Annotated in this window: 95 protein-coding genes, 1 pseudogene and 1 riboswitch (1 of these 97 running past the window's edge); of the genes and pseudogenes, 57 read left to right on the top strand and 39 right to left on the bottom strand. The window is 64.9% G+C overall.

The window, feature by feature from the left end; genetic code table 11:
• From AWB81_RS11855 to AWB81_RS11840, 5 genes are all read left to right on the top strand, one after another.
• Positions 1–448, top strand: the end of a protein-coding gene (locus AWB81_RS11855) for a DUF6418 domain-containing protein (protein ID WP_235025768.1). It extends 998 nt beyond the left edge of the window; only the last 448 of its 1,446 coding nucleotides appear in the window; its start codon lies off the left edge, out of view; its stop codon occupies positions 446–448.
• 1 nt (position 449) lies between these two features.
• Positions 450–1,688: an MATE family efflux transporter gene (locus AWB81_RS45675; RefSeq protein WP_159938877.1), complete on the top strand. Its 1,239-nt coding sequence runs from the start codon at positions 450–452 to the stop codon at positions 1,686–1,688.
• Positions 1,685–2,938 (top strand): glycosyltransferase, encoded by a 1,254-nt coding sequence (locus tag AWB81_RS11850; RefSeq protein WP_062635411.1) that lies wholly within the window; start codon positions 1,685–1,687, stop codon positions 2,936–2,938. The genes AWB81_RS45675 and AWB81_RS11850 overlap by 4 nt, the downstream gene beginning before the upstream one ends.
• A 33-nt stretch (positions 2,939–2,971) precedes the next feature.
• Entirely contained in the window at positions 2,972–4,225 is a 1,254-nt protein-coding gene (locus tag AWB81_RS11845) for a glycosyltransferase (protein ID WP_087134903.1), read from the top strand.
• A 163-nt stretch (positions 4,226–4,388) separates the two neighbouring features.
• A complete protein-coding gene (locus tag AWB81_RS11840) occupies positions 4,389–6,191 on the top strand; it encodes a serine aminopeptidase domain-containing protein (RefSeq protein ID WP_062635407.1) in 1,803 nt (600 codons plus the stop codon).
• Between the two features lie 24 nt (positions 6,192–6,215).
• On the opposite strand, the gene AWB81_RS11835 is transcribed toward AWB81_RS11840, so the two are convergent.
• Genes AWB81_RS11835 through AWB81_RS11815 form a run of 5 tightly spaced genes read right to left on the bottom strand, consistent with a single transcriptional unit; the run spans position 6,216 to position 12,376 of the window.
• Positions 6,216–8,702, bottom strand: a complete 2,487-nt coding sequence (locus AWB81_RS11835; RefSeq protein ID WP_062635405.1) for a glycosyl hydrolase 2 galactose-binding domain-containing protein — start codon at positions 8,700–8,702, stop codon at positions 6,216–6,218.
• Entirely contained in the window at positions 8,699–9,784 is a 1,086-nt protein-coding gene (locus tag AWB81_RS11830; RefSeq protein ID WP_062635403.1) for a DUF1839 family protein, read from the bottom strand. The genes AWB81_RS11835 and AWB81_RS11830 overlap by 4 nt, the downstream gene beginning before the upstream one ends.
• Positions 9,781–10,836: an amino acid--[acyl-carrier-protein] ligase gene (locus tag AWB81_RS11825; protein WP_062635401.1), complete on the bottom strand. Its 1,056-nt coding sequence runs from the start codon at positions 10,834–10,836 to the stop codon at positions 9,781–9,783. Before AWB81_RS11825 ends, AWB81_RS11830 begins: the two co-directional genes overlap by 4 nt.
• Before the next feature lie 2 nt (positions 10,837–10,838).
• Positions 10,839–12,128, bottom strand: a complete 1,290-nt coding sequence (locus AWB81_RS11820) for an acyl-CoA dehydrogenase family protein (protein WP_374730483.1) — start codon at positions 12,126–12,128, stop codon at positions 10,839–10,841.
• Complete coding sequence (locus AWB81_RS11815; protein ID WP_062635400.1) at positions 12,125–12,376, bottom strand: acyl carrier protein; 252 nt, start codon at positions 12,374–12,376, stop codon at positions 12,125–12,127. Before AWB81_RS11815 ends, AWB81_RS11820 begins: the two co-directional genes overlap by 4 nt.
• A gap of 433 nt (positions 12,377–12,809) precedes the next feature.
• Here AWB81_RS11815 and AWB81_RS11810 point away from each other — a divergent pair, with 433 nt between their 5' ends.
• Entirely contained in the window at positions 12,810–13,526 is a 717-nt protein-coding gene (locus AWB81_RS11810; RefSeq protein WP_062635398.1) for a YdcF family protein, read from the top strand.
• A 12-nt stretch (positions 13,527–13,538) separates the two neighbouring features.
• Here the strand turns inward: AWB81_RS11810 and AWB81_RS11805 are convergent, their stop codons facing one another.
• Positions 13,539–14,156, bottom strand: a complete 618-nt coding sequence (locus AWB81_RS11805; RefSeq protein WP_062635396.1) for an HAD family hydrolase — start codon at positions 14,154–14,156, stop codon at positions 13,539–13,541.
• Positions 14,157–14,418: 262 nt separating this feature from the next.
• Positions 14,419–15,414: a GlxA family transcriptional regulator gene (locus AWB81_RS11800; protein WP_062635394.1), complete on the bottom strand. Its 996-nt coding sequence runs from the start codon at positions 15,412–15,414 to the stop codon at positions 14,419–14,421.
• 235 nt (positions 15,415–15,649) lie between these two features.
• On the opposite strand from AWB81_RS11800, the gene AWB81_RS11795 reads away from it, so the two are divergent.
• From AWB81_RS11795 to AWB81_RS11785, 3 genes and pseudogenes are all read left to right on the top strand, one after another.
• Complete coding sequence (locus tag AWB81_RS11795; protein ID WP_062635392.1) at positions 15,650–16,039, top strand: nuclear transport factor 2 family protein; 390 nt, start codon at positions 15,650–15,652, stop codon at positions 16,037–16,039.
• A 148-nt stretch (positions 16,040–16,187) separates the two neighbouring features.
• Positions 16,188–17,721 (top strand): annotated as a pseudogene (locus tag AWB81_RS49135) (methyl-accepting chemotaxis protein).
• A 131-nt stretch (positions 17,722–17,852) separates the two neighbouring features.
• Positions 17,853–18,494: a glutathione S-transferase family protein gene (locus tag AWB81_RS11785; RefSeq protein ID WP_062635390.1), complete on the top strand. Its 642-nt coding sequence runs from the start codon at positions 17,853–17,855 to the stop codon at positions 18,492–18,494.
• Between the two features lie 125 nt (positions 18,495–18,619).
• On the opposite strand, the gene AWB81_RS11780 is transcribed toward AWB81_RS11785, so the two are convergent.
• Positions 18,620–19,471: a LysR substrate-binding domain-containing protein gene (locus AWB81_RS11780; protein ID WP_200822486.1), complete on the bottom strand. Its 852-nt coding sequence runs from the start codon at positions 19,469–19,471 to the stop codon at positions 18,620–18,622.
• Between the two features lie 119 nt (positions 19,472–19,590).
• Between AWB81_RS11780 and AWB81_RS11775 the strand changes: the two genes are divergently transcribed.
• The 22 genes from AWB81_RS11775 to AWB81_RS11670 all read left to right on the top strand — a co-directional run bounded on the left by AWB81_RS11775 (position 19,591) and on the right by AWB81_RS11670 (position 42,453).
• A complete protein-coding gene (locus AWB81_RS11775; RefSeq protein WP_062635389.1) occupies positions 19,591–20,442 on the top strand; it encodes an alpha/beta fold hydrolase in 852 nt (283 codons plus the stop codon).
• Positions 20,443–20,619: 177 nt separating this feature from the next.
• Positions 20,620–21,414, top strand: a complete 795-nt coding sequence (locus tag AWB81_RS11770) for a DeoR/GlpR family DNA-binding transcription regulator (protein WP_062635387.1) — start codon at positions 20,620–20,622, stop codon at positions 21,412–21,414.
• Complete coding sequence (locus tag AWB81_RS11765) at positions 21,411–22,577, top strand: MFS transporter (protein WP_062635385.1); 1,167 nt, start codon at positions 21,411–21,413, stop codon at positions 22,575–22,577. The genes AWB81_RS11770 and AWB81_RS11765 overlap by 4 nt, the downstream gene beginning before the upstream one ends.
• Before the next feature lie 461 nt (positions 22,578–23,038).
• Complete coding sequence (locus AWB81_RS11760; protein WP_374730484.1) at positions 23,039–24,604, top strand: methyl-accepting chemotaxis protein; 1,566 nt, start codon at positions 23,039–23,041, stop codon at positions 24,602–24,604.
• Between the two features lie 20 nt (positions 24,605–24,624).
• A complete protein-coding gene (locus AWB81_RS11755; RefSeq protein WP_062635381.1) occupies positions 24,625–25,092 on the top strand; it encodes a chemotaxis protein CheW in 468 nt (155 codons plus the stop codon).
• Positions 25,089–26,498, top strand: coding sequence for a CheR family methyltransferase (locus tag AWB81_RS11750; protein ID WP_062635378.1), 1,410 nt, complete (start codon positions 25,089–25,091; stop codon positions 26,496–26,498). The genes AWB81_RS11755 and AWB81_RS11750 overlap by 4 nt, the downstream gene beginning before the upstream one ends.
• Complete coding sequence (locus tag AWB81_RS11745) at positions 26,495–27,289, top strand: chemotaxis protein CheW (protein WP_235025765.1); 795 nt, start codon at positions 26,495–26,497, stop codon at positions 27,287–27,289. The genes AWB81_RS11750 and AWB81_RS11745 overlap by 4 nt, the downstream gene beginning before the upstream one ends.
• The gene (locus AWB81_RS11740; RefSeq protein WP_062635376.1) at positions 27,286–29,565 is read left to right on the top strand and encodes a hybrid sensor histidine kinase/response regulator; all 2,280 of its coding nucleotides are present in this window, start codon (positions 27,286–27,288) and stop codon (positions 29,563–29,565) included. The genes AWB81_RS11745 and AWB81_RS11740 overlap by 4 nt, the downstream gene beginning before the upstream one ends.
• A 19-nt stretch (positions 29,566–29,584) precedes the next feature.
• Positions 29,585–30,607, top strand: a complete 1,023-nt coding sequence (locus AWB81_RS11735; protein WP_062635375.1) for a chemotaxis response regulator protein-glutamate methylesterase — start codon at positions 29,585–29,587, stop codon at positions 30,605–30,607.
• Between the two features lie 27 nt (positions 30,608–30,634).
• Complete coding sequence (locus AWB81_RS11730) at positions 30,635–31,771, top strand: diguanylate cyclase (protein WP_087134902.1); 1,137 nt, start codon at positions 30,635–30,637, stop codon at positions 31,769–31,771.
• Positions 31,772–31,854: 83 nt separating this feature from the next.
• A complete protein-coding gene (locus tag AWB81_RS11725; protein WP_062635374.1) occupies positions 31,855–32,733 on the top strand; it encodes an RNA polymerase sigma-70 factor in 879 nt (292 codons plus the stop codon).
• 191 nt (positions 32,734–32,924) lie between these two features.
• Positions 32,925–33,404 (top strand): carboxymuconolactone decarboxylase family protein, encoded by a 480-nt coding sequence (locus AWB81_RS11720; RefSeq protein WP_062635373.1) that lies wholly within the window; start codon positions 32,925–32,927, stop codon positions 33,402–33,404.
• Between the two features lie 97 nt (positions 33,405–33,501).
• Complete coding sequence (locus tag AWB81_RS11715) at positions 33,502–33,906, top strand: cupin domain-containing protein (protein ID WP_062635372.1); 405 nt, start codon at positions 33,502–33,504, stop codon at positions 33,904–33,906.
• A gap of 89 nt (positions 33,907–33,995) precedes the next feature.
• Complete coding sequence (locus AWB81_RS11710; protein ID WP_062635371.1) at positions 33,996–35,006, top strand: LysR family transcriptional regulator; 1,011 nt, start codon at positions 33,996–33,998, stop codon at positions 35,004–35,006.
• A 210-nt stretch (positions 35,007–35,216) separates the two neighbouring features.
• Positions 35,217–35,975: an SDR family oxidoreductase gene (locus AWB81_RS11705; protein ID WP_062635370.1), complete on the top strand. Its 759-nt coding sequence runs from the start codon at positions 35,217–35,219 to the stop codon at positions 35,973–35,975.
• A gap of 27 nt (positions 35,976–36,002) precedes the next feature.
• Positions 36,003–36,530: an Ohr family peroxiredoxin gene (locus tag AWB81_RS11700; protein ID WP_062635369.1), complete on the top strand. Its 528-nt coding sequence runs from the start codon at positions 36,003–36,005 to the stop codon at positions 36,528–36,530.
• 152 nt (positions 36,531–36,682) lie between these two features.
• Entirely contained in the window at positions 36,683–37,891 is a 1,209-nt protein-coding gene (locus AWB81_RS11695) for an efflux RND transporter periplasmic adaptor subunit (RefSeq protein WP_062635367.1), read from the top strand.
• A 1-nt stretch (position 37,892) separates the two neighbouring features.
• Positions 37,893–38,585, top strand: coding sequence for an ABC transporter ATP-binding protein (locus AWB81_RS11690; RefSeq protein ID WP_062635365.1), 693 nt, complete (start codon positions 37,893–37,895; stop codon positions 38,583–38,585).
• A gap of 9 nt (positions 38,586–38,594) precedes the next feature.
• The gene (locus AWB81_RS11685) at positions 38,595–39,749 is read left to right on the top strand and encodes an ABC transporter permease (protein ID WP_062635363.1); all 1,155 of its coding nucleotides are present in this window, start codon (positions 38,595–38,597) and stop codon (positions 39,747–39,749) included.
• Between the two features lie 8 nt (positions 39,750–39,757).
• Complete coding sequence (locus tag AWB81_RS11680) at positions 39,758–40,924, top strand: ABC transporter permease (RefSeq protein WP_062635361.1); 1,167 nt, start codon at positions 39,758–39,760, stop codon at positions 40,922–40,924.
• A 161-nt stretch (positions 40,925–41,085) separates the two neighbouring features.
• Positions 41,086–41,430 carry a response regulator gene (locus tag AWB81_RS11675; RefSeq protein ID WP_062635359.1) on the top strand — a complete coding sequence of 115 codons (345 nt, stop codon included), beginning with the start codon at positions 41,086–41,088 and terminating at the stop codon, positions 41,428–41,430.
• A 138-nt stretch (positions 41,431–41,568) separates the two neighbouring features.
• On the top strand, positions 41,569–42,453 hold the full coding sequence (locus AWB81_RS11670; RefSeq protein ID WP_062635357.1) for an NAD(P)-dependent oxidoreductase: 885 nt from the start codon (positions 41,569–41,571) through the stop codon (positions 42,451–42,453).
• Positions 42,454–42,456: 3 nt separating this feature from the next.
• Here AWB81_RS11670 and AWB81_RS11665 read toward each other — a convergent pair whose 3' ends face one another.
• The 8 genes from AWB81_RS11665 to AWB81_RS11625 all read right to left on the bottom strand — a co-directional run bounded on the left by AWB81_RS11665 (position 42,457) and on the right by AWB81_RS11625 (position 56,149).
• Positions 42,457–43,704, bottom strand: coding sequence for a LysR family transcriptional regulator (locus AWB81_RS11665; RefSeq protein WP_062635355.1), 1,248 nt, complete (start codon positions 43,702–43,704; stop codon positions 42,457–42,459).
• Positions 43,705–44,102: 398 nt separating this feature from the next.
• On the bottom strand, positions 44,103–45,056 hold the full coding sequence (locus AWB81_RS11660) for an ATP-grasp fold amidoligase family protein (protein ID WP_087134901.1): 954 nt from the start codon (positions 45,054–45,056) through the stop codon (positions 44,103–44,105).
• Positions 45,057–45,123: 67 nt separating this feature from the next.
• Positions 45,124–47,409 (bottom strand): polysaccharide biosynthesis tyrosine autokinase, encoded by a 2,286-nt coding sequence (locus AWB81_RS11655; RefSeq protein WP_087134900.1) that lies wholly within the window; start codon positions 47,407–47,409, stop codon positions 45,124–45,126.
• A gap of 12 nt (positions 47,410–47,421) precedes the next feature.
• Positions 47,422–48,663 (bottom strand): glycosyltransferase family 4 protein, encoded by a 1,242-nt coding sequence (locus AWB81_RS11650; protein WP_062635351.1) that lies wholly within the window; start codon positions 48,661–48,663, stop codon positions 47,422–47,424.
• 792 nt (positions 48,664–49,455) lie between these two features.
• Complete coding sequence (locus AWB81_RS11645; protein ID WP_062635349.1) at positions 49,456–50,583, bottom strand: VIT1/CCC1 transporter family protein; 1,128 nt, start codon at positions 50,581–50,583, stop codon at positions 49,456–49,458.
• 186 nt (positions 50,584–50,769) lie between these two features.
• Positions 50,770–52,881, bottom strand: a complete 2,112-nt coding sequence (locus tag AWB81_RS11640; RefSeq protein WP_062635347.1) for a phosphocholine-specific phospholipase C — start codon at positions 52,879–52,881, stop codon at positions 50,770–50,772.
• A gap of 491 nt (positions 52,882–53,372) precedes the next feature.
• Entirely contained in the window at positions 53,373–54,713 is a 1,341-nt protein-coding gene (locus AWB81_RS11630; RefSeq protein ID WP_062635344.1) for a TldD/PmbA family protein, read from the bottom strand.
• On the bottom strand, positions 54,710–56,149 hold the full coding sequence (locus tag AWB81_RS11625) for a TldD/PmbA family protein (RefSeq protein ID WP_062635342.1): 1,440 nt from the start codon (positions 56,147–56,149) through the stop codon (positions 54,710–54,712). Before AWB81_RS11625 ends, AWB81_RS11630 begins: the two co-directional genes overlap by 4 nt.
• A 304-nt stretch (positions 56,150–56,453) precedes the next feature.
• Between AWB81_RS11625 and AWB81_RS11620 the strand changes: the two genes are divergently transcribed.
• Together AWB81_RS11620 and AWB81_RS11615 are read left to right on the top strand one after the other, a co-directional pair.
• Positions 56,454–57,248 carry a toll/interleukin-1 receptor domain-containing protein gene (locus AWB81_RS11620; protein ID WP_062635340.1) on the top strand — a complete coding sequence of 265 codons (795 nt, stop codon included), beginning with the start codon at positions 56,454–56,456 and terminating at the stop codon, positions 57,246–57,248.
• A gap of 285 nt (positions 57,249–57,533) precedes the next feature.
• Positions 57,534–59,891 (top strand): penicillin-binding protein 1A, encoded by a 2,358-nt coding sequence (locus AWB81_RS11615; protein WP_062635339.1) that lies wholly within the window; start codon positions 57,534–57,536, stop codon positions 59,889–59,891.
• 303 nt (positions 59,892–60,194) lie between these two features.
• On the opposite strand, the gene AWB81_RS11610 is transcribed toward AWB81_RS11615, so the two are convergent.
• Both AWB81_RS11610 and AWB81_RS11605 read right to left on the bottom strand, forming a co-directional pair.
• Complete coding sequence (locus tag AWB81_RS11610; RefSeq protein WP_097190833.1) at positions 60,195–60,437, bottom strand: hypothetical protein; 243 nt, start codon at positions 60,435–60,437, stop codon at positions 60,195–60,197.
• A 74-nt stretch (positions 60,438–60,511) separates the two neighbouring features.
• Complete coding sequence (locus AWB81_RS11605) at positions 60,512–61,417, bottom strand: DMT family transporter (RefSeq protein ID WP_087134912.1); 906 nt, start codon at positions 61,415–61,417, stop codon at positions 60,512–60,514.
• Positions 61,418–61,760: 343 nt separating this feature from the next.
• Here AWB81_RS11605 and AWB81_RS11600 point away from each other — a divergent pair, with 343 nt between their 5' ends.
• Positions 61,761–64,268, top strand: a complete 2,508-nt coding sequence (locus tag AWB81_RS11600; protein WP_062635335.1) for a hybrid sensor histidine kinase/response regulator — start codon at positions 61,761–61,763, stop codon at positions 64,266–64,268.
• A gap of 149 nt (positions 64,269–64,417) precedes the next feature.
• Here the strand turns inward: AWB81_RS11600 and AWB81_RS44660 are convergent, their stop codons facing one another.
• The 3 genes from AWB81_RS44660 to AWB81_RS11590 form a co-directional block, all read right to left on the bottom strand.
• Positions 64,418–64,747, bottom strand: a complete 330-nt coding sequence (locus tag AWB81_RS44660) for a hypothetical protein (protein WP_144444130.1) — start codon at positions 64,745–64,747, stop codon at positions 64,418–64,420.
• An 18-nt stretch (positions 64,748–64,765) separates the two neighbouring features.
• A complete protein-coding gene (locus AWB81_RS11595) occupies positions 64,766–65,134 on the bottom strand; it encodes a hypothetical protein (RefSeq protein ID WP_062635332.1) in 369 nt (122 codons plus the stop codon).
• Between the two features lie 245 nt (positions 65,135–65,379).
• Entirely contained in the window at positions 65,380–66,210 is an 831-nt protein-coding gene (locus AWB81_RS11590) for an NmrA family NAD(P)-binding protein (RefSeq protein ID WP_062635329.1), read from the bottom strand.
• Positions 66,211–66,327: 117 nt separating this feature from the next.
• Here AWB81_RS11590 and AWB81_RS11585 point away from each other — a divergent pair, with 117 nt between their 5' ends.
• Complete coding sequence (locus AWB81_RS11585; protein ID WP_374730481.1) at positions 66,328–67,347, top strand: AraC family transcriptional regulator; 1,020 nt, start codon at positions 66,328–66,330, stop codon at positions 67,345–67,347.
• Positions 67,348–67,390: 43 nt separating this feature from the next.
• Here the strand turns inward: AWB81_RS11585 and AWB81_RS11580 are convergent, their stop codons facing one another.
• Positions 67,391–67,678 carry a hypothetical protein gene (locus AWB81_RS11580; protein WP_062635326.1) on the bottom strand — a complete coding sequence of 96 codons (288 nt, stop codon included), beginning with the start codon at positions 67,676–67,678 and terminating at the stop codon, positions 67,391–67,393.
• 235 nt (positions 67,679–67,913) lie between these two features.
• Here AWB81_RS11580 and AWB81_RS11575 point away from each other — a divergent pair, with 235 nt between their 5' ends.
• Positions 67,914–68,975, top strand: coding sequence for an AraC family transcriptional regulator (locus tag AWB81_RS11575; RefSeq protein ID WP_062635324.1), 1,062 nt, complete (start codon positions 67,914–67,916; stop codon positions 68,973–68,975).
• Here the strand turns inward: AWB81_RS11575 and AWB81_RS11570 are convergent.
• Positions 68,949–70,253, bottom strand: coding sequence for an MFS transporter (locus AWB81_RS11570; RefSeq protein ID WP_062635322.1), 1,305 nt, complete (start codon positions 70,251–70,253; stop codon positions 68,949–68,951). The two genes, AWB81_RS11575 and AWB81_RS11570, sit on opposite strands and share 27 nt — an antisense overlap.
• Positions 70,254–70,441: 188 nt before the next feature.
• Between AWB81_RS11570 and AWB81_RS11565 the strand changes: the two genes are divergently transcribed.
• Positions 70,442–71,422 carry an aldo/keto reductase gene (locus tag AWB81_RS11565; RefSeq protein WP_062635319.1) on the top strand — a complete coding sequence of 327 codons (981 nt, stop codon included), beginning with the start codon at positions 70,442–70,444 and terminating at the stop codon, positions 71,420–71,422.
• Positions 71,423–71,473: 51 nt separating this feature from the next.
• On the top strand, positions 71,474–72,862 hold the full coding sequence (locus AWB81_RS11560; RefSeq protein WP_062635318.1) for an FAD-binding oxidoreductase: 1,389 nt from the start codon (positions 71,474–71,476) through the stop codon (positions 72,860–72,862).
• A 21-nt stretch (positions 72,863–72,883) separates the two neighbouring features.
• Here AWB81_RS11560 and AWB81_RS11555 read toward each other — a convergent pair whose 3' ends face one another.
• Both AWB81_RS11555 and AWB81_RS11550 read right to left on the bottom strand, forming a co-directional pair.
• The gene (locus tag AWB81_RS11555) at positions 72,884–73,753 is read right to left on the bottom strand and encodes a spherulation-specific family 4 protein (RefSeq protein ID WP_235025764.1); all 870 of its coding nucleotides are present in this window, start codon (positions 73,751–73,753) and stop codon (positions 72,884–72,886) included.
• Between the two features lie 63 nt (positions 73,754–73,816).
• Positions 73,817–73,897: riboswitch (cyclic di-GMP riboswitch) on the bottom strand.
• The gene (locus AWB81_RS11550) at positions 73,897–74,115 is read right to left on the bottom strand and encodes a hypothetical protein (protein ID WP_062635316.1); all 219 of its coding nucleotides are present in this window, start codon (positions 74,113–74,115) and stop codon (positions 73,897–73,899) included. It overlaps the preceding riboswitch by 1 nt.
• A gap of 73 nt (positions 74,116–74,188) precedes the next feature.
• Between AWB81_RS11550 and AWB81_RS11545 the strand changes: the two genes are divergently transcribed.
• From AWB81_RS11545 to AWB81_RS11520, 6 genes are all read left to right on the top strand, one after another.
• Positions 74,189–76,471 carry a putative bifunctional diguanylate cyclase/phosphodiesterase gene (locus AWB81_RS11545; RefSeq protein ID WP_062635314.1) on the top strand — a complete coding sequence of 761 codons (2,283 nt, stop codon included), beginning with the start codon at positions 74,189–74,191 and terminating at the stop codon, positions 76,469–76,471.
• Positions 76,472–76,951: 480 nt separating this feature from the next.
• Positions 76,952–77,851: a LysR family transcriptional regulator gene (locus tag AWB81_RS11540; protein ID WP_062635312.1), complete on the top strand. Its 900-nt coding sequence runs from the start codon at positions 76,952–76,954 to the stop codon at positions 77,849–77,851.
• A 196-nt stretch (positions 77,852–78,047) separates the two neighbouring features.
• On the top strand, positions 78,048–79,370 hold the full coding sequence (locus AWB81_RS11535) for an MFS transporter (protein WP_062635309.1): 1,323 nt from the start codon (positions 78,048–78,050) through the stop codon (positions 79,368–79,370).
• A gap of 32 nt (positions 79,371–79,402) precedes the next feature.
• Positions 79,403–80,443 carry an amidohydrolase family protein gene (locus AWB81_RS11530; RefSeq protein WP_062635307.1) on the top strand — a complete coding sequence of 347 codons (1,041 nt, stop codon included), beginning with the start codon at positions 79,403–79,405 and terminating at the stop codon, positions 80,441–80,443.
• Positions 80,440–81,108: an RraA family protein gene (locus AWB81_RS11525; protein WP_062635305.1), complete on the top strand. Its 669-nt coding sequence runs from the start codon at positions 80,440–80,442 to the stop codon at positions 81,106–81,108. Before AWB81_RS11530 ends, AWB81_RS11525 begins: the two co-directional genes overlap by 4 nt.
• Positions 81,109–81,172: 64 nt before the next feature.
• On the top strand, positions 81,173–81,568 hold the full coding sequence (locus AWB81_RS11520; RefSeq protein WP_062635303.1) for a hypothetical protein: 396 nt from the start codon (positions 81,173–81,175) through the stop codon (positions 81,566–81,568).
• A gap of 5 nt (positions 81,569–81,573) precedes the next feature.
• On the opposite strand, the gene AWB81_RS11515 is transcribed toward AWB81_RS11520, so the two are convergent.
• From AWB81_RS11515 to tauA, 5 genes are all read right to left on the bottom strand, one after another.
• Entirely contained in the window at positions 81,574–82,407 is an 834-nt protein-coding gene (locus AWB81_RS11515) for a siderophore-interacting protein (RefSeq protein WP_062635301.1), read from the bottom strand.
• 7 nt (positions 82,408–82,414) lie between these two features.
• Positions 82,415–83,119 carry a PadR family transcriptional regulator gene (locus AWB81_RS11510; protein WP_062635299.1) on the bottom strand — a complete coding sequence of 235 codons (705 nt, stop codon included), beginning with the start codon at positions 83,117–83,119 and terminating at the stop codon, positions 82,415–82,417.
• A gap of 185 nt (positions 83,120–83,304) precedes the next feature.
• Positions 83,305–84,216 (bottom strand): ABC transporter permease subunit, encoded by a 912-nt coding sequence (locus tag AWB81_RS11505; protein WP_087134897.1) that lies wholly within the window; start codon positions 84,214–84,216, stop codon positions 83,305–83,307.
• Positions 84,209–85,024: a taurine ABC transporter ATP-binding protein gene (locus AWB81_RS11500; RefSeq protein WP_062635297.1), complete on the bottom strand. Its 816-nt coding sequence runs from the start codon at positions 85,022–85,024 to the stop codon at positions 84,209–84,211. Before AWB81_RS11500 ends, AWB81_RS11505 begins: the two co-directional genes overlap by 8 nt.
• An 82-nt stretch (positions 85,025–85,106) precedes the next feature.
• Positions 85,107–86,114, bottom strand: coding sequence for a taurine ABC transporter substrate-binding protein (tauA, locus tag AWB81_RS11495; protein WP_062635457.1), 1,008 nt, complete (start codon positions 86,112–86,114; stop codon positions 85,107–85,109).
• A 290-nt stretch (positions 86,115–86,404) separates the two neighbouring features.
• Between tauA and pdxR the strand changes: the two genes are divergently transcribed.
• The 4 genes from pdxR (at position 86,405) to AWB81_RS11475 (ending at position 91,519) form a co-directional block, all read left to right on the top strand.
• On the top strand, positions 86,405–87,931 hold the full coding sequence (gene pdxR / locus AWB81_RS11490) for a MocR-like pyridoxine biosynthesis transcription factor PdxR (protein WP_062635295.1): 1,527 nt from the start codon (positions 86,405–86,407) through the stop codon (positions 87,929–87,931).
• Between the two features lie 150 nt (positions 87,932–88,081).
• Positions 88,082–88,510 carry a nuclear transport factor 2 family protein gene (locus AWB81_RS11485; RefSeq protein WP_062635455.1) on the top strand — a complete coding sequence of 143 codons (429 nt, stop codon included), beginning with the start codon at positions 88,082–88,084 and terminating at the stop codon, positions 88,508–88,510.
• A gap of 17 nt (positions 88,511–88,527) precedes the next feature.
• On the top strand, positions 88,528–89,946 hold the full coding sequence (locus AWB81_RS11480) for an NAD(P)/FAD-dependent oxidoreductase (RefSeq protein ID WP_062635293.1): 1,419 nt from the start codon (positions 88,528–88,530) through the stop codon (positions 89,944–89,946).
• 148 nt (positions 89,947–90,094) lie between these two features.
• Positions 90,095–91,519: an amino acid permease gene (locus tag AWB81_RS11475; protein WP_062635292.1), complete on the top strand. Its 1,425-nt coding sequence runs from the start codon at positions 90,095–90,097 to the stop codon at positions 91,517–91,519.
• 720 nt (positions 91,520–92,239) lie between these two features.
• On the opposite strand, the gene AWB81_RS11470 is transcribed toward AWB81_RS11475, so the two are convergent.
• The gene (locus AWB81_RS11470; protein ID WP_062635290.1) at positions 92,240–93,004 is read right to left on the bottom strand and encodes an IclR family transcriptional regulator; all 765 of its coding nucleotides are present in this window, start codon (positions 93,002–93,004) and stop codon (positions 92,240–92,242) included.
• A gap of 245 nt (positions 93,005–93,249) precedes the next feature.
• Between AWB81_RS11470 and sauS the strand changes: the two genes are divergently transcribed.
• From sauS to AWB81_RS11455, 3 genes are all read left to right on the top strand, one after another.
• On the top strand, positions 93,250–94,683 hold the full coding sequence (gene sauS, locus AWB81_RS11465; RefSeq protein WP_062635288.1) for an acylating sulfoacetaldehyde dehydrogenase: 1,434 nt from the start codon (positions 93,250–93,252) through the stop codon (positions 94,681–94,683).
• The gene (locus AWB81_RS11460; RefSeq protein ID WP_062635287.1) at positions 94,680–96,266 is read left to right on the top strand and encodes an AMP-binding protein; all 1,587 of its coding nucleotides are present in this window, start codon (positions 94,680–94,682) and stop codon (positions 96,264–96,266) included. Before sauS ends, AWB81_RS11460 begins: the two co-directional genes overlap by 4 nt.
• Before the next feature lie 135 nt (positions 96,267–96,401).
• The gene (locus AWB81_RS11455) at positions 96,402–97,778 is read left to right on the top strand and encodes an MFS transporter (protein WP_062635286.1); all 1,377 of its coding nucleotides are present in this window, start codon (positions 96,402–96,404) and stop codon (positions 97,776–97,778) included.
• 771 nt (positions 97,779–98,549) lie between these two features.
• Here the strand turns inward: AWB81_RS11455 and AWB81_RS11450 are convergent.
• Both AWB81_RS11450 and AWB81_RS11445 read right to left on the bottom strand, forming a co-directional pair.
• The gene (locus AWB81_RS11450; RefSeq protein ID WP_062635285.1) at positions 98,550–99,878 is read right to left on the bottom strand and encodes an MFS transporter; all 1,329 of its coding nucleotides are present in this window, start codon (positions 99,876–99,878) and stop codon (positions 98,550–98,552) included.
• A 53-nt stretch (positions 99,879–99,931) separates the two neighbouring features.
• A complete protein-coding gene (locus tag AWB81_RS11445; RefSeq protein WP_062635284.1) occupies positions 99,932–101,563 on the bottom strand; it encodes a GMC family oxidoreductase in 1,632 nt (543 codons plus the stop codon).
• 415 nt (positions 101,564–101,978) lie between these two features.
• On the opposite strand from AWB81_RS11445, the gene AWB81_RS11440 reads away from it, so the two are divergent.
• Entirely contained in the window at positions 101,979–102,782 is an 804-nt protein-coding gene (locus AWB81_RS11440) for an IclR family transcriptional regulator (protein ID WP_062635283.1), read from the top strand.
• A gap of 18 nt (positions 102,783–102,800) precedes the next feature.
• Here AWB81_RS11440 and AWB81_RS11435 read toward each other — a convergent pair whose 3' ends face one another.
• Positions 102,801–103,553 (bottom strand): IclR family transcriptional regulator, encoded by a 753-nt coding sequence (locus tag AWB81_RS11435; RefSeq protein ID WP_062635453.1) that lies wholly within the window; start codon positions 103,551–103,553, stop codon positions 102,801–102,803.
• Positions 103,554–103,829: 276 nt separating this feature from the next.
• Complete coding sequence (xsc, locus tag AWB81_RS11430; protein ID WP_200822484.1) at positions 103,830–105,668, bottom strand: sulfoacetaldehyde acetyltransferase; 1,839 nt, start codon at positions 105,666–105,668, stop codon at positions 103,830–103,832.
• A 150-nt stretch (positions 105,669–105,818) separates the two neighbouring features.
• Here xsc (AWB81_RS11430) and AWB81_RS11425 point away from each other — a divergent pair, with 150 nt between their 5' ends.
• Both AWB81_RS11425 and AWB81_RS11420 read left to right on the top strand, forming a co-directional pair.
• Positions 105,819–106,847 (top strand): AAA family ATPase, encoded by a 1,029-nt coding sequence (locus AWB81_RS11425; protein WP_200822488.1) that lies wholly within the window; start codon positions 105,819–105,821, stop codon positions 106,845–106,847.
• A complete protein-coding gene (locus AWB81_RS11420) occupies positions 106,847–108,580 on the top strand; it encodes a cobaltochelatase CobT-related protein (RefSeq protein WP_062635280.1) in 1,734 nt (577 codons plus the stop codon). Before AWB81_RS11425 ends, AWB81_RS11420 begins: the two co-directional genes overlap by 1 nt.
• 15 nt (positions 108,581–108,595) lie before the next feature.
• On the opposite strand, the gene AWB81_RS11415 is transcribed toward AWB81_RS11420, so the two are convergent.
• The 3 genes from AWB81_RS11415 to xsc (AWB81_RS11405) all read right to left on the bottom strand — a co-directional run bounded on the left by AWB81_RS11415 (position 108,596) and on the right by xsc (AWB81_RS11405) (position 112,345).
• Positions 108,596–109,321: a TSUP family transporter gene (locus AWB81_RS11415; RefSeq protein WP_087134909.1), complete on the bottom strand. Its 726-nt coding sequence runs from the start codon at positions 109,319–109,321 to the stop codon at positions 108,596–108,598.
• Between the two features lie 32 nt (positions 109,322–109,353).
• Positions 109,354–110,418, bottom strand: a complete 1,065-nt coding sequence (pta, locus tag AWB81_RS11410) for a phosphate acetyltransferase (protein ID WP_062635276.1) — start codon at positions 110,416–110,418, stop codon at positions 109,354–109,356.
• Between the two features lie 88 nt (positions 110,419–110,506).
• The gene (xsc, locus tag AWB81_RS11405; protein ID WP_200822483.1) at positions 110,507–112,345 is read right to left on the bottom strand and encodes a sulfoacetaldehyde acetyltransferase; all 1,839 of its coding nucleotides are present in this window, start codon (positions 112,343–112,345) and stop codon (positions 110,507–110,509) included.
• 247 nt (positions 112,346–112,592) lie between these two features.
• On the opposite strand from xsc (AWB81_RS11405), the gene AWB81_RS11400 reads away from it, so the two are divergent.
• Positions 112,593–113,750 (top strand): 2-aminoethylphosphonate--pyruvate transaminase, encoded by a 1,158-nt coding sequence (locus AWB81_RS11400; RefSeq protein ID WP_062635274.1) that lies wholly within the window; start codon positions 112,593–112,595, stop codon positions 113,748–113,750.
• A gap of 5 nt (positions 113,751–113,755) precedes the next feature.
• Here the strand turns inward: AWB81_RS11400 and AWB81_RS11395 are convergent, their stop codons facing one another.
• Positions 113,756–114,514: a GntR family transcriptional regulator gene (locus AWB81_RS11395; protein ID WP_062635272.1), complete on the bottom strand. Its 759-nt coding sequence runs from the start codon at positions 114,512–114,514 to the stop codon at positions 113,756–113,758.
• 267 nt (positions 114,515–114,781) lie between these two features.
• Between AWB81_RS11395 and AWB81_RS11390 the strand changes: the two genes are divergently transcribed.
• Together AWB81_RS11390 and AWB81_RS11385 are read left to right on the top strand one after the other, a co-directional pair.
• The gene (locus AWB81_RS11390) at positions 114,782–115,051 is read left to right on the top strand and encodes a UxaA family hydrolase (RefSeq protein ID WP_062635449.1); all 270 of its coding nucleotides are present in this window, start codon (positions 114,782–114,784) and stop codon (positions 115,049–115,051) included.
• 68 nt (positions 115,052–115,119) lie between these two features.
• A partial coding sequence (locus tag AWB81_RS11385; RefSeq protein WP_327371983.1) for a UxaA family hydrolase occupies positions 115,120–115,343 on the top strand: 224 nt, incomplete at its 3' end.

Raw genomic sequence — 115,343 nt, 5'->3', positions numbered from 1 at the left:
CACCCGCGTGCTGAGTTCGCTGGCATCGCCCGCGGCGCCGACGTTCTTCAGCGACCGCGCGGTCAGCGGTCTGCGCGACGTGATGCTCGCCTACGGAACGCCCGACGTGCTGCGCGCCTACGTTCACGACGACGTGACGTTCACGATGGGGCAGATGGCGGTGCCCGTCTACTGGTTCGGCTTCGCGGGCGCGGCGCTCTTCATTGCATTCACCGGCGTCGTGTATGGCGCCCTCGCGGCGGCTCAGATTGTCGTGACGCAGCGAGGCGGTGTCGTAATGCTATGGCTCGTGACAAAGATCGTCTCGTATGCTGGCTTCGGTTTGCAGCAGGGCGAGTACTGGAATCTGTTTGGCTTGCGCACGCTCGGATACGTGCTGATCGCGCTCGCCTGGTGGTATTGCGTCGATGCCCGCGCTCCCGGGTTCCATCGCCGCATACGGGGATAACGTGAACTCGCTAGTGCAGCTCCTCTTTTCGTCGTTCTCGGGTGTGGTCTGCGAGAAGGTAGTCGGCGCGCTCGCGGCAATCGCAAGCAACCATCTGTTCGCGAACATTTACGGAGCGCAGCTTTTCGGGGAGCTTCAGTTTGCGCTGTCGCTTGCTTATGTGGTCGGCAGCGTGGCGCTGATCTTTGGCTCTCCCACCATCGCACCGATCCTCGGGAAGCATCGACGCCTGCGGCACATCGTCTTTTATCGGACCTTCCGTTTGCGCCTGACGCTGACGGTCGCGGTGATGATCCTCTTCATGGCGGCCGTGGCCATCGCGATGCCATCATCGAGCGCGACGGCGCTGACCCTCATCGCGGCATTGGTCCTGATCGTCGAACCGCTCGCGCTTGGCTCGCTGATGGCCTATGCGGAAACCAAGCCGTGGGTCATTACGCGGGCGAAGGCGTACGCGAGCGGCGTGCGCGTGCTGTGGCTGCTCGGCGCGGCCCATGCGTCGGTCGGTGCAATCGTTGCTTCGTTCGCGTGGCCGCTCGAAGCTTGCGTCGCTGCGGTAGCGCCGTTCAGCCGTTATCGGTCGCTTGCGTTCCGCACGCCGAAGTCCTTTATAGGCGATGCCATCGTCACCAAAACGCTCGTCTTGCGCGGGCTCAAGATCTGGCCCGCGATAGCGGCGAGCGTCGTCGTGCTGCGCATGGATCGCTTGCTGCTCGGCGTGATGATGTCGAAGGCCGATCTCGGCATCTATGCGGCGGCAGCATCGCTCGTCGAGCAGTGGAATTCGGTCGGTACGACTCTCGCGCTTGCGCTTGCTCCGTCGATGGTCTACGCCGCACGCAACGAACGGCAACTCGTCGCGAGGGCGAGCAAGCTCGCGCTCTATCTGGCCGCGGTTGGTGTGATCGCGTGGGTCGGCAGTATCTTCATCGGGGAACGCGCGTTCCTGCTCATCTACGGACCGGCTTTCCAAGCGGGCGTGCCGGTCATGATCTATGCGACTGCATGCGCAATCGCCACGTTTGCCGATGCGGGACTCAGCACCTGGCTCGTGGCGGCGCGCCGCTATCGTCTCGTCATGATCAAGCAGGCGATGACCGTCGCGGCCATCGCGGCTGCACCGGTGGTCATGCCGCGTTCGCTCATGATGTACGCGCCGGCGACGGGCACTGCGCTGTCGCTCGTGTTGTTCTGGGCGATCACTTTTGGGTTCGCACTTCACCGCACGGAGCGCGCATGAAGATCTGCCTCAGTGCCAATCGCTTTCCCCCGAATGTCGTTGGCGGCGCCGAAGTGATGGTTCACGCGCTCGCGCTGCAACTGAGCGCGCGCGGACATGAAGTCAGCGTGCTCACCTTGTCCGATACGCGGGCGGGCAGCCGCACGGTCGTCGATGGCATCGACGTGCATCTGCTTCCGAACGTGAACGTGTACAACCAGTTTGCCCATACCGAGCGCGGCTTTCTCAAGAAGACGCTGTTTGGCGTGATCGACCTGTTCAATCCGCTCGTGTTCGTAATGGCGTTGCGCAAGCTCAGGCAACTGGACGCCGACGTACTCTGCACGAACACGCTGAAGGGCCTTGGGCCGGCGATGTGGATCGCGGCGTGGTTGCGTCGTGTTCCAGTCGTGCACATCAATCACGATTACTGGCTCGTGTGTCCGCGTTCGACGATGTTCAAGAACGGACATTCGTGCTCGACACCGTGCGGTCAGTGCCGGAGCTTCGCACGACCCAAGGCATGGCTGTCGCGTTTCGTCGGTCACTCGGTTAGCGTGAGCCGGTTCGTGGAGGAGCGTCATCGCGAACTCGGCTTTTTTGCGGGAGGCGAGCGGACCGTGGCGCATAACGCGCCCGCGAGGATCTCGTTCATCCCGAGGCGACCGGGTGCGCCGGGGACGCCGTTTCGCATCGGCTTCATCGGACGCATCGACGAAACCAAGGGCATCGCGCCATTGTTCGCGAGCGTCGAGCGCGCGAACGTCCAGGGGATCGAACTGCACATCGCCGGCAGGGACAAAGAAGGCTTCCTGCCCGATCTGATTCGCCAGTACCCCGGCCTCACGGTCAAACACCACGGCTTCATGGACCGGGAGGCGTTCTACGAAATGGTGGACCTCGTCGTCGTCACCTCGATGTGGGACGAACCGTTCGGCATCGTCGCGATCGAGCCGTGGGAGTTGGGCAAGCCATCGATCGCGTTTGCTTCGGGCGGCCTGCCCGAGGTCTACGAAGGCATGCCGGAACTCGTCGTACCGAAGGGCGATACCGGTGCGCTCGGGGCACTGATCGGACGATTGGCGACGGATCGCGCCTTCTATGCGGACATGGCTTCGCGTTGCCACGCGCAACGCGAACGTTTCGTGCCGCCGAAGCAGGCGCTCGAACTGGAAAGGGTATTGACGTCGGCAGTGACGGCGCGTTTCAGAACGGCGCGTTCGCGACGGGACATCGATCGCAATGTCGAGGCCGATGCGTCCGACAAATAGCAAGCGGTGTAAAGAACAAGCACGGGGTTGCTTATGAGAAAGCGGGTACTGATGGTGATGACGCGGGAGATTCCTCCCGAGGCGACGAACGGGCGCGAACGTACGCTGCGCTTTATCCGGGAAGCGATCGGAAGCGAAGTGGAACTGCGCGAGTTCACGGTCCGCTCGCTGTTCGAATCGGGCGGGCTGACGGCAAAGATGGGTGCGTTCCTTCGCCTGTTGCGAGGCATTGCGACGGGCGTACCGTGTGCGCTTCAGGTCGCGATGTTCGCCGATCGCCGCAAGGAGCGCGAACTTGCTGCCGTCATCGCCGAATTCAAGCCCGACGTGGTCTATCTCGACGGCATCCGGCTGGTCGACTATGCGCCGGGCATCCGCGTGCTGATCGGGCGTCGGCCGATCATCTTCGACTTCGACGATCTGATGTCGCGCCGTGCCGCGATTCTTCACGACGCGCGCTTGCCGGTTTCTCCCGGTTATCTGACGAAGTCGATCCCGGGACCGCTCGTCAGGCTCGCCAATGCGAGCTTCATCCGTCAGACGTTCCTGCAATACGAGCGATATTGCCTGCAGCGACAGGAGCGTCAGGCCGTGGAAGCGGCGCACGCAGTCACGCTCGTTTCGACGGACGACGCCAGAGCACTGGGCGCGCTGCTCGATGCCCGGGCGATGCGAAAGATCCATGTGATCGCGCCGCCGGTGACATCGACGAGACCCTTGACGCGGCCCTCCGATCCGCTTCGATTCGTGTTCATCGGTTCGGATACCCAGTTGCAGAACCGGCTTTCCATCGACTATCTGCTCGGACTATGGAAGCGGCTGGAGCCGCGCACGCCGCTCGTCATCTATGGTCGGATGGTGCGCGAGTACGATGCCGTGCCTAACGTTCGCTTCGCGGGCTTTGCGCCTTCGCACGACGATGTGTACACCACCAGTTCCATCGCAATGTGCCCGGCATTCCTTGGCGGCGGCATCAAGTCGAAGGTGCTCGAAGCGATCTCGCATGGCTGCCCGCCGGTCGGCAACGCGACCGCGTACGAAGGTCTCGGCTTTCACGATGATTCGCTCGCGATGAGCGAGGCAGACCTCGAACGCTTCGTCACCGATCCGTCGCAGAATCTCGACGCCGTGCTCGATGCGGCCGCCACGTTTGCTTCGTATTGCGAGGCCCATTACAGCGTGACCGCGTTCGCTACGCGCTGGCGCAATCTTCTGGCACTGTCGCCTGCCGTTCAGATGCAGCCCGCAAGCCCACCGATGCCAGCGCATCAGCCATTACATTTGTAATGTGCGCACCATAACGATCGAGTGTGAGGCCGCTCGCAGACAATGATGGCTCACATTCGACGCATCGCAGGAACGGGCGCGACGACCAAACCATCGAGAGCGACCGCGGGGGGATGTCAATACGAATTCCTCGCGCCGGCGATCGAGAGACGAGGGAACAATATTGAAACCAATAGTCTTCGGGGGACGGTTCGGCTGGTTGCATGAAGGAAGCGGCGATCGCGGCGTGATCCTCTGCAACACGCTCGGCCACGAGTCCGTGTGGACGCGCAACGGCATGCGTCACATGGCAGAGGAACTCGCCGCGCGCGGCATCTGGGCGTTGCGCTTCGACTATATCGGCACCGGCGACTCGGCGGGCGCCGATGGCAGCGCCGACCAGTTCGAATCGGCTGTGTTCGACATCGAGACCGCCATCGAATGGTTCAGGCAGGAGACGGGCGTCGCGCATGTCACGCTATGCGGCCTGCGCGTCGGCGCAGCGCTTGCGTTGAGTGCAGCGCGGCATCGTCCCGTCGACGACATCGTGCTGCTCGCGCCCGTGATCAGCGGCCGCGCCTACCTGCGCGAATTGACGATGGTCCGCAAGACGTGGTTCGATCAGTTGTCGGCGCCGCTACAGGCCGCGCAGCCCGCGAGCGGACCGCTAAACGTGCTCGGGCAGATCTACAGCGACGAACTCAAGGTGTCGCTCGAAACCTTTGATGCCGCCGCGATGATGCATGGCGCCGCATGCAGGCCAGCGGCACGCGTGCTGATTGCACACGCACGGGCGGCCGCAAGCGAATCGCTGCGTTCGGCGCTGATCGCGCACGACGTGAGCGTCGAGTATCGTTCCTTTGATGAATTCACGGCGTTCGCTCAGGAGAGTGTTCTCTCCGAACTTCCGGCGAATACCTTTGCGAGCGTCGTCGAATGGATGTCCCAGGGCAGCGCGCGCGATGCGCAGATGCCGCCCAGGTCCGGGTCATGGTCCGGCGATCTGCTGATCGAAACGCCCGAAGCGGTGGAACGGCCAGTGCTCATCGAGGACCACCAGCTGTTCGGTATCCTTTGCGAGCCGCGCACTGTGCTCGCGCGCAATTCGGTCCTGCTCATCGCGAATACGTCAGCGAGTTCGCATGTCGGCGACAGCAGGCTTTCGGTGCGCATCGCGCGCGAACTGGCGCGGCGCGGCATTGCATCGCTGCGTTATGACGCACGCGGGCGCGGCGACAGTCCGCCCGAAGAGGGCGATATGAAGCCCGGCAAGCCGTTCACGCACATCTATGCGCCGTGTGCCACTGAAGATACGGCTGACGCAGCGCGCTGGCTCGCGGCGAAGGGCTTTCGCAACATAGTTTCGTTCGGCATCTGCTCGGGCGCGTATCACGCACTACGCGCCGCGATCGTGGAGCCCGCGCTGACGGGCGTCGTCACGGTCAACATTCCCACGTTCACAATGCCGCGGCAAACCTCATTGGACCGCACGCGCGATGCCGCGCGCAATTCGCTGGCGGGTTACGCGATCTCGGTATTCGACCCGGCGAAGTGGAAGCGCGTGTTCCGCGGCGAACGGAGCATCATGCCGATCGTGAAGTTCATCGCTAGCAATCTGACGACACGTGTGCGAACGCGCGTCGTCGATGCGCTCGGGCTCGACCGGCGTCAGTCCGCATCCAAAGAAGTGCCTGCCGAGCCGGGCGCGATGCTGCATGCGCTCGACGCGAAAGGCGTTCGCACAGTGCTGGTCTACGGCGCCTATGACAGCAGCATGGACATGCTGGCCGCGCATTTCGGCAAGCACGGCAAGCGACTTTCGCGCTATGGGTCAGTGCGTGTCGCAGTCTTCGACGATATCGATCACGCGCTCTTCAACGGGGAGAGTTCGGCGAAGGTCATCGCCTTGTGCGATACGCTGCTCAGAGAGATGAGCGTGACGTCGAAGGATGCGCCGGTGCCGAACGGAGCGCCCGCCATTTCCTGAGCGCGGAAGCCTGTCGGGCAAGCGCTATTGGCTTGCCCGATAGGCGACGGAGCGCAGTGCATTGAGCGCGCGCACTTCGCCCTCGGGTGTCGATGCGTGGATCGATGACGCGGCGGTGTCGCGAGCTATCAAGGGAATTCGGCGCGTCGCGCCGGGACGAAGATGAAACCAGTCCACGGCCGCATGGAAGTTGGGATCGACGACGTGCACCCAGCGCGCAAGCCGCGACGCCCCGACGACGAGTTGCCAGCCGGCGTCGGCCTTCTCCAGTTCGACGGTGAGGCCCAGGTCGTGCCGTTCGCTGGCCGACATGTCGGGAAAATGAAACGCCTCCGAGATCACCTCACCACTCACCGCATCGCGCAGTGTGACGACGGTCGCGTCATTCGCGCGCGGACCGAAGCGATACGCGTAAGTGAAGTCGAAGAAATGACCGAGCAATGCGGTCGCGTTGAGCCGTGTGACGCTGCGCGCCGCAAGCACGACATCCCGCGATGCGCTGGCGACCTTCGTCGCGCCATCGCGCAAGCACGCGAACTCGACGCGTGCGTGCACGTCGCGAGGGCTTTCGTTGATCAGATGCAGGTCGAGGCCGTCAAGCCCTTCATCGGTGACGACGACCTGGATCGGCCGCAACACGCCGGCGAGGCCATGCAGTGCGCTCTTCGGGACGCCGAGCGCATCGATGATGCCCCAGCCCGCGCCGGCACGCAGATCCTGCAATTGCCATACGATGCCGCCCGCACACGACGATCCCGCCCGACGCCATTCGGAGAACACCGCGCTCATCACATCGGCGACCACCGCGCGTGACAGTTCCAGATAGCGTTCGGGATCTTCATAGCGCAGGCGGGCGGTATCGACTTGATAGAGCGAGCGCATGTAGTGCTCGCGAACGTCGTCGAAGTCCCATGGCGCGCCGGGATCGCGCGGCACCGCCTGTTTCCAGCGCGGTTCGTGCGGCAGCGAAGCGTTCGGTATCGATGCGAGCGCGACATCGTCGGGCACATTGGCGAAGCCCAGGCACTCCGATGCAAAGCGAACCTGTGCGCGACGCGCGTCGTCGAGCGGACGTTGATAGGCACCGACCCCGTAGTAATGCGTGACGCCCGATCGGGTCGAAAATGGAGGCGCGTGAATATCGCCTTCTGCGCTGCTGGGCGAGTTCCGGACATAGGGCACATCGGGACGTGCCGCTACGACGATCGAGGGCAACTGGTCGGTGAAGAGCCGCTGGCTTCCCTGCGCGTGCGAAAGCCCGAACATGGCGGCTTGCTGGTCTGCTTCGCTGCCGCCACATAGCACGGCGAGCGACGCGAAACGGCGGGTGCGCGATAGGAACTGCCGGGCTTCTTGCTCGACGTTCGCACGGAAGGCGTCGTCGTCCGGATAGTCGAAGTTCGCAAAGGGGAAGTCCTGCCAGACGAGCACGCCATATTCATCGGCGAGTTCGTAGAACGTGTCCGACTCGTAGAGCATCGTTCCGCCCACGCGGATGATGTTCATCCCCGCTGCGCGGATTGCTTCGAATTTCGGCTTCATTTTTTCGCGCGAAGCATTCAGCGACACGAGATCCGCCGATGTCCAGCATGCGCCGCGCGCAAATACGGGCACGCCGTTCACGACGATCTGAAAGCCATCGTTCGACGGTCCGCGATCGATCGCCATACGCCTGAAGCCGACCCGGCCGAGCGCGATCTCACCGAGGTTCCCGGATTGCACGCTCATCGCGTGCAGCGTCGGCTCGCCGTGCGTATGCGGCCACCAAAGGGGCACGTTGGGCACCCGCACGCTGCCTGCAAGCGTGCGCGAATCGCTCCAGAGAAGATCGCCAGAGGCATTCGCGCAATGCAGACGGACTGCATGCGCATCCTGGGGATGGTGAAAGCGCACGGTCACGTCGGCTATGCCGTCGACTCCATCCACGCGCGTGGCGACATCGACACGATCGATCGAATCCTGCGTATCGCCGATGAGTTCCACCGAACGCCATGGGCCGGCCGCCTGAATCGGCGGGCACCATCCCGGCATGTGGCCGAGCAGCGTCGTGCGCACATTGCGCAAGGTCGCGGGCCGGGCGAGGCGCGGGCGCCAGCGGGCGCGCGGGCGCTTTGCCGCGAGTGCGGTGCTTAGCGATCGAAAGCAGAGATGAAGCGCAGCTTCGCCATCGACGTCGATATCGATGTCATACGCGACGAACATCGAATCGGAGTCGAGCACCTTGCGGTTGTCGACCCAGACTTCGCAGATCGTCGCGAGACCGTTCAGGCGCAGCGTGCGGGCACCGCTGGCTGTAAAGCGTACGCGATACCAGTGGTCGCTGAACGCGAACGTGTGCGTCGCGTTTTCGTCGAGCCGTCCGGCTGCACGCAATGCGGATGCGACCGTTCCCGGCACTGGGGCGTCGATCCATCCGCTCACGGAATCGAGTTCGGCGGGGGAAGCGAATGCGCCGGCGGCAGTCGTGACGCACTGCCATCCGGCGTTCAGCTCGCGCGGCCTGCCGTTCACGAGAAGATCGCGGCCAACGGCGTCATCACGCGTTCGTAGGACGCTTCAAGACCGTCGAGGCAATCGTCGCAGAAGTCGGGACGCGCCCGCATGCGCGCCCGCGCGAGGCGGAACTGCATCACCATCGATTCGCTCGCGATGTGCTGCGCATCTTTCGGAAGGCTATCGGGAATCTCGAAGCCGCGTTCGCGCAGCCAGCCGAGATACTTCGACAGCAATTCGAAGTTCGCGCCCAACTGACGCATCACGTTGAACGAATACAGATGAAAGTACGCGACGTCGCGGTTAAGAACCGCGTGCACATGCTCCTTGAAGGCGGCACGCCACTCGCTGATCGGATTGCTGGTCGGACGCCGTGCGAGATGTATCGAGAGAAGACTGGCCGAAGCGTCGGCAAGCGATGCATCGCTTAGCGCGGGCCGGTTGCGTTTGACGAACTCTGCATACGGAAAGAGCACATGCGGATTGTCGGCGAGTTCGGGCGCGAGGCGGAACAGGTAGTCGTAGTCCTCGCCGCTTAGTGTGAAATAGCCGGCATTATGGAAATATTCCATCTGCCGCGCGCCGGTATCGATGCGCTTGATCCCGATCGTGGTCTTCGAATGCGTCTGACGGTAGCTGGTCGCGCGCGTGTCGGGAAGGTAGAACGCGTCCACCTCGACGATCACGACATGGCCGCGCCGCGTCTGTTCGAGCACCTGGCGCTCGAGCGTGTCGTAGATTGCAAGCTCCTGAGCCTGCAGGCCATAGAGCGTCGCAAGATCGTCGAGCGAGAACTTCGGGAAGGTGAACTGGTCTCCTTCGAACGCCTGCAGCACGGTGAAGCCGAGCGCCGCGCGCGGGTCGAGACCGAAGTCGTGCAGCAACTCGATCCATAGATCGACGTAGCAGTTGGTCTCGAGCCAGACGCGCTCGCCCTGATGCAATGCATGGCGATCCGCTTCGCGAACGAGCGCACGCGTGCCCGGCTGGAACGCCGGAACCGCGACGGGCGAAAGCGAAGCGGCGGGCTCCATCGACGCCATCGGCGCGACAGCGGCGCCTTGCGCACCCACGGCTTCAGCGGGCGAGGGCGCGTTCATGCGGGCGTTCCGAGGCTGGCGAGTCCCTCGGCGATCGTCGGCGCAGCGTCGCCCCAGAGGAGCGCGCGCACCGGAGCGGGCCACTGCGCGACATCGAGACCATGATGACGGAAGAGCGCGAGGGTGGAGCGCTCCATGCCGAAGCCCACGCATGCGGTATGGGCGAGGCTGTCGTCGGCCTGCTTGATCTTCCAGATCTCGCCGAAGTGCTCCATGTGATAGTTGAACGAGAGGCACGCCGTCGGCTTGTCCGGCGTCGCGACCGGCACGAGCAGTTCGAACTTGAGCTGCTGCTCGCGCTGGCTGTCGGCGACGATCTTGCCGCCGCGTCCGAAGAACGGATCGTTGGCAAGATCGATCTCGAACGGCAACTGCAGGAGCCGCACGAGCATCGAGCCGCGCTCGATCCACTTCTGGCGGAACTCCATCACCTGTTCCGGGCTGCCGACGCGGATGTACTCGCGCATGCGGAACATCTGCATGCGGCTCGGATCGATCGAGGGTTCATGGCGGAAGCAATACGCGAACACGTCGACGATGGCGCCCGCTTCGGCGAGCTTGCCCCGCCGCGCGATCAGCGGATACACCGGATAGCAGGCTGCCGGCGTGAGCACGAGGCGGGTCGGCTTTTGCTGGTCCATCCATTCGTCGGAGCGTTCTTCGTCGCCGGCGGCAATCGTTCTGTCGAGCGCTTCCAGCAGGCGATGATGACCACGGTCGTTGCCCTGGAACGAATGGATGCTGCCCGCGAGATTCGGGAAGCTCTTCAGATATTCGCTGTCCTCGAAGTCGTGGCGGCGCATCGCGGGCGGAAAGCGCAGCACTTCCGCGTGCTGGTCTGCGCCGAGCAGCGTGATGACCTTGTTCAGGCGCTCGACGACATCTTCGAACACTTCGCTGCGGCCATAGAGACCGTTCTCCCCCGTCTCGATCAGGATGCCGGCTTCGACGAGACGCGAGCGCAGTGTCGGGTCCGATCCTGCATAGGGTTGCTGCGGACGCGCGTTTTCTTCGGCCGCGATGAGCGCGGCCTGTTCGTTCAGCATGTTCATTTTTAGATTGTCCCCGTGACGGCGTGCCGCTGCGCAAGCAGCAGATTGGCCGTGTTCAACTCGATGCGGTCGTTGCTTATCATCAGCGGCGCGGAAAGAAGGTCACGAAGATGCCGCCCCACGCTGAATTCGGTGTCGTTCTTGTAGCCGGCCATTCCGCAGATCATCAACGCTTCCTGCACGACCTGGATCGCAGTCGTCGAAATGGCGAGCTTGAGCATGTTGAGATCTGCCGCCAGTCCGATGGATGCGCCGAGCGGCGTGTCCTCGACCTGGTCGCTCTCTTTCGCCTGCCTCGCGATGCGCTCGGCGTTCGCGTCGGAGACAGCGTCGAGCGCCGCCTCAAGGCGTGCCTGCATCATGCGCTGGAGCGTGACCGCCTGTGCGAGCCGCGATGCGGACGGCGGCAGTGCGCCCGGCTTGCCGCGCGCCTGATTGCGAAAGAAATGATGCGCGCGATTGACCGCGTCCGCAGCGACGCCGATCCATACCGAAGCCCACAGCGTATGCGAGACGGGCAGCATGCTTTCGTCGGCGATCTTCGAGAACGGTGCCGGAAGGATCTGCTCGGCGTTGCCGCGTGCAGTCAGGCGATGTCCTTCGCTGCACGTGCCGCGCATGCCGAGCGTGTCCCACGTGCCGCGCGGTTCGAGTTCGAACGTGTCACGCGGCGCGACGATCAGCACCTGGTCCGAGGGCGGCGCGTCCGGATGACGGCGCGCGGTCACGAGAATGCAGTCGGCGTAGGCGCCATACGAGATCGTGGGCGCGAGCTTTTCGATCAAGAAGGCGTCGTCGACCAGATCGACTGCACAGGCGCTCGTGCGCATGTTGCCGCCGATCGTTTCCTCCGACGTCGCCGATGCGAGCAGCAACTGCTCGTCGACCATGCGCGCCAGCAGATCGCGCTGCCATGCGACATGCGCGCCGTGATCGACGATGCACGCGACCTGGCTCTGGTGCATCGCGTAGATCATCGCCGTCGAGGCGCAGCCTTGCGCCAGTGCTTCGCACAGGCGCGAGACGCCGTCGAGCGCAAGGCCGTCGCCACCGAATGCGCGCGGGATCATTGCGGAGAGCAGCCGCTCGTTGCGCATCGCTTCGAAGGCTTCGCGCGGGAAGCGCGCCTCGCGGTCGACGGCATCGGCATGAGCGGCCGATATGACGGCGACCCGGCACGCTGCTTCGAGCAACGCGGCTTCGTCGCGCGCCGGCGCTTCTGCGCCGCTGCCGTAAATCAGGGGTTGCATCGAGCCGAGGGCGTTGCCCAATGCCTCGGTGGGGGCATTCATGCTGCCGCCTGCGAGCGGCGCAGTTCGGTGATCGAGGCGGCCAGCGTGTCGATGCTCGAGAACAGGCGGCGCGTGAGCATGCGGTCCGGAATCTCGATCCCGAACTCGTCTTCGATCGCGAGCATCACATGCACCGTGGCGAGCGACGACAGTCCCGCTGCATAGAGGTCGTCGCTGTCGCCGAGCGAATCCACCGGGACGTCGAGTCGGGCAGATTCGGACAGGATGCGGCGCAGTTCAGTTTTCATTTTGCTTCCCCGTGAGGCCCCACCGAGAGAATCGGTTCTGTTCTGTCCCGAGTGTTCGCCTGGAAGCGGCGTGCAGTTCATGCACGAGCTCCCGCCCGAAGCCTTCAACCGGTCTCGGTAATGTCCGGCTGTCGGGGCATCGCACTCGGGCGCATGACATCGATCGTTGGGCGACGAGCGATGCCGTTTGTATGATCGTATTTAACGAATTAGCCGGGATGTGCGTCCGTGCGATGGCGCACGAAATTCCGGCAGTCGATGCACGAAGCAACACATGTCGATGAAGCCCGGACTTTGGTATGAGCCTTTGTGTACGATTCGATGCGCGCTTCGGTGAAATGATCTGTTCGATGCGCGCGTTCTGCCGTGCGCCGGCACTCGCATGAGGACGCTTTCTTCAAGCTGTCGCACCCATTTGCTAAGGACAATAAACTTGGTTCTCGTCGCCCTGTTCGTCATTTATGTCGCGCTCTTCGTGCTCTGGCGCGGACACCGCCTGCAGGTGCTGATCGCGGGCGCGGTGGTGTTCTGGCTGCTCGGCAGCTGGCTCGCCGGCCCGCTCGTGCGTCTCGCGCAGATCGGTCACGACACGACCGTCGAGCCGACGTTCAAGCCACGCATGGCGCTGATCCTGCTCGGCGGCGGCACGGACTTCGACGCCAGCAAGCGCCTCGTGCCGCGAGACGATACCGTCGCGCGCATCGACGCGGCCGCTCGTCTCTACAAGCGATGTCGGCAAGCCGAAACTAAATGTAGGGTGATCGTAAGTGGCGGCGACCCGCAGCATCACGGACGCACTGAGGCCGAGGTGTATACGCCGTTTCTGCTCAAGGCTGGAATCGATCCGTCTGATCTTCTGATCGAGGATCGGAGCATGAACACGTACGAGAACGCATGCAATGTCGATCGATTGCTGCGTCAGGATCGCTATGACGCGATGGTGCTGATTACGTCGTCCTTGCACATGCGGCGCGCGCTGCTTGCGTTCGACGCGTTCGAACTGCACCCGCAACCGTACGTCGCGAGCGTGCGCAATCCGTATTCGTGGTGGGTGCCGCATCGGGAAGGGTGGATCGACTCCGACAGTGCGCTCTATGAGATCGCCGCGGTCATGCGCTTCCGGATCTGGCGGTGGCTCGGACTTTATTGAATACGCGCCGGATCACAGCAGGTTCAGACGGCGCAGTTCGATCGCCAGTGCATTGGCCGTGGTGAACTTGCAGGCGGCCAGGCCGGCATCGATCGCGCCCGTCACGTTCGCATCGACGTCGTCGATGAAGAGCACTTCGGCAGCGCTCACGCCCATCGCATCGACACAGCGCAGGTACGCTTCGCGCGCGGGTTTCAGGGCCTTGAACGAAGCTGTCGCGTAGACGTCGTCGCTGCCGAACACGCGCGCGATATCGGGGCAGATGAACGGCAGGTTGTCGACGACCATGTGGCAGTTGTTCGTGAGCACGGCGATCCGGCTGCGGTCCGAAACCGCGGAGGCGAGCGCGAGCACGTCGGGATTCGGGGACATCGCTGCGCGGCGCGCGAGCAGCCAGTCTTCCAGCGCGATGGCGCAGCCGAGCAGATCGTCGACTGCGCTCATGTACCGGGCGTCGTCCAGCGCGCCCGCGTCGGCTTGTGCTTCGAGGCCCGAGCCCCAGATCGCGTGACGGATCGCTTCCGCGCTGCGGTTGGTCGCGGCCGACAGATGCGCGACGCGTACTGCCCGGTCGTATTCGCACAGTACGCCGTCCATGTCGAAGAGAACGGCCGATATCGTCGCGGGCATGGTGTCGGGACGCTCGATGGCTTTCCAGCGGGGATCGATCCGGCCCGATTAGGGACGTGAAAATACGCAAGCGGGCGCGTGCGCGATTAATGCAAAGACTGCCCCGACGAAATCGATGACGCAAGCCTTAAGCGGGAAGAGAGGCTTGCCCGGCTCGGTCATAGGCTGCTCCAGCCTGGATCACGCGGATGAGGTGAAGGTACCCAGATGTGCAGACAAAGCGTATCGGATGCCTTCCGCGTCCGCGTGCCTTATAGGCGCGTCAAGTCCCGAACCTCAGCCGATACTCCTGCGGTGTGACTTCCATAGCACGCAAGAAGCTGCGCCGCATCGTTTCTTCCGAACCGAATCCGCATCGCTGCGAAATTCGCTTGATCGGCAAGCGCGTTTCCAGCAGCAGGCCGCGTGCGGCTTCGATCCGCAAGCGTTCAATCGCACGCTCGGGCGTCATTCCGGTAGCACGCGCGAAGTGTCGGCTGAAACTTCGCTCGCTCATGCCGGCTTTGTCCGCGAGAACCGGTACGGACAGATCTTCCGCGAGGTGCTGGCTAATCCAGGCCTGCAGCGCGCCGAACTTGTCCTCCGCGATCTGAAGCGAGAGGGCCGAGCTGAATTGCGCCTGGCCGCCGGGCCGCTTGAGGAACACGACAAGATAGCGTGCCACCGCAAGGGCGACCGTATGCCCCAGGTCCTGCTCGACGAGGGCCAGCGCCAGATCGACACCGGCCGTCACGCCTGCCGACGTCCAGACCGGCTCGTCATGCACGAAGATCGGTTCGCGCTCGACCTTCAGGGCGGGAAAGCGGCGCTCGAGTTCCGCGCAGTATTGCCAGTGCGTGGCGACGCGCCGCCCGTCGAGCAGGCCCGTTGAGGCAAGCAGGAACGCCCCTGTACAGATTGAAGCGACGCGCCGTGCGTCGCCCGCCCGCGCACGCACCCAGTCGACAAGGCGCGGGTCCATGGCCGCCAGATCGACACCCTCGCCCCCGGCGACGATCAAGGTGTCCAGAGGCGCTCCGATGGATGAAAGCGGATGGGCGACAAGTCCCACGCCCGCCGATGCCGTGACAGCAGGACCCCCTCCGGGCGCGACGATCTGCATTGCATAGGGCGGCTTTTTACCGGCCCCGGCGACGATATCGTTCGCGGACGCGAACACCTGGAGTGGGCCCGTGACATCGAGCAACTGTACGGACGGGTAGGCCAGTATCTCGATGACACGAGCCGTGTCAGGTTCGTCTACGCGGTGCTTTGGCATGTCTGCGTTTTGTTCTCACGGGTCACAGGGGTGCATGGCAGCGGTGAAGTGTACGACCGAGGCTCGCCTGTCATTGCGTGTAAGGCGGCTCTGGCAGAAAGCGAGGGAAGGCTGGCATCGAAGCGCGGATCGGTTCGCCTATTCTGCTTGATGTCAGCGGGAAGCGCCTGCGTACGTGCTCAAGTGCAGCGCGTCCTTGCAACACGGACAGCAATCGTCAATCACGGAGAACGGCATGACCACGATCACATTTACGAAGACCGTACCGCCCCAATGGCTGCTCGACATGTGGAAGGAGATCGACGACAAGACCTTCGGCAAGGGAGTCGACTGCTTCGCCGAAGATGCCGTATGCAATCTTGGCGTGGCCGACTGGCACGGACGCGAGGCGATCCGGAAGAACCTTCTTGAATTCATCGACAGGGGTTTCACTGCGCATCACGACGTCGTCGAATATCTCGATAGCCCGTCGCTGAAGGTCTTTCATGGCCTCGTCACGATGACGTTCGATGAACCCGGTACGCAACCCGTCAGACCGAGCATGACTCATTTCTTCTACATGGACGAGGCAGATCCGACCCGGGTGAAACGCTGGGTGGGCGCGGTAGGGCCGACGGAATTCTGATCCGCGCTGTACACGGCGCCGCGAACAGCGAAGCTAAAGAAGGCGAAGCGGCCGCCGTTATCACGGTGTAAGCCTTGGATCCTACGGCATCCGCACGGGTGCCGAAAAACCGGCGCGCAGGATCTTCGTCCCTTCTTCAAGACACACCGTGAAAAAATTAAGCTTCAAGGCCAAGCTGATCAGCACCGTCGGCTTCGTTTGGCTCAGTCTCATCCTGCTCTGCGTGCTCAACGCGCTTTCGACGCGCCACATGCTGATGCAGCAGCGCGAAACCGCGCTCGCGGAACAGGTGCAATCGGCGATGAGCATCGTGCGGTTCCATGTGAAAGAAGCGCAGGGCAACAAAGTCTCCGAGGCGGACGCGAAGGCCGCCGCCCTCGCGAGCCTGCGCGCCGTGCGTTATGGCGAGAACGGCTATCTGCTCGTCGTCGATTCGAACATGCTGCAACTCCTGAACCCGGTGCGTCCCGAGACCGAGAACAAGATCAACGATCTCGTCGACCGCACCGGCAAGCATTTCACCGCGGAAATCGTGAAGCACGGACTGGACGGCACCCACCTCACGTCGTATCTGTATCCGAAACCCGGCCAGAGCGAGCCCCTTCCGAAAGTCGCTTACGGCGACTACGTGCGCGAGTGGGACTGGCATGTGTACACCGGCGCCTACATCGACGACATCGACCGCGCTTTCTACGCGATCGTGCTGAAGTCGCTGGCGATCGTCTTCGCAATCGGTGCGGTGCTGACCTTCGCGATGGCGTTCATCATTCGCGGCGTGCTGCGCAGCATCGGCGGCGATCCGGGGCAGGCGGCGGTCATCTGCGGCGTATCGCCGACGGCGACCTGAGCGAGCCGGTGCAAGTCGCCAACAACGATCGCGCGAGCCTGATGTACTCGATGCACGCGATGCAGTCGCGCCTCACCGAAACCATCGCGCAGATCAAGCTCGTCGCCGACGGCATCACGGCCGCGTCGCGCGAAATCGCGGACGGTCACACCGACCTCTCGTCGCGCACCGAGGAGCAGGCTGCGTCGCTAGCCGAAACGGCATCGAGCATGGAAGAACTCACCTCCACCGTGCGGGTCAATTCGGAAAGCGCCAGCCAGGCGAGCCAGCTTGCGCAAGGCGCGTCGTCGACGGTGGAAAGCGGCAGCAGCGTCGTCGCCGGCGTGGTCGCCACGATGAACCGCATCGCGGGAAGATCGTCGACATCATCGGCGTGATCGAAGGCATCGCGTTCCAGACCAACATCCTCGCGCTGAACGCAGCCGTGGAAGCGGCGCGTGCGGGCGAGCACGGCCGCGGCTTCGCGGTCGTGGCATCGGAAGTCCGCGCGCTGGCGCAACGCTGCGCAAGCGCCGCAAAGGACGTGAAGACGTTGATCGACGAATCGGTCGGCAACGTGACTGAGGGTCAGGATCTCGCGCAGCAGTCCGGCGAGACGATGCAGCAGATCCTCGCTTCGGTGATGCGCGTGACCGGCATCATGGGCGAGATCTCCGCCGCGTCTTCGGAGCAGACGCGTGGCATCGAGCATGTGGGCGTCGCGATCGCGCAGATGGATTCCGTCACGCAACAGAACGCCGCACTCGTGGAGCAGGCGACAGCAGCCGCGGCCGCGCTTGCGGGGCAGGCCGACGAACTCAAGCGCGCAATCGGCGTGTTCAGGCTCGCGGCCTGAGGCAACCCGGGAGTTGCGGTGCCGGTCGTCTGCGTGGATCATTGGGAACTCCGCGGCTGTCGCGACGCGACATGTTGCGGCAAGGCTCGAAACCAACCCGATGTTCCGCCTAGCAAGGACGAAACCGCTCCATGAAACTCTACGGAAGACGCAGTTCAATCAACGTGCAGAAGGTGCTCTGGTGTCTCGCCGAGCTGGGCCTCGAAGAAGGCCGCGACTTCGAGCGCATCGACGCCGGCCTGCAATTCGGCGTGGTCGATACGCCCGAATTCCGCGCGCTCAATCCGAACGGCCTCGTCCCGACGCTCATCGACGGCGACCGCGTTCTGTGGGAGTCGAACACCATCGTGCGCTATCTGGCAGCCACGCGCGGCGGCGATTCGCTGTTGCCCGCCGATCCCGCCGCGCGTGCGGACGTCGAGCGCTGGATGGACTGGCAACTCGCGACGCTATGGTCGACATTGCGCGTTGCGTTTCTCGGTCTGACCCGCACGCCGGAAAATGAGCGCAACTACGACGCGATCAGGACATCCCACGCGCAGGCGGCACGCATGCTCGGCATTGTCGATGCGCTGCTTGCGCGTCAGCCGTTCCTCGCGCAGGAGCGCTTTACGCTCGCCGACATCTGTGTGGCGTTGTCTGCCGAGCGCTGGTACTCGCTCGAACGGAATTATCCGGAACGGCTTGAGCCCGCGCCGCAATTGCCTGCATTGCAAGCGTGGTTCACGGCGGCGACGCAGCGTCCGTCGTACGCGTCGGTCGTTGCCAATTGAGCCAGCAAACCCCTCCGCGCCTTTGAAACGAAGGCGCGCGTGTAGCCGATGTTCGCTCGCGAACCCGTGCCTACAATCTCAACTGCTGCTCGTCGCATCGCGCCTGCGGGCATGAGGCGATCTGTCTAGCGCCGCAACTCCGCGATGATCTTCTCCGCCAGAAAATCGCACGGCGGCCGTTTCGATGCCGTGCTGCGCGCGAGCACCACTTCGAGCGCGGCGATCTCGGGCAGCCCTTGCGCCTGTCCGAGCAGCGCGAAGTGCGAAGGCACGGCGCACCGCGCGAGCGGCACGATTGCAAGACCGGCTTCGGCCATCGTCAATAGGCCAAGCAGGCTCGGGCTCTCATACGACGTGCGATAGCTAATCTTCGCGCGCTCCAGACTGCGAATGGCGTTCTCGCGCGCCACGCTGCCGGGCAGGAACACCGCGATCGGCAGCGGCCGCTCGCGCCAGATTTCATGGGCGCTCGGCGCGGCGGCCCAGACCATCGGTTCGAGCCGGATGAATTGGCCCGAGAGACCCTTGACGCGCGTCGCGCACACGAGATCGACGGAACCGTCCTTCACCATCGGCGCGAGCGCGACGCTCGGCAGGCCGACGACCTGTATCTCCACCTTCGGATAGGTCGCGGAAAACTTCTTGAGGATCGGCGGCAGGAGCGAGGACGCGTAGTCGTCCGGCACGCCGATGCTCACCCGCCCGGTCACGTCGGGCCGGACCACCGCGGCCCACGCCTCGTCGCGCAACGCGAGCATGCGGCGCGCGAAGGTAAGCAGCACCTCGCCGTCCTGGGTCGGAACGACGCTGCGGGGCTTGCGCACGAAGAGCGGCTTGCCGATCGCCGTTTCGAGCGTCTTGATCTGCATGCTCACCGCCGATTGCGAACGATGCACGACTTCGGCCGCCCGGCTGATGTTGCCGGTATCGGCTACGGCGACGATCATCGCCATCACGTCGAGGTCGAGTGCCTTCATGCTGGTGTGTGCGAATTCTCGCTGCTATCAGAAAAATAGATGGATACCATCAATATTATGCGATTTTGTTGATTATTGTCATGCGGCATAGTGCAGGGACCCGAGTAAGGAACCCACCGATGAACGCGCGAACCGATCTCTCACTGCTTGCTATGCCCGACATGTCCTTTGCGACGATCGCCTCGGGCATTTGCGTTCCGTACGTCGAGTGCGGGGAGGGCGAGCCGCTCGTCTTCGTGCATGGATCGCTCTGCGACTACCGCTACTGGAGCGCGCAGACGGCCTCGCTGTCGAAACAGTTCCGCTGCATCTCCGTGAGCCTCAGCCATTACTGGCCGGCCGGCGAAGCGTGCATCCAGAGCGAGTTCGGCTGGGAGACGCACGTGGCGGAACTGGCCGAGTTCATCGAGGCGATCGACGTCGCGCCGGTCAATCTCGTCGGGCATTCGCGCGGCGGCTGCGTCGCGTTTCAGCTGGCGCGCCGGCATCCGCGGCTCGTCAGGACGCTCACGCTCGCGGACCCGGGCGGTCCGTTGCAGATCGACGGCATGCCGGACGCCGCGTTGCCGGCGGCGACCAATGCGTTGCGCGCGCGCGTCGCAGAGATGATCGAGGACGGCGAGATCGACGCGGGCCTGGAACTCTTCGTCGACTCGGTGAGCGCGCCCGGCTCGTGGCGCAGGAGCCCGGCGGGTTTTCGTGCGATGGCCATCGACAACGCGGCGACGCTGCCCAAGCAGTTCCGCGATCCGCTGCCCGCCTATTCGCGCGAGACGGCGCGCGACGTCAAGTGCCGCACGCTTTTGATCGAAGGCGAAAAAAGTCCGCGCATGTTCCGCAACAACGTCGACAAGCTCGTCGGCTGGATCGACTTTGCTCACCGCGAGACGATCGCGGGGGCGTCGCACGGGATGAACGTCTCGAATGCGGGCGCGTTCAACCGGCTCGTGCAGGCGTTCATCAGCGCGTAAGCCGTCCGCCGTTCGCTCGTTTTTGCCCGGTTTTCCGGGCGTTCGAAAGCGTGTTCAAGCCTCAAAGGCGAGAACGCGCTTTTTCATTTGCGTTGTCGCCGTTGATCGATTGTGCTATGTTGTGCCCGTTAATGATCGTTTGTATCGAATGACGAGCGCCACCGAGCAGAACCGAACATGCAACGGACACGACAAGACGCACTCGACGGACTTCTCCCCGACGAACGCGAACGGCTGATTCTGGACCGGCTGCGCACGCATGGCCGCGTGCTGGCGTCGGAACTGGCGGCGGAACTGCGCACCTCCGAGCACACGGTTCGCCGCCATCTGCGCGATCTCGCGGACGCGGGACACTGCAAGCGCGTGTACGGCGGCGCGTTGCGCGCGTCGCCAGCCGACCGCAGCGCGTCGGACCGCATGCGCGAGGCCGTCGACAGGAAGGCGAGCCTCGCCGCGACCGCTGCGTCGATCGTCAAGCCGGGTCAGGTCGTCCTGCTCGATTCCGGCTCGACGAACATCGCGATCGCAAACGCGCTGCCGGACGACGCGAATCTGACCGTCGTGACGAATTCGCCGCAGGCGTGCGCGCGTTTGCTCGACCGGCCCGGTTTCGACGTGATCCTGATCGGCGGCCGGGTCGATGCGCGCTCGGCCGGCACAACGGGTGCCACGGCGCTCCTGCAGATCCAGCAGATCCGCGCCGACGTCTGTTTTCTGGGCGCGTGCGCGCTCGATCCGGCTGAAGGCGTCGCCGCTTTCGACGCCGAGGAGGCCGAGCTCAAGCGCGCGATGGTGAAGGCGAGCGGCGTCGTCGCGATCGCGGCGACATCGGAAAAGCTGATGACGGCCGCGCCGTTCGTGGTCGCGCCGGCGTCGGCGGTGGATTGTCTGATCGTCGAAGCCGGTCTTTCCGCCGAGCGGCTCGCGCAGCTTCGGGCGGCCTGCGGCAACGTGATGGAGGCATCGGCATGACGCGGCCCGTGAGTCTCGTTCGCGAGCGCATTGCGACGCTCGCCGTCTTCCTCGGCAACGGATTCGGGATCGGCGCCTGGGCCGTGGAAGTGCCGCGCATCAAGGAAAGCCTTGCGCTCAGCGACACGGAACTCGGTTTCGCGCTCTTTGCGTTCGCACTCGGCGCGATCATCGCGATGCCGCTCGCCGGCAAGCTCGCACCCCGCTTCGGCAGCGGCCGCGCCACCGCGCTGCTCGCGGCGGCGTTCGTCGTCGCGCTGCCGCTGCCAGCGTTGATGCCGAACCTCGTGTCGCTGTGCGCGGTGCTCGTTGTGCTCGGAGCTGCCAACGGCGCGCTCGATGTCTCGATGAACGGCCACGCCAGCGCAATCGAGGCGCAATGGCGCTCGCCGATCATGTCGTCGTTTCACGCGGGGTGGAGCGCGGGCGGCCTGCTCGGCGCCGCGACCGGCGCGATGCTCCAGAAAGCGGGCGTGGGCGTTTTCGGCGGGCTGGCGCTGCCGGACGTGTTCATCGCGGCGTTGATGCTCGCGGCCGCCGCGCTCGCGCTGCGCGAGGAGGGACCGCGCACGACCAAGCCCGCGCCGGGGTTCGCGCTGCCGAGCGGCGGGGTGATGAAACTCGCGGGGCTCGCGTTTCTATGCATGATGGTGGAAGGCGCGGTAGCCGACTGGAGCGCCGTCTTCCTGCGCTCGGTCCTGAGCGGCGATGCGAGCATCGCCGCGCTCGGCTACTCCGCGTTCGCGCTTTCGATGGCGGCGTGCCGGATCGTCGGCGATGTGTCGGTGCGGCGCTTCGGTCCATCGATGGTGGTCGCGACAGGCGGGCTCGTCGCGACGGCGGGGCTCGCGCTCGTGCTGGGCTTGCCGAACGTCGTCACGGCCTGCGTGGGCTTCGGGCTGGTCGGCATCGGGCTTGCCAACATCGTGCCGGTGATCTTCAGCGCCGCCGGACGCTCGACCGCGACGCCGGCCATCGGCGTGTCGATGGCGGCGACGGCGGGCTATGCCGGATTCCTCGTGGGCCCCCCGCTGATCGGGCTCGGCGCGGGTTTCGTCGGCTTGCGGCTCGCCCTGTGCGTGCTGCTGGCGGCGGCGCTCGTCGTCTGCCTGGCGGGCGGCAAGGCCGTGCGTCATGCCGAAGGCCCGGCGACGGCGCACTGACCGGCCGACGAGCCACCAACCTTCTTCGCCAATCCCGCCGCGGGCGCGATCGCGCATTCACACGTCATCCCCAACCGATGGGCGCGCACTGCGCCCATCGTGACCTGCACCCACGATAGCAACACCCTCCCGCCTTCAAATCGCGAAACAGGTGGCTAAATCTGCGTCTGTTCGGCGCTCGGGTTTGGCGACGCAACTGCGAGACTGTCGTCATGCTCGCAGAAAGAGCAAGCGTCGTATTCCCGGCCTTGCGCCCATTCCCGCGTCGCGATTTGCGCGCACAGCGCGCGCCGCGGGATAACGCGCATCCGCCGCAACCATGATGTGCCCGCGCAGTGCGGGCGCGCCGTCCCGAAGCACCCGGCAAGCCGTACAACGAGCCATAAAGCGAGGCACCCAGCGTGAACCGATTGACCATTCGACAGCGAATCCTCGCGAGCTTCGGCATCATCCTCGCCCTCATGCTCGCGATGGCGGCGCTCTCCTACTCGCTGCTCAACGGCATCGACCGCGACGCGAAGAGCCTGCAGGAAGACACGATGATCGGCTTCGCGCTCTCGACCGACATGCGCGCGACCTGGTTCGAGAACTACACGGTGACGCAGCGGCTCGTCTTCATCGACGGCGATCCCGAGCAGGTCCGCCGCGACACGCAGCGCCTGACCGAGACGCGTGCCGCGCTCGACCGCATGATGGAAACCTACGTCCCGACCATCTTCGAGGATCGCGACCGCCAGCTCTTCGACGAATTCAAGCGCCAGCGCGTGCTCTACGAGCCGCTGCAGGACCAGCTCCTGCGCGAACTCGCGGTGTCGAAAGAGATCGCGACCGCCACCTTCAACACGAAGCTCACGCCCGTCTGGGAAGCCGGACAATCGGCGACGCGCGCGCTCGTCGAACACAACCAGGCGTCGAATGCGGAATCGGTCACGAGCATCCGCGAGTCGGTGCGCAAGTCCGAGGTCACGCTGATCGTCATCATGCTGATTGCGGTCGGCGCGGCGGCGGTGCTCGGCCTCGTGCTGTTCAGGGCGCTCACGGTGCCGATGGTGCGTCTCGTCGATGTCGTCGACAAGATGCGGACCGGCGACCTCACGCAGCGCCTCTCGCTTGATCGCCGCGACGAGTTCGGCACGCTCGAAGCGGGCTTCAACCGCATGACGGACGAACTGACCGGGCTCGTCGGCCAGGCGCAGAAGTCGGCGGTGCAGGTGACGACCTCCGTCTCCGAGATCGCCGCCACGGCACGCGAACAACAGGCGACGGCGAGCGAAACCGCCGCGACCACGACCGAGATCGGCGCGACTTCGCGCGAAATCTTTGCGACCGCGCGCGACCTCGTGCGCACGATGAACGAAGTGGCAGGCGTCGCGGAACAGTCGGCGGCGCTGGCGGGCACGGGGCAGAGCGGCCTCACGCGCATGGAGGAAACCATGCGGCTCGTGATGGACGCGGCCGGCTCGGTCAACGGCAAGCTCGCGATCCTCAACGAGAAGGCGGGCAACATCAATCAGGTCGTCGCAACCATCACGAAGGTGGCCGACCAGACCAATTTGCTTTCGCTGAACGCGGCGATCGAAGCGGAGAAGGCGGGCGAATACGGGCGCGGCTTCGCGGTCGTCGCGACCGAGATCAGGCGTCTCGCGGACCAGACCGCCGTCGCGACCTTCGACATCGAACAGATGGTGAAGGAGATTCAGTCGGCGGTGGCGGCGGGCGTGATGGGCATGGACAAGTTTTCCGAAGAAGTGCGGCGCGGCATGCTCGACGTGCAACAGGTGGGCGGGCAGCTTTCGCAGATCATCCATCAGGTGCAGACGCTCGCGCCGCGCTTCGTGATGATCAACGAAGGCATGCAGACGCAGGCGACCGGCGCCGACCAGATTTCGCAGGCGCTCTCCCAGTTGTCGGAGGCCGCGCAGCAGACGGCGGAATCGCTGCGCCAGTCGACGCAGGCCATCGACGACCTCACGCACGTCGCGAACGGGCTGCGCACCGGCGTGTCGCGCTTCAAGGTCGCGGCCTGAGCGCGGACACACCGACCATCATGCTCTTTGTCCAGTTCTCGCTCGACGCCGACCGTTATCTGCTCGACACCGCGCAGATCGAGCGCATGCTGCCGCGCGCGCCACTGAAGGCGCTGCCAAGCGCGCCGCGCTGGGTGGCAGGCATCATGGATTACGAGAGCGAGCCGGTGCCGGTCGTCGACCTGAGTGCGCTCGCGCTCGGCCGTGATACGCGCGAGCGGCTTTCGACGCGTCTCGCGCTCGTGCACTATCCGCACCAGACCGCGCATGGCGTCGAAACGCGGCGGCTCGGCCTGCTGCTGGAAGGCGCGACGCGCACCGTCAAGCTCGATGCCGCCGCTTTCCGCGACGCGGGCGTCGATACTCCGCATGCACGTTATCTGGGTCCGCTCGCCCACGACGAGCACGGGCTGCTGCAATGGGTGCGCATCGAGCACCTGCTGCCGGATGACGTGCAGGCGCTGCTGTTCGCGGAGCGCGCGGCATGAACCATCCGCACGTCCATCACGATCACGCGCTCACCGAGCGCTTCATTGACCTGCTGCACCAGACCATCGGGCTCGACGCCGAATCGATCGGCTCGGGCGCGATCGTGCGCGCGGTGCGCGAATGCTTCACGGCGTGGCGCGAGCGTGACGATCGTGCGAACGGCGCGACGCTCGACGACTACTGGCACGCCGTCAACGCCGACTCCGAACGCCTGCAGGACCTGATCGAAGCGGTCGTCGTGCCGGAGACGTGGTTTTTCCGCGATGCCGAGGCGTTCGCCGCGCTCACGCGCCTCGCGCGGCTGCGCCTTCACGACGAGCCGTCGAGGCCGGTGCGCGTGCTGAGCCTGCCCTGCTCGACGGGCGAAGAGGCGTATTCGATTGCGATGGCGCTGACCGACTCGGGCATTGCGCCGGAGCGCTTTTCAATCGACGCGATTGACGTGAGCGAGGCGGCGCTCGCACTCGCGCGGCGCGCGCAGTACGGGCGCAATGCGTTTCGCGGCCACGCAGAGGCGTTTCGCGGTTTTCGCGAGCGGCATTTCGAGCGCACGCAGGACGGCTGGCGCCTGAGCGCGGCCATCGCGGGGCGCGTGCGCTTCACGCAGGCGAACCTGCTGCAACTCGATCCGCACGCGTTCGAGCGTTTCGATTTCCTGTTCTGCCGCAACGTGCTGATCTATTTCGACCCGGAGACGCAGAGCGCCGCACTGCGCGTGCTCGACGCGCTGCTCGCAGAGGGCGGCGTGATGTTCGTCGGTCCCGCCGAGACCGGTCTCCTGATGCGCGAAGGCATGAGTTCCGCGAAGATTCCGCTGGCATTCGCCTTTCGGCGGGGTATCGGGACGACTAGCAGGGAAGTGCGGGCGCCAGCGCCTGTTGCACCTCTCGCGCTCTCTGCATGGAACACGACGGCTCGCATCGCCGGTGCATGGCCTGATCGCAATCTGACGAGCGGGACGCTCAAGCCGCTCGACGCGTCGCCGTGGACGACAAAGCCCGGCGCAGGCGCGAAAGCGGCTTTGGCGATACGCATCGTCCCGCCTGCATTCTTGCCGCATGCTGCGACGGCTTCGCCCGTAACGCCCGCCGCCGGAGACTCGACCCTCGCAGAGGCGCGCGCCCTCGCCGATGCCGGCGACCTCGCGTCCGCCGCCGCCGCCGCGCGACGTTATCTCGAAGCGCATGCATCGAGCGCCGATGCCTACTACCTGCTTGGCGTGATCGCCGATGCGCGCGGCGAGCCGGCCGAATCGCGCGGTCACTACAAGCGCGCGCTGTATCTGGACCCGTCGCATCGCGAGGCGCTGACGCATCTCGCCGCGCTCCTGCAACTGGACGGCGATGCCGCCGGCGCCGGCCTTCTGCTCGCGCGCGCCGCGCGGCTCGAAGCGAGGCCGCGATGAACGACCGCCTCCACATCATGCCTGGCGCGAGCCTGCCCGCAGCCATCGACGACTGCTGGAACCGCATCGGCGTGCGCGGCGATCTCTCGTGCCCGAAGCTCGCGGAACATATCCATTGCCGCAACTGTCCCGTGCACGACGCGGCCGCCGCGCGCGTGCTGGATCGCGTCGAAGTGCAGACAGCCGCCGACATCCTGCCGACACCGCTCGTCAGCACCGCGAGCGACGAGCAAAAGCAGGGCGCGGACACCGTGTCGTGTCTCGTGTTTCGCATCGGCGGGGAATGGCTCGGCCTGCCGACCGCGATCTTCCGCCAGGTCGCGCAACTGCGTCCGATTCATTCGCTTCCGCACCGCAGGCACCGCGCGGTGCTCGGCGTCGTGAACGTGCGCGGACGGCTCGTCGTGTGCGTTTCGCTGGCGCGGCTCTTCGGCATCGAGGCCGTGCAGGCCGATGCGGGCCCGCGCGGCGCGAACGCGAACGTGAACACAAGCGCAAACGCAGGCTCGCGCCATGCCGTCGATGCGCGCGAACTGGCGCGGCTGCTCGTCGTCGAGCGACAGGCGAAGACAGGCGCTGCCGACAGTGACGACGACGGCCCGATCGTCTTCCCGGTCGATGCCGTCGACGGCGTGCATCGCTTCAGGCGCGCCGACTTCCAGCCGGTTCCGGCGACGCTTGCGCATCACGCGGCTTCGCATGCGCAGGCGGTGGTCGGGTTCAAGGGCGCGACGGTCGGCCTGCTCGACGCCGACCGCCTCCTCGATACGCTGAACCGGAGCCTGACATGACGAGCAGCAACGCCATTCCGCCGGCACTGCTCGAACTGTATCGCGAGGAGGCTCGCCAGCAGGCGCAGATTCTCTCCGATGGCCTGCTCGCGCTGGAGCGCGCGCCGCGCGACCCGGTCACGCTCGAAGCGTGCATGCGCGCGGCGCATTCGCTCAAGGGCGCGGCGCGCGTGGTCGGCGTGCAGGTCGGCGTGACGCTCGCGCATGCGATCGAGGATTGCTTCGTCGCGGCGCAGGAAGACCGCGTGACGCTCGACGCGGTCTACATCGACATGCTGTTGCGCGGTGTAGACCTGATCGCGCAGATCGGGCAGGCCGATGAGACGCAACTGGAACGCGATGTCGATGCGTTCGTGGGTTCGTTGAATGCGCGGCTCGCGGGGAATGAAGACGCGCCGCTGCCTGAATTCGATCTTCGACTTGCCGACTACGCAGATGAGCCAGCGCCGCTCGCGATCGATGAACCCGCGCAGGCGTGGCCCGAGCCATTGGCGGCTCTCGTCCAGGCTTCGGGCCCGCGCATGCTGCGCGTGCGCGCCGACACGCTCGACCGGCTTCTGAGCCATTCCGGAGAATCGCTGGTCGAGTCGCGCTGGCTCAAGCCCTTCGCCGAATCGATGCTGCGCGTGAAGCGCATCCAGCGCGAAGCAAGCCGCGCGCTCGAACGCCTGCACGAAACGCTCGCCGATACGCCCGCGTTCGAGCAACTTGATCCGCGCGCCCGCGCTGCGCTCGACGAAGTGCGCCATCTGTCCGCGGAAGCGCACCGGCAGATGAGCGAGCGTCTTGCGGAACTCGAAAACTTCGACCGCCGCTCGACGCATCTGTCGCAGCAACTCTACGATGAAGCGCTCGAATGCCGCATGCGCCCGTTCGTCGACGCAACCGGCGGCTTTGCGCGGATGGTGCGCGACGTCGCGCGCTCGCTCGGCAAGGAAGTGCGGCTCGTGATCGTCGGCGAGACGACGCAGGTGGACCGCGACATCCTCGACATGCTCGACGGCCCGCTCGGCCATCTGCTGCGCAATGCGGTCGATCACGGCATCGAGTCGCCGGAGATGCGCCGCGCGCTCGGCAAGCCCGCTGAAGGCACGATCACGCTCGAAGCGCGCCACAGCGCGGGATCGCTCTTCATCAGCGTGACCGACGACGGAGCCGGCATCGACATCGATTCGTTGCGGCGCGCTGTCGTGCGCAAGGACCTGGCGAGCGAGGCGACGGCCGGGCGGCTCTCCGATGCCGAACTGCTGGAGTTCCTGTTCCTGCCCGGCTTCTCGATGCGCGATACCGTCACCGATGTGTCGGGCCGCGGCGTCGGGCTCGATGCCGTGCAGGACGCGGTGCGCCAGATGCGAGGCAGCGTGCGCGTGATTCCGGATGCGCAGGCGCACGAAGGGACGCGCTTTTTGCTGCAACTGCCGCTGACGCTCTCGGTGATCCGCAGCCTGATCGTCGAAGTCGCGGGCGAGCCTTACGGGTTGCCGCTCGCGCACGTCGTGCGCACGCTGGTGCTGCCTGCGAGCGAGATCGACACGCTCGAAGGCCATCAGCATTTTTCCTTCGACGGCCGCCGCTTCGGTCTTGTCACCGCGCATCAGGTGCTGCAGGCGGGTACTTTCGACGCCGCGGGCGACATGCTGAACGTCGTCGTGATCGGGCAGGGTGCGACGAGCTACGGCGTCGTCGTGGACCGCTTTCTCGGCGAGCGCATGCTCGTCGTGCAGCCGCTCGACAAGCGCCTCGGCAAGGTGCGCAACGTCGCGGCGGGCGCGCTGATGGAAAACGGCGACCCGCTCCTGATCGCCGATCTCGACGACTGGCTGCGCTCGGTCGAGAAGCTCGTCGCGGGCGGCGAGATCGGGCGCGTCGGCGTGGGGGCGGCACGTGTCGAAACCGTGGCGAAGCGCGTGCTCGTCGTCGACGATTCGCTCACCGTGCGCGAGCTGGAAAGAAAGCTTCTCGCCTCGCGCGGCTACGACGTGACGATCGCGGTCGATGGCATGGACGGCTGGAACGCCGTGCGCGGCGAGCGCTTCGACCTCGTGATCACCGATATCGACATGCCGCGCCTCGACGGCATCGAACTCGTCGCGCTGATCCGGCGCGACGCGCAGCTCGCGAACCTGCCGGTGATGATCGTTTCGTACAAGGATCGCCCGGAAGACCGCCAGCGCGGGCTCGACGCGGGCGCCGACTATTACCTCGCAAAGGGCAGCTTCCATGACCAGACGCTGCTCGACGCGGTGCGCGATCTGATCGGCGAGGCGAGGTCATGACGCAAGCAAGGAAGCCGCGATGAAAATCGGCATCGTCAACGACATGCCGCTCGCCGTGGAGGCGCTGCGGCGCGCGCTCGATTCGCGGCCCGACCTGGAGATTGCCTGGGTCGCGCAGGACGGCGGCGAGGCGCTCGACTACTGCGTCGGCCAGACGCCGGACGTCGTGCTGATGGACCTCGTAATGCCGAAGATGGACGGCATCGAGGCGACGCGGCGCATCATGGCGCGCGCGCCATGCGCGATTCTCGTCGTGACCGTCGATGTTGGCGCGAACGCGTGGCGCGTCTATGAAGCGATGGGCGCGGGCGCGCTCGATGCCGTCGATACCCCGACGCTCGCGGGCGCCGACGCGCGCCGCGGCGCGGCCGCGTTGATCGCGAAGATCGACCAGATCGGCGCGCGGCTCGCCTCGGCGCGTGGCGCGGCGCCGGCGGCCATCGTGCCGCGTGCGGCCGCCGGCTGCGGGCTCATTGCGATTGGCGCATCGGCGGGCGGCCCCGCTGCGCTCGCCACCGTGCTCGGCGGCCTGCCGGCCAGCTTCGCGGCGGCGATCGTGATCGTGCAGCACGTCGACCGGGCCTTCGCCGAAGGCATGGCCCAGTGGCTCGACGCGCAGTCGAAGCTGCCGGTGCGCATCGCTCGCGAGGGCGACATTCCCACCGCGGGCACCGTGCTGCTCGCCGCCACCAACGATCACCTGCACTTCGCGGCGGCGAACCGTCTCGGCTACACGGCCGAGCCGGTGGAGATGCCGTACCGGCCGTCCGTCGACGTGTTCTTTCAGAGCGTGGCGGCGCGCTGGAGCGGACGCGCGCTCGGCGTGCTGCTGACCGGCATGGGCCGCGACGGCGCCATCGGCCTGAAGACAATGCGCGCGAAGGGCTGTCACACGATTGCGCAGGACGAAGCGACGAGCGCCGTCTACGGCATGCCGAAAGCGGCGGCGGCGCTGAACGCGGCGGTCCGGATCCTGCCGCTGCCGCGCATTGCCGATGCCATCGCCGGGGCCGTCGCCGGTGGATTTCGTACCGCCGGCTGACCACACATAACGACAGAGGACGCCTCAATGGAACATACCAATCCCGACCCGCTCGCCGAACGCGCGAGACGCGCGATAGCGAATGCAGGTGCGGCGGGCGCCGCGGCGTCCAGCCTCGAACGGGCGGGCGCACGCGCGCTCGCGGACGAGCGCGCCGTCGCCGATCTGCTCGCCGCCGCGCTGAATGCGCCGCCGGCCGCCGAATGCCCGGTGATGGTGCTGCTCGTCGACGATCAGGCGATCATCGCCGAGGCGTTGCGCCGCGCGCTCGTCGAGCAGCCGGACATCGATCTCCATTACTGTGCGAATGCCGAGGATGCGTTGCGCGTCGTGCGCGAAACGCGTCCGACGGTGATCCTCCAGGACCTGGTGATGCCCGGCGTCGACGGTCTCACGCTCGTGCGCCAGTACCGCGAACATCCGGCGACGCGCGACATTCCGATCATCGTGCTGTCGACGAAGGAAGAGCCGCGCATCAAGAGCGCGGCGTTCTCGGCGGGCGCGAACGACTATCTCGTGAAGCTGCCCGATACGATCGAACTCGTGGCGCGCATCCGTTATCACTCGCGCTCGTACCTGAACCTGCTGCAGCGCGACGAGGCGTATCGCGCGTTGCGGCAGTCGCAGCAGCATCTGCTCGCGACCAATCTGGAACTGCAGCGCCTGACGAATTCGGACGGGCTGACGGGACTTTCGAACCGTCGGCGCCTCGACGACTATGTAAGCGCCGAATGGCGGCGCGCGATGCGCGACGGCGCGACGCTCGGCTTCTTGATGATCGACGTCGACAACTTCAAGTCGTACAACGATACGTATGGCCACGTCGCCGGCGACGACGTACTCAAGCTAATCGCGCGCACCATCGAGTCGAGCCTTTCGCGGCCCGGCGATCTCGCCGCGCGTTTCGGCGGCGAGGAATTCGCCGTGGTGCTGCCGGGTGCATCGGCGCCGGGGCTGCGGTTGCTCGCCGAGAAAATTCGCATCGCGGTTGAGACGCTCGGCGTGCCGCACACGGGCGCGTCGCACGGGCGTCTGACCGTGAGCATCGGCGGCGTCACGCAGACTCCGCACGACGAGGAGGGCGCGAAGCGTCTGATCGAATCCGCCGACGTCGCGTTGTACCGGGCGAAGCGCGACGGGCGCAACCGGGTGGTTGTCGGCTAGCATCTGTGCGCAGGCGGCGCGGCGCGGTAGCATTGTCTTTCAATCAGCTTGTCCCACACGCCGCCACGGAGGACGCCCGCACCATGGACGATGCCACGAGCGTTTTCGACCGCCTGCGCCGCCGGTTGCAGGCCATCGCGTACCGGATGCTGGGATCGGTCGCGGAAGCCGAAGACGTCGTGCAGGATGTCTGGCTGCGCTGGCATGCGGCCGCGCACGAAACCATCCACAACGCCGAGGCCTGGCTCGTCTCCGTGACGACGCGCCTTTCCATCGACCGCTTGCGCGCCGCGAAGATCCAGCGCGAACACTACGCCGGCATCTGGCTGCCCGAGCCCGAATACAGCGAATCGCCCGCCACGCCGGAAGAGATGACGGAGCGCGCCGACGACGTCTCGGTGGCGTTCCTCGTGCTGCTGGAGCGCCTGAGCCCGGAGGCGCGCGCCGCCTTCCTGCTGCGCGAAGTGTTCGATGCCGGCTACGACGAAGTGGCGAGCGCGATCGGCAAGAGCGAGGCCGCGTGCCGCCAGCTCGTGAGCCGCGCGAAGACGCAGTTGCGCGACGCGCGACCGCGCGCCACGGTTTCGCGCGACATCCACCGGAACCTGCTGCAGGATTTCGCGCAGGCGCTTTCTCGCGGCGATTTCGCAGCGATCCATGCGCTGCTCGCCGACGATGCCGTGCTGATCGGCGACGGCGGCGGCCAGGTGCCGAGCTTCCCGAAGCCGCTCGAAGGCGGTCGGCGCATCGCGCAGCTTTTCTTTGCCGCGAGGCTGCGCTATGGCGACGCGGTGCGCGTCGAACTCGCGCTGCTCAACGGGCAGTGGGCGCTGCTGCGTTTCATCGAGGGCAAGCTGGAATCCGCGCAATCCTACGAAACCGACGGCGTGCGCATCGTGCGCGTGCACGTGCAGCGCAATCCCGACAAGCTCGCGCGCATCGCGACGGCGGTCGGCGGCTGAAGGGGCGATGCACAGCGACACGCGTCAACGCATGACGGGCGCGATTGGTGCCGCGCAGGCAATAGCGTGAGCACTTCGGCGGGTCTACCGGCGCCGGTCCGCCAACTCTACGATGGTTTCCGTGCGGCGCTTCGCCGCCAGCGACGCCCCGAACGAAAGGGGGCTGTCTGTCCTAATCGCACGGAGAAATCATGACTCAGCGACTCAACTACATTCAACAATCCCCGGAACTGTTCAAGAAATTTCTTGAATTCAGTAACCGGATGAAGGAAGCGGCCATCGAGCAATCGATCATCGATCTCGTGCAGATCCGCGCGTCGCAGATGAACGGCTGCGCGTTCTGCGTCGACATGCATGTGAAAGAAGCGAAACTGCACGGCGAGCGCGAACTGCGTCTGCATCATGTCGCGATCTGGCGCGAATCGACGCTCTTCGGTCCACGCGAACGCGCCGCGCTCGCGTGGACCGAAGTGCTGACGCGAATTCCGGAAGCCGGCGTGCCCGATGACCTCTACGAGCGCGTGCGCACCCAGTTTTCGGAGAAGGAACTCTCCGACCTCACCTTCGAAGTGATGGCGATCAACGGCTGGAATCGCGCGAATGTCGCGTTCAGGACCGTGCCGGGCTCGTCGGACAAGGTGTTCGGGCTCGACAAGGCAGGGCTGCAATAAGTCGAAGGCGCACGCGGCGCCGGACGCGCGTCGCGCCCGGTCTTCGCGTGCCGCAGACAAACTGGCCCCGCAGCGCGGCCACCATCGAGGACACATCATGTTCAGCCTGACTAAAACCCGAGCGGCGATGCTTCTCTGCGCGGCGTCGCTCGCCGGACCCGCGCTGGCGGCGCCGGACGCCGTCGTCACGCCGCTGATGACGCAGGCGCTGCCGGACTATCCCGGCAAGGAAGCGCTGATGATCGAGGTCGTCTATCCGCCGGGCGGCGTGGACCCGGTGCATCGGCACGACGCGCACGGTTTTATCTATGTACTGGAAGGAACAATCGTGATGCAGGTGAAAGGCGGCAAGGAAGTCACCCTGAAGCCCGGCCAGACCTTCTACGAAGGCCCGAACGATATTCACACGGTCGGCCGCAACGCCAGCACGACGAAACCAGCAAAGTTCATCGTCCTGCTGCTGAAAAACAAGGGCGCGCCGGTGCTGACGCCCGTGAAGTAGCGATCGCTCCAAAAAAATCACGGGGACGATGTCACAGGATGCGCGGCTCGAACGTCTAGTCGGACATGGACACTTCGAAAAGCACTTCCATGCCCGACACCCTCGCTGAAAACCTCGCTTCCACGTCCCGCGCGGGCGCCGCCGATGCACTCGCCAGCAGTTTCGCGACGAGCTATGCGGGCGTCGTCGCGTTCCTTGCCGTCGCCGACGAAGGCAGCTTCGCGAAGGCGAGCGACCGGCTCGGCATCGGCCGCTCGGCGGTCAGCCGCAACGTGCAGAAGCTCGAAGCGCAGCTCGACGCGCGCCTCTTCCTTCGAACCACGCGCAGCACGTCACTCACGCGCGAAGGCGAACTCTTCTACCGCAACTGTCATCCGGGCGTGGAGCGCATCGTCCAGGCGATCGAGGACATGCGCGAGCTGCGCAACGGACCGCCGCGCGGCCAGCTGCGCATCGCGTCGACGACGGGCTTTGGCCGCAAGGTCGTCGCGCCGCTGTTGCGCGGCTTTCATGAGGCGTATCCCGAGATCGCGCTGGAACTGTCGCTCGACGACGGTCCGCCCGATTTCACGTCGGGCCGCGTCGACGTGGCATTGCGCGACGGGCGCATGGAAGACAGCCAGGTGGTCGCGCGGCAACTGATCCCGATGCAGCTGCTTGTCTGCGCTACGCCTGCGTACGCGCGCGAACATGGCCTGCCGCGCAGCGTCGAGGCGCTCGCGGAGCATCGCTGCATCAATTTCCGGATGGCGTCGGGCCGTGTCGCCGACTGGGAGTTCAAGGTGAGCGGCCATCCGCAGAAGATGACGCCTCATGCATTCGCGACCTTCAACGACGCCGACCTCGTGCTGCAGGCGGTGCTGGAAGGACAGGGCGTCGCGCAGCTCGCGGCCTACCAGGCGTGCGACGCACTGCGCGACGGACGGCTCGTCGCGTGTCTCGCGCAGCATGCGCCGGACGATCGCGGCCACTACGTGTGTTACCTGAGCCGCAGGCAGTTGCCCGCGAGAATCCGCGTATTCGTCGACTACATGACGGAGCGTACGCGCGCGCTCGATCTGGACTGCCTGTCCACGCTGCCGGTGCAGGCTGCGCGCTGACCGGTGCACCAATTGATGCGCTGACGGCAACACCGCGCGTCCCAGCGCGAGGCTACTGCCGCGCCGCCCGCGCGCCTACCATTCGATCCATGCCGAAGCCGCGCGAATCGCGGCCCTTCGGGCAGTGCGCCAGGATGCCGGGCGCGCATCCTGCAATCGACTCATAACCGGCACGCGCAGGAAGCCGGACCTCACCATCAAGGGAACATCATGAAGATCGTAGTCATCGGCGGTAGCGGCCTCATCGGCAGCAAGGTCGTCAGCGAACTGCGTGCGCGCGGACACGAGGCGCTGGCGGCTTCGCCGGCGTCGGGCGTGAACACGGTCACGGGCGAAGGTCTGGATGCCGCGCTGGCCGGCGCGCAAGTGGTGATCGACGTGGCGAATTCGCCGTCGTTCGAAGATAAAGCCGTGCTCGAATTCTTCGAGGCTTCCGGCCGGAACCTGTTCGCCGCCGAAGCCAGGGCCGGCGTGACGCATCACGTGGCGCTCTCGGTCGTCGGCACGGACCGGCTCGCGGAAAGCGGTTACTTCCGCGGCAAGATCGCGCAAGAGAAGCTGATCCGCGCGTCCGGCATCCCCTACACCGTCATTCACTCGACGCAGTTCCTGGAATTCATCGGCAATATCGCGCAATCAGGCACCGACGGCGGGTCCGTGCGGCTCGCGCCCGTGTACATCCAGCCGATCGCATCGGACGATGTCGCGCTCGCGGTCGCCGACCTGTCGCTCGGGGCGCCGGTCAACGGCGTGGTCGAGGTGGCGGGGCCGGACAAGGTGCGCCTGACCGATCTCATCCAGCGGTTCCTCGCCGGGACGAACGATCCGCGCAAAGTGGTCGCGGACACTGGCGCGCGCTATTTCGGCGCGCTCCTGAAGGACGACACGCTCGTTCCCGACGCGGGTGCGCGTCTGGGCGCCGTGACGCTCGACGACTGGTTCTGCCGGTCGCACGCGGCGGCGCACTGAGCGCCATCGTCACGAGGCATCTGCGCGATGAAACCACTGGTCCCGCCGCCGCTCACGCTGCTCGACAAGTATTACGGACCCGACTTCCACGGCCTCTATTCGACGACAGTCAGCGTGACGGGCGGCGACGCGGAGCACGGCCGGGCGTCGGGCGTTGCGCGCTCCGACGACGGCAACCTCGAAGTCGACCTCCGACTTCCGGACGCGCTCGGCGGCCCGGGCGGTGGGACCAACCCGGAGCAGCTCTTCGCGGCGGGCTATGCGGCGTGCTTTCATGGGGCGCTGAGCCTGCTCGCGGCGCGAGCAGGCATCCCGATTCCGGACGCGAAAGTTGAGGCTTCGGTCACGTTCGGGCGCGATCCCGTCGACGGTCTCTACACGCTGACCGCCGACGTCCGCATCTATCTGCCGGGCGTCGAGCGCGCGGTCGCGGAGGAACTCGTGCGCCGCACCGAGCGGTTCTGCCCGTACGCGAAGATGGCGCGGCAGGGGATCGTGAACGTCGTGTCGCTCGCGCCGCCGTCGGACCCGGCGGACGAGGGATCGAACCCGTAGTGCAACGTCCGCTTAAGTCAAGGCGCACGCACGACGCGGCGCTATACTGAGGGCCCCGTACACGGCGCCACGAGCCGGACGGTCGCTGATCGTCCGGCGTTACTGCATGACGCTTCATCAAAGTGACCGGCCGCGGGCGCAAGGCCCCGAAATTGGCTGATCACAATCTCGATAAACTGAAAATCGACCGGTCGCCCTCCGCGGCCGTGCCGCGGCGCCGGCGCAGCTGGCTCCGTTACGCCGTCATCGCGGCGATCCTTCTCATCGCGCTCGGCATCGCCTTCAGGCTCACGAGCCCGCAAGCCGTCGAAACGGCCACCGTCACGTCCGTCTATCCGTCGCAAAACTACACGCTGCTCAATGCCACAGGCTACGTCGTGCCGCAGCGCAAGGCGGCCGTCGCGTCGAAGGCACAGGGGCGCGTCGAATGGCTCGGCGTGCTCGAAGGCTCCGTCGTCAAACAGGGCGAAGTGATCGCGCGGCTCGAAAGCCGGGACGTGGAGGCGTCGCTTGCCCAGGCGCTCGCGCAGGTGAACGTGGCGCGCGCCAACCTCGATCTGCAGTACGCCGAGATGAAGGACGCCGAAGCCAACCTGCGCCGCTCGCTCATCCTCGCGCCGCAGGGCGCCATCCCCGCCGCGCAGTACGACTCGGACCGCGCCCGCTACGACAAGGCGAGGGCGTCGATCAACAGCGACCGCGCTGCCATCGCATCGGCGGAGGCGAACGCGCGCGCGGCGCAGGTCGCGGTCGACCAGACCTTGATCCGCGCGCCGTTCAACGGCGTCGTGCTCGAAAAGCACGCCAACGTCGGCGACAACATCACGCCGTTTTCGTCGGCGTCGGACAGCAAGGGCGCGGTGGTGACCATCGCCGACATGGAGACGCTCGAAGTCGAGGCGGACGTGGCGGAGTCGAACATCTCGAAGATCGGCGTGGGCGCGCCGTGCGAGATCCAGCTCGACGCGCTGCCGGAGCTGCGGCTCACCGGCAGCGTCTCGCGCATCGTGCCGACCGTCGACCGCTCGAAGGCGACGGTCCTGGTGAAGGTGCGTTTCGTCGAGCGCGACCCGCGCGTCTTGCCCGACATGAGCGCGAAGATCGCGTTTCTATCGAAACCGGTGCCGCCAAACGAGGAGAAGCCGGTGGTCGCGGTGCAGGCTTCGTCCGTCGTCGCGCGCAATGGACGTCAGGTGGTGTACGTCGTCAAGGACGACCGCGTGCACGAGACGCCGGTCACACCGGGCGCGAAGATCGGCGAACTCGTCGCGGTGGAAGGCGTGAAGCCGGGCGAACTGCTCGTGCTCTCGCCCGGCGAAAAGCTCGGCGACGGCGCGCGCGTTTCCGTGGCGAAGAAATAGCATGAGTACGACGCCGCTCGTCGAGATACGCCATGTCGCGAAGTCGTACCGTCGCGGCGTGCAGCTCGTGCCGGTCCTGACCGACATCACGCTCGAAATCGCCGAGGGCGATTTCATCGCGCTGATGGGGCCGTCGGGATCGGGCAAGAGCACGCTCTTGAACCTGATCGCGGGTATCGACCGGCCGGACAGCGGCGAGCTGCGCGTCGCGGGCCTCGACATCGCGCGGCTCGGCGAGGCGGCGCTCGCGGACTGGCGCGCGGCCCATATCGGTTTCATCTTCCAGTTCTACAACCTGATGCCGGTATTGAACGCGTTCGAGAACGTCGAACTGCCGTTGATGCTCACGCGCCTCACGCGCCGCGAACGGCGCGAGCGCGTCGAGATGGTGCTCGACATGGTAAGCATGGGCGACCGCATGAGCCATTACCCGTCGGAACTTTCAGGCGGCCAGCAACAGCGCGTCGCGATTGCCCGCGCGCTGATCACCGATCCGAAGCTGATCGTCGCCGACGAGCCGACCGGCGATCTCGACCGCGCCTCCGCCTCCGACGTACTCTCGATGCTGCAGCGGATGAATCGCGAACTCGGCAAGACGATCATCATGGTGACGCACGATGCCCACGCCGCTGGAGCCGCGCGGGCGCTCGTGCATCTGGAGAAAGGGGAGCTGATCGATGCAGGCCGGAACTGAGCCGACGTCATGTACCTCGTCAAGCTGATCACCCGCAACGCGCTGCGCCACCGGCTGCGCACGACGCTGACCGTGCTCGGCCTGACCATCGCGGTGCTGGCCTACGGCCTGCTGCACACGGTCGTGGACGCGTGGTACGCGGGCGCGGCGGCGGCGTCGAATGCGCGGCTCGTGACGCGCAACGCGATCTCGCTCGTGTTTCCGCTGCCGCTCAGCTATGAGAACCGCATCCGTGGCGTCGAGGGCGTGACGACGGTTGCGCGTTCCAACTGGTTCGGCGGCGTCTATCGCGATCCGAAGAACTTCTTCGCGCAGTTCGCCGTGTCGGACAACTATCTTGACCTGTATCCGGAATTCATCCTGCGTGCCAGCGAGCGCGCGGACTACCTCCGCGACCGCAAGGGCTGCCTGATCGGCCGGCAACTGGCGACGCAGTTCGGCTTCAAGGTCGGCGACGTGATCCCGATCAAGGGCACGATCTTTCCCGGCACCTGGGAATTCGTGGTGCGCGGCATTCTCGACGGGCGCGACGAGTCGACGATCACGCGCCAGCTCATCTTTCACTGGGACTACCTGAACGAAAGCGTGCGCAAGACGACACCACGCCGCGCCGATCAGGTCGGCATATACGTGCTGGGCGTGGCGAACCCCGATGAAGCGGCAGAAGTCTCGCGCCGCGTCGACAGCGTTTTCAGGAATTCGCTTGCCGAGACACTCACCGAAACGGAGCAGGCATTCCAGTTGGGGTTCGTCGCGATGTCGAACCAGATCATCGCGGCGATCCGCGTCGTTTCGTATGTGGTGATCCTCATCATCATGGCAGTGATAGCCAACGCGATGGCGATGAGCGCACGCGAACGCACGACCGAATACGCGACGCTCAAGGCGCTCGGTTTCGGCCCGGCGTTCCTCGGGCTGCTCGTCTTCGGGGAGTCGATCGTCATCTGCACGATCGGCGGCGGCCTCGGCATTCTCGCGACGCCGCCAGCCGCGAGTTTCTTCAAGCAGGCGACGGGCGGCGTGTTCCCCGTGTTCCGGGTCTCGGGGCAGACAATCGCTTTGCAGGCGGCCTGCGCGCTCGTGGTGGCGCTCGCCGCCGCCATCGTGCCGGCGGTGCAGGCGGCGCGGGTGCGGATCGTCGAAGGCCTGCGGGCCATCGGCTAGGGGCGGCGATGGCGATTCCACTCGCGTATGTCGCACGCAACCTGTGGGCCCGTCGGCTCACGACGCTCCTCACGGCGGGTGGCCTCGCACTGGTGGTCTTCGTGTTCGCGACCGTGCTGATGCTCGACGCGGGCTTGCAGAAGACGCTCGTTTCCACCGGCGAAGAGGACAACGTGGTCGTGATCCGCAAAGGCGCCGAGACCGAGGTGCAGAGCGCGATCGAGCGCAATCAGGCGAACGTGATGGAGATGCATCCGTCGGTGGCGATGGGCACCGACGGCCGGCCGCTCGCGTCGAAGGAAACCGTGGTGCTGATCTCGCTCGCGAAGATCGGCTCCGAGCGGCTGTCGAATGTGGTCATACGCGGCGTCTCGCCGCTCGGACTCGCCCTGCGGCCGCAGGTCAGGCTGGTGGAAGGGCGCATGTTCAAGCCCGGGTCGTCGGAGATCGTGGTTGGCAGCAGCATCGCGAAGGGTTTCAGCGGGACGCGCGTCGGTGAGCATTTGCGTTTCGCCCAGCGCGACTGGACCGTCGTCGGCCGCTTCGACGCCGGTGGCAGCGGGTTCGACTCTGAGATCTGGGGCGACGTCGACCAGCTGATGCAGTCGTTCCGGCGCTCGGCTTTTTCATCGATGGTGCTGCGGCTTGCGCGCAGCGATCGCTTCGAGCGCTTTTCGGCGGACATCGACGTCGATCCCCGGCTCGCCGATCAGGCGAAGCGCGAACGCCAGTTCTACAGCGACCAGTCGAAGGCGCTCTCCACGTTCATCAACATTCTGGGGCTGACGCTGTCGATCATCTTCTCGATCGCGGCGATGATCGGCGCGATGATCACGATGTACGCGTCGGTGGCGAACCGCGTGTCGGAGATCGGGACGCTGCGTGCGCTCGGCTTCAAGCGGGTGAACGTGCTCGCGGCGTTCCTGCTGGAGGCGTTGCTGCTCGGCTTCGTGGGCGGTGTCGTCGGTTTGTGCTGCGCCGCGCTGATGCAGTTCGCCTCGTTCTCCACCACGAATTTCCAGACCTTCGCGGACATTTCCTTCGGCTTCATTCTTACGCCGGGTGTCGTTGTGAAGACGCTCGTGTTCTCGGTCGCGATGGGGCTTGTCGGCGGTTTCCTGCCGGCGGTGCGCGCGGCGCGCATGAATATCGTCGATGCGCTGCGCGCGCAGTAAGGGAATGGAGCAGGTGCTTACAATCTGGGCGATCCGTCGATAGCGCGACACGCATCGCCGCGGTGCATCAGCCTGTGCTTTTGCGTCGACCGGTCCGGGAACAATCGCTGCTGTATTGAAGCGATGTCGACCGACAACCGAACCGGGTCGTGGAGCCCATCATGCGCATTCTGTTTATCGAAGACGATCCGCGCCTCGCGGATGCGTTCGCAGCGCTCGCAGCATCGATCGGCCACGAGCCCGAGGTCGCGTATGACGGGCAGTCCGCGCTTGCCCTGACGGCCAGGAACACGTACGACGCGATCTTTCTGGACATCGGTCTTCCCGACGCCGACGGCCGCACACTCTGCCAGCAGCTTCGCGCAGCGACCTCGAGCGCGCAGGCTTGCGTGGTGGCCGTGACGGGGCGCGCTAACCTGAGCGCGCAGGAACTCGACGCATTCGACGGTTATCTGCTCAAGCCGATTTCTCAGGAAGCGCTGGAGGATGCGATCAAGGGTTGCTGATGCGCCCGCCATTACGTTTTTTCGCACAGGCGCACCGACATGTATCCGATAAGTATTCTGGATGCCTCGGGACGGTACGTCATCACCGCCTTTTCCGAGCGTTGCTCATAGAATCGACTTGACGACACGGGAGGCAACATGACTGGCAAGTTTGCGAAGATCACGCGCGTTGCAATCATCGGTTTCGGCGAAGCGGGCGGCGTACTCGGTGCGGCGCTGGCGGAGAAGGGCGTGCAGGTCTCCATGTACGATGTCCGTCTGGATGCGCTGCGCGAGAAAGCCGCGCGTGCGGGCGTGCGGGCGGCGGACACTGTCTCGGAGGCAATCGGCGACGCGCAGTTGATTGTCTCGGCCGTCACCGCGCAAGCCGATATCGAGGTGGCAGGGACCATCGCGGCGCACATCGCACCGGGACAAGTGTGTTTCGACATCAACTCCGTTTCGCCGCAGACCAAGCGCCACGCGCAGTTCGTCATCGAAGCGACGGGCGCGCACTATGTGGAAGCGGCTGTGATGGCGCCGGTGCCGCCGTATGGCATCGAAGTGCCGATGCTGCTCGGCGGCATCGAAGCGGAGAGCGTGGGCGCCGCGCTCAACGAACTCGGTTTCAGAACGCGGACGGTCTCGGCGAAGATCGGCGTTGCGTCGGCGGCGAAGATGTCGCGCAGCGTCATGATCAAGGGCATCGAGGCGTTGACGGTGGAATGCCTGCGCGCCGCGCGCCATTACGATGCCGAGGCCATCGTGCTCGAGTCGTTGCGCGACACCTTCGCGAGGATGCAGCATCATGCCGACCTGCCGGGCTATCTCGTGAGCCGCGTGGCCGAGCACGGCCGCCGCCGGGCGGCCGAAATGCGCGAGGTCGCAGAGACGTTGCGCGACGCCGATGTCGAGCCCTTCATGAGCGAGGCCAGCGCGCGCTTGCAGGACGAAATCGTCGATCAGATGGAGCGGCAGGGCATGGACTACGGCACGCTTCCTGATCCATTCGACTGGCGGGAATTCTTTGCCCGATTGTCGTGAACGTCAGCGCATCGCGACGAGCGTCGTGCGCGCGACCTTGTCGACGGTCAGGCGTATCGCGTCGATGAGTACGCGCGCAGCCGGCGAAGGCGTGCCTCCCGCCCGCACGATGAGCCCGATGTCGCGCCGCGTGTTCTGCATCGTGATGTCGAGCACGACAAGCTGGTCCGACTCGCACTCGTAGTAAAGCTGTTGCGCCGACAGTACGGCCAGCATGTCCGTATGCAGCAGCACGCCGCGAATGATCGCGAGGTCGGCGGTTTCCACGCTCGGCATCGGCGGCTTCAGTCTCATGCGCTTGAAGAGCGATTCAAAGAGGCCGCGCGCGGGAGCGTGACTGCGCGGCAGGATCCATTGGGTGTCCGCAAGGTCCCTGAACGTGAGTCCGCGTGCGCTCGCGAGCGGATGATCGCGGCGCGCGAGCACGACGAGATCTTCGGACATCAGCCGTTCGTTGGCTAGACCGCTCGTCGCATCGTTGGCGCGCAGCGCGCCCAGCACGAAATCGATATCCCCGGCCCGCAGTCCGGCGACGAGCGTTTCATACGCGCTTTCATCGGTCACGATCCGCACGCCCGGATACTGAGCGGCGACCCGCGCGATGGCTTCCGGGAGAATGAGCGTGCGGCCGAGCGGCAATGCGCCGACCGTCACATAGCCCTGAATGCTGCCGCGCAGCGCGGCAATGTCGTCGGGGATGTGGCGCAGTTCGTTCAGCGCGCGGCGCACGTGAAGCAGGAACGTCTCACCTTCGCTCGTGAGCAGCAGTCCGCGCGGGCTGCGATAAAAGAGCTGCATCCCCGCTCCGCTCTCCATGATGCGGATGGCGCTGCTTACGGCAGGCTGGCTGATGCCGAAAGTCTGCGCGGCGCTTGGCATGTGACGGTGGCGAGCGAGCGCCGAGAACAACTGGAGCCGCCGCGTATTGAGCAGATAGGCGGGCAATGCGTTGCCCGTTGCGGGACGCCGACGCGACTGGCGCGCGGTGCACCACTGGGCCAGCTCTTCCAGTTCCGCGAAAATGCGGTCGCAACGTTGCAGCACCGCGCGGCCGACCGGCGTCGGCAGCATGCCGGACGAGCGGCGTTCGAAGAGCGTCTCGCCAACCGATGCCTCGAGTTCCTGCAACGAGCGTGTCACGGCGGACTGGGCGCGAAAGAGCGCGGCGGCCGCACGCGTGGCGCTGCCGGTCTGCGCGACGAGCCTGAATGCGCGCAGATAGGCAAGGTTCAGGAGTTCGTGATTGTCCATGGTCGGCCCTGGGCGGCGCGGTCGTGCGGTGCACTGTCGTCGCTACGGAGCCCGAGTATAGCGGTGCGATGGCGGGCGCGGCAGGTCGCAAAGAGCATCATGCGATCTCGTTCTCAGGCCATCTGTTCTGTTTATGACCCTTGCCTGAGAGAGTGGCGTGTCCGGGTATGTCCAACACGGCGTTTTGAAGACGAACGCTCCTTGGTGCACAAGCTGCCGGAACCCATACACCGGCCACGCGTTTGCATGGAGACACCGATCGCGACCATCCGTCAAAACGCGGGCGATTGTGATCATGCCCCGCGGAGAAGAGGCCGCGCGTTATGCGCGGGCCGTCAGGGCGAAGCCGGGATGTCGACGATCCGTGTGGGACTCGATATCAGTAGCTTCGAGGTCCGTTACCGCTGAGCGAAGTCCGCGCCGTGATGCTCGTCCTTGCGGCTTCGCATGTCGGGCATGGCGGTCGCGAGCGACGGCAGGACGGGCTGCGAATGCAGCATGCGCCCCCATTCGTAATCGATGCTTTCCGGGTAGAGCGGATAGACGCCCGCCCCGGGCGTAAACGTCAACTCGCCGAAGTAGATCTTGTCGCCGGGCGCGTACAGGTCGACGCGCACGTAGTCGAATGCGGCCGACAGGGAACGTGCACACGCGAGAATCGCGTCGAGATGGGCGGGACGCGGCGTGGGCACCGTGCTGCACGGATAGTGTCCGATCCTGATCGCCAGCTGAGTCCACTCCTCGTCATAGAAATCGCCGCGCGGATGCGCCTTGAACCGATCCGAGATATGGAGGATGTACGCCCGGTGCGCACCCGACGGTTGGTTGAAGCAATGGATCTTGAAGTCGGGAGGCACGTTGCCGTCAGTCTCGACGAGCAAGGCCTCAAAGAAGAGCTTCGGTACGATCTGACGGTAGTGGCGCTCCCTTGCCACGTCATAGAAGTCCGTCCTGAGCCACTTTTCGCCGAGCGCACGAAGCTCTTCGAACGAAGTCTGCGTCTTGTCATGGACGATCTTTACGAAGCCGCTTCCGTGATTGGCCTTCATCACGAACGAGGAAGGCAAGGCTGCGAAATCCGCCTCCGTAAATGTCTCCGGACTCGCCAGCAAAGGAATCAGATGCTCCTCGCCGATCGTGCGCTTGATGAAGTCGCGCACGAGCAGCTTGTCGGTCAGGTCGGCGTACCGTGGATCGGGATACAGGCAGCGCTGCAGGATTTTTTCATTGAACGTGACCGGGTGCCTAAGGCGAGGAAAGCGGCCAACCTTCTGCCGATGCGAAAGGCTCAGGAATAACGCATCGGGCAGCAGGCCCTTGAGGAATTTTTGAGTTGTTGTTGATATCGACATTGTTGTGTCCTGCTTTTGCGCATGGGGCTGATTCGTCGAAGCTCGTACGCATTTTGCATGCCTGATATCAGGCAGGTGAGTGACCACGCCTGGATGGGTCGGAGTAATGACTCGGGTAGGGATGCATGCGCTTTTCGCTGCGACGTTTGGGCATTGCGTTGAAAATTGCACCGGCCACACGCGCACCCGCGAGGTCCAGTCGACGCGTCGTCTCGCCGAGTTCATCCTCGGTTTGCACGCCCGGCCGCACCACGATCGCCGCCGATCCGGCTGTCGCTGCGATCATCACCGCGTCGCTTGCGGCGAGCACCGCGGGTGTATCGATCACGATGAGGTCGTAGTGAGGCGCGAGCCGTTCTAGCAGCAGGCGCAGCCGCGTCGTGGACAGGAGCTTCGAGGGGTTGGCAGGCGGCAGGCCCGACGAGATCACGCTGAGTCCCGGCACGGCACACGGCTGGATTACGCGGTCGATCTCCTGTTTCTCTGCGAGCACGTCGGCGAGGCCAATGTCGTTCGGCAAGCCGAATTCGGTGGCGACCTTGCCGCGCCGCAAGTCGCCGTCGATCAGCAGAACGCGATTGCCGGCGTGCGCATGAATCACCGCAAGATTCGATGCGACGAATGTCTTGCCGGTACCGGGCGCAGCACCGACGATCGCGAGCACGTTGCTGCCCGTGCGCTCGATGTCGCGCATGAGCGATGCGTGGATCGCGCGTAACGCCTCGATGGCGCCTTCGTTCTGCGTGTCGGCCGAGAGAACGAGCGCGGTCTTGTCGGAGGGCGGCACGCCAGCGCGCTGGCTGAGCATGCGCGCCGTGCGAATCGGCGAATCCTCCAAACGTGCCTGTTCCGCGCTGAAGCCCACGGTACCGAAAACAGGAAGCTGCAAATGATATTCGGCGGCGTCCGGGCTCAGCACGATGCTACGCGACGTCAGCTTGCGATAGATCACGAAGAGCATCCCTAGCAGCAAGCCCGCAACCAGACCGCTGGCAATCACGACCAGCCGCTTCGGCTTGGAAGCCTCGCTGGGGAAAAGCGCGGAATCGACGAGATGCACGTTGCCGAGTGTGCCGGCGCGCGTGACGTCGAGTTCGTTCGACTTGCCCTGCATCGCCACGTAGATGCTCTCTGCAACCTTCGCTTCACGCGTCAGGTCGGCCGCTCTGCGGTCCGACTCGGGCAACTGGCTGAAGCGGCTTTCCAGTTGCGCCTTCTGCTGCTTCAAGAGCCCAAGCTGCTCGTCGATGGTTTGAATGTCGCGCGTGCCAGGGCCGAAGCGGCTCGCCACTTGAGTCCGCTGCATGTCGAGCGCGGCAATCTGCTTGTCGATGTCGAGCGTGCTCTTGAGATACGAATCGGCTTCCGAACTGGGCGTCATCGAGTCGGCGTCCGTTCGATATTCGCTGAGGTTGCTTTCGGTGCGCTTGAGTTCTTCCTTGAGCCGTGGCAGTTCGCTCTGAATGAATTCGCGCGTGCTTCCCGCTTCCGTACGGCGTTGATCGACGTGCGACGCGATATACGTCTGCGCAATCGCATTGGTGACGTCCTGCGCGAGTTTCGGGTCCTTGTTTTCATAGGATATCTGCACAACGCCAGACTCCTTCTGGGGCTCGGATGCCTTGACCTGCTTGCCAAAACGCTGCAACGCCGAGTATTCGCTCAGGCGCTCGACCATGAATTCCGTCCCGGGCCGCGCGACGAGTTGACTCACAAGAATGGACACGCCGTCCTTCTGCGCGAGCGAACCCGCGGCACCTTCGATCAGCGTGTTGCCGTTCTTGTCGATCACCTCATAGCGCTGGTCGGCGAGTGCGCGCAGAGTCAGCTCCTGGTTGATATAGCGCGACGGCACCTGCAGTGTTTGCACATCGATCTTTTCGCCGCCCCACGCATACGAACGCAGGCCGAGGAAGGCTGGCATCGGTTCGTCGGACGAACGGGACGCAGCAATGAGTTCGGAGATGCGCCCGATGACGGGCACCTGATCCGGCGTGACGAGGATGTCCTGCTTGTACTTCTGGATGACCGGCCACAATACCGTGCGACTCAGGATGATCTGCATCTCCGCATCGCTCGGCAGGGTCTTCGGAACGACTTCCTGCGAGCCGCGTCCCGAGCGTGCATCGAGGCCGAGTGCGTTCGAGGTCGGATATTCGACTCGCACGACTGAGTCGGCTGTATAGCTTGGAACCGACAGAAATGCGTAGCCGATTGCCACGCAGGTGACTGCCAGTACGATTAGAACGACGCCCCATATGTTGTCGACCGCCGCCTGGTAAAGGCTCGCGGTAGTGGACGTTACGGTGGGGCCGCTGCGGGCGGGGACATAATCAAGAGCGGGTCTATTCATCAGAAGGCTTCCTCATTCGCTCGACACATGCAGCTGCGCCTCGTGATTCTCCTTTGTAGCGCTCTGCTTGAGCGCATCGCTATAGACCTTCAGATAGGCTGCAACCATCCTGTCAGGACTGAAAGAGTCAGCGTAGCGCAAAAGCCGGTCATGCGTTTCAGGGTCGCGCGCCATCTCGATCGCATCGTGAATCCTTTCGATTACCGATCGCGGTTCGTTGATGTCGAAGACAAGATGGGAAGTCGGCTCGATCACCTCCGGGATTCCTCCAGTGTTGGCGCCCACGACAGGTATCCCCTGCGAGTACGCCTCGACGATCACGCGGCCAAACGGCTCGTTCCACCGCGACGGGACGACCAGCACGTCAAGTTCGCGCAGGAAGCTCGATGCGTCGACATGGCCTAGGAACCGCACGCGCGGGTCGTTGTAGCGCGCCTTCAGGCTGGCGACGTAATCGCCGTCGCCGGTTCCGCCTATCGTCAGTTTCCAGTTGAGCGAGGTGTCCTTCATCAGCTCGTCGATCAGAAGCTCGATACCCTTTTCGGGCGAAATGCGGCCGAGCATGCCGAGACGAACCGCGTCCTTGACAGACGGAGCGGAAGAGACCGGGGGAGCGCCGACATCGGAGAAATGACAGTCGCTGATGACGCCTGTCGAGGACGCACCGGCGAAGAAGCCGTTGTCGAGGTGCTTCTGGAGCACGAAGCGGCTGACGCCAATGGCAATGTCGACTTTTTCCGACTGTGTTCGCTTGTGACCCGCGTAACACGCACAGAGCGTGCATTGACGCTCGCAACTCCGATTGTTGGAGAGCATCGTCGCCGCGGGGCACAAGAGATAATAGTCGCGCGTCGTGTGAACGACCGGCAGGCCCGCGTTCTTCGCGATCCGCCATAAGTCAACCGACAGACAAGAGAGATTGCTCGTGCTCACGAGATCCGGCTTCTCGCGTGCCACGACGGCTTTCAGCTTGCGCGCCATGATGAGGTTGTGCGTGTCGATGGCATGCCATACGAGCTTTGCCACACGCGATCGCTTGCCGGCGCGGTGAGGCCAGTAGACATTCGCAAAACGAAGCCGCCATATCTTCACGCCATTGAGCTTGCTGATGTGATCGACACCGGTGCCAGTCGCGCATACGACAGTGACGTCGACGCCGGCCGCGGCAAGCCCTTCCGCAAGCAGTTGCGTCGAGACTTCGGCGCCACCCACTACGTCTGGGTAATACAAGGTGTTCGCAATCAATACCTTCATAGATAACTCCTGATGGCGTCGCACCCGATCAGTCGATGTGATTGCATGCCTTTCGTTTTGCTAACTATAAGCTTGGAAAAAAACATTCCATATCCTCTGAGGAACTTCACGGGGAAGGCTTTTCGCGCCAAGGGTTCAGGTGCAGCGAGTGCGTGCTACACGTGCGGACGATTTGCTTCGATGGTGGGGATGAACCTAACACGCGACGTAAAGCCAAGTCTTAGCCGGGTCTTTCATGCTTTGCACGATGACCTTTATCGTAATGGAACATCCGTATTGATGTTGGGGATCTTTGCTGCCTGTCTAGCGCCTGTCGAGCGTCCGCTTGTCAAAGTTACGACTAAACGGTGTCACATCGGATTGGCTAAAGAAGCATGTTTTTCCAGGACCGTAAGATGCTCATTCGGTAGGATGGGGATCAAAATGTAAGCGTCGTGTTACGGCTTTACGCTTTAAATGCTGCTGTGCGGCACATTTCCGGTCATTTGACCCGGTTCGGTAAATCGCATGCGCCGTGAGGACGTTGCATACAGTGCATCATACGCCTCTCTCGGACATTCAATTTGGCGGATTGATCCTGGATGTTGTCTTGCCCGCACACAGTAAGTCGCATTTGTCTGACTGACGGACGTGCTTTTATTTCGCTTTTAGGAACGTATCCAGAACGCGTTTTGCGCGGTATCAGTGCCTTTGGCCCGGCGTTGGGGCGTGCTTTTTATCCGATGCTTTACAGGACCACATTCGGTCTCGGCGGAAATGTACCGATCGGTTAGTTCGGCAAGACCCGTGCGCTCAAGTCACGGAGACGCCCAGCAATCGCCCGACGCCGAAGGTGAATCCGGCGGCAACGAGGCCGATCACGATCTGCCGGATAGCCGAAAACGCGATGCCGCGTCCGTTGAACAGCGACGTGAACATGCCGATGGCAGCGAGTGCCAGCACACTCAGCGCGATGCACTGGATTACAGCGGCTGAGCCGTTCGCCCACAGGAAAGGCATGGCGGGAAAGATGGCGCCGATCGAGAAGAGGCAGAACGAGACCACCGCCGCCGACCACGGATTGCCGCCGAGTTCAGCAGGATCGAGGCCGAGTTCCTCGCGTGTGAGCGCGTCGAGCGCCTTGTCCTTGTCGCGCATGATTTGCGATGCCACGCGCTTCGCGACCGCACTGTCGAGCCCCTTCGCGCGATAGATCAGGCTGAGTTCATGCTCCTCGGCCTCGGGCGTCTGTTCGAGTTCGTCCGCTTCCCTCGCGATCTGCGTCTTCGCAAGCTCGCGCGCGTTGGTCACTGAAAGCCACTCGCCGAGCGCCATCGAGCAGGCGCCGGCGATCAGTCCGGCGAGCCCCGTCAAGAGAATGGTCTTGTTGCTGGTGCCCGCGCCCGCGACACCCATCAGCAAGCAGAAATTCGACACGAGGCCATCGTTCGCGCCAAGAACGGCCGCTCGCAAATCGTTGCCCGACGACACGCCCTTGTGCCACGACTCCGCACTCGCGATCTGCGCGCCCTTCGACGTGTCGGGCTTGTCGGCATCGGCCATTGCCTGCACGACGTCTGCGTGCCGATGCTCTTCTTCCGACATCTCCTCGGTATCCGGATGTCCCGCGTACTTGTTGCGATCCGCGTATTCGGCGGCCGCGAGCGACGGCAGGACGAAGGCCGGTCCGAATACATGCACGAGGCCGCGCATCAGGATGGTCTTGACGCCCGGGCCTCGCGACTCCACGCGCACGCCGTTCGCTTCCAGCTTGTCCGCCCAGACCCGAGCGTGCTTGCGCTCCGATTGCGCCAGCTCGCCGAACACCTGCTTGCGGAAGGTGTCCTTCTCGACGCGGGCAAGCGTTTCATAAAGCGCCGCGCTGTGAAGCTCGTCGATCAGGTTCGCGCGATATCGCTTGAGTTCGTTCTTCGATGCCATCGCCGGTCGCCTCGTCTTGGATGCGAACCGATAGAGGTTATCCGACACCCGATGATTCGCGTGCCAAGCCCTTGCTATGCGCTTTTAGCGCGAATGGCAACCGTTCGTATCGTTATTTGAGGTGCTTGCGAAGCAAGCGTAGAAAAGGACAGCGGCGGGGAGCCGCTGTCCTTCTGCCCGGGCGCTTCAGGCGCCGAGCGCGGGATCGCTCGCGCTGTCGCGACCGGTCTCGACGTGACCGGCAAGCCGGCGAATGAACGTGCGGTCCGTATCGACGGTCACCTGCACGTCGTACCAGCCGTGCGTGTCACGCAGGTCCAGATACACCTCTGCCGTATCGCCGCCCGCCACGCGACGCTTGATCACAGCTGAAGGATCATACGAGTTGACGATGGAGAATTCGCACCGCGCCGTGCCGAGGTTCTTCAGGCGCAACTGAAGGTTGCCGTTTGCTACATCGTAGCCTTCTGCGACATCGGGCAGCGCGCGCTCGTGCTGGTTCCACCAGTGGCCGGCTGCCGGTTTGCCTGCCAGCCGGCGCAGGAAGCCGTTCGGTCCATGGATCGTGAAGTCGAAGCTGCCGTCGGCGTCCAGCGCGAGGCGGTCGGAGAGCCGCTTGCCTGCTTCTACAGTGTAAGTGCGGGGCGCGTCGGTGCTCGTCGCGCGATACAGCAGGAAGACCGCGCCCGCACGGCCCGTATTGATGAAGGCCATCGACACCTGCTTCTCCGATTCGTCGACCCGCGAACGCACGAAGAACTCGTAAGGCAGCGCACGTGACCGACGCACGCCCGGCTCCTGTCGCGGCACGGCCTGCGAGGCCGGCGGCAGCGGGACGTAGTCCGGATGACGCTGCTTGTCGGCGGGCACGTAGCTCGTCGTCGGGGGCAGCGTCGGAAATGCGTCGTTCGGATTCTCGAAGTTGAACGCCGACGTGAGATCGCCGCATACGGCCCGGCGCCACGGCGAGATGTTCGCTTCCTTCACGTCGCGGTCGTGGCCGAAACGGCACTCGATGAAGCGGATCACTGACGTGTGATCGAAGGTTTCCGAGCAAACCCACCCGCCTTTGGACCACGGCGACACTACTAGCATCGGCACGCGCGCGCCGAGTCCGTAGGGGCCGGGCGCGAACTTCGTGTCGCCGGGGAAGTACTCGCCGGTCGTATCCACGGTCGAGAGTCCGTTCGCGCTCGATCCCGGTGCGAACGGCGGCACGAGATGGTCGAAGAAGCCGTCGTTCTCGTCGTAGTTGATGAAGAGCGCGGTCTTGCTCCAGACTTCGGGATTGGACGTCAGGATCTGCAACACTTGGTCGATGTACCACGCACCGTAGTTCGCCGGCCAGTTCGGATGCTCGGAAAACGCTTCCGGCGCGACGATCCACGAAACCTGCGGCAGCGTGTTGTTCTGCACGTCGCGCTTGAGGATGTCGAAGTAGCCGTCGCCCGCGGCCGCGTTCGTGCCGCGACGCGCCTTCTCGTACAGCGCGCTGCCGGGCTGCGCGTTCTGATACTGCTTGAAGTAGAGCAGGGACGTGTCGCCGTAATTGCCGATGAACGCGTCCTGCGTCCAGCCCCACGAGCCCTTGGCGTCGAGCCCGGTGCCGATGTCCTGATAGACCTTCCACGAGATACCCGCGCGCTCCAGCACCTCCGGATACGTGGACCAGCCGTAACCGACTTCGGCGTTGTCGATGACCGGGCCGCCGCCGGTGTTGTCGTTGCCGACGTAGCCGGTCCAAAGGTAGTAGCGGTTCGGATCCGTCGACGTGTTGGTCGAGCAGTGATATGCGTCGCAGATCGTGAAGGCGTCGGCGAGCCGATAGTGGAACGGAATGTCCTCGCGCGTGAGGTACGCCATCGTCGTCGTGCCCTTGTACGGCACCCATTGATCGTAGCGGCCGCCGTTGAACGCGCCGAGGCCGCTCTGCCAGTCGTGCGGCAGGTCCTGCAGGAACTGCAGGCCCAGGTTCTGTGCGGCCGGATGAAAGGGCAGCACTTCGCCTGCACCCGCGGCGATCGGCTGATGCCAGACGGGCTTGCCGTTCGGCAGCGTGACCGCACGCGTGTCGCCGAAGCCGCGCACGCCGCGCAAGGTGCCGAAGTAATGATCGAACGAGCGGTTTTCCTGCATCAGCACGACGATGTGCTCGATGTCCCTGATCGATCCGTGCCGGTTGTGCGCGGGGATCGCGAGCGCGTTGCGGATGCCGTCCGGCATCACGTTCAATGCAGTGACGGCGCCGGCCGCCTGAGCGGCGGCGCGCAGGAATTCGCGTCGGTTTTTCGATGTCATGTGGTTTGCACCAGGGGATGGGTTAGTCGACGGTGTGGATGACGGGCGGGGCGAGTGCATCGGACGCAGGGCGAGGCGCCGGGGCCTCGCCTGTGGTCGCCTGCTGCGCCCAGCTTTGCAGGGAACTCACGGCTTGCTGCTGTTGCGGGATGGGAAGTTCAGAAAGGGACGTTGCGGGCGTTGGCCGGTCGTCGTGGCTCGCGTTGTCGCACGCGCAAACGCTTGCGCAAGCGAGCAGCACAATGAGCGCAAGCGAGGGACGCCGAAGCACCCGCTGCAGCTTCGAGCGGGCGACGCGCGCAAGAAGGGTGAAGACGTAATGAGGGAAGAACGCAGGCATACCCGACACGCGCATCTGGAAGAGATGGGGTCCAAGGATAGGTATTACCTGTGTAAGAAATATGACTCGTCGTGCGAATTCGAATTGGCTTCGAAGGCGCGACGAGTCATGCGGGCACGTCGAGCGCGATGAACGGCGGCGACCGGCGTGCCTAAAGAGTCAGGTCGAATGAACGCGCCAGAAGTCCGGGCAGCTTCATTCCGCCTGTCGACCGTTCGCCCCAGGTCCAGTCGCTCAACATCAGTTCCGGCGTCTCGCCGAGCCGTTCGAGTTCGCTGCCGAACAGGCGATAGAGACTGTCGTCGAAACGCATTGCCTCGACGGGCGCGACGATCTCGCCATGCTCGACCCAGAACGTCGCAAAGCGCGTCATGCCGGTCAGCCGGCAGTTCACGCGATCGGAAAAATTCACGTACCAGAGGTTGCCGACATAGAGCCCGGTATCAAGCGCCTTCAGCACGTCGGCGTCGGGAAGGTCGCCGCCCTGCATCGACAACGTCACCGGCATCTCGTTCGCCGGCGCCCCGTTCGGACGCTGGCCGTGTTCGCGAGCCGTGCGAGCGCTGACGAGCAGCCCCGCGCTGCGGCCCCGCTCGATGAGCGGCACGCTCTCGCGCAGATAGCCGTCCTCGTTGAAGCGCGGCGCGATTTCGAGGCCGAGGTCTTCAATCAGCGTCACGCGCGGATCCAACGACACCTCGCCCGCGTGCAGCCGATGCAGTTCGCTGCGCCCGCTCGCCTGCTGGCGCGCGGAAAACGCGGTGAACGACGCGGCGCCGATCAGTTCCCAAAGCGCGGCAGGCGCGAGATAACTGCGGTACTGTCCCGGCGACAGGATACGCCGTGTGCGTTCGAACACCCGCATGCGGGCTGCGGCCTGCTCCACGCGGCTCGCGAAGGCGTCGTCGCGCCAGTGGTCGCCCGCATGGGTGGTCTTGATCGCGCGGCCGCTCGCTTCGCACAGCGACCAGCTGAAGTTGAAATTGTCGACCTCGTGCCAGCCGCGGCTTCCGAGCGACGAAGCGAAGCCGCGCACGATCGAGCCGCCCGCGTAGAAGCCGACGAAGTCGAGCCCGGCCGCGCAGCCGGTCACGACGCGCACGAGCGCTTCGACGTCGGGCAGGCTGCCGCGCCGATGCGTCGATTGGGTCCACTGCGAGCGGTCGAAGAGCAGGTGCGGATCGTCGGGCGCGTGTCGCAGGCCGTCGCGCAGGATGGCGAGCGTCTCGGCGATATCGCTTCGATCCTGCGCGGGGTCGCCGCAGATCGTGAGCGTCGCATACGCCTGCCGCTCGCCCTCTACGAGCCGCAGCGTCAGCTTGCCCTGTGTCACGCGGCCGATCTGCCGGACCTTGCCCGCGTTGAAGCGAACGAAGTCCGAGTCTTCGGCGGAGAGCGACGTCAACGCAACTTCGCCATCGAGCAGCAGCCTCTCGATGTCTTCCGCAAGCGAGGCGAAATGACGATGCCAGTTGAATGCCGGTGCTGTCATCGCGCGCCTCCGAACACGTCGACATTGCTGAACACGCATGCCGGCGACGCATGTCCGACGCGCACGATCTGCATCGGCTCGCCCTTGCCGCACATCGACGTGCCATACACGCGGCGCGTCTCGTCGTTGCCGACGGCGGCGAGGTTGCGCCAGAAGTTCGCCGAGATGCCGCGATAGTTCGGTTGCCGGACCACTTGCGTGAGCCTGCCGTTCTCGATCAGCTGGCCCCACTCGCAACCGAACTGGAACTTGTTGCGATGATCGTCGATGGACCACGACGTATTCGTGCGCATCATGATGCCGTGCTCGATGCCGGCGATCATCTCGTCGAGCGAACTCGATCCCGGCTCGATGTTGAGATTCGCCATGCGGTCGATCGGCGGACGGTTCCAGCTCGACGCCCGCGAGTTCGCCACGCCGGGAAGCTGCGCGCGCTGTTGCGACAGCGCGCCGCCGAGCGGCCGTTCGAGCACGCCGTCGCGGATCAGATATGCCTTGTGCGCCGGCGTGCCGTCGTCGTCGAACGCGTAGGTGGCTGCTTCGGCCGCGTAGCCCGGGTCGAAGGTCACGTTGAGGAGCGACGAGCCGTATCGATAGGTGCCGAAATCCTCGCGCGTAACAAAGCTCGAACCCGCGAAATTGCGCTCGTCGCCGAGGATGCGATCCAGTTCGAGCGGATGACCGATCGACTCGTGGATCTGCAGCATCATCTGATCGGGCATCAGGAGGAGGTCGCGCGGCCCCGACGGACAATTCGGCGCGGCGAGCAGTTGCAACGCCTCGTCGGCGATGCGCGCGCCCGCGCCGTCGAAGCGATAGCGCGCGAGCACTTCGACTCCGCCCTGCGCGAGCGTGCCGTAGTCGCCGCCGAGCGTGCGGACCTGCGTGGCGCCTGCTGCGTGTGCCACGGCAGTGAATTGCGGCATCACGAGGTCGAAACGCTGGTCGATGCGCACGCCGTCGCTCGTGATGAAGGTCTGTTCGATGTGCGTGAGTGTCACGCCCGCGATGCGTTCGACGATGCGATCGTCGATGCGCGCCGCGGCGCATTCGTGCGCGAGACGCGCGAGCCATTCGTTGCGATCGGGCAGGGGCTCTTCTGCGCCGGGCGACTGGTATCGGCCGCTTTCGACGGGACGGGCCATTTGCCGGTGATCGACGAGCGACGCGGCCGCGCACGCTTCTGCGCACCGCGTGGCGACGTCGAGCGCGGCCTGCAGGCCCGACGCGGAGAGGTCGGAGCTCGCAGCATAGCCCGCACCCGCACCAGCCCACGCGACGAGCATCGCGCCGCGATCGCGCGTGGTGGAGAGCGGCTGGACGACATCGTTGCGCACGGCATGCTGGTCGATTCGTTCGTCGACGATGCGCACGGACCAGAAGTCAGCCGTGCTGTGCAAGGCGCTCGCGGCGCGTGTCACGGATTCAGGGATCATGCGATGGGCTCGCTCGTGCGGATCTTTCGGAAGTGAGTGGCGAAGGCAAGGAGTAGTCGCGCTTTCGCCGGCCGTCGCCTATATTACAGCCGGGGGTCTAGGCGGACCGGTTGCTGTTGCTGAGTTCCGTTCCTCAGGACGCAAGCGAGTCATGGGAAGAAACGACAAAACATAGGGCGGTCTGCGCGAGCTTTCGCGGCCCTCGGCGGAAGCAGCAAGAGCCCGACTCAACATCCACACGCTGAGCGCAGGTGCCGGGCCGCCGACCCAAGGCCGGACAAAAGCGTTCGACGAGGAGCGCGCCATGACCGACACTGTTGAACTCTTCATCAGCCATGCCCACCGGGATGTCGATCTGGCGGCGCAACTCGTCGCCGCCATCACGACCGCGATGGATGTCCCGCCGAACGGTGTGCGCTGTACATCGCTCCCAGGTTACAAGCTCGAAATCGGCACGATGCCGGCGCAGCAGCTTCGCCACGAACTGTCGTCCGCGAGCGTTGTCGTGGCGATCATCACGCCCTTCAGTCTGGCGTCCGACTGGGTGCTGTTCGAACTGGGGGCAACGTGGTCGCAGGCCAAGCGGGTGATGCCGCTCTTGGGAGGTCGTATCAAGTCAGCGGATCTTCCCGGCCCGATGCGATCGATGCATTGTGCGGAACTCGACAAGGCATCGAGCCTCGACGAATTCATCGAAACGCTGGGCAAGGAGCTTCGCTGGAGCGCCAGGAACGCTGTGGCGGCTCGCGCTCAGCTCGGAATACTTGCCCAGTACGCGGCGACCAAGTCTTACGTCGACAGCGACCTTCAGCTCGAACTCAACGCGGGCTTTGCCGCGAAGGTTGCCCGCATCGGCAATTCACAGGTGCAGATACTCAACTACGTCACGCATCGAGGCGGGAAAGATGCGTATCTGTCGCAAGAAGCGCTGGAAAAAGCGTTCACCCACATTCATACCGGGCTTTACTACAGACTGGAGCAGCTTCGTTTCCTCGGCATTCTGAGCAAGCGAAAAACCGGAACATCGAATGGCATTCCGCAATACGAGTGGGGCCTTGCCGACGAATATCGGACCGCGCTGGGCGACGCGCATCCCTGAAAGACCGGCGCGCACTTTCACGACGACTTGCGCACGAAATCCGAGGCTGGCTGACGGCACGCAGACGGCTCTTCCAATCCTGCTCGAACGTGGCCGCAACCTGCGCGCTTCCTGACGGTTTGATGGCGCGCAGCCGGTAAGACGGTCCATTGGTCGGCGAGCCCGTTTCCAATCCCGTCGATGCCCGATTTGCTAGCATGCTGCCTTTCCCGTAGCCGGCAGGTCAGTGTGAAGCGCCCCGACGTATCCTTTTTTCGAAATCATTTCGACCGCGCCATTGCGCGCATGCGTCCGGTCGCGGCCGAACTCCTGCGCCGCCTGCGCCATCCCACGCGGCGCGGTCTCGTGCGGGCGGCGGCGGCCGTGCCCGCGCTCGTGCTGCTCTACGTGCTCGTGCTGATTCCGTTCACGCCCGGCATCGGCGACATCCGGAAGGCCAAGGTCGACGAACCCGCGCGCATCTTCTCCGCCGACGGCAAGCTGCTCGCCGAATTCAGGCCCGTCAACCGCGAGTGGGCGAAGCTCGCGGACATCTCGCCGAACGTTGTCGAGGCGCTCGTCGCCACCGAGGATCATCGCTTCTATCAGCATCACGGACTGGACTGGCGGCGCACGGCATCGGCGGCGGTTCACACGTTCTCAGGCGACCGGCAGGGCGGGTCCACGATCACGCAGCAGCTCGCGCGCAACCTGTATCCCGACGACATCGGCCGCTCGCAGACGCTCACGCGCAAGGTGAAGGAAGCCATCACCGCGCTCAAGATCGAGATGGTCTACACGAAAGCCGAGATCCTCGAAACCTATCTCAATACCGTGCCGTTCCTGTACAACGCGTACGGCATCGAGATGGCGGCGCGCACCTACTTCGACAAATCCGCCGATCGTCTCGACGTGACCGAGAGCGCGACGCTCGTCGGCATGCTGAAGGGCAACAGCTACTACAACCCGGTGATCAGTCCGGAGCGCGCGCTGGAGCGGCGCAACATCGTGCTCGCGCAGATGGTGAAGTACGGGCATCTCGCGCCCGCGACCTACGAGTCGCTCAAGCGCCGGCCGTTGCGAGTCGATTTCGAGCGCCAGCTGGAAGCGCCCGGCCGCGCGCCGCATTTCGCGCAGCAGTTGCGCAAGTGGCTGATCGCATGGGCCGACGACAACGACTACAACATCTACTCCGACGGGCTGGTGGTGCGCACCACCATCGACTCGCGTCTGCAGACGATGGCGACGCAAGCCGTCATGTGGCAGGGCAGCCAGTTGCAGTCGATCGCGAACGCGGCATGGGGCGCGCGTGCCGGCTGCGCCGGCGGCAATCCGGACCTCGTGCGCGCATTCGTGCGTGAGTCGCCCGAATACCGCGCGGCGAAGGATGCCGGCCTCGCCGAAGACGAAGCGATGAAGCGCCTCGCATCGGATCGCAACTTCATGCGCACGCTGTGCGAAAACAAGACCCGCATGCAGGCGGCCTTTCTCGCACTCGATCCGCGCAACGGCTATATCAGGGCGTGGGTCGGCAGCCGCGATTTCAGCCAGGACCCGTTCGATCACGTCAGCCAGGCGCGGCGCCAGCCGGGCTCGACATTCAAGCCGTTCGTCTACGGCGCGGCGTTCGAGCAGGGCGCAAAGCCCGACGACACCCTGGTCGACCAGCCCGTTGAGATCCCGCTCGCTGGCGGCGAAGTCTGGCGTCCCGAGGATGACTCGCCGCCGAGCGGCCGTCCCGTGACCTTGCGCGACAGTCTCGCGTATTCGAAGAACCGCATCACGGCGCAACTGATGCAGGAAGTCGGGCCGGCGCGAGTCGCGCGCCTCGCCCGTGCGATGGGCGTGCGCGACAGCAGGCTCGAACTCGTGCCGTCGCTCGCGCTCGGCACGAGTCCGGTCACGCTGAAGGAAATGGTGTCGGCGTACGGGACGATCGCGAATGGGGGCGGCCATGTCGAGCCGGTGCTCGTCACCCGCATCGAGGATCGCAAGGGCGAAGTGCTCGCGCAGTTCGAACCGGCGACGCCCGAACAGGTGCTGCCCGCGGACGCCACGCAGAAACTGCTCGACGCGATGCGCGCGGTGATCGATCGCGGCACGGGTTCGAGCATTCGCAGCCGGTTCGGGATTCGCGGGGATCTCGCGGGCAAGACCGGCACGACGCAGGACAACGCCGACGGCTGGTTCATCCTGATGCATCCGCAACTCGTGGCGGGCGCATGGGTCGGCTTCAACGACAGCCGCGTCACGCTGCGCAGTGATTACTGGGGACAGGGCGCCCACAGCGCATTGCCGATCGTCGGCGATTTCTTCCAGCGTTCGATGCGCTCGCGCCTGATCGACTCGCGCGAGCGCTTCCCCAAGGAAGAAGAGACCGGCACGCTGCGCGCGTGGCTCGCGAACGGTCGGGCGTGGGTCTCGAACCTGTTCGCATCGAAGCCGGCGAGCGAGCCGCCGGCGAAGCCGCGGCCAGCCACGCGGCGCGTTCCGGCGGCGCCGGCCGCGCCGGCTCCTTCGTCGCCGCACGCGCCAGAGGCCGTGCCGCCGATCATCGCATCGCAAATGCCGGCGGAAATGCCGCCGTTGCTGCCGCTGCCATCGGACGCGCCAGCCCTTGGTGAACCGCAGCAACCCGCCTCCGGCGCGAGCGCGACACCCTGAAGCGCCCGGGCGTCGCGCTATTTCGCAATCTGCGTGCGACTTCCCACACAGGCGGTATTTATTTGTATGTACATTGGGACATCCGCCAGAGAGTGTGAGAGCCGATGTAAGAAGCGTCCTGGCGCGGCAGAGCACAGCCGCGCCTACTACTTCCCATCGACGAACTATCGTGAGAGAAGGCCCCGCCGCATTGCGCGACGGGGCCTTTAGTTTTGCGGACGATTGCGACCCTTTGGAAGGCCGCGAGCATGCGGACGCTGCGCGTCGTGACGACGCCCGCGCCCGCGCCGTGTTCGAAGCTGCTCAATGGCGATGACGCAACCAGCCGTGATGAGCCTCGCGTGTCGCATGACCGCGCAGCGCCTCGCGCGAGCGGCGCGATTCGATGCCCTCGTGCACCAGCAGCACCAGCGCGACGAGCGCCAGCAGCGAGAGCGCGAACAGCACGTTGACCACATCGCCGACCGTCACGCGCGAACTCAAAGCCGAACCGGTCAGCCGGATCAGGGTACCCAAAAACTCGTTCATCGCGGCCTCCGCATCCAAGCCCGACCACCTATATATTTTAGGTCGCGCGCGGGCCTTCTGCGGACTGCTTGTCGGCTGCCGCCGGGAGCGTATCACTCCCCGTGCGAGGGCGCGTCGGCGCGCCGCAGTGCAAGTCCGACGCCGCTCAGGGTGAGCGCCATCGCGGCCGCTTCGCGCGCGCCGAGCGGTTCGCCGAGCGCGATCGCGGCGGCCACGATGCCCATGATCGGCACGAGCAGCATCCCGATGGAGGCGACTTCCGGCGGCAGATAGCGCAGCGTCGCGAACCACGCCAGATAGCAGACGCCCATCGGCACGAGCGCCATGTAGACGAGCACGGCCCAGCCGTTTCCCTTGAGCGCCGCGAAATCCGGATGCTCGAAGAGCAGCCCGGCGATCACCATCGGCACGCAGCCGATCCCGACCTGCCACGCGACGAGCGTGACCGGCGCAACCGGCACCGCTGTGCGCGCGACGACGGTCCCGAGCGCGAACAACACCGCCGCGGCGAGCGCGAAGCAGATGCCGGCGAGCTTGCCCGCGTCGAACGCGATGCCGCGACCGCCGAGCAGCACGACGACGCCCGCCAGCGCGAGCACGAGCGCGGCGAACCCGCGGCGCGTCGGCCGACGCGACAGGATCGGCCAGGCGAGCAGCATCGCCCAGACCGGCATTGTGTAGACGAGCAGCGCGCCTTCGCTGACTGAAAGCCATTTCATAGAAAGCGTGGAGAAACCCATCCACGCGAAGACGTTGGTGCAGGCGGCAAGGACGACCCGCGGCATGACCTGGCGCGCAATGCGCGTGTTTTCGCCGATGGCGGCCGCGATCACGCCGAGCAGGAGCGCGGCGGCGACGCCCGCGACGCCTCGCGAAAAAAGCGGCGGCCATTGCCTCAGCAGCACTTTCATGGCGGGCCAGTTGAGCGCCCAGCCGACGGCCGTCACAAAAAGGAAGATCAGGCCAGGCCATCGCGCCAGCATCGTCGAACGGTTCATGTTGTTGTTATGGAATCGCGAGGCCCGATGATAACCGCGCGGACAATATCGCGACATCGGCGGGAAATAGTCGGCATTTTCTTCGCGATGCACTCCGGATAAAAAGACGGATTTACATGGCCGCAAAAAACATTTCGATAAAACCGAAACGTAGTGTATGTAATCGATTATGTCGGCGGAATGGTGGAGCTAAGATCCTTGGAATAAAACTAATATTCAGACCTTGGGGCGAGGTTGATCGCCGTGCGCAAACGTTTGCGCAAGTTTTGTGTTTCAATCGAACGGCGTTTCGCGGACACGATCCGCGCAACCGGTGCGAATTCAATAACAATGGAAACGGGCCATGCACTTTCAGTACGAGGCTTCATCACCTGAAGAAGGACAGTCGAATCCCGTTCGGCACGCGCATTTTCAAAGATGGTTTTCGACCTTTGCGAGCCTCGCGCATTCCAAGCTGCCACTCGATCCCTATCTGCAATCCGTAACCGATACGCTGAAGGAAGTCTCCGGCGTGGCGTCCGCGGTCGTCGAATGGATCGAAGGCGACCAACTAGTCTACCGCGCCGTGAGCGGCGAGGCCGCCCGTTACGTCGGCACGCGGCTCGCCCTGGCGGGCAGCCTGTCGGGCCTCTGCATCACGCGGCAACAGGCGCTCATTTGCCGCGATGCGTCGACCGATCACCGCGTCGACCGCGCCGCCTGCGAAGCCGTCGGCGCGGTGTCGATGGTGGTGGCGCCCGTCGTCTACGAAGGACGCTCGGTTGCCGTGCTGAAGCTGATTTCGCGCCACGTCGATCAGTTCAAGGCCGCGGACGTCAGCATCCTCGACGCGTTTTGCGCCTGCATCGCGGTGACCATCGCGCGGGAAGAAGTCGCGCAGGAAAATGAGAAGCTGTTGCGCGAGAACGAAAGCGTCGCCGCGGATCTGAACGTGGAGTCGTCGCTGCGCATCGAATACGAGAAAAAGCTCGCCGACGCGCTGCGGCGCCGGCGCACCGTGCTCGACAACGCGCACGTGGCGTTCGTCGCGATCGACGAAGCGGGGCTGATCGCCGACTGGAACGAGGCCGCGGCGACCCTGTTCGGCTGGCGGACCCATGAGGCGATCGGCGAGGAACTCGCCCGGATGATCGTGCCCGAGCGCTTTCGCGATGCGCACCGGGCCGGCCTCACGCGCTACCTTGCGACGGGCGAAGCGCGCTTCATCAACAAGCGCGTCGAGTTGCCGGCGATGAGGCGCGACGGGCGCGAATTTCCCGCGGAACTCACCATCAGCGAGGTCTGGTTCGAGAGCCAGCGCCAGTTCACCTGCTTCATCCACGACATCTCGGACCGCCGCCGCGCCACCGAGGCCGACGAGCGCCTGCGCCTGCTCATCAATTCCGTCAGCGACTACGCCATCTTCATGCTGGACCAGGACGGCTTCGTGCGCTCCTGGAACGACGGCGCCCGCGCGATCCACGGCTATCAGGCGGACGAGATCGTCGGCCGGCACTTCACGCTGTTTTTCTCGCCCGACGACGTCAGCAAGAAAAAGCCCGAGGCGGAACTGCTGCGGGCGGCGTCGCAGGGGCGCGTGGAGAACGAAGGCTGGCGATTGCGCAAGGACGGCTCCGCGTTCTGGGCGCATGTGATCCTGACCGCGCTGCGCGACGGCGACGGACACCAGCAGGGCTTCGTCAAGATCACGCGCGACATGACCGCGCGGCGCAGGCTCGAAGAACTCGAAGCGTCGAGCCGCCGGATGAACGAATTTCTGGCGCTGCTCGGCCACGAACTGCGCAATCCGCTCGCGCCGATCCGCAACGCGGTCAGCATTCTCAAGCTCAAGTCGACCGACGACGCCGACGTCGTGCGCAGCCGCCAGATTGTGGACCGGCAGCTCGCGCACCTGACGAAGCTCGTCGACGACCTGCTCGAAGCGGGCCGCGTCAGCTCGGGCAAGATTCGCCTGTCGCACGACACGGTCAACGTCGCCGACGTGATTCAACTGACAGTCGAGGCGAGCCAGCCGCTTTTCGACGAGCGCCAGCAACTGCTCGTGGTGAACGGCACCGACCTGCCGCTCTTCGTGAAAGGCGACGCGACACGGCTCGTCCAGGCGCTCAACAACCTGCTGAACAACGCATCGAAATTCAGCCCGGTCGGCTCGACGATCACGCTCGAAACCGGGCCGCATGGGAATTCGGTGGTGGTCCGCGTGATCGACCGGGGCCGCGGCATTTCCCCCGAAGCGCTCGACGGCGTGTTCGACCTGTTCGTGCAGGAACATCCGCCCGGCGCCTATCCGGACGAGGGCGGGCTCGGCATCGGCCTGACGCTCGTGCGCGCCATCGCACAACTGCACGGCGGACACGTTGAAGCACGCAGCGGCGGCGCGGGCAAGGGCAGCACGTTCAGCATGTGGCTGCCGCTCGCGCAGGCCCCGGCGCGCGCGGCGAGCGTGCCGCCGGCGCCGGACCAGCACGCGAACCGGCCGCTCGACGTGCTGGTCGTCGACGACAACAAGGATTCCGCCGACAGCATGACGCTGCTCGTGGAGATGCTGGGACACACCGCGCGCGCCGCCTACGACGGCCCCGACGCGCTTCAGTCGTTCGGGCGCCGCGCGCCGCAGGTCGTACTGCTCGACCTGTCGATGCCGGGCATGACCGGCTTCGACGTGATCCAGCGCATTCGCGCGGCGAGCGCCAACAACGTGATCGTCGCGGCGATGACGGGCCTCGGTTCGGACGAGGACATCGCCCGGACACGGACGGCCGGCTTCGACGCCCATTTGACCAAGCCGGTCGATCTGCCCGAGCTGGAGGGTGTGCTCGCGCGCGCGGCGCTGCGGGCTGCGGAGGGCTGAAGGGGGTTGTAGTTTCGCCATGCGCGCTGGCGCTTTTTGCCGGGCTCGCGGCGGTTTCGGCGGAAGGTCGAGGTCCGGAAACCCCTTGTGCGCAGGGGCCGGACGGCTTCGCCCCGCGTTCAGGTATGAAGATTGCCTTACGTCGCCATTCAGTCTTGACCTGCAGGCACACGATGCGCAATTCGCTTCATATCGAAAAAAAGACGCCCAAGGTATATCGCCACGCCGCCTGTGCGGCAGAACCGGCGATCGTTCATCTCGAAATGGTGATCCGGCATTACGTCAAATCGAGCCAGCGTAAGGCACCGGCAGCGCTCACGGCGCAGTACTAGCTGGGACGCATCGCGGATCTTCAGGCGCGCTTCGATCTGCTTGCGCCCCAGAAGGTCAGACTCGCCCGTCTCGGAGATCAGCTCTCGGCCTCGATCGCGCGCGACGAGGATCCGGACGGAACGATGGTACGCCGCGCTGCCTGACAACGGAGGCCTCCCGGTGCGCTAGATGTCTTCGGTTTCGAGTACTACCGGCTCGGTATCGCCGCGCGATACTTTCTCGGCCGCCGACGCGCAAATCTCGTGCGCATGCTGCAAGAAGAGCGCCATTTCCGGCTCGTGGCCTGCATCGCCGTGGCGAATTTTCAAGGCGTCGTAAGTCACGAGGCCCCGGTGCGTCACACCGTGCATCTCGAAGCGGAAGTTGACCGCCTCTGAATAACAGTCGTCGACGACGCCCACCACGGCCGGGTCGCCGCCCGGCGCCTCGTCGGGCCCGTCGGCGCGCGGCTTCGGCCACAGCGCCGCGAGCTGTTCTGCGGCCCCTCGGGCGATTCGTTTCAGATCCAGGTCATGTGAAGATGCGATCCTCATGGCGTGCTCCCATTCATGGTCGCAGAACTAGCACCGAACATGCCACCGCGTGGCAATCCTCCGATTTTTGGACGGCGTTGGTAGTTGCGCTGACGCGCATGCGCTCTCGTTGTTTGGTGTGCCGTCCGTGCCCAGTCCGACAGTACACCACTCGATCGGTTCGCGTGCAGCGGCGGAAGATCGATCGGGCCGCTCCGAGCCGCTCCGATGCGGCGCGGAACCGGCAATCGCAAGCCAGCATCGCGTCACCGCGCGGCGTCCCAGACGCCCGTCGCCGCCGTCTTCCGCGCGTATTCGCCAAAATCGCGAGCGGGCCGCCCGAGCGCCCGGCTGACGCCGTCGGTCACGCAGGCGTTGCGGCCGTCCAGGACCTCCGTGAACAGATAACGGATCAGGTCGATCATGTCCGGCGGAAGGCCGGCCGCGTCGAGCGCCGCGACGTAATCCTCCATCGGGACTCGGGCGAAGCGGATCGGGCGTCCGCTTGCCCGAGCAATCTCCGCGACCGCTTCGGCGAACGTCAGCAGGCGCGGGCCGGTCAGTTCATAGAGGCGGCCCACGTGACCCTCTTCCGTGAGCGCAGCAACGGCGACGTCGGCGATATCGTCGACGTCGACAAAGGGCTCTCCGATGTCCGCGACCGGCAGCGCAAGCTCTCCGGCGAGGATCGGTTCCAGAAAATGCGTTTCGCTGAAGTTCTGCGCAAACCAGCTTGCGCGCACGAGCGTCCATTCGACGCCCGATTGGCGCACGATCTCTTCGCACTGTTCCGCTTCGATTTCGCTTCGGCCCGAGAGCAGCACGAGGCGCCGCACGCCGCTTTTAACCGCCAGATCGGTGAACGACTGGATCGCATCCGTGGCGCCGGCGGCGGCCAGGTCGGGGAAATACGACACGTACGCCGCTCCGACGCCCCGTAGCGCCGGCGCCCATGTTTCGGGCGCGTCCCAGTGAAAGGGAGGCGAGCCGGATCGGGAGCCGTGTCGGACGGGCAGATCGAGCGCCGCGAGCCGTTGCGCCACACGGCGGCCGGTCTTGCCGGTGCTGCCCAGCACGAGAATGGTTTTCGGGTTCATCGTCGATGTCTTCCTGTCGTGGTCGCCGCACCGCGCGGCGACCGTGATTCCAGAATAGACTTCGGTTATTGGACGAACAATCTCCAATAAGCCGGTTTTAATGCTCATTCATCCAAGATGATGGACGAAGCGCTGTTCGGACGTACACTCGGTGGCATGAACGCAATCCCTGCCTCGACGGACCCGCTCGGCGAAGCGCTGCACTTTCTGCGCATGAGCGGCACCTTCTATTGCCGGTCGGAATTCTCGGCGCCGTGGGCGCTGGAGCTTCCGGCGTTCGAGGATTGCCTGATGTTTCATGTGGTCACGGCCGGCCAGTGCGTGCTCGAAGTCGATGGCGTCGAGCCCTGCCTGCTGCGCCCGGGTGACCTCGCGCTCGTGCCGCATGGCGCCGGACACCGGCTGGCGAACGAGCCGGGCGTCGCGGCAGCGAAGCTCTTCGACCTGCCTCGCGAGACCGTCAGCAGTCGCTACGAGATTCTTCGTCACGGAGAAGGCGGCGCGCCCACGACGATGATCTGTGCCGTCGTGCATTTCGATCACCCGGCCGCGCAGCGGCTGATCGGCTTGCTGCCGAAGCTGATTCGCGTCGACACGTGGCAGTCGCCCGAAATCGAGTGGATACAGAGCACGCTGCGCTTCATCGCCGCCGAGGCGCAGCAGCCGAACGCGGGCGGGGAAGCGGTGATCACGCGTCTCGCCGACATTCTCGTCATCCAGGCCGTGCGCGCCTGGATCGCGCATGCACCGGCGGCGCAGACGGGCTGGCTCGGCGCGCTGCGCGACCGGCAGATCGGCCGCGCCCTTGCGATGATCCATCGCAATCCGGAACGCAACTGGACGGTGGCGACGCTCGCGGACGCGCTCGGCATGTCTCGCTCGGCGTTTTCCGCGCGCTTTACGCAACTGGTCGGCGAGCCGGCGATGCGGTACGCGGTGCGCTGGAAAATGCAGGCGGCATTGACGCAGTTGAGGGAAACGGATGCGTCGCTGGGGGAGATGGCAAGCCGGCTCGGCTACGACTCCGATGCCGCGTTCAGCCGTGCGTTCAAGCGCGTCGTGGGCGTGGCGCCCGGTGCGGCGCGGCGCAACGCGCGGCCGCAGGCACTCGAACCGGCAGGCGCCGTGCGCGCCTGAGAACCGCCTCGCGATGGCACTTCGGCGATTCGCGCCTGACGAACTACGCGGCGCGGCTGCGCTCGCTCAGCACGGCCTTTCGTTCGAGCAGGTCGAGCAGCCGCAGCACGCGCTGGCGCTGGGTCGCGACGAGATCGTTCTCCTCGGCCAGCGTGCGCACGCGCTTCTGCCAGTAGCCGTCGTCGAGCCAGCCGAGCATGTGAGGCTTGTTCGAGCGCGCGAACGATTCGATCACGCGTTCCAGGTGGTCGAGTTCGCTGTCCGCCAGATGCGACGGCAACAGTTTCGCGCCGTCGATGTCGGCGGATTGGCTGAATTTGAGGGTACTCATTTCGTGTGGCCCTGGCATCCTCGCGGCGCGGAGGCTCTGATTCTCGGTTGCGCTGCCGTAAACATGGAAGCACCGGCGTTTCACGCACGAATCGCGCAACCGCCTGCTTCGGTGAAACAAGATAACGTGTTGTTTTTGACCGGCTTTACCATGCGTCTCAAATCTGCAGAAGAAAAATTGCGACGACCGCCCCCGCTCCTGTGATGACTGCGCGCCGCCGCCTCAACCACCGCCTATGACTTCGAGTCCGAACGCCGACCGGCCCGCCCGCGACGACGCGCCGCATTCCGGCATCGTGTCGAGCCGCTTCAGCACGCGCCCGCTGCCTGCCGCCGAGCAGTTGCTCGCGTGGCGCGCGCGGGTGGGCCACGTCGTCGACGTCCCGCCGCAGAAGACGCAGCTCGCGGACGGTTTCGGCGCGAACATCGACCTGCATTCGGTCGGCGGTCTGGTCTTCACAGATGCGCGTACCGATGCGATGCGCCTGGAGCGCTCGGTCGCGCGCGTTTCCGCCGACACGCGCCGCGATTTCGTGTTTCACGTGTACGCCGAGGGCGAAGTCGGTGACGTGAGCGGCGTGAGCCGCAAGCGCAGCGCGCCGGGGTCGGTGCGGGGCATCGTCGCGTTCGACATGAACCAGCCTTTTCGCGTGGACCGTCCGGCGTGCCGCGTGCTGACGCTGTTCGTGCCGCGCGCGATCGTCGAAGCGGGACTCGGCGACGGCGACGCGTTGCACGGCCGCGTCGTGCCGTACGAAACGCCGCTCGCGCAACTGGTTTTGGATCATTTCGGCGCGACGGCTCCCGAACTGCCGGGCCTCGGCGCCACCGATGCCATCGGCACGCTCGATGCGGGCGCGCAACTCCTGATCGCGGCGTTTCGCCACGAGTCGAAACTGACGGGCACGGGCCGCGCGGCTGTACAGAGCGCGGTGATGGGGCAGGTGAGACGCTTCATCGACGCGAACCTGCATCAGGGCGATCTCACGCCGATGCGGGTGGTCGAAGCGCTGGGACTCAAGCGCGCGACGCTCTACCGCTGGTTCGAGCACGAAGGCGGCCTCGGCGCGTATATCCGTCATCGACGGCTGCGCGAGGCGGCCGACGAACTCGTGCGCTTTCCGCATCTTCAGGTGACCGACATCGCCTACGGGCTCGGCTTCAAGAGCGCGTCGGATTTCACGCGCGCGTTTCGCCGTGCCTTCGACATGAGTCCGCAGGACGCGCGTCTGCGCGCGCTCGACCTGCAGCGCGACGCCGCCTCGCGCGTGTCACGCGCAAGCGGACCCTTCGTCTGAAGCGCGTTCCGGAAAGCGTCGCAACCCGACGAGCGTCACGCAGGTCGCGGCGAGCAGATACCAGGCGGGGGTCATCGGATTGCCGGTGAGGTCGATCAGCCACGCGACGATCAGTGGCGAAAATCCACCGAACACGACCACGCCGACCGCGTAGATCACCGAGAGCGCCGCCGCGCGCCGGTGCTTCGGAAATGCTTCCAGCATCAGGACGGAGCTGGCGCCCGCATTGTTCACGGCGATCGCGACATAGGCCGTGATGACGGCGAGCGCGACGAAATCGGCCGCGCCGTGCGTGAGCGCGAGGAATGCCGGATACGCCGTCAGCAGCGCCGCACAGAGCGATGCGTACTGCAGCGTCTTGCGGCTCGCGAGCCGGTCGGCGAAATGGGCGACGAGCGGCGTCGTCACGAGAATGACGAGGCCGGAGAGCGACGACGTGAAAAGGCTGATCGCCGGCGGGCGGTGCAGCGTGTGCACGAGGTAGCTCGGCATGTAGAACACGGCGACGTAGATGCTCACCGAAGGCGCGGCCATCATCAGGACGCCACAGGCGAGCGCGCGGCCGTCTTCCCGCACGACGTGCGCGAGCGGCGCGCGCGCGCGGCGGGCCACGGGCGTGGCGGGCAGGCGCCGCCGCAGATACCAGCCGACCGGGCCGATCAGTCCGCCGAGCATGAACGGAATGCGCCAGCCCCAGTCGTGCATCGCGGCGGGAGAAAGGAGCGCCGTCGTCGAGGCACCGACGAGCGCCGCCGCGCACGCGGCCGCACCCTGGCTCGCGCCGCGCCAGCTGACGACGAAGCAGCGCCGGCCATAGGCGACCGATTCCATCAGCGACGCCGACGCCGGCCCGATCTCGCCGCCCGCGGCCAGCCCCTGCAGCAGTCTTGCGAGCACCATCAGGACGGTCGCGGCCCAGCCGATGGTCGCGGGCGTCGGCAGGCAGGCGATCAGCCACGTCCCGACGGTCATGAGCGCGATCGACAGCGTCATGCCGGCGCGCCGGCCCCGGCTGTCGGCGACGCGGCCGATCAGGAGCGCGCCGAGCGGGCGCATGACGAAACCCGCGCCGAAGGTCGCGAGCGAGAGCAGGAGCGACGAAGCGGCGTCGTGCGAAGGAAAGAAGAGCCGCCCGATGATGGCTGCCGAAAAGCTGTACACCGTGAAGTCGTACGCGACGAAGCCGTTGCCGATGACCGTCGCGACGATGGCGCGGCTCAGGCGCGGCCGGTCGGCGTCATCGGGTTCGTGACCTGGTCGTGATTCGGCGTGGCTCATTGCGTGCGTGGGAAGTGGAAAGGCGATCAACGGACTATCGGCCGCCGGGTCCGTAACTTTAGACGACTGACCCGAAGCGGCGGCGCGTCGCTTTCAGTTGCCATGCGAAAAGCCACGTCCGGGAACGGCGCGCCGTCCGAACCGGTCACAGGCAGACACCGGCAACCTTTCAATCAAGGAGCAGACCCATGGAGTATGTGAAACTCGGTTCGACGGGACTCGACGTCTCGCGCCTGTGTCTTGGCTGCATGACTTACGGCGTGCCTTCGCGCGGCACGCATCCGTGGACGCTCGATGAAGACCAGAGCCGTCCGCTGGTCCGGCAGGCGCTCGAAGCCGGAATCAATTTCTTCGATACCGCCAATACCTATTCGGATGGCACGTCGGAGGAAATCGTCGGACGGGCGCTGCGCGATTTCGCGAAGCGCGACGACCTCGTGATCGCGACGAAGGTGTTCAACCGCATGCGCCCGGGGCCGAACGGCGCGGGACTTTCGCGCAAGGCGATTTTCAGCGAAATCGACAACAGCCTGCGCCGCCTCGGCACCGATTACGTCGATCTTTACCAGATCCACCGCTGGGACTATCACACGCCGATCGAGGAAACGCTCGAAGCGCTCCATGATGTCGTGAAGGCGGGCAAGGCGCGCTATATCGGCGCGTCGTCGATGTATGCGTGGCAGTTCAGCAAGGCGCTCTACACCGCGCGCGAACGAGGCTTCACGCCGTTCGTCACGATGCAGAATCACCTGAACCTGCTGTATCGCGAGGAAGAGCGCGAGATGCTGCCGCTTTGCGAGGACATGGGCATCGGCGTGATGCCGTGGAGTCCGCTCGCGCGCGGTCGCCTGACACGCGACTGGAACGAGTCGAGCGAACGGCAGCGAACCGACAACTTCGGCAGCGGCCTCTACGAGCGTTCGCTCGAAGCGGACCGCGCGGTGATCGAAGCGGTGGCCGCCATTGCGGCGGAACGCGGCGTGCCGCGCGCGCAGGTCGCGCTTGCATGGGTCGCGCAGAAGGCGGCGGTGACGACGCCGATCGTCGGCGCATCGAAGCCCGCGCACCTGACCGATGCGGTCGCGGCGCTGTCGCTCGATCTGTCGGCCGACGAAATCGCGCGCCTCGAAGCGCCGTATGAGCCGCATGCGATCGCGGGCTTCGTCTGATGTGTTTATGATGAACGCCGCAATCGAGATAACGATACAAGGAGACTTTTCGTGGCAGCAGGCGAAGGGGTGCGCGCGTTGCGGGAGGCGCTCGGCGAGCAAGTGGTGATGCTTCCAGGGGAATTCGGCGACCGCCGCGTCGAAGACTGGAGCGGGCTGCCGAGCGCCGTCCCGCTCGCGCTGATCAGGCCGCGCGATACGGCCGAAGTCGCGGCGGCGCTCGCCCTTTGCACGCGCCATGCGCTGCCCGTCGTCACGCAAGGCGGCCTGACGGGACTCGTCGGCGGCGCGAACCTGCGCGGCGACGAGGTCGCGCTGAGTCTCGATCGCATGAACCGCATCGTGGAAATCGATGCAGTATCGGGCACCATGACCGTCGAAGCGGGCACGCCGCTGCAAGTGGTGCAGGAAGCCGCGAGCGCGGCGGGCTTCTATTTTCCGCTCGATCTCGGCGCGCGCGGCAGTTGTTCGATCGGCGGCAATCTCGCGACCAATGCGGGCGGCAACCGCGTCATCAAGTACGGGATGATGCGCGATCAGGTGCTGGGTCTCGAAGCCGTGCTCGCGAGCGGCGCGATCGTCGGCGGGCTCAACAAGATGATCAAGAACAACAGCGGCTACGACCTTCGTCACCTGCTGACGGGCAGCGAGGGCACGCTCGCCGTCATCACGCGTGCGGTGTTGCGGCTGCGGCCGAGACCCACGGCGACAGCGACGGCATGGTGCGGCTTGCCCGACTTCGCGGCCGTCACCACGCTGCTCACGCGCGCGCAGGCGGGACTCGCGCCGGGCGTCTCCGCGTTCGAGGTGATGTGGGCGGGCTATCACGACGCCGTGATCGCCAATCTCGACACGTTGCGCGCGCCGCTCGCCTTGCCGCATCCGTTCTACGTGCTGCTGGAAAGCGTCGGCGCGGACCCGGTCCGGCACGGCGAAGCCTTCGAGGAGTTTCTCGGGACGATGCTGGAAGAAGGCATCGTGAGCGACGCGGCGCTGGCCTCGTCGGAAGCGCACGCGCAAGCGTTCTGGGCGATCCGCGACGCCCCCGGCGAATACCAGCGCTTCATTCCGAATCATGCCGCGTACGACGTCAGCTTTTCGATCGCGCAGGTCGGCGAGGCGGCGGCGCTATGCGAAGCGCGCCTGCGCGCGCGCTGGCCGGATGCCACGATCCTGGTCTACGGGCATCTCGGCGATGGCAACATTCACATCGTCGTGGACGTGCCGGGCATGCCGAAGCACGATCACGACGACATCGACCGGATAATCTACGACGTCACGCGCGAATTCCACGGCTCGATTTCGGCGGAGCACGGCATCGGCGTGAAGAAGAAACACTTCCTGCACCTGAGCCGCACGGAAGCCGACGTCGAATCGATGCGGGCGATCAAGCAGGCGCTCGATCCGCTCGGCATTCTCAATCCGGGGAAGATCTTTTAGGGCGCGCGTCCGCGTGTTGCGTCACCTGATCGCCGCCGCGGTGGCGACTTCCTGGTTCCAGTAGGCAGGCAGATTCATGTACGGATTCGGCAATCCGGTGGAGGTCACGAACACGCCGCCGGCGCCATGCGCGTTCGCGAACTGGATCGTCTTCGACGACTGCGAAGCGTTCACGCCATAGACGATATGCACGAAGCGCGACTTCGGATAACGCGCCTGCCATGGCGCGCTCACGTAGCTCGCGTAGCGCTTCGCGCTGTCCTCGAATACGACGAACTGATCGGCGATTGGCAGGCTCGCGTAAATCTCGGGCACGCTCGTGCCGGGATTGCCCATCACCGAATAGCTCGGCGACAAGCCCTTGATGTAGTTGTACACCGACTGGTAGAACTGGACGTGCGACGTGACGCTGTCGGACGTCATCTCGTCGATGAAGAAGCCATCGATCCTGTAGAGCGATACATACATGTTGATGTCGCTCACCACCGCGGACAGCGAACGCGTCGTGTACGACGACGAGACATAGCCGATCACCTTGCCTCCCGCCGCCCGCACCTTTGCGATCGCGGCCGTGTAGGCCGGGTCCTCGCGCAGGCCCGGGCCGCTGTTCGGGTTGAGGATCACGATGGTGGGGACTTTCGCGGCGGTCGTCGCGAGATCGTTCCAGAAGCCCGCGCCCTTGCCGATGGGATCGAAATACGCGGGCACGACGAGCGGCAGGCCGGTAGTAGCTGCGAATGATTGCGTCGGCGGGATTGCGAGGAAGAGCGCCGTTATCAGCAAGGCGACACGCAGCGACTGAGCAGGCAGGCGCTGCAAGCAATCGCGAAATGCGACGGAAAACGAAGCGGGCACGAACGCGCGTGCTGCCGCCATGCGGACGATGTACATCTGTTGCCTCCTGACCGGGCGTCCTTCGAGCGGACTTCCGTCGATTGGCCCGACGCTCACGCGCCGGGCAACTGGCTGACTCCCGTTTGCGGAGTCCGTTTAGCTTTGCGTCGCCGGATTGCTCCGGTTTTGCCATATGCGTTTTACGGCGTGCTCAAGGCGAACTTGAGCGTCGAATTCGTGGGCATAGCGTAACGCAATGCGTGTTCATCAGGCTTGTTCACGCGAACCAGGCGAAACCTCTTAAGCGTGAACGCAGCATCGTCGCTCGACAGGAGCGCGACCGTCGTGATCTGCACGGATGTGCGGCGCTTCTTTTTGATCGTTTCTCCGTGACGGTCCTTCGTGCGGCCGACTGTCACGGATCTGATCCTAAAGACCCGCCGCCGCAAGCCGTTAAGAAGCGAACAGCGAATAGTAGAGAGGGGTGGTGCGGTGCAGGTAAAGGCGACCGATTTCCTCGGGACCATCGACAAGACGATCCTGAGGAGATTCTCCAACGTCACGTGCGGCCGGCGCCTCGACGGCTTCGCGCTCGCCTGTGTCGCCGTCGCGCTGACTGTCGGCGCTTCCGCATGGGCGCCGCTGCCCTGGAACCTGATGCTCGCCGTCGTCATCGCGGGCGCGGCGGTCGTCGCGCAACACATGCAGCAGTCGAAGCACCAGGTTTTCGTCGCGCAGCAGTTCGCGAAAGGACTGCTCGGCATCGCCGAAGACTGTCTCAAGCTGCTCGATCTCGATGGCCGCATTGTCTGCATCTCGGAAGTCGGTACGCGTCTCATCGAAGCGAATTCCGCCGACGACATGGTCGGCGTCGACTGGCTCGGCCTGTGGGACGGCCCGGACGCGCGCAACGCCTTCGCGCGCGCCATCGCGGGAGAATCGACGTCATTTTCGGGCGCCTGTCACACCGTCGCGGGCTCGATGAAATGGTGGACGTCGACGTTCGCGCCGGTGTTCGGGGAGCGCGGCAAGGTCGTCGCCATCCTGTGCAAATCGCGCGACATCACGGCCGAAGTGGATCTCATCGCCGAGCTGCGCGGCAATGCCCAGGTCCAGAAAGACATGGAAGACCACGTCGACGCCGTGTTCTGGACGGCGAGCCAGGATTTCCGCACGCTGCTGCACGTGAGTTCGGCGTTCGAGCGGATGTGGGAAATGCCGATGTCGGCGCTCGAGGCCGATGAAACGTCATGGGCCGAACGTGTTCATCCCGACGACCTCCCGCAACTGCGCAACAAGATGCGCGATGCTGTCCATACCGGCGCGCCGGCGCAGAGCTATTTCCGTCTGTGTCTGCCGGAAGCGCGTATTCGGTGGGTTCGCACGGACATCTATCCGGTCATCGAGGCGGGCACGGTGGCGCGTGTCGTGAGCGTGTGCGTCGACGCGACCGAAGAGCAGGAGCGGCTTCGCGAACTGCACCGCCTCGCGAACATCGACAGCCTGACCGGGCTTCACAACCGCAACTCGATGACGGAGGCGCTGCTCGCCCACTGCGGTTCCGGCAATCCGTTTTCCTATCTTTTCATCGACATCGACCGCTTCAAGTCGATCAACGATACGGCCGGCCATTCCGCGGGCGACACGGTGCTGAAGGCCATCGCCGAGCGCATTCGCAGCGTCCTGCCGGAGAGCGCGATCGTGGCGCGGCCGGGCGGCGACGAGTTCACGATTCTCCTGCCCGGCGTGCTGGATCCGGACCGGATCGCCCAGGCGTGCCGCCGGCTGGCGGTTGCCTGCCATCGTCCGATCAACATCGACTGCAAGACCGTCACGATGACGTGTTCGATCGGCGTCGCGATGTACCCCGAGCACGGCAGCACGCCGGAAGCGCTGTTCACGAGCGCCGACCTCGCGATGTACGCGGCGAAACGGGCGGGGCGTAACACGTTCCGCGTCTTCGGCGAAGAGGAAAAGGACGACCTCGCGCGCGCGCATCTGGAGTCCGAGCTTCACGACGCGATCCGGGACGACCAGTTCGTTCTGCACTACCAGCCGCAGTACCGCGTCGATTCAGGCGCGCTCGCGGGCGCGGAGGCGCTGCTTCGCTGGAATCATCCGCAGCTTGGCTTGCTGGCGCCGGGCGCGTTCGTTCCGGTGCTCGAAGAGAGCGGGCTCATCGTCGAGGCCGGCCACTGGATCATCCGTGAGGCCGTGCAGGCGGCCAGCGTCCTCGCGATATCGGCGCCGGGGGTGAAATCGGTGTCGATCAACGTGTCGCCGAAACAGTTCCGCGATCCCCGGCTCGTTTCCGTCCTGAAGCAGACGATCAAGCGATGTTGTATCGATGCACGCCGCATCACGCTGGAAATCACGGAGTCGGCGCTGATCGAAAACATCGACGGTGCGCAGGAAGTCCTCACGCAGATCCGGCGCATGGGCGTGCGGATCGCCATTGACGATTTCGGTACAGGCTATTCGAGCCTGAGCTATCTGGCGCGCTTTCGTCCCGATGTATTGAAGCTCGACAAGTCATTCGTCGACAACATCGTGTCCGACGAGACGGTCAGGACGGTGGTGGAAGGCGTCATCGACCTGGCGCACAAGCTCGGCATGGCGGTCGTCGCGGAGGGCGTCGAAACGCAGGATCAGATGGACATTCTGCGCGACGCGCGCTGCGACAAGGTGCAGGGGTTTCTGCTGAGCAGGCCGGTATCCCTCGACAGGCTGCTGGAACAGGGATCGCAGCGTCGCCTCGAAGAGATGGCTCACTGACGTTTTCCCGCTGCTTCGCGATGTCGCGGAACCTGCGAACTGGCGCAAAAACCGGTTCCTGTTCGGGAAATTGGAATCGCAGCGCGTCCCTATATACTTGATTCTGTCTCCACGTTCTCAAGCGGCTCGGACCGCCAAGGGCGCTTAGGCGTCGCCTGCTTGCTGCAGATGACCCCTTTCTTTTTTCGTTAAAAAGGCAACTAACGGTCGAGTCCCCGCGCATACATTAATCGACGGGGTCACCTGAGCACAGTGGAGTTCGAAAAAGCCGGTCGTCAGTGAAGAGCCCCCGATGCGTGAAGGCCCGGGCGGCGGCTATTCGGGGGGGACGGCAAAAGGCCCGGTCGAAAGGATGATCGTGGTGAGACGGGGCTACAGAGCAAAAGGACGCCCGCTTGGCGCGAACGGCACGGCTTATAGTAGGCGACGGCCGGCGGAGTCCAGACCCTCTGTAAACGAAACGTCAAATCACAAGTCGATATGAATCTTCGGGCTTTGCAGTGCTTCGTGATCCTCGCGGAAGAACTGAACTTCAGCCGCGCGGCCGAGCGTCTTCACATCGCGCAACCCGCGCTGAGCCAGCAGATCCGCCTGCTGGAAGAACGGCTCGGCACTCAGCTTGTCGACCGGGCGCGGCGGCCGCTGCGGCTCACGGAAGCAGGCCACTATCTCTGCACGGAAGCGCGCCAGATACTCGGCTCGTGGGAGCAGGCGAGCCTCGGCGCGCAGGAAATCGGTATCGGCCGGCGCGGCTGGCTTTCGATCGGCTTTACGCGATCCGCGATGTACAGCATCCTGCCGCCCGCGCTCAAGGCATTTCATCACGCGTATCCGCAAGTCGAGCTGAAGCTCTTCGAAATGCTCACCGAGGAGCAGACCGACGCGCTGCGCGACATGCGCATTCACATCGGCATAGGAAGGCAGCCACTCGAGATTCCCGGCTGCACGTCGTATCCGCTCTTGCGCGAGCATGTGGTGGCCGCGCTCGCGCCGGATCATCCGCTGGCGGCGCGCAAGAAAGTGCGCATCGCCGAACTCGCCGACACGCCGCTCATCCTGTATCCGAAACACCAGAACGCGCAGTTCAAGCGCACCGTGCAGTCGCTCTATCGCGATGCCGGCGTGACGCCGTTCGTCGCGCATCAGGCCTACGAAATCCAGACCGCGATCGCGCTCGTCGCAGCGGGTCTCGGCGTGACGTTCGTCGGCGAGTCGGTGGCGCGGCACGGGCGCACGGATGTCGTGTTCCGCCATCTCGCGGGTCCGGGCGCGTCGCAATGGTCGACGCTCGCCGCAACGTTTCGCACCGACGACGCCTCGCCACATCTGCGCGCGTTTCTCGGCTGCCTTCCTGCGCCTCTCGATGACGCCGCACTATAAGACAAAACTTATAGAAGAATAAGGAAGTCGTCTTGGACGCGTCGTTCTCCGATTCTTATCATCGACTTCATGCAAGCAAGCGTGGCAAGCGAAGGGCGTTTGTAAAGCATGACGCGCAAGCGCGGGCCGCGAGGCCCGCGACCGACGATAAGAACGCGGCGACGGCTACGGCCGAAGCCGCCAAGCAGGAGACGGCATGACCTCTTTCAACGAAGCGGCGACCATGCGAAAGGTGTACGGGCGGCTCATGCCCTTGCTCTTCGCGATGATGTTCTTCAACTACCTCGACCGGATCAACATCGGTTTCGCGGCGCTCGACATGAACAAGGCGCTCGGCTTCAGCCCCGCCGTGTTCGGCTTCGCGGGCAGCATCTTCTTTGTCGGCTACATGCTGCTCGAAGTGCCGAGCAACCTGCTGCTGCATCGCGTGGGCGCGCGTCGCTGGATTGCGCGCATCCTGCTGACATGGGGCGGGGTGGCGGCCGCGACAGCCTTCGTCTTCGACGACAAGAGCTTTTATGTCCTGCGCTTTCTGCTCGGCGTGATGGAAGCGGGCTTCCTGCCGGGCGTCGCGGTCTACCTGACGAAGTGGTTTCCCGTGCGCTACCGGGCGCGCGCGGTGGGCGGCTACATCATCGCGGGTTCGTTTTCGGCGGTGCTCGGCGGTCCGATCTCGACCGCGCTGATGACCTATGCAAACGGCATTCTGGGCCTGCAGGGATGGCAATGGATGTTCATCCTCGAAGGCGTCCCCGCGATGCTGCTCGGCCTCCTCACGCTGCGCATCATGACGGAGCGCCCCGCCGACGCCGACTGGCTCGCCGCCGACGAAAAGCAATGGCTCGAATCGACGCTCGCGGCCGAGCGCGCGGCGGTCGGCGGCGACAAGCATTTTCCGCTGCTGCGCGTCGCGGGCGATATCCGCGTGTGGAGCCTCGCGTGTCTCTTCGGCTGCGCGCTCGTCGGTATTTATGGGCTCTTCCTGTGGCTGCCGCAGATCGTCAAGAGTCTCGGCCAGCTGAGCAATATCGAAGTCGGATTTCTCTCGGCGGCGCCGCCGCTTCTCGGCGTGCTCGGCACGTTCGTCATCAGCCGCAGCTCGGACCGAACCGGCGACCGCAAAAAGCATCTCGCATTTGTCTACGGCATGAGCGCCGTCGCGATTGCGGGCAGCGCGTATGCGCCGAATCCCGTGATCGCCTATGCGCTCCTGTGCGTGACGGGCCTCTTCATCTACGCAGGCAATCCGCTCTTCTGGAGCCTCGCCTCGTCGTTCAGGACCGGCGCGGCGGGCGCGGCGACCATCGCTCTCATCAACACGATCGCGCAGTTCGGCGGACTGGTCGGGCCGTGGAGCATCGGCCTTGTGCGCAGCGCAACGGGCAATTTCAAGCTCGCGCTGCTGACCATCGCGGCATTCCTCGTCGTGGCGACGGTGATCGCGCTCGTGATGCGCGTCAATCCCGCCGACAACGAAACTGCCGCCCTGCCCGCCGCCGATCCGGCCGCGCGCACCTGACCACCGTACGCAACGACACCAGGATTCACGACATGATCATCGATTGTCACGGCCACTACACGACCTCGCCGCCGCAGCACGAAGCGTGGCGCGCGAAGCAGATCGCCGCGCTCAAAGACGGCGTTGCGCCGCCGCCGCGCCCGTGCATCTCCGACGACGAAATCCGCGACAGCATCGAAGGCGGACAGCTTCGCATCCAGCGCGAGCGCGGCACCGATCTCACGATCTTCTCGCCGCGTGCCGCCGGCATGGGCCATCATCTGGCCGGCGCGGAAGCCAACGCGGTCTGGTCGAGCGAATGCAACGACCTCGTGCATCGCGTGTGCGGGCTTTTTCCGCGCAATTTCGTGGGCGTCTGCCAGCTCCCGCAGGCGCCGGGCGTGGCTCCCGGAAACTGCATCGCCGAATTGCGTCGGTGCGTGGAGGAACTGGGCTTCATCGGCTGCAATCTGAACCCCGATCCGTCGGGCGGCCACTGGTCCGGACTGCCGCTGACCGACCGCTCGTGGTATCCGCTCTACGAAGCGATGGTTGAACTCGACGTGCCGGCGATGATCCACGTGTCGTCATCGTGCAATCCGAACTTCCATGCGACCGGTGCGCATTACATCAACGGCGACACTTCGGCCTTCATGCAACTGCTCCAGGCGGACCTGTTCGCGGACTTCCCGACGCTGCGCTTCATCATCCCGCACGGTGGCGGCGCGGTGCCGTATCACTGGGGACGCTATCGCGGCCTCGCGCAGGACATGAAGCGGCCGCTGCTCACCGACTATCTGCTGAAAAACGTCTTCTTCGATACCTGCGTTTATCACCAGCCGGGCGCCGAACTGCTCGCGAAGGTGATTCCGGTCGAAAACATCCTGTTTGCTTCGGAGACGATCGGCGCGGTGCAAGGCATCGATCCGGAAACCGGCCACTACTACGACGACACCCGGCGCTATATCGACGGCATCGAATGGCTTACCGCGGCGGACCGGCAACGCATTTACGAGGACAACGCCCGTGCGGTGTACGGGCGCCTGTCCGCGCAACTTGAACGACAACGATCAACCGAAGGAGCGACACCATGAATCAGGCCGGATGGCGCGAATACGAATCGGCTGCCCAGGCGAGCCCCGCGACGCTCGACGCCTTGCGCGAACTGGCGGTATCGCTCCTGAGCGACAACATGGCCCGCGTGAGCGGCACGACCGGCTTGCGGCCGTTTCACCGGCCGAAGCCGATGGCCGGAACCGCGGTCACGGTCCGCACGCGCGGCGGCGACAACCTCGCGATCCATCGCGCGTTCGACTACTGCCGCCCGGGCGACGTGCTCGTGATCGACGGGGCAGGCGAGCTCACGCAGGCGCTGATGGGCGACATCATGGCGAGCTTCGCCGAGAGCCTCGGGGTGCAGGGCCTCGTGATCGACGGCGCGATCCGCGATGTCGGCGCGCTCGGCCAGCGCGATTTTCCGGTGTACGCGCGCGGCGTCACGCATCGCGGGCCATACAAGCATGGGCCGGGGGAGATCAACGTGCCGGTGACGGTCGGCGGCATGGTGGTGCATCCGGGCGACATCGTCGTCGGCGATGAGGACGGCGTGCTCGCGATCGCTCCAGCCGACGTGCAGGCGGTGATCGAAGGCGCGCGCCGCCAGGCGGCGAAGGAAGCGGCGGCGCTGGAATCGATTGCGCACGGACGGTTCGACCGCTCGTGGGTCATGGCGCAGCGCGACCGGATGATGAACGGCTGACGGCTTGCCGTACGTGGTGGGTACGCGCATCATGGCGCGTTCGCTTTAACGACGACTGATCGCCATGCCCCCTGACTTTCTGGACGCAACAACTCTGATCGACCATGCGCGGCGCGCGGAAGCCAAAGCGCCCGGTCCGTGCGCATGCACGAAAACGCCGCTAGACGGCTGGCAGTCCCAGCCGCTTTCCCTCGACGAAACGCAGTTGCGTGAGATCGGCAAGCTGTCGCCGGAAAACGATCCGGAACCCACATTCTCGGAATACCTGCCCGGCAAGACGAATTACTGGTCGGCCGATGCGCCCATCGCGCCGCGCTATTTTCCGTACAACCGGTGCGGCGTGTGGGAATGTTCGGTCTGCGGGCGTCTTTATCTGCGCTATACGGAAGGCGGCGGCTACTTCGTCGATCGCAGGATTCGCGCGGTGAGCGCGAATCTGATCGAAGACGTGCCGCTCTGAGCGCCTTATTCGTCGATAGTCTCATGCACCGCCTGCGCGCCGCGCTTCCAGTAAGCGGAGGCGCGAATCCGGCGCTTGTCGATGCCGCGCTCCACGCATAGCAATTGACGCACGGCGCGCATGAGCGTCGCTTCGCCCGCCGCCCAGACATAGCCCTCGCCGTCGGGCAGGAACATCTCCCGCAGCGCGAGCAGCAGGGCGCCGCCGTCCGGATGCGCGGCGTCTTCTCGATAGCGCCATTCCGCATAGAGATCCGCCTTCGTCTCGAATTCGATGCGCGCCGAAGGATCGGCCACTTCGATTACGGTCGCAGCGCGCGTGCCGGCCGGCAGTTCCTCCAGGCGGCGCGCGATTGCCGGCAGCGCGGTTTCGTCGCCGACGAACAGATGCCAGTCGAAATGCGGGGGAATCACGAACGACCCGCGCGGCCCGCCGATGCCCAGATATTGCCCGACCTTCGCCTGCGTGGCCCACGCAGTCGCGGGCCCGGCTTCGTGCAGCGCAAACTCGATGTCGAGTTCGCGCGCTTCGGGGTCGTAGCGGCGCGGCGTGAAATCGCGCGCGACGGGGCGCGGCTTGTCCGGATCGAACACGGGGCCTTCCGGGCCCGCGACCGGCACCTCGGGCTTGTCTTTGCCCGGCTCAGGAAAGAAGACTTTGATGTGATCGTCGAACGAGGCCGAGACGAAGTCGTCGAGCGCTTCGCCTGTGAGCGTCACTCGTATGAGGTGCGGCGTGAGTGCCTGGACGCGCGTCACCTGTAAGAGACGAAACTTGAGCGCGTGGCGCACGCGCGTGACTTCCAGATCGGGGCGGCTTTGCAAGATGTTGTCGTTCATTGGCGGATTACTCCTTGTCACGGGCGGCGCCCTGTTCGATTTCGTCGGTGGCGCGCGCGAGGATCGCGGCGATGCGGCGCTGTTCGTCCTGTGGCGCGTCCGTGCGCAGAAGCAGCGCGCGCTTGAGCGCGCGGCGCGCGGCGGTCAGTTCGGGAACCCAGCCGCCTTCGCTGCCGTCGTCGGCTTCCTCGCCCGCGAAGGCGCGGCGCACCGAATCCATCTTGCGGGCGAAATGCTTGAGTTTCGCGAGCATGAGATCCACGCGTTCGCGGTTCGCGGCGAGATGCCCGCGGCCGGCTTCGGAAAGCGCATAGCGCTTGCGGTTGCCTTCAAGTTCGACGGTCGCGTAGCCCAGTTCCTCCAGGTACGTGAGCGCCGGATAGACCATCCCGGGACTCGGCGCGTAAAAGCCGTTCGACCGGTCTTCCAGCGCCTTGATGAGTTCGTAACCGTGACGCGGCGCCTCGGCGAGCAGCGCGAGCAGCAGGAGTTGCAGGTCGTCGGAAGTGAATTTGCGGGCGCGCGGCATGCCGTCTTCGCCGCCGAAACCGCCCCGGCCCCCGCGTCCGCCGGGGCCGCCCGGAAAGTCTCCGCCGCCGCCGTGTCCGCGATGCCGGCCGATTGCTTGCGCCATACAGCGTTCGCCGCGCTCGTGACGGCCGAAGTGTGCCGCGAAGTCGTCAGCGCGGCCGAAAGGGAAATGGTTCTTCATCGATTTGCTCCAAGTATCGTAAAACATATCTTAAGTTATATATCTTAAGAGTGTTTGTCAAATCGAGATTGTTTCTGAATTTTTCGGCGGACGACGACGCGAATGTGCCCTGATAAAAAAAAGCCACGACGCCGGAGATCCGGTCGTCGTGGCTGATTCGAGGAGAGAGTAGGGAGGAGCGGGCTTTAGACCTTGCCCTTCCATGGCACCAGCACGCGCTCGATGTAACGCATGAGCATGTCGAAGCAGAGCGCGAAGAAGCCGATCACGATGATCCCCATGATGACGACGTCGCTCGCGAGGAACTCGGCGGCGTTGAGCACCATGAAGCCGAGGCCGCTCGACGACGCCACCATTTCCGCCGCGACGAGCGTCGTCCAGCCCACGCCGATGCCGATCCGCATGCCCGTGAAAATCTCCGGCAGGGCCGACTTCATGATGACGTGGAACACCACCTGCGTGCGCGATGCGCCCATCGAATATGCTGCGTGGATCTGCTCGATCGACACCGAACGCACCCCGGCGCGCGCGGCGATGGCAAGCGGCGCGAAGATCGCGAGATAGATCAGCAGCACTTTCGAGAATTCGCCGATGCCGAACCAGATGATGATGAGCGGCAGGTAAGCGAGCGGCGGCAGTGGCCGGTAGAACTCGATCGGCGGATCGAACGCGCCGCGCGCGATGCGCGAGACGCCCATCATCACGCCGACCGGAATCGCCGTCAGGCACGCCAGCGCGAACGCGCCGAATACGCGTAGCAGGCTGATGCCGGTGTGCTGCGCGAGCGTCGAGTTGGCGAAGCCATCGGTTGCGACGACGAGGAACTTCGCGTACACCGCCTGCGGCGAAGGCAGAAAGAGCGGCTTGATCAGATGCGTGTTCGTGACCGCGAACCACAGCCCGACGAACGCGACGATCGTGATGACGCTCGTCACGAGGCTGCTGCCCTGGCCCGGCACGCCGAACGAATCGCCGGGCTTGACCGGGCGCTTTGCCAGCACGCGCGGGCGGCGGCGTTTGCGCGGTGCATCCGGCGGGGCATCCTGCTGTCCGGCGGATTTGTGAAAGATCGCGTGGATGGCTTTGGACTCAGACATGCGACACCTCTTCTCGTGTGCCATGCGATTTTTCATCGCCGTAGATGATGCCGAGCACGCGCTCGCGCATCTCGATGAAATCGGGACTCGACTTGACCGCGCGCGCATCGCGCGTTTCCAGAAAGCGCCGGTTGAAGTCGAGTTCGTAGGTGTGCGTGATGCGCCCCGGACGCGGCGACATCACGATCAGCCGGCTAGCCAGAAAAAGCGCCTCCTCCACGCTGTGCGTGATGAAGAAGAACATCTTGTTCGTCTTCTTCCACACGTCGAGCAGCAGTTCCTGGATGGTCTCGCGCGTGAGGGCGTCGAGCGCGGCCATCGGCTCGTCCATCAGGAGCATCGCCGGGTCGCAGGTGAGCGCGCGGGCGATGCCCACGCGCTGCTGCATGCCGCCCGAGAGCTGGTAGATCATGTGCTTGTGAAAATCCTGCAGGCCGACGAGCGCGAGATTGCGCGCCGCGATCTCGCGGCGCTTCGACTTCGCGACGCCCTGCAGCTTCAGCCCGAACTCCGCGTTGTCGATGACGTTGAGCCACGGCAGGAGCGCGTGCTTCTGGAACACGACGCCGCGATCCGCGCCGGGTCCCGCGACCGGTTCGCCGCCGAGCATCAGTTCGCCGCTCGTCGGCGCGATGAAGCCGGCCATCAGCGAGAGCAGCGTGGTCTTGCCGCAACCCGATGCGCCCAGCGCAACGACGAAGTCGCCGGAGTCGATCGTGAGATCGATGTTGTCGAGCGCGTGGACCTGCTCGCCGGGACGACGCCCGGGAAACACGACGCTGACGTTCCTGACCTGCATGCTTTCCATACGTCCTCCTTGTGGACGAGAGCGAGCACATCAGCGCTTGCTCCCGTCCCATGCAACATGGTTGCGCCCGGGCTTCAGACGATCACTTGAGCTTCATCGCCGCTTCGGCGTACGCCGGCGTCACGAACTTCGAATAGTCGGGCGCGAGCTCGCTGATGCGCTTTTGCTCCTTCAGGAACGCAGACGTGTCCTTCAGCGCCGCCGCCGCGCGGCTCGACGATCCGCCGCCGAGCCATTGCGGCGACGCCTGCTCGGCGAGCGTCGGATACGCATAGAGCGACAGCGACTCGGGCACGTCCGCCGCGGTGCCGCCGATCATCTTCGTGATCGCCGCCGCCTGCGGGGACGTCGCGCTCCATTGCGACGGATTGCGGCGATACTGGTCGTCGGCGTCGGCGATCGCCTTCACGAGCTTCGCCATGAAGTCCTTGTGCTCCTCTCCCCACTTGCGATCGACCGCGATGCCGTCGAAGGTCGGCTTGCCGAGCTTCGAGAGGTCGCCCGAAGTGACGAGCACATGGCCGCTCTTCTTGAGTTCGGCGAGCGCGGGATTCCACACGTAGGCCGCGTCGATGTCGCCGCGCTCCCAGGCCGCGACGATCTGGTTCGGCTGCATGTTGAGGATCTTCACGTCCTTCGGGTCGATGCCCCAGTGCTGAAGCGCGAACATCGTGTGATAGTGCGTGGTGGAGACGAAGGGCACGCCGATCGTCTTGCCCTTCAGGTCGGCGGGCTTCGACACGTTGGACGCGTTGCGCACGACCATCGCCTCGGCCTGGTTGATGTTGTCGAGGATCCAGAAGAGTTGCAGGTCGAGGCCCTGGCTCACGGCCGCCGTGAGCGGGCTGGAGCCGATCACGCCGACCTTGACGTCGCCCGAGGCCATCGCGGTCGCGACCTTCGCACCGGATTCGAACTGACGCCAGTTGATCTTGTAGCTGGTCGCCTTTTCGATGGAGCCGTTGGCGATCGCGACGACCCACGGATCGACGATCTGCTGGTACGCAATCGTCACTTCCTTGTCCTCGGCGTGAGCGGGCGAGAGGACGAGCGGCACGAGCGCCGCCAGCGCGACGATGACGCGCTGCATCGAACCGATGAGCCGCAGGGGCAATTTTTGTCGCTTAAGGTCTTGCATTTCGGGTCTCCAGGGCAGGTTGCGTGACGGACGTGCGTTCGTCTTTCGGAGGCGCCGGGCTTGTCCCGATCGCCGTTGCACTGTCGATTCGAGTATCGTCAACTAAAAATCGGGCGAGTTAGTACCAGACGCCGGCGATCGTTGAGTCCACATTCGACCTGGACCACCCGCCTGGCGTGCACCGCCCTTGCGCATCGCAACATCGAGTGTTTTTACGCATCGAATCAATCCAAGGAGGAAGCATGGCAAGCCGGATGTCCTCGGCAATGTGGACGCAGCGGTTCCAGCGTCCGGCGGAATCAAATATCAGCCTTCAGGGCCAGATCCGGCAGATGCTCGTGGCCGCGATTCTCGACGGCCAGATTCCCGCCGACACCGCATTGCCGTCGAGCCGCGAACTGGCCGACCAGTTGAGCGTCGCGCGCAATACGGTGGTCCTCGCGTACCAGCAGCTGGTCGAGGAGGGCTATCTGATTTCGCGCGAGCGCAGCGGCCATTTCGTGAACCCGGCAATGCTCGAAGGGCAGCATGGCTTCGCGCCCGTCCAGACCGTGCCGCAACGCGCCGCCAACGAGGCGCTCGCGCGGCCGGACTGGAGCGCGCGCATGGGGCGCACGCCGTCCACGCAGCGCAATATCGTCAAGCCGGCGAGCTGGCAGAACTACGAGTTTCCGTTCATTTACGGCCAGTTCGACCAGGCGCTCTTTCCGACGAGCGACTGGCGCGAGTGCTGCATGAAGGCGCTCTCGGTGCTGGAGATCCGCAACTGGGCGCCCGACCTGATCGAACGCGACGACGACACGCTCGTCCAGCAGATCCGCACGCGCGTGCTGCCGCGACGGGGCGTCTTCGCGATGCCCGACGAGATCGTCGTGACGATCGGCGCGCAGCAGGCGCTGTATCTGATCGCCGACCTGCTCGCCAACGAGCGCACCACCATCGGCTTCGAGAATCCCGGCTATCCGGACGCGCGCAACATCTTCGAGAACCGCGACGCGCCGCTGTTGCCGCTGCCCGTGGATGACGGCGGCGTGCGGCCGCTCGAAGACCGCGCGCTGCTCGAACGCTGCGACTACGTCTACGTGACGCCGAGCCACCAGTGCCCGACTTCCGTGACGATGCCGCTCGAACGCCGCCACGCGCTCCTGGAAATGGCGCAGGCGCACGATTTCGTCGTGATCGAGGACGACTACGAGAGCGAGAACAATTTTTCCGGCGCGCCTCACCCCGCGCTGAAGAGCCTCGATACGGCCGATCGCGTGATCTACGTCGGCAGTCTCTCGAAGAGCTTCGCGCCGGGGCTGCGGCTCGGCTACGTCGTGGGGCCGCGTGAGCTGATCCGCGAGTTGCGCTCGCTGCGGCGGCTGATGGTGCGCCATCCGGCGGCGTACATCCAGCGGGCCTTCGCGACGTTCCTCTCGCTCGGCCATCACGACGCATTGCTCAGGCGCCTCGCCTACGCGTACAAGGAGCGCGCGGAGGTGCTGATGACCGCGCTCGACACCCATCTGCCCGAAGCGCGCCACGTGCCGATCACGGGCGGCGCGTCATGCTGGGTCGAGGGGCCGCCGTGGCTCGATTCGAGGCGCCTCGCCGCCGACGCCGAGGCGCGCGGACTCCTGATCGAGCTCGGCGATGTGTTCTTCATGACGGGCCTTGCGCAGCGCAACTGCTTCCGGATGGGCTTTTCGTCGATCCGGCTCGAAAAGATCGATGCGGGCGTGCGCTTGCTCGCGGAACTCGTGCGCGCGCAAAAGCCTGCCGCATAAGGCGCGCGCGGCTGGCCCAAGCGAATCCCGGCATCTGGAACTACCGTCGGACGTAACGGGTGATTAACGTGTCAGTAACGATCCCGCATGTTCGGCAAGGGCATGCGGCTCACGATTCATCTGACACAGAAATCTGACCCAGGAGACAGCATGTCCGACACGCTTTCGCAGACGCCCGCCGTCACGGCATCCACGCTCGCCGCGTTTTCCGACGCTTTCAACCGCCACGACGCCGACGCACTCATGACGTTCATGACCGAGGACTGCGTCTTCGACGCCGCCGGCGGCAACGACATCCACGGCACACGCTTCACGGGCCGCGCGGCGGTCAAGGCGGCATTCGAGGCGGTCTTTCGCACCTTTCCCGATGCGCACTGGGGCCAGGGCCGGCATTACGTCGCGGGAGAGCGCGGCGTGTCGGAATGGGTATTCACGGGTACGCACGCGGAAGGCTGGCGCATCGAGGCCGAAGGCTGCGACCTGTTCGAATTCCGCGACGGCCTGATCGCGGTCAAGCGCGCGTTCCGCAAGGAGCGCCCGAAGCAAAGCGCCGCCGCACAGCCGAGCGCGGCCGTCTGATCCCAAGGAGAATCGCCATGAAAAACGGTGCGATCCACCTGGAAGCGACGGGGCCGTTCGCTCGCGAGGCGGGCGCCGACACGCGCTACGACCCGACCTACGATCCGCTCGTCTCGCCCGGCCCCGGCCGCGGCAAGCAGTACGCGCCGACCTACTGGGCGGCGACCGCTGGTACGCCTCCTCCCGACGACGGCCCCGTCACCCAGGACATGGATGTCGATGTCGCGATCATCGGCGGTGGCTTTACCGGACTCGCGGCGGCGCTCTTTCTCGCGCGCGAGCACGGCATCAAGGCCGTCGTGCTGGAAGCGAACAAGGTCAGCTGGGGCTGCACGAGCCGCAACGGCGGACAGGGGCAGAATGCGTCTGGCCGGCTTTCGCGCTCGCAATGGATCGAGCGCTGGGGCAAGGACGTCGCGCTCAAGATGCATCACGAAATCTACGAGGGCTTCGATACTTTCAAGTCGCTCGTCGCGCAAATCGACTGCGATCCGCAACCGGGCGGCCATTTCCTGATCGCGCACCGTCCGCGCATCATGGAAAAGCTCGCCGCGGAATCGAAGGTCTGGAAAGACGTGTTCGGCTATCCGTCCGAACTGCTCGACGCCGAGACGTTCCGCCGCGAATACTGCGGCGATGCGGAATCGGCCGGCGCGCTGCACGAGCCGGAAGGCATCGGCGTACATCCGCTCAAGCTCGCTTACGGCTACGCGAAGATCGCCCGCGAGCACGGCGCGAAGGTGCATCCGGGCAGTCCCGTCATCGGCTGGGAAACCATCAATGGCGTGCATCATCTGCGCACGCCCGGCGGCATCGTGCGCGCGCGTGCCGTCGGCATCGCGACGGGCGCCTATACCGCGCCCGGCCTGCACCCGACGCTCACGAGCCGCATCATGCCGATCCTGTCGAATTCGATGGTGACGCGCCCGCTCACGCCCGCCGAACTCGAAGCGTGCAACTTCCGCACGACGCAGGTCCTCACCGACACGCGCACGCTGCGGTTCTACTATCGCCTGTTGCCGGACAACCGCGTGCAGATCGGCAGCCGCAGCGCGATCACCGGCGCCGATGCACCGAACGAACGCCACTTCGAACTGCTGCGCAACGGCCTGTATCGCAAGTTTCCGTCGCTGCGCGGCATCCAGATCGATTATTCGTGGTGGGGCTGGGTCGACGTCAGCCACGACATGATGCCGCGCGTCTTCCAGCCCGATCCGAAGCAGACCGTGTTCTATGCGCTCGGCTACGGCGGCAACGGCGTATCGTATTCGTCACAGGCGGGACGGCGGCTTGCGGAGCGCATAGCCGGCCGCGGCGCGCATCAGACGCTGCCCATCTTCACCTCGCCGCTGCCCGGCCACATGTTCGCGCCGTTCAGGCGCGTCGGACAGCGGATGCTGTATCACTGGTATTACATGCGCGACGAAAAGAAGTAGGCACGCGCAGGCACTTACTTCTTCGATAAAAAACGGGTGGGGTGCGGGGCGCAAGACGTTTGCGTCCGCGCGCTCACGCCCGTACATGGACGGCGCCCGCCGCGCAACGCGCGAGTGCGTCGTACCGATCAGGATACGGAGGCGACACATGCAACAACCAGTCAACGGAAGTGAGCTGAAATGCGGGCTCAAGCAGCGGCACATGACGATGATCGCGCTTGGCGGCGTGATCGGCGCGGGACTTTTTGTCGGCAGCGGCGTGGTGATCAAGCAGGCGGGACCGGCTGCGATCATCTCGTTCCTGCTGACGGGCGGGCTCGTCGTGCTCGTGATGCGCATGCTGGGCGAAATGGCGTCGGCGATGCCTGCCGTCGGATCGTTCTATGAATATGCGCGGCTTGCGTTCGGCGAACGGCGCAAGTCGGGTGAACTTGCCGGGTTCCTGACCGGCTGGATGTACTGGTACTTCTGGGTGATCGTCGTTGCGGTGGAGACCGTGGCGGGGTCGCATCTCGTCCAGTTCTGGCTGCCGGACGTCCCCGCGTGGCTGATCGGCCTCGTACTGCTCGTCACGCTGACGATGACCAATCTCTTCTCCGTCGGCAGCTACGGCGAGTTCGAGTTCTGGTTTGCATCGGTGAAGGTGGCGGCGATCATCGTGTTCCTGTTCCTCGGCGCGCTCTTCGTGTTCGGACTGTGGCCTGGCGCTGCCGGCCACGCGAGCCTGCCGATTGCATCGATCGCGGCGCACGGCGGCTTCATGCCGAACGGCATCGGGCCGGTGCTCTCCGGCGCGGTCGCGGCGACCGGTTTCTACTTCGGCGCCGAGATCGTGACGATCGCCGCCGCCGAAGCGCACGAGCCGGAGCGCGCGGTTGCGAAGGCCACCAATTCGGTGATCACGCGCGTGCTGGTCTTCTACGCCGGATCGATCCTGCTGGTTGTCGCGATCGTGCCGTGGAACTCGCCGGGCATGGCGACGCCGTATGTCAGCGCGCTCGAAGCGATGCGCATCCCGGCTGCTGCGCACGTCATGAACGCGATCATCCTGACGGCGGTGCTCTCCGCGCTGAATTCGGGGCTTTACGCGGCATCGCGGATGATGTTCGCGCTGACGCGCCGTGGCGACGCCCCGCGTGCGCTCGCCAAGGTCAGCCGGCGCGGCGTGCCGGTGCGCGCCATCCTGGTGGGCACGCTGTTCGGCTACGTATCGGTGGTGATGTCGTATGTATCGCCGGATACGGTGTTCGCGTTTCTCGTCAATTCGTATGGCACGGTGGCCATCTTTGTCTATCTGCTGATCGCGCTGTCGCAACTGAAGCTGCGGGCGCGGCTCGAACGCGAGGCGCCGGGCGAACTGCGCGTGAAGATGTGGTGCTTCCCGTATCTCACCTGGGTCGCTATCGCGGGGATGGTGTCCATCATCGTTGCGATGGCGTTCATTCCGGATCAGCGCAAGCCGCTGTGGTTCGGAGTCGCCAGTCTCGCGGTGCTGCTCGTTGTGTACTGGCACCGCAGTCGCCGGCGCAAGGGCGATGATGTCGAGTTTGAAGCGCAGCCTGCGCGGCGGTAGGTTTGGACCATTGGACGGGGTTTTGTTTTTGCTGTTGAACACCGTCTGATGGTTCTGCGCTTCTGTGGAACTTGCTTTCTTTGTGGTCTATTAGCTCTGCCCCTGTGCGGGGCGGCAGTCACTTTCTTTGCTGCTGCAAAGAAAGTAACCAAAGAAAGCAGCTTTTTCAGGCAGCGGTGTAAGGACGTCGCCACAGTTGCACTACTGAGTGGCCCAGCGCCTAAGTGTCGCCCTCAAAGGACCTACCGGGCTTGGTGCGCGGCACACACTGTGAAATCGCACAGCGAACGGATTGGCACAGCAGTCATTCATCCGTTTTCGCTTCGCTGGACGAAAGGTGCATCAGTCGCGCGGTTGAGGTTCGCGGTCGTTGCAATCCACTGGTTTTCGGTTGTGCCCGTCGTCCGAGCGAAGCGCGGACGGACCGGAACGAAGTGCTTACCACTTTGTTGGACTGCGAGGGGTGTCACTGCGTGCGCGCGCCAGGCGCGGTGAGTTTTATGAGGGCGACACTTAGGCGCTGGGCCACTCAGTAGTGCAAGCTTGGTGACGTCCTAAGACTGATGACAGAATAGCTGCTTTCTTTGCTTACTTTCTTTGCAGCAGCAAAGAAAGTAAGTCCCGCCCCGGACAGGGGCAGAGCTAATAGACCACAAAGAAAGCAAGTTCCACGAAAGCACAGACGCATCGAACGGTGCTGAACCACGTAGACCGTATCCCTCAAGTCTGAAACGTCTTGGCCGTCTCCTCGGCGGCATGTCTGAGATCGGGCACGAACGCGAGCAGATCGTCGAGCGTGACTCGTCCGACGGGCGCCTGCACCGCAATGGCCGCGCAAGCCCGATTCCGGTCGAGCATCACGGGCACGGCAATCGCGATCAACCCCTGCAGATGCTCCTGATCGTTGATCGCGAGCAGCCTGCGCCGCGTAGCCGCAAGTTCTCGCCGCAACGCCTCGCGATCGGTGATGGTCCGTTCGGAGTAAGCGCGTAACGGCAGCGTATCGATCATCCGCTCGCGACGTTCCTTCGGCATGAAACTGAGCAGCAGCTTGCCGCTCGCCGAGCAATGCAGCGGCACGTGCGAGCCCGCCTGCAAATGCATGCGCAGCGGCCACTCCGTCTCCACGCGATCCACGTAGACCACGTCGTTGCCTGCGAGCATCGTCAGGTTGCAGGTTTCGCCGACCTTCGCGACGAGCTGTTCCAGCAGCGCATGACGCGCCGCAGCAGGCCCCGCGTGCATCAGCACGTTGACCGCGAGGGAGCGCACGCGCGGCGAGCATTCGTAGAGCCGGTCGCCGGCACCGCGCGTGACGAGCCAGGCGTCCAACAACTGCACGAGGATTCGGTGCACCGTCTGCTTGGGCAAGCCGAGCGCACCGACGAGTTCGGTCATGGACAACGGGTGGCCCGCCTCCGCGAGCGTTTCGAGCACCCGAAACGCTCGCACCGCAGCGGCATTGGACTGATTCGAAGCCGACATTCTGTCTCCTGAATATCGTGTGCCGTCTTTGAGTGTGGTCGCGAGCATCGCCTGCGACGTATCGAGTGACGGCTTTCCTTTTGCATCGACTTTATCGTTTTTCGGGACTCGAGCAAGTCCCGAAATTCGCAATTTCCGCTTCTGCGTTTCGTAGAGCGATGGATTTCGAACAAAACGGGACCGCGTCGTTCGCGCCGCTGGCTAGATTGAAGTCATCGTCAATCCAGCCACGCGGAGCCAACCGTATGAACGTAAGAGCCACAGTTGCAGAAGTGATGAAGAGCGACGTCGAGCAGGTCGTCGGCGAACTCGTCGCGCGAGCCCGCGCCGCGCAGCGCACCTTCGAATTCGCCGGCCAGGACGCGCTCGACGCAGCCGCCGACGCCGCCGCGTGGGCGATCATGGAGCCCGCGCGCAACCGCCGCCTAGCGGAGCTCGCTGTCGCCGACACCGGCCTCGGCAACGTCGACGACAAGTTCCGCAAGAACTATCGCAAGACGCTCGGCCTCTTGCGCGACCTGCGCGGCCAGAAGACCTGCGGCGTGATCGCGCGCGACGAGGCGAACGGCATCGTCGAGATTGCGCGGGCCGTCGGCGTGGTGGCGGCCGTGACGCCTTCGACCAACCCGGCCGCGACGCCGGCCAACAAGATCATCAACGCGCTGAAGTGCGGCAATGCGGTGATCGTGGCGCCTTCGCCGAAGGGATACACGTCGTGCGCGCTGCTCATTGGCTTGATTCACGAGCAGTTCGCGAAAGTCGGTCTCTCGCCCGACCTCGTGCAGGTGCTGCCACCGCCCATCAGCAAGGCCGCGACGGCGGAACTCCTGCGTCAATGCGACCTCGTCGTCGCGACCGGATCGCAGGCGAACGTGCGCATGGCCTATGCGAGCGGCACGCCCGCGTTCGGCGTGGGGGCGGGCAACGTCGCGTCGATCGTCACGGCTTCCGCGCCGCTCGACGATGCCGCACGCAAGATCGCGCTCTCCAAGACCTTCGACAACGCGACCAGCTGTTCGTCCGAAAACAGCGTGGTGATCGAGGAGGCCATCTATCAGCCGATGCTCGACGCGCTCGCCTTGCACGGCGGCGTGCTGCTCAACGAAGACGAAAAGGCGCGCCTGCAGGCGGCGATGTGGCACGACGGCAAGCTCGCCGCCGACTGCACGGCAAAGTCCGCGACGCAGATCGCGCGGCTCGCCGGCCTCGACGACGTCGCCGCGCGCGAGCCCGCGTTCCTGATGGTCGAAGAAACGGGTTTCGGCATCGAGCACCCGTTCTCGGGTGAGAAGCTTTCGCCGGTGCTCGCGGTCTACCGCGCGCGCGACTTCGACGATGCCGCCGACATCGTGCGCCGGATCTACGCATACATGGGCGCGGGTCATTCGGTCGGCCTGCATTCGAACGATCCGGAACAGGCCGTGCGCCTCGGCACGAGCCTGCCGGTGGCGCGCGTGATCGCGAACCAGGCGCATTGCCTCGCGACCGGCGGCAACTTCGACAACGGCCTGCCGTTCTCGCTCTCGATGGGGTGCGGCACCTGGGGCCGCAACAACTTCTCCGCCAATCTCGGCTTCCGGCAATACCTGAACACGACGCGTGTCGCGTTTCCGGTCGAGGAGCGCGTCCCCGAACTCGACGACCTGCTCGGCGATTTCTTCGCGAGGTACGGCCGATGAACACGCCCGCCACGATCCGCGCGTTGATCGACGAACGCGCACGGCAGTTCCCCGACAAGCCGTTCCTGCTCGCGCCCGTGGAAGACGGCGACGCGTCCGCCCGTCCGCGCGCGCTCACGTTCCGCGAACTGCGCGACGCGTGCATCGCGCTCGAAGCGGGTTTCGCCGACGCGGGCCTCGTTCCCGGCGATGTCGTTTCCGTCTACATGGGCAACGGCCTGCCGACAGCGACGCTTCTTCTCGCTGCGATGTACGGCGGCTATGTGGCGAATCCGCTGAACCTGCTGTGCCAGCCGTCGCAGGTGAGATACATCGTCGAGCATTCGGACACGCGCATGATCTTCGTGTCGCGCGATTCGCGCGAGGCAATCGAGACGGCGCTCGCCGAGCTTCGGACGCAGGGCTTCGAACGCGACATCCTGCTGGTCCAGACACAGGCCGACGCGGTCGAGACGCTGTCGTTCGCCAAGGCCGAACTGGCTTTCGCGGATGCGCCGGGCGCCGGTCCAGCGGAACACCGACACGCCGAGCCGCACGCCGACGTCGCGCTGCTGATGTACACCTCGGGCACGACGGGCGCGCCGAAGGGCGTGTTGCTCACGCATCGTAACCTGCTCGCGAATGCACACAACATCACGGCCGAGCATCGGCTCGACGCGGGCGATCGCGTGCTCGCGTCGCTGCCGCTCTATCACATCAACGGGCTCGTCGTGACGCTCATCGCGCCGCTCTTTCACGGCGGCTCCGTCGTGATGGCCGAGCGCTTTTCCGCGCGCACCTTCTGGCGCGACGCCGCGCGCTACGCCTGCACGTGGATCAACGTCGTGCCGACGATCGTTGCGTATCTGCTCAATCACGACGAAGAGCATGCCTTCGATCTGTCGGCGCTCAAGTTCTGCCGCAGCGCGTCGGCGGCGCTTCCGGCCGAGCATCATCGCGCTTTCGAGGCTCGCTTCGGGATCGGCGTGATCGAAACGATGGGCATGACAGAGACGGCTGCGCCCGCCTTCAGCAATCCGTACGACGCAGAGCGGCGGCGCATCGGCAGCATCGGACTGCCGTCGGGCGGCGAGGCGCGTGTGATCGACAGTGAAGGCCGCGACTGCGCGCCGAACGAATCGGGCGAACTCGTGCTGCGCGGGGAGCAGGTGATGAGCGGCTACTACAAGCGTCCCGACGAGACGCGCGCCGCGTTCACCGCCGAAGGGTGGCTGCGCACCGGCGACCTCGGCTTTCGCGACGCCGATGGCTACTACTACATCAATGGCCGCGCGAAGGAACTGATCATCAAGGGTGGCGAGAACATCGCGCCGCGCGAGATCGACGAAGCGTTGCTGCGCCACCCCGGCGTGCTGGAGGCGGCGGCGGTGGGCGTGCCGGACGCGGCGTACGGGCAGGAGATCGTGGCATTCGTGGTCGCGCGCGAAGCCGCCGGTCCGGATGCGCTCGACGCTGCCGGTCTGCGCGAGCACTGCCTGAGAGAACTCGGACGCTACAAGACGCCGAAGGAGTTCCGGCTCGTGACCGAACTGCCGCGCGGACCGTCGGGCAAGGTCCAGAGGCTCAAGTTGTTGCAGACATGAGGAGCACCAACCGATAGCCAGTCGCATTCCAACGTAACGATCCGCTGAACCACAGATACGGCCGTCGATGAACGCCGTACACACTTGGGACCAGAGCAAGCGCTAGAGCCAGCTTTGGTCGACACAGGAGACAGCATGGAAAAGCGCACCCGGCGCGTGAAGACGCGCCATATCATCCTCGCCATCATGTGCCTGATGTATTTCATCTCGTACATCGATCGCGTGAACATCGCGGTGGCGGGGCCGATCATCCGGCATGAGATGGGACTGACCTCCGGCCAGCTCGGCCTCGTGTTCTCGGCGTTCGCGTATCCGTACGCGGTGATGCAGATCGTCGGCGGCTGGCTCGCGGACAAGTACGGCCCGAAGCGCGTGCTCACGATCCTCTCGCTGATCTGGGGCGTCGCCACGCTCGCGACCGGTTTCGCCGGCAGTGTCGCGATGCTGGTGGGCCTGCGCTTTCTGCTCGGCATCGGCGAAGGCGGCGCGTTCCCGACTGCGACGCGCGCATTCACCTACTGGATGCCTGTGGCCGAGCGCGGTTTTGCGCAGGGCATCACGCACAGCTTCGCGCGGCTCGGTGGCGCGGTGACTCCGCCGCTCGTGCTCGCGGTCGTGGCGATGGGCGGCTGGCGCGATGCGTTCCTGTTGCTCGGCGTCGCGAGCCTCGCGTGGACCGTGCTCTACATGTGCTGTTTCACGAATTCGCCAGAGCAGCACAAGCGCATCACGCCGGAGGAGACTGCGGAGATCGGCTACCGGCAGGGCGACTGCGACCGCGCGAAACACGCGGCCACGCCCTGGCGCAAACTGATTCACCGCATGTGGCTCGTGACCGTCGTCGATTTCTGCTATGGCTGGCTCCTGTGGGTCTATTTGACGTGGCTGCCTTCGTACCTGAAGGAATCGCGCGGTTTTGACCTGAAGCAGCTTGCGCTCTTTACCGCGCTGCCGCTGCTCGCGGGCGTGATCGGCGATACGCTCGGCGGCGTCGTCTCCGACAAGCTCTACAAGGCGACCGGACGCCTGCGGTTCGCGCGCTGTTCGGTGCTGGTGGTCGGCATGGGCGGGTCGCTCGCGTTCCTGCTGCCCATGCTCTCCGCCACCGATCCGATCACGGCCGTGATGTTTCTTTCCGCGTCGTTCTTCTTCCTCGAGATCACGAATCCGGTGCTGTGGACGCTGCCGCTCGATATCGCGGGCAAGTATGCGGGCACAGCGGGCGGCATGATGAACACGGGCTTTGGCGTCGCGGGCATGGTGTCGCCGGTCGCGTTCGGGTTCCTGATCGAATCGACGGGAAGCTACGACGTGCCGTTCACCATTTCCGCGTGCCTGCTTGGGGTCGGGATCGTGGCGGCGCTCTTCATCGATACCTCGAAGACCGTCGAAGCCGATGAGGATCGCGAGCGTCATGTGCTGATGGGCGCGGAGCCCGCGTTCGCGCATGCGGGGCAAGGGGTGGGGCTGCAGCGGCATCCGTTGCGCAGGCCGTTGCGGTGGAAGAAGTAGGACGGTGTCGTTTGCTGGCGCGCGGAGGGGGGTGTTGTTGTTGCTGTTGCTTTTGCTGTTGCTTTTGCTGTTGAACACCGCCTGATGCGCTTGTGCTTCTATGAAACTTGCTTTCTTATCGGTCTATTAGCTCTGCCCCTGTCCGGGGCGGGACTTACTTTCTTTGCTGCTGCAAAGAAAGTAAGCAAAGAAAGCAGCTACGGGGCCAACGGTGTTAGGACGTGATCACACTTGCACTACTGAGTGGCCCAGCGCCTAAGTGTCGCCCCCAAACGACCCACCCGGCTTGGCGCGCGCACGCACTGACACCCCTCGCAGTCCAACAAAGTGGTAAGCACTTCGTTCCGGTCCCTCCGCGCTTCGCTCGGACGAGGGGCACAACCGAAAACAAGCGGACTACCACCTCGACCGCGAACCTCAACCGCGCGACGATGTACCTCTCGTCCAGCGAAGCGAAAACGGATGAATGACTGCTGTGCCAATCCGTTCATTGCACGATGACACAGTGCGTGCCGCGCACCAAGCCCCTCGGTCGTTTGAGGGCGACACTTAGGGGCTGGGCCACTCTGTACTGCGAGGGTGGTGACGTCCTAAGACTGCTGCCTGAAAAAGCTGCTTTCTTTGGTCACTTTCTTTGCAGCAGCAAAGAAAGTGACTGCCGCCCCGCACAGGGGCAGAGCTAATAGACCACAAAGAAAGCAAGTTCCACAGAAGCGCAGAGACATTGAAGGGCGTTGAAGACCCACCCCCCGAGCGTCAGCGAAAAAGCCCTCACGAAGCCCACTCAACCCGACGTTTCTCCGCCCGCGCCCGCCGCCCGATCCACGCAGCCGACAGTGCGCTCACCAGTGCCGAGATCAACACGTAGATGCAGATGAGCCACGGCTCGCCGTCACCCTTCTTGAGCAGGAAAGTCGCGATGATCGGCGTGATGCCGCTCGCGAAGATGCCCGAGAACTGGTAGACGAACGAGATCCCCGAATAGCGGACCTTGGCATCGAAGAGTTCCGCAAAAAGCGCGGCCTCGGGACCATAAACCGACGCATAAAAGACACCGAACGGAATCACAATGGCAATCCACACGAGTGCGATGCTACCGCTGCCGTGCTTCATCAGCCAGAAGCCCGCGAACGCCGACACCCCCGTCAGCAGCGAACCCCAAAAATAGGTCCGCGTGCGCCCGATGCGATCCGACAGCCGCCCGAAAAAAGGAATCGCGAACATCATCACGATGGCGGCGGCCATCACGCCGAGCAGCGCCTCGGTGCGAGGCACCTTGAGCGTCTGCGTGAGATAGACGATCGAAAAGACGCCGAACACATTGAAGAACACACCGTCGATGAAGCGCGCGCCCATGCCGGCCAGCACGTTGCCCGGATGTTCGGCGAGCACTTCCTTGATCGGCAGCTTGATCTGCTCGCCCTTTTGCTTGACCTTCGCGAACTCGGGCGTCTCCATCACGTTCAGGCGGATATACATGCCGATCGCGACGAGCACGATCGAGAGCAGGAACGACAGGCGCCAGCCCCACGACAGAAACTGCTCGTTGGTGAGGAACGACGACAGGATCGCGACCACGCCCGACGCAATGCACAGGCCGAGCGCGAGGCCGATTTGCGGAATGCTCGCGTAGAAGCCGCGCTTGTTCTCAGGCGCATATTCGAACGCCATCAGCACGGCGCCTCCCCATTCGCCGCCAAGCCCGATGCCCTGTGCCACGCGCAGCAGAAGCAGGAGCGATGGCGCCCAGAGGCCAATCTGGTCGTAGGTCGGCACGAGGCCGATCAGCACGGTCGCGGCGCCCATGATCATCAGCGTCATCACGAGCATGCTCTTGCGGCCGAGCTTGTCGCCGAAGTGACCGAAGATCACGCCGCCAAGCGGCCGGCTCAAAAAGCCGACGGCGAAGGTGCCGTAGGCGAGCATCGTCGAGACGAGCGGATCGCCGCTTGGAAAATACAGCTTGTTGAACACGATCCCGGCGACCACGCCGTATAGAAAGAAGTCGTACCACTCGATGGTCGCGCCGATCAGGCTTGCCGTGACTACGCGCCGGATCTGACGCGCATCACTTTCTTGAGTCGCTGCCGTCTGCTGCATTTTCGTCTCCTGTAGGTAGCCGCGTGGTTTTCCACGTCGGTATCAAATCGCTATCAAACGGTTTCCTCGAACACCGGAGCTTCAACCATCCCCTTCTGGTCGGCCTTGATCATGTCGGCGGCTTTCTCCGCGATCATGATCACAGGCGCGTTCGTATTGCCCGACACGAGATCAGGCATGACCGACGCGTCGACCACCCGCAGCCGCGCGAGGCCGCGCACGCGCAGGCGGTCGTCGACGACTGCCATCGCGTCGCTTCCCATTCGGCAGGTGCACGCCGGGTGATAGATCGACTGGCTGTAGCGGCGGGCGGCGTCGAGCAGTTCGTCGTCGGACTGGAACTGCGCGCCCGGCACGAACTCCGAGAGGATGTGCGGCGCGAGCGAAGGCGCCTGTGCAATGCGCCGCGCGACCTTGATCCCGCCGATCACGACGGGATGATCGCGCGCGTCGGACAGATAGTTCGGCTGGATCGCCGGATACTGCAGCGGATGCGCCGACTTGATCTCGACGCTGCCGCTGCTGAAAGGCCGCAACTGGCACACCGACGCCGTGAATGCCGAGAACGGATGCGCGCCTTCGCCGGGCTTGTCGGCGCTCAGGGGCTGCATATGAAACTGGATGTCCGGGCGATCGACGTCGGGACGCGAGCGCGTGAAGATCGCGACCTGACTTGCCGCGAGCGTCAGCGGGCCGGTCCGGCAGAGCGCGTATTGCAGCCCGATCAGGAGCTTGCGAAACGGGTTGTTCACTTCGTCGTTGAGCGTGCGCTCGCGCGTCTTGAAGACGAGCCGCACTTGCAGATGGTCCTTGAGATTGCGGCCGACGCCGGGCAGGTCGTGATGCACGCGCACGCCGGCGCGGCTCAGTACGTCGGACGGACCGACGCCTGAGTTCTGCAGGATCTGCGGCGAGCCGATCGCGCCCGCCGCGAGGATGACTTCGGCGTTTGCCCGCGCGCGCTTCAGTTCACCCTTGCGCATGTACTCGACGCCCACCGCCTGCGCGCCCTCGAACAGCACGCGCGTCGTCTGCGCGTGCGTTTCGACGATCAGGTTCGCGCGGTTCCGTGCGGGCCGCAGGAAAGCCTTCGCGGTGCTCCAGCGAAAGCCCTTGTGCGCCGTCTGCTGGAAATAGGCGACGCCTTCCTGCGTGGCGCCGTTGTAGTCCTCGTTGAACGGGATGCCGATGTCCTGCGCGCCGGCGATGAAGTGATCGGCGATCGGCCGGCGCAGCCGCAGGTCCGACACTTTCAGCGGGCCGCCCACGCCGTGGTACGCATTCGCGCCGCGCTCCTGATCCTCGGACTTCCTGAAGTAGGGCAGGACGTCGGCATAGCTCCAGCCGCGGTTGCCGAGCGAGGCCCAGCGATCATAATCCTCGCGCTGGCCGCGCACGTAGAGCAGGCCGTTGAGGGAACTCGATCCTCCGAGCACCTTGCCGCGCGGCCATTGCAGTTGCCGTCCCGCGATGCCTTCGTCCGGCTCGGTCTCGTAGCACCAGTCGAGTTCGGGGTCGTGCATGGTCTTGAAGTAGCCGACCGGGATGTGAATCCATGGATTGCTGTCCGGGCCGCCGGCTTCGAGCAGCAGCACGCGGTTGTTCGGGTCTTCGCTCAGCCGGTTGGCGAGCACGCAGCCTGCCGAACCTGCGCCGACCACGATGTAGTCCACTTCAAACGACATGGTTTTCGCGTCTCCTGAATTTGCCGCACAGCCGCTTCGTCGCCTTGGTTCTTGATGCTGCGATTGGAAGGTCTGCCGAGCAATTCGAAATGTTGGAACACTTCGTTCCGTTTTGATTAAATGTAATTTCGTGCACAATGGGGCGAAAGCCAAGGAAAAGACGCAGCGCACGCGAAAACTGAAACGGAATCTGAAGTTTTCGAATCAGAACGGGCATATCGGAGGGCTCACCAGCATGGATCGCAGGGCGGAGGGCGCTTATGCTCCGGTCTTGCGCCGATTGTTGAATGCATGCGGCGCGATGCGACAACCGCTGCCGTCTGCGAAGCGAGAAAGTGATATATTTTGTTCTGATTTAAAAGATGCAGATCTTTCGCACCCAAACCGGAAACTCACGCACGGAGACCTGAGCCCGATGAACGACACGAACTCGTCCTCGACCGAAGACAGCCGCGCGCTGCGCGCGCTCTCGATCCTCGATCAGCTGGCGGTCGCCGGGCAGCCGTTCACGCTTTCGCAACTCGCCGCGCGTCTGCACATTCCGAAGGCGACGCTCGCGCGGCTCATCGAGTCGCTGGAAGCGCAGGGCTATGTCATGCATCTGCCGGACTCGCGGGGCGCCGATCGCGGGATCACGCTCGGTCCGCGCGCCGCGCAACTCGCGCTCGCGACGCTCGGCAGCAGCAGCTTCACGCGCGCGTGCCGATCGCTGCTGCGCGCGGTCGTCGAAACGCTCGGCGAGACCTGCAACCTGACCGCGCTCGACGGCGACACCGTGCTCTATATCGAGCGCGTCGAGACCACTGAACCTCTGCGCCTGCACATGCACCCGGGGATGCGCGTGCCGCTGCACTGCACGGCGAGCGGCAAGCTCTTTCTTTCGCAGATGACGCGCGCCGAGCGCAGCGCCGTGCTCGCGCGCCTGCCGCTCACGCGCATGACCTATCGCACGCTGACCGATGCGAGCCTGCTCGAAGCGGAACTCGACCGGCTGGCGGCGCGCGGCGTCGGCATCGACAACGAGGAATTCGTGAGGGGAATGGTGGCGGTCGCCGTGCCGGTGCGCGATGCGGAGGGCAAGCACGTACTCGCGTCGCTCGCGGTGCATGCGCCAACCGCGCGCGCGAGCCTGGAGGATCTGCTGAAGGCAGTGCCGAAGCTGAAGGAGGCGTCGCTTAGATTCGCGCCGCTTCTGCACAAGCCGGATGCCGCGCGCTAGGCGACGCGCGGCCGTTGGTCAGAACGTCTTCGCCAGCTCTTTCGCCGCATCCTGAAGGCGCGGCACGAATTCGAGTGCGCGCGAAAGCGGCGCGCGCGAGACGGGCGCATGCACGGCGATCGCGGCGACGCACTGGTTCTGGTCGTCGATCACAGGCGCCGCCACGCACACGATGCCAACGACGAACTCCTCGTTGTCGACCGCAATGCCCTTGTGCGCGATGCGGTCGAGTTCAGCTTCGAGCAATTCCGGATCGGTGATGGTGTTGGGCGTGAAGCGTTGCAGTTGCAGCGCGCGCACGAGGATGGAGCGCTGTTGTGGCGGGAGCAAGGCGAGCAGCAGCTTGCCGCTCGCGCTGCAATACGCGGGAACGTGCGAGCCCGGCTTGAGGTCGAGCCGCAGCGGCCACGGCGCCTCCATGCGGTCCAGATAGAGGACTTCCGTTTCGTGCAGCATCGTGAGATTGCAGGTCTCGCCAAGGTCCGAGACCAGCCGCGAGAGAATCGCATGCCGCAGACGCCGCGCGCCCGAATGCATCATCACGCCGAGGCCGAGTTGCGCGAGACGCGGGCCGATCACGTAGGCGTTCTTCTGACCGGGCTCGCGGATCACGAGGCCGCCTGCCTCCAGCGAAGCCAGCATTCGATGCAGTGAAGCCTTCGGCGCATCGACTTCGTGCGCGATGTCGGCGAGGGAAACGGGACCGTCTGCGGCGACGAGGTGCTCCAGCAGCGCGAACGCTCGCAGGGTCGGGGTGTCCGCTTTTTTCATGTCTGCCGTTCCGGAAAATGGATCGGCATTATTGTACTCAAAGCGCTTGTGGCGCGGAGTTTCCGGGACGAAGTGTTCGGTTTTGACGGCGGTTTCGTCCGGATGCGGCTTCCGGTTTTCGGAACGCGGCGCGGTTTCGGTTATGGCGTCCTGGTTCGCGGACGCCTCCGGGCTGTCGGCGGATAGCGGCAAGCCGGCTTCGAAGCTCATGGCGGACCTCTCGAACGGCGGGGTGGCGGCGGGTCCCGGCGGGGAAGCCGCCGGGACTTGCATCAATCAGACGTAGTCCTTGTACTTGTCGAGGAGGCGTACGGGTTTGGCGAGCGCATCGCGGCGGAACGGATCGCCGAGTTCGCGGGTGCACATGATCTCGATGATGGTGGTCTTGCCGTGGTTCATCTGCAGGTCGATGGCTTTTTTCAGCGCCGGTCCGACATCTTCGAGCTTGTCCACGACGATGCCTTCCGCGCCCATCGCTTTACCGATTTCCGCGAAGCTCTGGTTATCGAGTTCGCCCGCGACGAAGCGCCGGTTGTAGAAATCGACCTGATTCTTCTTCTCCGCGCCCCACTGGCGGTTGTGGAACACCACCGCCGTCACCGGGATGTTGTGGCGCACGCAGGTCATCGTTTCCATCAGGCTCATGCCCCAGGCGCCGTCGCCGGCGTAGGAGACCGCCGGGCGGTGCGGTGCCGCGACTTTCGCGCCGATGATGGTCGGAAACGCATAGCCGCAGTTGCCCCAGCTCATCGCCGCGAAGAAGCTGCGCGGTTTCTCGAAACGCAGATAGCTGTTGGCGACCGAGTTGATGTTGCCGATGTCGGTGGAGACCATCACGTCTTCAGGCATCGCCTTTTCCAGCTCGCGCAGCACCTGGCGCGGATGCAGATAGGTGCCGCCGCTGAACGGCCGCTCGCCCTTCTGCTCCTCGATCATGTCGAGGCTGTACGGATCGCGCTCGTGGGTCCATTCGTCGAGTTCCTTCTCCCACGCAGCCTTCTCCGACTTGATCTGGCCGGCACGGTCCTCGCGCGAGGCGTCGCAGGCGAGGGTGCGCCCGGTCAGACGCTGCGTGAGCGCAACCGCTGCGGCCTTCGCGTCGCCGCAAATGCCGACCGTGATCTTCTTCACGAGCCCGAGCATCTTGTGATCGGCATCGATCTGGATGATCTTCGCGTTCTTCGGCCAGTAGTCCATTCCGTGCTGCGGCAAGGTGCCGAACGGTCCGAGGCGCGAGCCGAGCGCGATCACCACATCGGCGCGCGAGAGCAGCTTCATTGCCGCCTTCGAGCCTTGGTAGCCGAGCGGGCCGCACCACAGCGGGTGGCTCGCCGGGAACGAGTCGTTGTGCAAGTAGCTGTTGACCACCGGCGCACCGAGCCGCTCGGCAAGCGCCTTGCATTCCTCGATTGCATCGGCCATCACCACGCCGCCGCCCGAGATGATCACCGGGAACCTGGCCGTAGCGAGCAACGCGGCGGCTTCGTCGAGCCGCTGCTCGCCACCGGCACCGCGATCCAGCCGCTGCGGCTGCGGGATCTCGGCCTTGATCTGGCCGTAGAAGTAATCGCGCGGGATATTGAGTTGCGTCGGCCCCATTTCGGCCATCGCGCGATCGAAGCATCGGCCGGTGAATTCGGCCATGCGCGCCGGGTGCGTCACGTGACCCTGATATTTGGTGAATTCCTGGAACATCGGCAACTGCTTGGCTTCCTGGAAGCCACCGAGACCAATGCCCATCGTGCCCGCTTCGGGCGTGACGATCACCACCGGGCTGTGCGCCCAATAGGCTGCTGCAATTGCGGTCACGCAGTTGCTGATACCGGGCCCGTTCTGGCCGATCACCACACCGTGGCGGCCTGACACGCGCGAATAGCCATCGGCCATGTGCCCTGCGCCTTGCTCGTGGACCACCGGAATCAGGCGGATACCGGCGGGGGCGAAGATGTCCCTCGCGTCCATGAAGGCGGAGCCCATGATGCCGAACATGTCGGTGACGCCGTTGGCGGCCAGCGTTTCGACGAAGGCTTCAGAGGGGGTCATGGCCTGCGGGCCGTCAGTGACGGAGGAAGCGGAGGAAGCGGGGGCGGCGAGAGTGGGGTCGAGTTCGCTCATGGTGTTGACGTCTCCGGTGTTTGAATAAAACGGAACATATGGTTCCGAAAACAGCGTGTTGGATGAAATGTAGACCATCATCGCCCGAATCGTCAACCGATAAAATCTATTATTCGGGATGATTTGTATCTAAAAAAGAATGCGTCTATGATGATACCGGACGAAAAAGCGTCGGTGAAAAGCGAAGGGAGACGAGAAGTGACAGATATCGTGAGTGGCAAGCCGGACCGGATGGTGTCGGTGCGCAGTGTTTTCGGCATCGATTCGGACTTGACCGTGCCTGCCTTCAGCGAGCGCGACGACCACGTTCCGGAAATCGACGAGGCGTATCGCTTCAATCCCGAAGTCACGCTGGCGATCCTCGCGGGATTCACGCGCGATCGCCGCGTGATGGTTCAGGGCCTGCACGGCACCGGAAAATCGACTCACATCGAGCAGGTCGCCGCGCGCCTGAGCTGGCCCTGCGTGCGCGTGAATCTCGACGGGCACATCAGCCGGCTCGATCTTGTCGGCCGCGACGCGATCGTCGTACGCGACGACCTGCAAGTGACCGAATTCCAGAAGGGCATCGTGCCGTGGGCGCTGCAACGGCCGGTCGCGCTGATCTTCGACGAATACGACGCCGGCCGTCCCGACGTCATGTTCGTGATCCAGCGCATCCTGGAACGCGACGGCAAATTCACGCTGCTCGACCAGAACCGCGTGATCCAGCCGCATCCGTACTTCCGCATGTTCGCGACGACGAATACCATCGGCCTCGGCAACCTGAACGGGCTCTATCACGGCACGCAGGTGCTCAATCACGCGCAGATGGACCGCTGGAACGTGGTCGCGACGCTCAACTATCTGCCGCGCGAGGAGGAGATCGGCATCGTGCTCGCGCGCGTGCCCGAACTCGCCGGCGATTCAGACCGCGCGCTGATCGAATCGATGCTGAGCGTGGCCGAACTCACGCGCAAGGGTTTCGCGGCAGGCGATCTTTCGACGCTGATGTCGCCGCGCACGGTCATCAGCTGGGCCGAGAACTGCCAGATCTTCCGCGATCCGGCGATGGCGTTCCGTCTCACTTTCCTGAACAAGTGCGACGAGGCGGAACGGCCGGCTGTCGCGGAATATTTCCAGCGGTGCTTCGGCCGCGAACTGGACGTCGAGCGCGAGAGCCGCGCAGCGCAATACTGATGTCGGCGCCGACAATAGCCGATCGCCAGGCCGCGCGCCGCGCGGACGAGCGCGAGCGCCTTTGCGCGGCGGCCGTGCGGGCGCTGACGGGCGACGCCGCGCTGAACTACCGCGACGGCCGTCTGTGCCGCGGCTATCGGCCGTTGCCGTTGCACGCGCCGCACTTGCGCACCGATCGCAATGCCGACGATCTCGCTTCATTGCGCGGCGCCGCCGATGGCGCGGCCCTGCGTCTGGTCCATTCCGATGCGACCCTCCATCGTCGACTTTGTCCCGCGGATCCAGTCGCGCGGCTCGTATTCGAACTGCTCGAACAGTTGCGCTGCGAGACACTGACGCCGCCCGGCATGCCGGGCGTCGCGCAGAACCTACATCACCGCTTCATGGCGTGGTCGCGCGCGTTCCATCGCTCCGGGCTGATCGACGGCCATCTCGGTCTGCTCGTCTATACCGTTGCGCAGATGAGCTGGTCGCGGCTGTCCGGCGAGCCGGTGCTGGAGGAAACCGAGGGCCTGATCGAAGCGACGCGCGCGGCTATCGCGCCCGCGCTCGGCGTGGCGCTCGCCGGCCTGCGACGCCATCGCGGCGATCAGCAGGCGTTCGCGCAGCACGCGCTCGACATCGCGCGGACGGTGAGCGAGATGATCCGCGCGGCGCGCGGCCAGCAAGCCGAAGACGCCGCCGATGACACCGAAGACGAAGCAGCCGCGCGCGCTGCGTTCACGCTCTGGCTCGGTTCCGACGACGACGAGCACAAGGAAATGGGCATCGCGGCGGCGGGCGAGAGCCGCGTGCTCGGCGCGTCGGACGCGGGTTACCGGATCTATACGACGCGCTACGACGAAGAAATTCGTCCCGCCGCGCGCGTGCGCCGGGAGTTGCTGCGCGAGTATCGCGAGCGGCTCGACGAACGCATCGCCGCGCAGGGCATCAACGTGAGCCGGCTTGCGCATGCGCTGCGAGTGGCACTTGCGAATCCCGAGCGCGACGGCTGGTCGTTCGGCGAGGAACACGGGCGCATCGACGGACGCATGCTCGCGCAACTCGTGTCGTCGCCCGACGAGCGGCGCATCTTCCGGCTCGAACGCCGCACGCTGATCGCGGACTGCGCGGTGAGCTTCCTGATCGACTGCTCGGGTTCGATGAAGGCGCATATCGAACCGGTCGCGACGATGATCGACGTGTTGACGCGCGCGCTCGACCAGGCGGGCGTGACGAGCGAAGTGCTCGGCTTCACGACGGCCGCGTGGAACGGCGGACGCGCGCGGTTCGACTGGCTTGCGCGCGGCCGGCCGCGGCATCCGGGGCGTCTCAACGAAGCGTCGCATCTGATCTTCAAGGACGCATCGACGAGCTGGCGACGCGCCCGCACCGACATCGCCGCGTTCTTCAAGGCCGATCTGTTCCGCGAAGGCGTGGACGGCGAGGCGGTCGAATGGGCGTGTTCGCGCCTGCTCGCGCGCGCCGAGCCGAGGCGCATGCTGATCGTCGTGTCCGACGGCAGTCCGATGGACAGCGCGACTGCACAGTCGAACGACGCGTTCTATCTTGACGGTCATCTGAAGGAAGTCGTCGCGCGCCACGAGGCCCTGGGCGACGTCGAGATCATGGGGCTCGGTGTCGGGCTGGACCTGAGCCCGTATTACCGGCGCTGCCTGGCGCTTGACCTCTCGACGCCGCCGGGCATGAACACGTTCGGCGAGATCGTTCGCTGGATCGGGGCACGGCGCTAGAAGCTCGGCCGGCGGTCATCTGATCCAGATCAGCGCCGCGCTCACCATCAGATAGCAGCCGATCCCGACCAGCACGCCGAACGCGATGCGCCGCGTCGCCACGCCCGAAATCGGCGGCGGGTAGCGTCTCGCGGCGACCGTCGCAAGCGCCACCACCGGTACCGCGAGCGCGGACTGCACCCAGATCGCGCGATCCAGCTGGCCCTCCCACGCGCTGAAAATTGTGCGGATCACAGCCGTCACCGCGAAGATCACGATCAGCGCGCAGCGGATCTCGACGAGCGACATCGGCTGACGATAGAACTGGAACACGAGCGGCGGTCCGGAAATGCCGAACATGCCGGAGAGCAGTCCGCCCGAGACGCCGCTCAGGAAAAAGCCGCGATCCTCCGAGCGTCGTTCGAGCGGCGCCGGCCGCAGGGCGGCGCCGAGGCCGCCGTAGAGAATCACCGCGCCGAGCAGGAATTGCAGGATGCCGGACGCGCCGCCGCTCAGATAGCCGAGCAGCAGCACGCCCGCGCCCACCGACGGCAGCAGCCCCAGCGTGGCGGCCCGCACTGCGCGCCAGTCGACGTGATGCAGCTTGCCGGGCAGCGCGATCGCGCTATTGGCGAGCGTCACGAGACTCACGACCGCGGCGACGCTCGCCACCGGCGCGAGGTTCAGGCCGCTCGCCGCGCCGATCACGATCATGCCGAGCCCGAAGCCGGTGACGGTCTGGAAGTAGCTCGCCGCGCCCATCAGCACGAGGAGCGCGAGCGCCTGCGCCGCGCTCACGATGCATGCGCGGCCGGGCGAGCATCCTCATTACTGGCAAGACCGGCTGGAGGCGCGAGCGTCGGCGCCGCCTGCGCCTGCACGCTGGTCACGGCGATGACGTAATAGATGTCGTCGGCGCTGCAGCCGCGCGACAGGTCGTTCGCCGGTTTCTGCAATCCCTGCAGGAGCGGGCCGATCGCCTTCGCGCCGCCGATGCGCTCCGCCAGCTTGTAGCCGATGTTGCCCGCTTCCAGGCCCGGGAAAATGAGCACGTTGGCGTGGCCGTCGACTTGCGAGTGCTCGACCTTGCGCCGCGCGATTTCCGCGACGATCGCAGCATCGAGCTGCACGTCGCCGTCGATCGCGAGCGACGGGCGCAGCGCCTTCACGCGCGCGGTGGCCGCGACCACCTTGTCGACGGCCGCGTGACGCGCGCTGCCGCTCGTCGAAAACGAGAGCATCGCGACGCGCGGTTCGTCCATCAGGAGGCTCTTCGCGCTGTCGGCGGCGGCGAGGGCGATGTCGGCCAGTTCGTTCGCGTCCGGTTCCACGACGAGCGCGCAGTCGGAGAAGATCAGGCCGCCCTTCATCGTGTGGAACGGCTCGCAGAGCATCATCAGGAAGAAGCTCGACACGAGTTTGAAACCAGCGCGCACGCCGATGATCTGGATCGCGGCGCGCACGACGTCCGCGGTGGTGTTGACTGCGCCCGCGACCGAGCCGTCCGCGTGGCCGAGGCGCACCAGCAGGTTCGCGAAACACAGAGGCTTCAGCACTTCGCGCTGCGCTTCTTCGCGTGTCATGCCTTTTCTGCCGCGCAGCGCGAAGAGTTCGTCCGCGCAAGCCTGCGCGAGCGGCGAGGCGGCCGGGTCGATCATTTCCATGCCGGAGAGGTCGATTTGTTCGCGTTCGGCGGTGTCGCGCACGCGCGCGGCGTCGCCGATCAGCATGATGCGCGCGAGCCCTTCGCGTGTGACGCGCGATGCCGCCTGCAGCACGCGCGGGTCCTCCGGCTCGCAGAGCACGATGCGCATGGGCGTCGCGCGAGCCTGCTCGATGATGCGGTTGATCGCTTTCATGATTTGGATCGCTTTATTGGGCGCAGGGGACGCGCGAGGCCGGAGGCGTCTTCGCCTCCGGCCTCGCGGTTCGATCAGACGACGGAGATCAGACGTAGTCCTTGTACTTGTCGAGGAGGCGTACGGGTTTGGCGAGCGCATCGCGGCGGAACGGATCGCCGAGTTCGCGGGTGCACATGATCTCGATGATGGTGGTCTTGCCGTGGTTCATCTGCAGGTCGATGGCTTTTTTCAGCGCCGGTCCGACATCTTCGAGCTTGTCCACGACGATGCCTTCCGCGCCCATCGCTTTACCGATTTCCGCGAAGCTCTGGTTATCGAGTTCGCCCGCGACGAAGCGCCGGTTGTAGAAATCGACCTGATTCTTCTTCTCCGCGCCCCACTGGCGGTTGTGGAACACCACCGCCGTCACCGGGATGTTGTGGCGCACGCAGGTCATCGTTTCCATCAGGCTCATGCCCCAGGCGCCGTCGCCGGCGTAGGAGACCGCCGGGCGGTGCGGTGCCGCGACTTTCGCGCCGATGATGGTCGGAAACGCATAGCCGCAGTTGCCCCAGCTCATCGCCGCGAAGAAGCTGCGCGGTTTCTCGAAACGCAGATAGCTGTTGGCGACCGAGTTGATGTTGCCGATGTCGGTGGAGACCATCACGTCTTCAGGCATCGCCTTTTCCAGCTCGCGCAGCACCTGGCGCGGATGCAGATAGGTGCCGCCGCTGAACGGCCGCTCGCCCTTCTGCTCCTCGATCATGTCGAGGCTGTACGGATCGCGCTCGTGGGTCCATTCGTCGAGTTCCTTCTCCCACGCAGCCTTCTCCGACTTGATCTGGCCGGCACGGTCCTCGCGCGAGGCGTCGCAGGCGAGGGTGCGCCCGGTCAGACGCTGCGTGAGCGCAACCGCTGCGGCCTTCGCGTCGCCGCAAATGCCGACCGTGATCTTCTTCACGAGCCCGAGCATCTTGTGATCGGCATCGATCTGGATGATCTTCGCGTTCTTCGGCCAGTAGTCCATTCCGTGCTGCGGCAAGGTGCCGAACGGTCCGAGGCGCGAGCCGAGCGCGATCACCACATCGGCGCGCGAGAGCAGCTTCATTGCCGCCTTCGAGCCTTGGTAGCCGAGCGGGCCGCACCACAGCGGGTGGCTCGCCGGGAACGAGTCGTTGTGCAAGTAGCTGTTGACCACCGGCGCACCGAGCCGCTCGGCAAGCGCCTTGCATTCCTCGATTGCATCGGCCATCACCACGCCGCCGCCCGAGATGATCACCGGGAACCTGGCCGTAGCGAGCAACGCGGCGGCTTCGTCGAGCCGCTGCTCGCCACCGGCACCGCGATCCAGCCGCTGCGGCTGCGGGATCTCGGCCTTGATCTGGCCGTAGAAGTAATCGCGCGGGATATTGAGTTGCGTCGGCCCCATTTCGGCCATCGCGCGATCGAAGCATCGGCCGGTGAATTCGGCCATGCGCGCCGGGTGCGTCACGTGACCCTGATATTTGGTGAATTCCTGGAACATCGGCAACTGCTTGGCTTCCTGGAAGCCACCGAGACCAATGCCCATCGTGCCCGCTTCGGGCGTGACGATCACCACCGGGCTGTGCGCCCAATAGGCTGCTGCAATTGCGGTCACGCAGTTGCTGATACCGGGCCCGTTCTGGCCGATCACCACACCGTGGCGGCCTGACACGCGCGAATAGCCATCGGCCATGTGCCCTGCGCCTTGCTCGTGGACCACCGGAATCAGGCGGATACCGGCGGGGGCGAAGATGTCCATCGCGTCCATGAAGGCGGAGCCCATGATGCCGAACATGTCGGTGACGCCGTTGGCGGCCAGCGTTTCGACGAAGGCTTCAGAGGGGGTCATGGCCTGCGGGCCGTCAGTGACGGAGGAAGCGGAGGAAGCGGGGGCGGCGAGAGTGGGGTCGAGTTCGCTCATGGTGTTGACGTCTCCGGTGTTTGAATAAAACGGAACATATGGTTCCGAAAACAGCGTGTTGGATGAAATGTAGACCATCATCGCCCGAATCGTCAACCGATAAAATCTATTATTCGGGATGATTTGTATCTAAAATAGTGACGCACGGATACGCCAACCGCGATGCCCCGCGTCGGGAAACCAGCGCAACCGGGCCGATGTCGTATACCCTGACGACCGATCTCGCCACGACGTCTGACGAATACCCATGCCACATTCCAAGCCAGTCACGCCCTTTGCCTCCGAAACCGGCGATCCGTTTCTCCTGACGCCGGGCCCGCTGACCACGTCGCGTACCGTCAAGGCCGCGATGCTGCACGACTGGGGTTCGCGCGATGCGAACTTCGTCGCGATCAACAAGTCCGTGCTTGCGCAGTTGCGCGACATCGCCAACGGCGGCGACGAATACGTGACGGTGCCGGTGCAGGGCTCCGGCACTTTCGCCGTCGAGGCGATGCTGACGAGCCTCGTGCCGCGCGACGGCAAGGTGCTCGTGCTGGTAAACGGCGCGTACGGGCTGCGCGCAAAGCGCATTCTCGATATCGCGAGACGCAAGACGGTCGTGCATCAGACGGCAGAAGACGCGCCACCCGACCTGAAAAAGGTCGAGTCGATCCTGAAGCGCACGCCGTCGATCACGCATGTGTTCGCGGTGCATTGCGAGACCACCTCGGGCATTCTCAATCCGGTAGCGAACATCGGCGCGCTCGCGGCGCGTTATGGCAAGGGCTTCCTGATCGATTCGATGAGCGCCTTCGGCGCGGTGCCGCTCGACGCGCGCGCGGTGGGCGCCGATGCGATCACCGCTTCGTCGAACAAGTGCATCGAGGGCGTGCCGGGCCTCGGTTTCGTGATCTGCCGCCGCGCGGCACTCGAAGCATCGCAAGGCAACGCGACGACGCTCGTGCTCGATCTGCACGACCAGTGGTCGAATTTCGAAAAGACCGGTCAGTACCGCTTTACGCCGCCAACGCATGTCATCGTTGCGCTGCATCAGGCGCTGCGGGAGTTCGACGAGGAAGGCGGCGTGGCGGGGCGCGGGGCGCGTTATCGCAACAACTGCCGCGTGCTGATCGAAGGGATGACGGCGCTCGGCTTCAGGCCGCTCCTGGCGGTGGATTTGCAGGCGCCGATCATCGTGACGTTTCACATGCTCGACGACCCGCGTTTCGATTTTCAGCGCTTCTACGACGGCCTGAAGGAACGCGGCTTCGTGATCTATCCCGGCAAGCTGACGGTTGCGGACTCGTTTCGCATCGGCTGTATCGGCAGGATCGGCGAGCGCGAAATGCGCGCCGCGCTCGACGCCGTGCGCGAGATGCTGCAGTCGATGGGCGTCGCCGGTACGTCGGCGCAGGCGGCCTGAATGTTCTAGCTGCCGTCTGTCGGGCGCGCGTAGCTCGACACGTAGTCGTATTCGAGCGTGTTGACATGCGAGATCCGGTACTCGACCGGCTGATGGTGGTACGAGTACGCGACGCGCTCGACTTCGAGTACCGGCGCGGCGGTCGCGAGGCCGAGCAGTTTTCCTTCGAGTTCGCTCGCCTGCGCGACACGCACGCGTTCATCTGTGCCGACCACATTGATGCCGAAGGCATCCTGATAGAAGTTGTAGAGCGTATTCGGGCGATCGCGCAGCGCGGCTTCCGTCAGTCCTGCAAAGCGCGTCTCGGGCAGCACGATGCTCTCAACGATCACGACAGCGTCGTGCAGCGCGAGCATGTTCGTGAACTGAAAGACGCGCGTACCTTCTGCGATCTGCAGTCGCGCCGCCACGTCGCGCGAGGCTTTCGTCCTGCGAAAATTCACGAGACTCACGACGGGGTAGGTCTTGTCCCCGTCGCGGCGCACGATGCGAAAGAAGCGAAAGAAGTGGCGATCCCGCTGATGCATCGCCACAAAGGTCCCGAGGCCTTGATGACGAACCAGTATGTTCTCGGCGCACAGTTCATCGATGGCCTTGCGCAGCGTGCCAATCGACACGCCGAAGCGTTCCGCCAGCCGCTTTTCGGAGGGAATGGCTTCGCCGCCTTTCCATTCCTGCGCCGCGAGTGCGCCCAGCACCGCGCTCTTTACTTCCTTGTACCGCGTGCCGCCGAGGGCTGTCGGCATCTCAGTCATCGTGCTCATAGCCTTCCCTGAATTCTTTTAATGATGTGAACCGATTCTACGCCATCTTCAGGTCATGTAACACATCTAGATGAGTTAGTTGACGTGGATGATATTGCCGCCTAAGATGATCTCACTGATGCGGCGACATGCCGTCGCCACCGGCGGGAAGGCCGGCCACGATTGAACTCAACCGAGGAGACGCAAATGAGTCAGGCAGCAGCAGGAACGAACGGCGCCGGAGTCGCGGCGGCAACGGCAGCAGGCGAGCGCAAGACCATTCACATCGTGCTGCACGAGGCGAAGGACACGGTGGGTGTGGCCGTCGTCGAGGGCATCAAGGCGGGCACGCAACTGAACGCGTGGATCATGGACGAAGACGAAGTCGTGACCGTCGCCGCAAAGCAGGACATTCCCATCGGCCACAAGGTCGCGCTGAAGGACATGGCGGTTGGCGACACGGTGTTCAAATACGGCGTCGATATCGGCAAGGTCGTCGCGCCCATCACGGCGGGAGAACACGCCCACGTGCACAACATCAAGACGAAGCGCTGGTAAGCCGCCCGCGCGGCAGCGACAAACCAGCGTAGCGACCCAGCTTCCCCATATCGAGAGAGACAAACATCATGAGCGTGATTGACCTGGACACCACTTTCCGCGGTTATCGTCGCGACAACGGCCGCGTCGGCGTACGCAACCATGTGATCATCCTGCCGGTCGACGACCTGTCGAACGCGGCCGCACTGGCGGTCGAAAGCAACATCAAGGGCACGATGGCGCTGCCGCATCCGTACGGCCGCCTGCAGTTCGGCGCCGACCTCGACCTGCACTTCCGCACGCTGATCGGCGC

Source organism: Caballeronia arationis (genome assembly GCF_001544975.2).
GTDB lineage: Bacteria > Pseudomonadota > Gammaproteobacteria > Burkholderiales > Burkholderiaceae > Caballeronia > Caballeronia arationis.
Note: the sequence above shows the minus strand (reverse complement) of the source record. Positions and strands in the feature narration are given on the sequence as shown.

Bases quoted from the DNA above. Each gene is read 5' to 3' on its own strand.
- AWB81_RS11565 (WP_062635319.1), top strand. From the start codon at position 70,442: ATGGAGTATGTGAAACTCGGTTCGACGGGACTCGACGTCTCGCGCCTG.
- AWB81_RS11515 (WP_062635301.1), bottom strand. From the start codon at position 82,407: ATGAACGACAACATCTTGCAAAGCCGCCCCGATCTGGAAGTCACGCGC.
- AWB81_RS11845 (WP_087134903.1), top strand. From the start codon at position 2,972: ATGAGAAAGCGGGTACTGATGGTGATGACGCGGGAGATTCCTCCCGAG.
- AWB81_RS11750 (WP_062635378.1), top strand. From the start codon at position 25,089: ATGAACCATCCGCACGTCCATCACGATCACGCGCTCACCGAGCGCTTC.
- AWB81_RS11630 (WP_062635344.1), bottom strand. From the start codon at position 54,713: ATGACAGCACCGGCATTCAACTGGCATCGTCATTTCGCCTCGCTTGCG.
- AWB81_RS11775 (WP_062635389.1), top strand. From the start codon at position 19,591: ATGAACGCGCGAACCGATCTCTCACTGCTTGCTATGCCCGACATGTCC.
- AWB81_RS11440 (WP_062635283.1), top strand. From the start codon at position 101,979: ATGAACGACACGAACTCGTCCTCGACCGAAGACAGCCGCGCGCTGCGC.
- AWB81_RS11580 (WP_062635326.1), bottom strand. From the start codon at position 67,678: ATGAGTACCCTCAAATTCAGCCAATCCGCCGACATCGACGGCGCGAAA.
- AWB81_RS11505 (WP_087134897.1), bottom strand. From the start codon at position 84,216: ATGTCTGAGTCCAAAGCCATCCACGCGATCTTTCACAAATCCGCCGGA.
- AWB81_RS11675 (WP_062635359.1), top strand. From the start codon at position 41,086: ATGCGCATTCTGTTTATCGAAGACGATCCGCGCCTCGCGGATGCGTTC.
- AWB81_RS11740 (WP_062635376.1), top strand. From the start codon at position 27,286: ATGACGAGCAGCAACGCCATTCCGCCGGCACTGCTCGAACTGTATCGC.
- AWB81_RS11485 (WP_062635455.1), top strand. From the start codon at position 88,082: ATGTCCGACACGCTTTCGCAGACGCCCGCCGTCACGGCATCCACGCTC.
- AWB81_RS11625 (WP_062635342.1), bottom strand. From the start codon at position 56,149: ATGATCCCTGAATCCGTGACACGCGCCGCGAGCGCCTTGCACAGCACG.
- pta (WP_062635276.1), bottom strand. From the start codon at position 110,418: ATGAAAGCGATCAACCGCATCATCGAGCAGGCTCGCGCGACGCCCATG.
- tauA (WP_062635457.1), bottom strand. From the start codon at position 86,114: ATGCAGCGCGTCATCGTCGCGCTGGCGGCGCTCGTGCCGCTCGTCCTC.
- AWB81_RS11400 (WP_062635274.1), top strand. From the start codon at position 112,593: ATGCCACATTCCAAGCCAGTCACGCCCTTTGCCTCCGAAACCGGCGAT.
- AWB81_RS11650 (WP_062635351.1), bottom strand. From the start codon at position 48,663: ATGAAGGTATTGATTGCGAACACCTTGTATTACCCAGACGTAGTGGGT.
- AWB81_RS11720 (WP_062635373.1), top strand. From the start codon at position 32,925: ATGACTCAGCGACTCAACTACATTCAACAATCCCCGGAACTGTTCAAG.
- AWB81_RS11830 (WP_062635403.1), bottom strand. From the start codon at position 9,784: ATGAACGCGCCCTCGCCCGCTGAAGCCGTGGGTGCGCAAGGCGCCGCT.
- AWB81_RS11710 (WP_062635371.1), top strand. From the start codon at position 33,996: ATGCCCGACACCCTCGCTGAAAACCTCGCTTCCACGTCCCGCGCGGGC.
- AWB81_RS11705 (WP_062635370.1), top strand. From the start codon at position 35,217: ATGAAGATCGTAGTCATCGGCGGTAGCGGCCTCATCGGCAGCAAGGTC.
- AWB81_RS11595 (WP_062635332.1), bottom strand. From the start codon at position 65,134: ATGAGGATCGCATCTTCACATGACCTGGATCTGAAACGAATCGCCCGA.
- AWB81_RS11730 (WP_087134902.1), top strand. From the start codon at position 30,635: ATGGAACATACCAATCCCGACCCGCTCGCCGAACGCGCGAGACGCGCG.
- AWB81_RS11475 (WP_062635292.1), top strand. From the start codon at position 90,095: ATGCAACAACCAGTCAACGGAAGTGAGCTGAAATGCGGGCTCAAGCAG.
- xsc (WP_200822484.1), bottom strand. From the start codon at position 105,668: ATGAGCGAACTCGACCCCACTCTCGCCGCCCCCGCTTCCTCCGCTTCC.
- AWB81_RS11795 (WP_062635392.1), top strand. From the start codon at position 15,650: ATGACCACGATCACATTTACGAAGACCGTACCGCCCCAATGGCTGCTC.
- AWB81_RS11640 (WP_062635347.1), bottom strand. From the start codon at position 52,881: ATGACATCGAAAAACCGACGCGAATTCCTGCGCGCCGCCGCTCAGGCG.
- AWB81_RS11500 (WP_062635297.1), bottom strand. From the start codon at position 85,024: ATGGAAAGCATGCAGGTCAGGAACGTCAGCGTCGTGTTTCCCGGGCGT.
- AWB81_RS11805 (WP_062635396.1), bottom strand. From the start codon at position 14,156: ATGCCCGCGACGATATCGGCCGTTCTCTTCGACATGGACGGCGTACTG.
- AWB81_RS11425 (WP_200822488.1), top strand. From the start codon at position 105,819: ATGATACCGGACGAAAAAGCGTCGGTGAAAAGCGAAGGGAGACGAGAA.
- AWB81_RS11765 (WP_062635385.1), top strand. From the start codon at position 21,411: ATGACGCGGCCCGTGAGTCTCGTTCGCGAGCGCATTGCGACGCTCGCC.
- AWB81_RS11470 (WP_062635290.1), bottom strand. From the start codon at position 93,004: ATGTCGGCTTCGAATCAGTCCAATGCCGCTGCGGTGCGAGCGTTTCGG.
- AWB81_RS11665 (WP_062635355.1), bottom strand. From the start codon at position 43,704: ATGGACAATCACGAACTCCTGAACCTTGCCTATCTGCGCGCATTCAGG.
- AWB81_RS11770 (WP_062635387.1), top strand. From the start codon at position 20,620: ATGCAACGGACACGACAAGACGCACTCGACGGACTTCTCCCCGACGAA.
- sauS (WP_062635288.1), top strand. From the start codon at position 93,250: ATGAACGTAAGAGCCACAGTTGCAGAAGTGATGAAGAGCGACGTCGAG.
- AWB81_RS11415 (WP_087134909.1), bottom strand. From the start codon at position 109,321: ATGGGCGCGGCGAGCTACTTCCAGACCGTCACCGGCTTCGGGCTCGGC.
- AWB81_RS11820 (WP_374730483.1), bottom strand. From the start codon at position 12,128: ATGAATGCCCCCACCGAGGCATTGGGCAACGCCCTCGGCTCGATGCAA.
- xsc (WP_200822483.1), bottom strand. From the start codon at position 112,345: ATGAGCGAACTCGACCCCACTCTCGCCGCCCCCGCTTCCTCCGCTTCC.
- AWB81_RS11600 (WP_062635335.1), top strand. From the start codon at position 61,761: ATGCACTTTCAGTACGAGGCTTCATCACCTGAAGAAGGACAGTCGAAT.
- AWB81_RS11420 (WP_062635280.1), top strand. From the start codon at position 106,847: ATGTCGGCGCCGACAATAGCCGATCGCCAGGCCGCGCGCCGCGCGGAC.
- AWB81_RS11535 (WP_062635309.1), top strand. From the start codon at position 78,048: ATGACCTCTTTCAACGAAGCGGCGACCATGCGAAAGGTGTACGGGCGG.
- AWB81_RS11780 (WP_200822486.1), bottom strand. From the start codon at position 19,471: ATGAAGGCACTCGACCTCGACGTGATGGCGATGATCGTCGCCGTAGCC.
- AWB81_RS11555 (WP_235025764.1), bottom strand. From the start codon at position 73,753: ATGTACATCGTCCGCATGGCGGCAGCACGCGCGTTCGTGCCCGCTTCG.
- AWB81_RS11575 (WP_062635324.1), top strand. From the start codon at position 67,914: ATGACTTCGAGTCCGAACGCCGACCGGCCCGCCCGCGACGACGCGCCG.
- AWB81_RS11530 (WP_062635307.1), top strand. From the start codon at position 79,403: ATGATCATCGATTGTCACGGCCACTACACGACCTCGCCGCCGCAGCAC.
- AWB81_RS11525 (WP_062635305.1), top strand. From the start codon at position 80,440: ATGAATCAGGCCGGATGGCGCGAATACGAATCGGCTGCCCAGGCGAGC.
- AWB81_RS11510 (WP_062635299.1), bottom strand. From the start codon at position 83,119: ATGAAGAACCATTTCCCTTTCGGCCGCGCTGACGACTTCGCGGCACAC.
- AWB81_RS11570 (WP_062635322.1), bottom strand. From the start codon at position 70,253: ATGAGCCACGCCGAATCACGACCAGGTCACGAACCCGATGACGCCGAC.
- AWB81_RS11825 (WP_062635401.1), bottom strand. From the start codon at position 10,836: ATGAACATGCTGAACGAACAGGCCGCGCTCATCGCGGCCGAAGAAAAC.
- pdxR (WP_062635295.1), top strand. From the start codon at position 86,405: ATGGCAAGCCGGATGTCCTCGGCAATGTGGACGCAGCGGTTCCAGCGT.
- AWB81_RS11725 (WP_062635374.1), top strand. From the start codon at position 31,855: ATGGACGATGCCACGAGCGTTTTCGACCGCCTGCGCCGCCGGTTGCAG.
- AWB81_RS11480 (WP_062635293.1), top strand. From the start codon at position 88,528: ATGAAAAACGGTGCGATCCACCTGGAAGCGACGGGGCCGTTCGCTCGC.
- AWB81_RS11800 (WP_062635394.1), bottom strand. From the start codon at position 15,414: ATGCCAAAGCACCGCGTAGACGAACCTGACACGGCTCGTGTCATCGAG.
- AWB81_RS11685 (WP_062635363.1), top strand. From the start codon at position 38,595: ATGTACCTCGTCAAGCTGATCACCCGCAACGCGCTGCGCCACCGGCTG.
- AWB81_RS11850 (WP_062635411.1), top strand. From the start codon at position 1,685: ATGAAGATCTGCCTCAGTGCCAATCGCTTTCCCCCGAATGTCGTTGGC.
- AWB81_RS11585 (WP_374730481.1), top strand. From the start codon at position 66,328: ATGATGGACGAAGCGCTGTTCGGACGTACACTCGGTGGCATGAACGCA.
- AWB81_RS11745 (WP_235025765.1), top strand. From the start codon at position 26,495: ATGAACGACCGCCTCCACATCATGCCTGGCGCGAGCCTGCCCGCAGCC.
- AWB81_RS11785 (WP_062635390.1), top strand. From the start codon at position 17,853: ATGAAACTCTACGGAAGACGCAGTTCAATCAACGTGCAGAAGGTGCTC.
- AWB81_RS11540 (WP_062635312.1), top strand. From the start codon at position 76,952: ATGAATCTTCGGGCTTTGCAGTGCTTCGTGATCCTCGCGGAAGAACTG.
- AWB81_RS11760 (WP_374730484.1), top strand. From the start codon at position 23,039: ATGCTCGCGATGGCGGCGCTCTCCTACTCGCTGCTCAACGGCATCGAC.
- AWB81_RS11455 (WP_062635286.1), top strand. From the start codon at position 96,402: ATGGAAAAGCGCACCCGGCGCGTGAAGACGCGCCATATCATCCTCGCC.
- AWB81_RS11645 (WP_062635349.1), bottom strand. From the start codon at position 50,583: ATGGCATCGAAGAACGAACTCAAGCGATATCGCGCGAACCTGATCGAC.
- AWB81_RS11815 (WP_062635400.1), bottom strand. From the start codon at position 12,376: ATGAAAACTGAACTGCGCCGCATCCTGTCCGAATCTGCCCGACTCGAC.
- AWB81_RS11735 (WP_062635375.1), top strand. From the start codon at position 29,585: ATGAAAATCGGCATCGTCAACGACATGCCGCTCGCCGTGGAGGCGCTG.
- AWB81_RS11655 (WP_087134900.1), bottom strand. From the start codon at position 47,409: ATGAATAGACCCGCTCTTGATTATGTCCCCGCCCGCAGCGGCCCCACC.
- AWB81_RS11680 (WP_062635361.1), top strand. From the start codon at position 39,758: ATGGCGATTCCACTCGCGTATGTCGCACGCAACCTGTGGGCCCGTCGG.
- AWB81_RS11620 (WP_062635340.1), top strand. From the start codon at position 56,454: ATGACCGACACTGTTGAACTCTTCATCAGCCATGCCCACCGGGATGTC.
- AWB81_RS11590 (WP_062635329.1), bottom strand. From the start codon at position 66,210: ATGAACCCGAAAACCATTCTCGTGCTGGGCAGCACCGGCAAGACCGGC.
- AWB81_RS11435 (WP_062635453.1), bottom strand. From the start codon at position 103,553: ATGAAAAAAGCGGACACCCCGACCCTGCGAGCGTTCGCGCTGCTGGAG.
- AWB81_RS11450 (WP_062635285.1), bottom strand. From the start codon at position 99,878: ATGCAGCAGACGGCAGCGACTCAAGAAAGTGATGCGCGTCAGATCCGG.
- AWB81_RS11520 (WP_062635303.1), top strand. From the start codon at position 81,173: ATGCCCCCTGACTTTCTGGACGCAACAACTCTGATCGACCATGCGCGG.
- AWB81_RS11670 (WP_062635357.1), top strand. From the start codon at position 41,569: ATGACTGGCAAGTTTGCGAAGATCACGCGCGTTGCAATCATCGGTTTC.
- AWB81_RS11460 (WP_062635287.1), top strand. From the start codon at position 94,680: ATGAACACGCCCGCCACGATCCGCGCGTTGATCGACGAACGCGCACGG.
- AWB81_RS11700 (WP_062635369.1), top strand. From the start codon at position 36,003: ATGAAACCACTGGTCCCGCCGCCGCTCACGCTGCTCGACAAGTATTAC.
- AWB81_RS11690 (WP_062635365.1), top strand. From the start codon at position 37,893: ATGAGTACGACGCCGCTCGTCGAGATACGCCATGTCGCGAAGTCGTAC.
- AWB81_RS11755 (WP_062635381.1), top strand. From the start codon at position 24,625: ATGCTCTTTGTCCAGTTCTCGCTCGACGCCGACCGTTATCTGCTCGAC.
- AWB81_RS11395 (WP_062635272.1), bottom strand. From the start codon at position 114,514: ATGAGCACGATGACTGAGATGCCGACAGCCCTCGGCGGCACGCGGTAC.
- AWB81_RS11445 (WP_062635284.1), bottom strand. From the start codon at position 101,563: ATGTCGTTTGAAGTGGACTACATCGTGGTCGGCGCAGGTTCGGCAGGC.
- AWB81_RS11615 (WP_062635339.1), top strand. From the start codon at position 57,534: ATGCGTCCGGTCGCGGCCGAACTCCTGCGCCGCCTGCGCCATCCCACG.
- AWB81_RS11605 (WP_087134912.1), bottom strand. From the start codon at position 61,417: ATGAACCGTTCGACGATGCTGGCGCGATGGCCTGGCCTGATCTTCCTT.
- AWB81_RS11660 (WP_087134901.1), bottom strand. From the start codon at position 45,056: ATGTCGATATCAACAACAACTCAAAAATTCCTCAAGGGCCTGCTGCCC.
- AWB81_RS11715 (WP_062635372.1), top strand. From the start codon at position 33,502: ATGTTCAGCCTGACTAAAACCCGAGCGGCGATGCTTCTCTGCGCGGCG.